Annotated in this window: 92 protein-coding genes and 1 pseudogene (2 of these 93 running past the window's edge); 48 read left to right on the top strand and 45 right to left on the bottom strand. The window is 62.4% G+C overall.

Annotated features, from left to right (window positions below; translation table 11 throughout):
* From CGA22_RS15000 to CGA22_RS14990, 4 genes and pseudogenes are all read left to right on the top strand, one after another.
* Positions 1-576, top strand: a pseudogene (locus CGA22_RS15000) (non-ribosomal peptide synthase/polyketide synthase); its annotated part reaches 25,329 nt to the left of the window's first position; the annotation flags it as partial.
* Positions 577-591: 15 nt separating this feature from the next.
* Complete coding sequence (locus CGA22_RS27485; RefSeq protein WP_411157119.1) at positions 592-5,532, top strand: amino acid adenylation domain-containing protein; 4,941 nt, start codon at positions 592-594, stop codon at positions 5,530-5,532.
* A 78-nt stretch (positions 5,533-5,610) separates the two neighbouring features.
* Entirely contained in the window at positions 5,611-6,762 is a 1,152-nt protein-coding gene (gene macA / locus CGA22_RS14995) for a macrolide transporter subunit MacA (RefSeq protein WP_041024116.1), read from the top strand.
* 2 nt (positions 6,763-6,764) lie between these two features.
* Positions 6,765-8,726 (top strand): MacB family efflux pump subunit, encoded by a 1,962-nt coding sequence (locus CGA22_RS14990; protein WP_041024115.1) that lies wholly within the window; start codon positions 6,765-6,767, stop codon positions 8,724-8,726.
* Positions 8,727-9,017: 291 nt separating this feature from the next.
* Here the strand turns inward: CGA22_RS14990 and CGA22_RS14985 are convergent, their stop codons facing one another.
* The gene (locus tag CGA22_RS14985; protein ID WP_041024114.1) at positions 9,018-10,358 is read right to left on the bottom strand and encodes a diaminobutyrate--2-oxoglutarate transaminase family protein; all 1,341 of its coding nucleotides are present in this window, start codon (positions 10,356-10,358) and stop codon (positions 9,018-9,020) included.
* Positions 10,359-10,697: 339 nt separating this feature from the next.
* On the opposite strand from CGA22_RS14985, the gene CGA22_RS14980 reads away from it, so the two are divergent.
* From CGA22_RS14980 to CGA22_RS14970, 3 genes are read left to right on the top strand one after another with little or no spacing between them, the layout of a single operon-like run.
* Complete coding sequence (locus tag CGA22_RS14980) at positions 10,698-12,128, top strand: efflux transporter outer membrane subunit (protein WP_041024113.1); 1,431 nt, start codon at positions 10,698-10,700, stop codon at positions 12,126-12,128.
* Positions 12,129-12,136: 8 nt separating this feature from the next.
* Positions 12,137-13,231 (top strand): efflux RND transporter periplasmic adaptor subunit, encoded by a 1,095-nt coding sequence (locus tag CGA22_RS14975; RefSeq protein WP_041024220.1) that lies wholly within the window; start codon positions 12,137-12,139, stop codon positions 13,229-13,231.
* On the top strand, positions 13,228-16,311 hold the full coding sequence (locus CGA22_RS14970; protein WP_041024112.1) for an efflux RND transporter permease subunit: 3,084 nt from the start codon (positions 13,228-13,230) through the stop codon (positions 16,309-16,311). Before CGA22_RS14975 ends, CGA22_RS14970 begins: the two co-directional genes overlap by 4 nt.
* 57 nt (positions 16,312-16,368) lie before the next feature.
* On the opposite strand, the gene CGA22_RS14965 is transcribed toward CGA22_RS14970, so the two are convergent.
* Together CGA22_RS14965 and CGA22_RS14960 are read right to left on the bottom strand one after the other, a co-directional pair.
* Positions 16,369-17,235, bottom strand: a complete 867-nt coding sequence (locus CGA22_RS14965) for a helix-turn-helix domain-containing protein (protein WP_052435184.1) — start codon at positions 17,233-17,235, stop codon at positions 16,369-16,371.
* 32 nt (positions 17,236-17,267) lie between these two features.
* Positions 17,268-18,041, bottom strand: coding sequence for an acyl-homoserine-lactone synthase (locus CGA22_RS14960; protein WP_188258633.1), 774 nt, complete (start codon positions 18,039-18,041; stop codon positions 17,268-17,270).
* A gap of 590 nt (positions 18,042-18,631) precedes the next feature.
* On the opposite strand from CGA22_RS14960, the gene CGA22_RS14955 reads away from it, so the two are divergent.
* Entirely contained in the window at positions 18,632-19,231 is a 600-nt protein-coding gene (locus CGA22_RS14955; protein ID WP_041024218.1) for a LysE family translocator, read from the top strand.
* Between the two features lie 80 nt (positions 19,232-19,311).
* Here CGA22_RS14955 and CGA22_RS14950 read toward each other — a convergent pair whose 3' ends face one another.
* Positions 19,312-20,040, bottom strand: coding sequence for a LuxR family transcriptional regulator (locus tag CGA22_RS14950; RefSeq protein ID WP_041024110.1), 729 nt, complete (start codon positions 20,038-20,040; stop codon positions 19,312-19,314).
* Between the two features lie 383 nt (positions 20,041-20,423).
* The gene (locus tag CGA22_RS14945; RefSeq protein ID WP_041024109.1) at positions 20,424-23,081 is read right to left on the bottom strand and encodes an excinuclease ABC subunit UvrA; all 2,658 of its coding nucleotides are present in this window, start codon (positions 23,079-23,081) and stop codon (positions 20,424-20,426) included.
* A gap of 205 nt (positions 23,082-23,286) precedes the next feature.
* Here CGA22_RS14945 and CGA22_RS14940 point away from each other — a divergent pair, with 205 nt between their 5' ends.
* A complete protein-coding gene (locus CGA22_RS14940; RefSeq protein WP_041024108.1) occupies positions 23,287-24,765 on the top strand; it encodes a hypothetical protein in 1,479 nt (492 codons plus the stop codon).
* Positions 24,766-24,868: 103 nt separating this feature from the next.
* Here CGA22_RS14940 and CGA22_RS14935 read toward each other — a convergent pair whose 3' ends face one another.
* The 3 genes from CGA22_RS14935 to CGA22_RS14925 form a co-directional block, all read right to left on the bottom strand.
* The gene (locus tag CGA22_RS14935; RefSeq protein WP_041024107.1) at positions 24,869-26,608 is read right to left on the bottom strand and encodes a dipeptidase; all 1,740 of its coding nucleotides are present in this window, start codon (positions 26,606-26,608) and stop codon (positions 24,869-24,871) included.
* 209 nt (positions 26,609-26,817) lie between these two features.
* Positions 26,818-28,818, bottom strand: coding sequence for a peptidase U32 family protein (locus CGA22_RS14930; RefSeq protein WP_041024106.1), 2,001 nt, complete (start codon positions 28,816-28,818; stop codon positions 26,818-26,820).
* Positions 28,819-28,937: 119 nt separating this feature from the next.
* On the bottom strand, positions 28,938-30,506 hold the full coding sequence (locus tag CGA22_RS14925) for a sensor domain-containing diguanylate cyclase (protein WP_041024105.1): 1,569 nt from the start codon (positions 30,504-30,506) through the stop codon (positions 28,938-28,940).
* 120 nt (positions 30,507-30,626) lie between these two features.
* Here CGA22_RS14925 and CGA22_RS14920 point away from each other — a divergent pair, with 120 nt between their 5' ends.
* Entirely contained in the window at positions 30,627-31,085 is a 459-nt protein-coding gene (locus CGA22_RS14920; protein ID WP_041024104.1) for a metallophosphoesterase family protein, read from the top strand.
* A gap of 105 nt (positions 31,086-31,190) precedes the next feature.
* On the opposite strand, the gene CGA22_RS14915 is transcribed toward CGA22_RS14920, so the two are convergent.
* The 3 genes from CGA22_RS14915 to CGA22_RS14905 form a co-directional block, all read right to left on the bottom strand.
* On the bottom strand, positions 31,191-32,393 hold the full coding sequence (locus CGA22_RS14915; RefSeq protein ID WP_188258632.1) for an NAD(P)/FAD-dependent oxidoreductase: 1,203 nt from the start codon (positions 32,391-32,393) through the stop codon (positions 31,191-31,193).
* 369 nt (positions 32,394-32,762) lie between these two features.
* Entirely contained in the window at positions 32,763-33,140 is a 378-nt protein-coding gene (locus CGA22_RS14910; RefSeq protein ID WP_041024103.1) for a response regulator transcription factor, read from the bottom strand.
* Positions 33,141-33,240: 100 nt separating this feature from the next.
* Positions 33,241-33,891, bottom strand: a complete 651-nt coding sequence (locus CGA22_RS14905; RefSeq protein ID WP_041024102.1) for a response regulator transcription factor — start codon at positions 33,889-33,891, stop codon at positions 33,241-33,243.
* Positions 33,892-34,255: 364 nt separating this feature from the next.
* On the opposite strand from CGA22_RS14905, the gene CGA22_RS14900 reads away from it, so the two are divergent.
* A complete protein-coding gene (locus CGA22_RS14900) occupies positions 34,256-35,194 on the top strand; it encodes a LysR family transcriptional regulator (RefSeq protein ID WP_041024101.1) in 939 nt (312 codons plus the stop codon).
* Positions 35,195-35,206: 12 nt separating this feature from the next.
* Here the strand turns inward: CGA22_RS14900 and CGA22_RS14895 are convergent, their stop codons facing one another.
* Both CGA22_RS14895 and CGA22_RS14890 read right to left on the bottom strand, forming a co-directional pair.
* Positions 35,207-36,112, bottom strand: coding sequence for a hypothetical protein (locus CGA22_RS14895; protein WP_041024100.1), 906 nt, complete (start codon positions 36,110-36,112; stop codon positions 35,207-35,209).
* Between the two features lie 47 nt (positions 36,113-36,159).
* Complete coding sequence (locus tag CGA22_RS14890) at positions 36,160-37,167, bottom strand: GlxA family transcriptional regulator (protein ID WP_177329284.1); 1,008 nt, start codon at positions 37,165-37,167, stop codon at positions 36,160-36,162.
* 180 nt (positions 37,168-37,347) lie between these two features.
* Between CGA22_RS14890 and CGA22_RS14885 the strand changes: the two genes are divergently transcribed.
* The 19 genes from CGA22_RS14885 (at position 37,348) to CGA22_RS14795 (ending at position 59,653) form a co-directional block, all read left to right on the top strand.
* Complete coding sequence (locus CGA22_RS14885) at positions 37,348-38,304, top strand: helix-turn-helix domain-containing protein (protein WP_041024098.1); 957 nt, start codon at positions 37,348-37,350, stop codon at positions 38,302-38,304.
* A gap of 71 nt (positions 38,305-38,375) precedes the next feature.
* Positions 38,376-39,308, top strand: coding sequence for a transporter (locus tag CGA22_RS14880; RefSeq protein WP_041024097.1), 933 nt, complete (start codon positions 38,376-38,378; stop codon positions 39,306-39,308).
* Between the two features lie 11 nt (positions 39,309-39,319).
* Complete coding sequence (locus CGA22_RS14875) at positions 39,320-40,594, top strand: MFS transporter (protein WP_041024096.1); 1,275 nt, start codon at positions 39,320-39,322, stop codon at positions 40,592-40,594.
* A 12-nt stretch (positions 40,595-40,606) separates the two neighbouring features.
* Positions 40,607-42,061 carry an amidase gene (locus CGA22_RS14870; protein WP_084213808.1) on the top strand — a complete coding sequence of 485 codons (1,455 nt, stop codon included), beginning with the start codon at positions 40,607-40,609 and terminating at the stop codon, positions 42,059-42,061.
* Between the two features lie 359 nt (positions 42,062-42,420).
* Positions 42,421-44,013 carry an AMP-binding protein gene (locus tag CGA22_RS14865; protein WP_177329282.1) on the top strand — a complete coding sequence of 531 codons (1,593 nt, stop codon included), beginning with the start codon at positions 42,421-42,423 and terminating at the stop codon, positions 44,011-44,013.
* Positions 44,014-44,056: 43 nt separating this feature from the next.
* Positions 44,057-44,323, top strand: a complete 267-nt coding sequence (locus CGA22_RS14860; RefSeq protein WP_041024094.1) for an acyl carrier protein — start codon at positions 44,057-44,059, stop codon at positions 44,321-44,323.
* A gap of 12 nt (positions 44,324-44,335) precedes the next feature.
* The gene (locus tag CGA22_RS14855) at positions 44,336-45,358 is read left to right on the top strand and encodes a hypothetical protein (protein ID WP_041024093.1); all 1,023 of its coding nucleotides are present in this window, start codon (positions 44,336-44,338) and stop codon (positions 45,356-45,358) included.
* The gene (locus CGA22_RS14850) at positions 45,355-46,383 is read left to right on the top strand and encodes a fatty acid desaturase family protein (RefSeq protein ID WP_052435183.1); all 1,029 of its coding nucleotides are present in this window, start codon (positions 45,355-45,357) and stop codon (positions 46,381-46,383) included. The genes CGA22_RS14855 and CGA22_RS14850 overlap by 4 nt, the downstream gene beginning before the upstream one ends.
* Complete coding sequence (locus CGA22_RS14845) at positions 46,380-48,992, top strand: aminotransferase class III-fold pyridoxal phosphate-dependent enzyme (RefSeq protein WP_052435182.1); 2,613 nt, start codon at positions 46,380-46,382, stop codon at positions 48,990-48,992. The genes CGA22_RS14850 and CGA22_RS14845 overlap by 4 nt, the downstream gene beginning before the upstream one ends.
* Positions 48,993-49,006: 14 nt before the next feature.
* Positions 49,007-49,459 carry an SRPBCC family protein gene (locus tag CGA22_RS14840; protein WP_041024092.1) on the top strand — a complete coding sequence of 151 codons (453 nt, stop codon included), beginning with the start codon at positions 49,007-49,009 and terminating at the stop codon, positions 49,457-49,459.
* On the top strand, positions 49,456-50,586 hold the full coding sequence (locus tag CGA22_RS14835) for a hypothetical protein (RefSeq protein ID WP_041024091.1): 1,131 nt from the start codon (positions 49,456-49,458) through the stop codon (positions 50,584-50,586). Before CGA22_RS14840 ends, CGA22_RS14835 begins: the two co-directional genes overlap by 4 nt.
* An 18-nt stretch (positions 50,587-50,604) precedes the next feature.
* Positions 50,605-51,291 (top strand): ABC transporter ATP-binding protein, encoded by a 687-nt coding sequence (locus CGA22_RS14830; protein WP_052435181.1) that lies wholly within the window; start codon positions 50,605-50,607, stop codon positions 51,289-51,291.
* Positions 51,288-53,648, top strand: coding sequence for an ABC transporter permease (locus CGA22_RS14825; RefSeq protein WP_084213806.1), 2,361 nt, complete (start codon positions 51,288-51,290; stop codon positions 53,646-53,648). The genes CGA22_RS14830 and CGA22_RS14825 overlap by 4 nt, the downstream gene beginning before the upstream one ends.
* Positions 53,645-54,424: an outer membrane lipoprotein-sorting protein gene (locus CGA22_RS14820; RefSeq protein ID WP_041024089.1), complete on the top strand. Its 780-nt coding sequence runs from the start codon at positions 53,645-53,647 to the stop codon at positions 54,422-54,424. Before CGA22_RS14825 ends, CGA22_RS14820 begins: the two co-directional genes overlap by 4 nt.
* A gap of 16 nt (positions 54,425-54,440) precedes the next feature.
* The gene (locus CGA22_RS14815) at positions 54,441-54,698 is read left to right on the top strand and encodes an acyl carrier protein (protein WP_041024088.1); all 258 of its coding nucleotides are present in this window, start codon (positions 54,441-54,443) and stop codon (positions 54,696-54,698) included.
* Entirely contained in the window at positions 54,695-55,912 is a 1,218-nt protein-coding gene (locus CGA22_RS14810) for a beta-ketoacyl-[acyl-carrier-protein] synthase family protein (protein WP_041024087.1), read from the top strand. Before CGA22_RS14815 ends, CGA22_RS14810 begins: the two co-directional genes overlap by 4 nt.
* Complete coding sequence (locus tag CGA22_RS14805; protein WP_041024086.1) at positions 55,909-56,895, top strand: SDR family NAD(P)-dependent oxidoreductase; 987 nt, start codon at positions 55,909-55,911, stop codon at positions 56,893-56,895. The genes CGA22_RS14810 and CGA22_RS14805 overlap by 4 nt, the downstream gene beginning before the upstream one ends.
* Complete coding sequence (locus CGA22_RS14800; protein ID WP_156996965.1) at positions 56,892-58,421, top strand: acyl-CoA dehydrogenase family protein; 1,530 nt, start codon at positions 56,892-56,894, stop codon at positions 58,419-58,421. The genes CGA22_RS14805 and CGA22_RS14800 overlap by 4 nt, the downstream gene beginning before the upstream one ends.
* The gene (locus CGA22_RS14795) at positions 58,418-59,653 is read left to right on the top strand and encodes a DUF1302 family protein (protein ID WP_041024085.1); all 1,236 of its coding nucleotides are present in this window, start codon (positions 58,418-58,420) and stop codon (positions 59,651-59,653) included. The genes CGA22_RS14800 and CGA22_RS14795 overlap by 4 nt, the downstream gene beginning before the upstream one ends.
* A gap of 39 nt (positions 59,654-59,692) precedes the next feature.
* Here the strand turns inward: CGA22_RS14795 and CGA22_RS14790 are convergent, their stop codons facing one another.
* Positions 59,693-61,207 (bottom strand): FAD-dependent oxidoreductase, encoded by a 1,515-nt coding sequence (locus CGA22_RS14790; protein ID WP_041024084.1) that lies wholly within the window; start codon positions 61,205-61,207, stop codon positions 59,693-59,695.
* Positions 61,208-61,251: 44 nt separating this feature from the next.
* On the opposite strand from CGA22_RS14790, the gene CGA22_RS14785 reads away from it, so the two are divergent.
* On the top strand, positions 61,252-61,740 hold the full coding sequence (locus tag CGA22_RS14785) for a MarR family winged helix-turn-helix transcriptional regulator (protein WP_041024083.1): 489 nt from the start codon (positions 61,252-61,254) through the stop codon (positions 61,738-61,740).
* A gap of 7 nt (positions 61,741-61,747) precedes the next feature.
* On the opposite strand, the gene CGA22_RS14780 is transcribed toward CGA22_RS14785, so the two are convergent.
* Positions 61,748-62,359, bottom strand: a complete 612-nt coding sequence (locus CGA22_RS14780) for a TetR/AcrR family transcriptional regulator (protein ID WP_256223171.1) — start codon at positions 62,357-62,359, stop codon at positions 61,748-61,750.
* Between the two features lie 111 nt (positions 62,360-62,470).
* On the opposite strand from CGA22_RS14780, the gene CGA22_RS14775 reads away from it, so the two are divergent.
* Positions 62,471-63,478 (top strand): NAD(P)-dependent oxidoreductase, encoded by a 1,008-nt coding sequence (locus CGA22_RS14775; RefSeq protein WP_188258631.1) that lies wholly within the window; start codon positions 62,471-62,473, stop codon positions 63,476-63,478.
* A 210-nt stretch (positions 63,479-63,688) separates the two neighbouring features.
* Here CGA22_RS14775 and CGA22_RS14770 read toward each other — a convergent pair whose 3' ends face one another.
* The 4 genes from CGA22_RS14770 to CGA22_RS14755 all read right to left on the bottom strand — a co-directional run bounded on the left by CGA22_RS14770 (position 63,689) and on the right by CGA22_RS14755 (position 70,532).
* The gene (locus CGA22_RS14770; RefSeq protein ID WP_041024856.1) at positions 63,689-66,262 is read right to left on the bottom strand and encodes an EAL domain-containing protein; all 2,574 of its coding nucleotides are present in this window, start codon (positions 66,260-66,262) and stop codon (positions 63,689-63,691) included.
* Between the two features lie 144 nt (positions 66,263-66,406).
* Positions 66,407-68,206: a thiamine pyrophosphate-requiring protein gene (locus tag CGA22_RS14765; protein WP_041024855.1), complete on the bottom strand. Its 1,800-nt coding sequence runs from the start codon at positions 68,204-68,206 to the stop codon at positions 66,407-66,409.
* Between the two features lie 269 nt (positions 68,207-68,475).
* On the bottom strand, positions 68,476-69,795 hold the full coding sequence (locus tag CGA22_RS14760; RefSeq protein WP_041024854.1) for an ATP-binding protein: 1,320 nt from the start codon (positions 69,793-69,795) through the stop codon (positions 68,476-68,478).
* Entirely contained in the window at positions 69,792-70,532 is a 741-nt protein-coding gene (locus tag CGA22_RS14755; protein WP_041024853.1) for a response regulator, read from the bottom strand. The genes CGA22_RS14760 and CGA22_RS14755 overlap by 4 nt, the downstream gene beginning before the upstream one ends.
* 232 nt (positions 70,533-70,764) lie before the next feature.
* Between CGA22_RS14755 and CGA22_RS14750 the strand changes: the two genes are divergently transcribed.
* The 3 genes from CGA22_RS14750 to CGA22_RS14740 all read left to right on the top strand — a co-directional run bounded on the left by CGA22_RS14750 (position 70,765) and on the right by CGA22_RS14740 (position 72,772).
* On the top strand, positions 70,765-71,028 hold the full coding sequence (locus CGA22_RS14750; protein WP_041024852.1) for a DUF2790 domain-containing protein: 264 nt from the start codon (positions 70,765-70,767) through the stop codon (positions 71,026-71,028).
* Positions 71,029-71,124: 96 nt separating this feature from the next.
* Positions 71,125-72,336 carry a cytochrome c biogenesis protein DipZ gene (locus CGA22_RS14745; protein WP_041024851.1) on the top strand — a complete coding sequence of 404 codons (1,212 nt, stop codon included), beginning with the start codon at positions 71,125-71,127 and terminating at the stop codon, positions 72,334-72,336.
* Positions 72,337-72,454: 118 nt separating this feature from the next.
* The gene (locus tag CGA22_RS14740; RefSeq protein WP_041024857.1) at positions 72,455-72,772 is read left to right on the top strand and encodes a hypothetical protein; all 318 of its coding nucleotides are present in this window, start codon (positions 72,455-72,457) and stop codon (positions 72,770-72,772) included.
* A 10-nt stretch (positions 72,773-72,782) separates the two neighbouring features.
* On the opposite strand, the gene CGA22_RS14735 is transcribed toward CGA22_RS14740, so the two are convergent.
* Positions 72,783-74,663, bottom strand: a complete 1,881-nt coding sequence (locus CGA22_RS14735) for a sigma-54-dependent Fis family transcriptional regulator (RefSeq protein WP_041024850.1) — start codon at positions 74,661-74,663, stop codon at positions 72,783-72,785.
* 345 nt (positions 74,664-75,008) lie between these two features.
* On the opposite strand from CGA22_RS14735, the gene CGA22_RS14730 reads away from it, so the two are divergent.
* The 5 genes from CGA22_RS14730 (at position 75,009) to CGA22_RS14710 (ending at position 80,381) form a co-directional block, all read left to right on the top strand.
* On the top strand, positions 75,009-76,091 hold the full coding sequence (locus CGA22_RS14730; protein WP_041024849.1) for an ATP-NAD kinase family protein: 1,083 nt from the start codon (positions 75,009-75,011) through the stop codon (positions 76,089-76,091).
* 2 nt (positions 76,092-76,093) lie between these two features.
* Positions 76,094-77,071 (top strand): thiamine pyrophosphate-dependent dehydrogenase E1 component subunit alpha, encoded by a 978-nt coding sequence (locus CGA22_RS14725; protein ID WP_041024848.1) that lies wholly within the window; start codon positions 76,094-76,096, stop codon positions 77,069-77,071.
* 35 nt (positions 77,072-77,106) lie between these two features.
* On the top strand, positions 77,107-78,123 hold the full coding sequence (locus CGA22_RS14720) for an alpha-ketoacid dehydrogenase subunit beta (protein WP_041024847.1): 1,017 nt from the start codon (positions 77,107-77,109) through the stop codon (positions 78,121-78,123).
* The gene (locus CGA22_RS14715) at positions 78,123-79,235 is read left to right on the top strand and encodes an acetoin dehydrogenase dihydrolipoyllysine-residue acetyltransferase subunit (protein ID WP_041024846.1); all 1,113 of its coding nucleotides are present in this window, start codon (positions 78,123-78,125) and stop codon (positions 79,233-79,235) included. Before CGA22_RS14720 ends, CGA22_RS14715 begins: the two co-directional genes overlap by 1 nt.
* A gap of 81 nt (positions 79,236-79,316) precedes the next feature.
* A complete protein-coding gene (locus CGA22_RS14710; protein WP_249776359.1) occupies positions 79,317-80,381 on the top strand; it encodes a 2,3-butanediol dehydrogenase in 1,065 nt (354 codons plus the stop codon).
* A 64-nt stretch (positions 80,382-80,445) separates the two neighbouring features.
* Here the strand turns inward: CGA22_RS14710 and CGA22_RS14705 are convergent, their stop codons facing one another.
* The 16 genes from CGA22_RS14705 to CGA22_RS14630 all read right to left on the bottom strand — a co-directional run bounded on the left by CGA22_RS14705 (position 80,446) and on the right by CGA22_RS14630 (position 95,971).
* Positions 80,446-81,003, bottom strand: coding sequence for a DinB family protein (locus CGA22_RS14705; RefSeq protein ID WP_041024844.1), 558 nt, complete (start codon positions 81,001-81,003; stop codon positions 80,446-80,448).
* Between the two features lie 123 nt (positions 81,004-81,126).
* Positions 81,127-82,044 carry a dihydrodipicolinate synthase family protein gene (locus CGA22_RS14700; protein WP_041024843.1) on the bottom strand — a complete coding sequence of 306 codons (918 nt, stop codon included), beginning with the start codon at positions 82,042-82,044 and terminating at the stop codon, positions 81,127-81,129.
* A 183-nt stretch (positions 82,045-82,227) separates the two neighbouring features.
* Positions 82,228-83,256, bottom strand: a complete 1,029-nt coding sequence (locus tag CGA22_RS14695) for a trans-3-hydroxy-L-proline dehydratase (protein ID WP_041024842.1) — start codon at positions 83,254-83,256, stop codon at positions 82,228-82,230.
* Between the two features lie 106 nt (positions 83,257-83,362).
* Positions 83,363-84,085 (bottom strand): amino acid ABC transporter ATP-binding protein, encoded by a 723-nt coding sequence (locus CGA22_RS14690; RefSeq protein ID WP_041024841.1) that lies wholly within the window; start codon positions 84,083-84,085, stop codon positions 83,363-83,365.
* A complete protein-coding gene (locus CGA22_RS14685; RefSeq protein WP_041024840.1) occupies positions 84,078-84,728 on the bottom strand; it encodes an amino acid ABC transporter permease in 651 nt (216 codons plus the stop codon). The genes CGA22_RS14690 and CGA22_RS14685 overlap by 8 nt, the downstream gene beginning before the upstream one ends.
* Positions 84,729-84,737: 9 nt before the next feature.
* Positions 84,738-85,403, bottom strand: a complete 666-nt coding sequence (locus CGA22_RS14680; protein WP_041024839.1) for an amino acid ABC transporter permease — start codon at positions 85,401-85,403, stop codon at positions 84,738-84,740.
* Positions 85,396-87,174: an aconitase X gene (locus tag CGA22_RS14675; protein ID WP_041024838.1), complete on the bottom strand. Its 1,779-nt coding sequence runs from the start codon at positions 87,172-87,174 to the stop codon at positions 85,396-85,398. The genes CGA22_RS14680 and CGA22_RS14675 overlap by 8 nt, the downstream gene beginning before the upstream one ends.
* A gap of 10 nt (positions 87,175-87,184) precedes the next feature.
* Positions 87,185-88,003, bottom strand: a complete 819-nt coding sequence (locus tag CGA22_RS14670) for a transporter substrate-binding domain-containing protein (protein WP_188258630.1) — start codon at positions 88,001-88,003, stop codon at positions 87,185-87,187.
* 231 nt (positions 88,004-88,234) lie between these two features.
* Positions 88,235-88,984, bottom strand: coding sequence for an AraC family transcriptional regulator (locus CGA22_RS14665; RefSeq protein ID WP_041024836.1), 750 nt, complete (start codon positions 88,982-88,984; stop codon positions 88,235-88,237).
* Positions 88,985-89,152: 168 nt separating this feature from the next.
* Positions 89,153-90,409: an FAD/NAD(P)-binding oxidoreductase gene (locus CGA22_RS14660; RefSeq protein WP_041024835.1), complete on the bottom strand. Its 1,257-nt coding sequence runs from the start codon at positions 90,407-90,409 to the stop codon at positions 89,153-89,155.
* The gene (locus CGA22_RS14655; RefSeq protein WP_041024834.1) at positions 90,406-90,642 is read right to left on the bottom strand and encodes a 2Fe-2S iron-sulfur cluster-binding protein; all 237 of its coding nucleotides are present in this window, start codon (positions 90,640-90,642) and stop codon (positions 90,406-90,408) included. Before CGA22_RS14655 ends, CGA22_RS14660 begins: the two co-directional genes overlap by 4 nt.
* 160 nt (positions 90,643-90,802) lie before the next feature.
* Positions 90,803-91,921: an NAD(P)/FAD-dependent oxidoreductase gene (locus CGA22_RS14650; RefSeq protein WP_041020899.1), complete on the bottom strand. Its 1,119-nt coding sequence runs from the start codon at positions 91,919-91,921 to the stop codon at positions 90,803-90,805.
* The gene (locus CGA22_RS14645; protein WP_041020898.1) at positions 91,918-92,850 is read right to left on the bottom strand and encodes a 4-hydroxyproline epimerase; all 933 of its coding nucleotides are present in this window, start codon (positions 92,848-92,850) and stop codon (positions 91,918-91,920) included. Before CGA22_RS14645 ends, CGA22_RS14650 begins: the two co-directional genes overlap by 4 nt.
* 115 nt (positions 92,851-92,965) lie before the next feature.
* Positions 92,966-93,877, bottom strand: a complete 912-nt coding sequence (locus CGA22_RS14640) for a hypothetical protein (RefSeq protein ID WP_188258629.1) — start codon at positions 93,875-93,877, stop codon at positions 92,966-92,968.
* A gap of 142 nt (positions 93,878-94,019) precedes the next feature.
* A complete protein-coding gene (locus CGA22_RS14635; protein ID WP_041021399.1) occupies positions 94,020-94,691 on the bottom strand; it encodes a GntR family transcriptional regulator in 672 nt (223 codons plus the stop codon).
* 113 nt (positions 94,692-94,804) lie between these two features.
* Positions 94,805-95,971: an MFS transporter gene (locus tag CGA22_RS14630; protein WP_041021398.1), complete on the bottom strand. Its 1,167-nt coding sequence runs from the start codon at positions 95,969-95,971 to the stop codon at positions 94,805-94,807.
* A 136-nt stretch (positions 95,972-96,107) separates the two neighbouring features.
* On the opposite strand from CGA22_RS14630, the gene CGA22_RS14625 reads away from it, so the two are divergent.
* Together CGA22_RS14625 and CGA22_RS14620 are read left to right on the top strand one after the other, a co-directional pair.
* Positions 96,108-97,511, top strand: a complete 1,404-nt coding sequence (locus tag CGA22_RS14625) for a PLP-dependent aminotransferase family protein (RefSeq protein WP_041021397.1) — start codon at positions 96,108-96,110, stop codon at positions 97,509-97,511.
* 292 nt (positions 97,512-97,803) lie between these two features.
* Entirely contained in the window at positions 97,804-99,933 is a 2,130-nt protein-coding gene (locus tag CGA22_RS14620) for a TonB-dependent siderophore receptor (RefSeq protein ID WP_041021396.1), read from the top strand.
* Between the two features lie 109 nt (positions 99,934-100,042).
* On the opposite strand, the gene CGA22_RS14615 is transcribed toward CGA22_RS14620, so the two are convergent.
* Positions 100,043-100,777, bottom strand: coding sequence for an SDR family NAD(P)-dependent oxidoreductase (locus CGA22_RS14615; protein ID WP_041021395.1), 735 nt, complete (start codon positions 100,775-100,777; stop codon positions 100,043-100,045).
* Positions 100,778-101,019: 242 nt separating this feature from the next.
* Positions 101,020-101,226, bottom strand: a complete 207-nt coding sequence (locus CGA22_RS14610) for a tautomerase family protein (RefSeq protein WP_003202537.1) — start codon at positions 101,224-101,226, stop codon at positions 101,020-101,022.
* 127 nt (positions 101,227-101,353) lie between these two features.
* On the opposite strand from CGA22_RS14610, the gene CGA22_RS14605 reads away from it, so the two are divergent.
* Positions 101,354-102,277: a LysR family transcriptional regulator gene (locus tag CGA22_RS14605; protein WP_041021394.1), complete on the top strand. Its 924-nt coding sequence runs from the start codon at positions 101,354-101,356 to the stop codon at positions 102,275-102,277.
* 138 nt (positions 102,278-102,415) lie between these two features.
* Here the strand turns inward: CGA22_RS14605 and CGA22_RS14600 are convergent, their stop codons facing one another.
* Together CGA22_RS14600 and CGA22_RS14595 are read right to left on the bottom strand one after the other, a co-directional pair.
* Positions 102,416-102,850: a nuclear transport factor 2 family protein gene (locus tag CGA22_RS14600; RefSeq protein WP_041021393.1), complete on the bottom strand. Its 435-nt coding sequence runs from the start codon at positions 102,848-102,850 to the stop codon at positions 102,416-102,418.
* Positions 102,851-103,007: 157 nt separating this feature from the next.
* Positions 103,008-103,904: a LysR substrate-binding domain-containing protein gene (locus CGA22_RS14595; protein WP_188258628.1), complete on the bottom strand. Its 897-nt coding sequence runs from the start codon at positions 103,902-103,904 to the stop codon at positions 103,008-103,010.
* Between the two features lie 107 nt (positions 103,905-104,011).
* Between CGA22_RS14595 and CGA22_RS14590 the strand changes: the two genes are divergently transcribed.
* The 5 genes from CGA22_RS14590 to nahK all read left to right on the top strand — a co-directional run bounded on the left by CGA22_RS14590 (position 104,012) and on the right by nahK (position 112,133).
* Positions 104,012-105,409, top strand: a complete 1,398-nt coding sequence (locus CGA22_RS14590; protein ID WP_041021391.1) for an MFS transporter — start codon at positions 104,012-104,014, stop codon at positions 105,407-105,409.
* Positions 105,406-106,680 carry a glucarate dehydratase family protein gene (locus CGA22_RS14585; RefSeq protein WP_041021390.1) on the top strand — a complete coding sequence of 425 codons (1,275 nt, stop codon included), beginning with the start codon at positions 105,406-105,408 and terminating at the stop codon, positions 106,678-106,680. The genes CGA22_RS14590 and CGA22_RS14585 overlap by 4 nt, the downstream gene beginning before the upstream one ends.
* A gap of 349 nt (positions 106,681-107,029) precedes the next feature.
* Positions 107,030-108,214 (top strand): porin, encoded by a 1,185-nt coding sequence (locus CGA22_RS14580; RefSeq protein ID WP_041021389.1) that lies wholly within the window; start codon positions 107,030-107,032, stop codon positions 108,212-108,214.
* A gap of 183 nt (positions 108,215-108,397) precedes the next feature.
* Positions 108,398-109,561, top strand: a complete 1,164-nt coding sequence (gene nosP, locus CGA22_RS14575) for a nitric oxide-sensing protein NosP (RefSeq protein WP_041021388.1) — start codon at positions 108,398-108,400, stop codon at positions 109,559-109,561.
* Positions 109,491-112,133, top strand: a complete 2,643-nt coding sequence (nahK, locus tag CGA22_RS14570; protein WP_084213722.1) for a hybrid sensor histidine kinase/response regulator NahK/ErcS' — start codon at positions 109,491-109,493, stop codon at positions 112,131-112,133. Before nosP ends, nahK begins: the two co-directional genes overlap by 71 nt.
* A 165-nt stretch (positions 112,134-112,298) precedes the next feature.
* Here nahK and CGA22_RS14565 read toward each other — a convergent pair whose 3' ends face one another.
* The 5 genes from CGA22_RS14565 to CGA22_RS14545 all read right to left on the bottom strand — a co-directional run.
* Entirely contained in the window at positions 112,299-112,964 is a 666-nt protein-coding gene (locus CGA22_RS14565) for a response regulator transcription factor (RefSeq protein WP_041021386.1), read from the bottom strand.
* 55 nt (positions 112,965-113,019) lie between these two features.
* Positions 113,020-113,553, bottom strand: coding sequence for a PQQ-dependent catabolism-associated CXXCW motif protein (locus CGA22_RS14560; RefSeq protein ID WP_041021385.1), 534 nt, complete (start codon positions 113,551-113,553; stop codon positions 113,020-113,022).
* Positions 113,554-113,796: 243 nt separating this feature from the next.
* A complete protein-coding gene (locus CGA22_RS14555; RefSeq protein WP_041021384.1) occupies positions 113,797-114,588 on the bottom strand; it encodes an ABC transporter permease in 792 nt (263 codons plus the stop codon).
* Complete coding sequence (locus CGA22_RS14550) at positions 114,585-115,316, bottom strand: ABC transporter ATP-binding protein (protein ID WP_041021383.1); 732 nt, start codon at positions 115,314-115,316, stop codon at positions 114,585-114,587. The genes CGA22_RS14555 and CGA22_RS14550 overlap by 4 nt, the downstream gene beginning before the upstream one ends.
* Positions 115,313-115,343, bottom strand: partial view of a YVTN family beta-propeller repeat protein gene (locus tag CGA22_RS14545; protein WP_041021382.1) — the end only. Its footprint extends 959 nt past the window's final position; 31 of the gene's 990 nt are visible here — the last part of the coding sequence; its start codon lies beyond the right edge, outside the window; it ends in the stop codon at positions 115,313-115,315. The genes CGA22_RS14550 and CGA22_RS14545 overlap by 4 nt, the downstream gene beginning before the upstream one ends.

Genomic DNA, 115,343 nt, shown 5'->3' with positions numbered 1-115,343 from the left:
TTCCGTATCGAACTGGGCGAGATCGAGGCCAAGCTTGCCCAGCACGGGGCGATCAAGGAAGCCGTGGTGCTGGCTCGCGAAGACGAGCCGGGGGCCAAGCGCCTGGTGGCGTACTTCACCGTGCACGGTGACGAGCACCGCGTCGAGATCGAAAGCCTGCGGACTCAGTTGCAAGGGCAACTGCCGGAATACATGGTACCGGCAGCCTATGTGCAGCTTGAGGCACTGCCGCTGACGCCAAATGGCAAATTGAATCGCAAGGCGCTACCGGCGCCGGACCTGTCGTCGGTGATTAGCCGTGAGTACGAAGCGCCGCATGGTGCTGTGGAAACGACACTGGCACAGCTGTGGGCCGAGCTGCTCAAGGTCGAGAGGGTGGGGCGTCATGACCACTTCTTCGAACTGGGTGGGCACTCGTTGTTGGCGGTCACGCTGATCGAACGCATGCGCCAGGCCGGTTTGAGCGCCGATGTGCGCGTGCTGTTCGGCCAGCCGACCCTGGCCGCGTTGGCGGCAGCGGTGGGTGGCGCGGCGGAAATCGTGGTCCCGGACAACGGCATCGTGCCGGGCTGTTCACGGATCACCCCGCAGATGTTGCCGCTCGCCGACCTGACCCAGCAGGAAATCGACGCCATCGTCGCCGACGTGCCCGGTGGTGTGAGCAATGTCCAGGACATCTATGCCCTGGCGCCGTTGCAGGAAGGGATTCTCTATCACCACCTGGCTTCGCAGCAGGGCGATCTCTATGTGCAGCAGGCGATGTTCAACCTCAAGGATCGTGCCCGGCTGGATGACTTCGTCAATGCCCTGCAAGGGGTGATCGACCGGCACGATATCCTGCGCACGGCCGTGCGCTGGGAGGGCTTGCGCGAGCCGGTGCAGGTGGTGTTGCGCGAGGCGCAACTGACGCTGGACGAGTGTGTTTTCGAACCCGGCCAGGATGTCGCTGCGCAGTTGCTGGAGCGTTTCGATCCGCAGCACTACCGGCTCGATGTACGCCAGGCACCGTTGATGCGCATGGCATTTGCCCATGACCCCGCCAACGGGCGTTGGGTGGCGATCCTGTTGTTCCACCACATGGCGCTCGATCACACCGCGTTGGAGGTGGTGGAACACGAGATGCAAGCGCATCTGCTGGGGCTGGCGGATCAGTTGGGCGACGCGACGCCGTTCCGCAACTACGTGGCCCAGGCCCGCTTGGGTGTCAGCCGTGAGGCCCATGAAGCGTTTTTCCGCGACATGCTGGGTGACATCGACGAGCCAACATTGCCGTTCGGCGTGCTGGACGTTCGCGGTGATGGCAGCGCTGTCGAAGAGGCCGGGTTGAATCTTTCCATTGACCTGAGCCGTCGGTTGCGGGCCCAGGCCCGTCAGTTGGGCGTAAGCGCCGCCAGCCTGCATCACCTGGCCTGGGCCCAGGTGCTGAGCAAGGTCACTGGCAAGCAGGACGTGGTATTCGGCACTGTGTTGATGGGGCGGATGCAAAGCGGCGAGGGTGCCGACCGGGCGCTGGGGATGTTCATCAACACCTTGCCGCTACGGGTGAAGGTGGGTACCGAGGATGTGCGTAGCGGCGTGAAGGCAACCCACGCTCGGTTGAGCGGTCTGCTGGGCCACGAACACGCCTCATTGGCGCTGGCCCAGCGCTGCAGCGGCGTGGCCGCGCCGATGCCGCTGTTCAGTGCCTTGCTCAACTACCGGCACAGCGCCGTCGAGATGGCTTCGAGCGAAGCGATGACGGCTTGGGACGGCATCGAGGCGCTGAGCAGTGGCGAACGCACCAACTATCCACTGACCCTGTCGGTGGACGACCTGGGCGAAGGCTTCAGCCTGAGCGCCCTGGCCGTACCGCAGATTGGTGCGCAGCGGGTTTGCGTGTATATGAACATTGCCCTGGAGCATCTGGTGGAGGCGCTGGAGGCGTCGCCGCAGACGCCGTTGAACAGCGTGTCGATACTGCCTTCCGCCGAGCGTCGGCAAGTGTTGGTGGACTTCAACAGGACAGACGTGGATTTCCCCGTGCACTCGACGATCCACCAGCGGTTCGAAGTGCAAGCGGCCATGCACCCCGCTACCGTGGCGGTTGTTTATGGATCGCAGCATCTGACCTACGACGAGCTGAACCGTCAGGCCAACCGTTTGGCGTATCGTCTGCTGGCGCTCGGCATACGGCCTGAGGACCGTGTCGCCATCTGCATGCGCCGCAGCCTGGAAACTGTCGTCGGCCTGCTGGCGATTCTCAAGGCCGGTGGCTGTTATGTGCCGATGGATCCGGCCTATCCGGTGGACCGCCTGGCCTACCTGCTCAAGGACAGCGCCCCGGTGGCCCTGCTGACTCAGGCGGCGCTGCAAGAACGCCTGCCGAGCCTGGACGTGCCGGTGCTGTTGTTGGACGTCGATCATGGAGACATGGCCGATTTGTCCGGGTATGCCGAAGACAACCCGGCGCTCGCGGCGCTGACACCGCAATGCCTGGCCTACATCATCTACACCTCGGGCTCCACCGGCGAACCCAAAGGCGTGATGGTCGAGCATCGCAACCTCGACAATCTGGTGAGCTGGCATTGCCAGGCGTTCGAGCTCAGGCATGGCAGTCGTACCTCGAGCGTGGCTGGTTTCGGTTTCGATGCGGCGGCCTGGGAGGTCTGGCCGGCGTTGTGTGCCGGGGCCACGTTGTTGCTGCCACCTGCCCATGCGGGCAGTGAGAATGTCGAAGCGCTGCTTGACTGGTGGCATGCCCAGGCGCTGGACGTGAGCTTCCTGCCCACGCCGATTGCCGAGTATGCGTTTAGTCGCGACCTGACTCAGGATCGACTGCGCACCTTGCTGGTCGGCGGAGACCGTTTGCGCACGCTGCCTGTCGACCCGCATTTCAACCTGATCAACAACTATGGCCCCACGGAAACGACGGTGGTCGCCACTTCGGGCCGGATCGATGCTTCGCAAACGGTGTTGCATATCGGTAAGCCGGTGGCCAATGCCCGGGTTTATCTGCTCGATGCACAACAGCAGCCGGTTCCGCTTGGCGTGGCAGGCGAGCTTTATATCGGTGGCGTCGGGGTGGCACGAGGTTACCTGAACCGCGATGACCTCACCGCCGAGCGCTTCCTCCGCGACCCGTTCGGCAGCGTTCCGAATGCCCGGATGTACCGCACCGGGGATATGGGGCGCTACCTGCCGGACGGCAACATCGAGTACCTGGGGCGTAACGACGATCAGGTGAAGATCCGCGGCCTGCGCATCGAACTGGGTGAAATCGAGGTGAAACTCGCCCAGCACGATGCGGTAAGAGAGGCGGTGGTATCGGTCCAGGAGGCTGGGTCGGGCGAGAAACGCCTGGTGGCTTATTTCACTCAGCATCCAGCGGGCGAAAGGGTGCAGATCGAAGACTTGCGCAGGTATCTGAAAGCACAGCTGCCCGACTACATGGTGCCGGCCGCCTACGTGTGCCTCGATGCCCTGCCATTGACACCTAACGGCAAACTCGATCGCAAGGCATTGCCGGAGCCAGACCAGGAAGCAGTCATCCGTCGCGTATACGAAGCTCCGCAAGGCGAGACCGAAATGCTTCTCGCCCGGATCTGGCAAGACCTGCTGGGCCTGCAACGGGTCGGCCGTCATGACAGCTTCTTCGAGCTGGGCGGGCACTCGCTGTTGGCCATCCGGTTGGCGGGGGCGCTGGCACAGGCCAATCTGAAGTTGTCGCTGGCCGAGTTGTTCGAACACGAAACCGTCGCGGCAATGGCGTCGATACTGCAAACCCGCATCGCCGATGTCCGGGCGAAGGAGGTTGTCGTACCGGTACGGACCGCAGGCCAGCAGAACCCGCTGTTCCTGGTGCACGAATTCAGCGGGCTCGACCTGTACTTTCCAACGCTGGGCAAGCACATCGACCCGGATATCCCGGTGTATGGCCTACCCGCTGTCGAATGGGGCGAGCCGCAGTTGCAGACGATGGAATGCATGGCCTCGCGGCTGGTGGGGATCATTCGTTCGGTACAACCCAAAGGGCCTTATCGCCTGGCCGGCTGGTCGTTCGGTGGCGTGCTGGCCTACGAAACCGCGATCCAGCTGATCGGCCTGGACGAGGAGGTCGAGTTCGTCGGCCTGATCGACAGCTACCTGCCTCGGCTGGTGGATCAGGGCCGGGCGCGCTGGGCATTGGACGAAGCCCACAAGCTGCATCTGCTGGACCGCTGCGATGTGTTCTGGAAGGCTGCGCGGCCTGGCGAGGAGGCACTGGCATCGATCCTGGCGAAACTGGTCGGTCTGCAAGGGCAACTGGATCGATTCGATTTCGAAGGCCTGGTGCAGCATTGCCGCGACGAGGCGCTGCTGCCTGCCGAGCTGGCCGTCTACAGTGCGGAGCAGCTCTGGCAGTACCTCGATCGCGAAGTGGCCCACGGTCATGCGTTGGCCCATTACAGGGTGTATCCGATTTCCGTACCGGTGCATCTGCTGATGGCCGAAGAGCGCAAGGACGACGCTCCCGAGCACTCCGGCTACCTGGGTTGGGACGCTGTCCTGCCGACGTCGCAGTTGCATTGCGTCAAGGTGCCGGGTAACCACCAGACCATGATGCAAGCGCCCCATGTCCAGGCCTTGGGCCAGGCCATCAGTGCTGAACTTCACACCGCCGCATCGCGTCCGGCACCTTCGCCGAAGAGCGGTTACCAGCCGCTGCTGACGATCCAGGGCGGACGGGCCGACCGGGCGCCGATCTTCTGCGTACCGGGGGCCGGCGACAGCGTCACCGGTTTCATCGGCCTGACCGACGCCTTCGGCCCGGACTGGCCGATCCATGGGCTGCAACACCGGGGGCTGGACGGCAGCACAGAGCCTTTCAGCCTGGTGGAAACCGCCGCCCAGGCGTACCTCGAAGCCATCGACAAGGTGCAACCGGAGGGCCCGGTGCATCTGCTGGGGCATTCCTTCGGTGGCTGGATTGTCTTCGAGATGGCGGCTCGCCTGCACGCCCGTGGCCGCAAGGTGGCCTCGTTGACGCTGATCGACAGCGAATCGCCGGGCGGCAACGGCGTGGTGGGCAAGCCTTATACCGGGACGGGGGTGTTGAACCGGTTGATCGAGGCGATGCAACTGGCCTCGGGCAAATCCCTCGGTATCGATGCCACGGTATTCGGTGCCCAGGACGATTCGGCGCAGATGCGCTTGCTGCATGCCGGCATGGTTCGCGCCGGCATGCTGCCACAGCGTTCGGCGGTGGATTCGATGCGTGGTCCGGCGCGGGCCTTCGGCACGGCCCTGCGTACGGTTTATCAACCGCAACATCAGTACACCGGGCCGGTGCGGCTGGTGCTGGCGAATGATCCAACCCTGGATACCGCCGGCAACAAGCGCGAGCAACAGGAAATGATCGATGGGTGGCGCAAGCATGTACCGGACCTGAGCATCTGGTACGGCCCGGGCAACCACTTCACGATTCTCAAGGCGCCTCACGTACATAACCTGGCTGCCTGGTGGCAGGACGGCCTTCCCATGCTCGATGAGGAGGAGGCCAGTGACTACGTCTAGCCGTCCGTCCTTCGGGCGCACCCATGGAACCCGGCGCTACGTTGGCCGGGCCTGAACTCAACGCACTCATGGTTATTTATGGAAAAGTCTAAGTTTCGAAAAATCGCTATCGTGCTTGTCCTGGTCGTGGTGACCGGCCTGGTTTTCTACAGCGCTCAGTCGCCGGGGAAACCGCCGGAGTACCTGACCGCCACGGTCGAGCGCACTGACATCGAGAACGCGGTGCTGGCCACCGGGACGCTCCAGGGCGTCAAGCAGGTCGATGTCGGGGCCCAGGTGTCCGGGCAACTGAAATCGCTCAAGGTCAAATTGGGCGACAAGGTGAAGAAGGGCCAGTGGCTGGCGGAAATCGACCCGTTGCTGGCGCAGAACGCCTTGCGCCAGGCCCAGGTCAACGAAGAAAACCTGAAGGCGAAGCGACAAGCCACCGCGGCACAACTCAAGGATGCGAAAGCCACCTACGATCGCTATAAGGTGCTGCAACCGGATGACGCGATTTCCAAGCAGGAATACGAGACCGCCGAATCGAACTACAAGGTGGAGGCCGCCAACCTGCTGTCACTCGATGCTCAGATCAAGGACGCGCAGATCCAGGTGGAAACGGCCCGGGTCAACCTGGCCTATACCCACATCGTCGCGCCCATCGATGGCTATGTCGTGGGGATCGTGACCCAGGAAGGCCAGACCGTGATCGCCGAGCAACTGGCGCCCGTGCTGCTGAAGCTGGCCGACCTGGACACCATGACCGTCAAGGCTCAGGTGTCCGAGGCCGATGTGATTCATATCGTGCCCGGGCAGGAGGTGTATTTCACCATCCTCGGTGAAGCGGAAAAACGCTACTACGCCACGCTGCGCGGCACTGAGCCGGCGCCGCAGAACTTCCTCGAGACCCAGAACGCCGGGACGCCCAAGCAGAACACCGCGGTGTTCTACAACAGCCTGTTCGACGTGCCGAACCCCGATCACCGCCTGCGCATTTCGATGACGGCCCAGGTCCGCATTGTCCTGGACAAGGCCAAGGCGGTGCTGACGGTTCCGGTCGCGGCCCTGGGGCCGAGGAACCAGGATGGCAGTTATGTGGTCCGGGTGCTGGACGCCGAAGGCAAGGCCCAACCACGTAACGTCCAGACGGGTATCAACAACAACGTCCGGGCTGAAATCAAGGACGGCCTGGCTGAAGGCGACAAGGTCGTCATCGGTGAGCCCACCCCAGCCGTGGCGGGAGCCTGACCATGACGCGACCACTGTTGGAACTCGAGGGGATCACCCGTAGCTTTCAAGCGGGCGAAAAAGCGTTCATCGCGCTCAAGGACATCAACCTGACGATCAACGCCGGGGAAATCGTGGCGATCACGGGGGCGTCCGGCTCCGGCAAATCCACCCTGATGAATGTGCTCGGCTGCCTCGATCATCCGAGTTCCGGCAGCTATAAAGTGAATGGGCGCGAAACCGGCTCGATGGACGATCACGAGCTGGCGGAGCTGCGTCGCGATCATTTCGGTTTCATCTTCCAACGTTATCACCTGCTGCCACACCTGAGTGCCTTGCATAACGTCGAGATGCCGGCCATCTATGCCGGCGCCGCCGAGTCGCAACGGCACAACCGTGCCGGGGAGTTGCTGGGACGCCTGGGGTTGACCGGGCACCTGGCCAATCGACCCAGCCAGCTTTCCGGCGGGCAGCAGCAGCGGGTGAGTATCGCCCGAGCCTTGATGAACGGGGGCGAGATCATCCTCGCCGACGAACCCACCGGGGCACTGGACACCGCCAGCGGCAAGGAGGTGATGAAGATCCTGCTGGAACTCAACGCGGCGGGGCACACGGTGATCATCGTGACCCACGATGACAAAGTGGCGGCCTACGCCCAACGCATCATCGAGATCCGCGACGGCGAGATCGTCAGCGATCGGGCCAATCCGCAGCGATCCATGGAAGACCAGCCGCCGCAAGGCACGCCACCGGCCAAGGTCAAGCCGTCGAACCGGCTGCTTGCCAGCTTCGGGCTGTTCAGCGAAGCGTTCAACATGGCATGGGTGGCGCTGATCTCACACCGGATGCGAACGCTGCTGACGATGCTGGGTATCATCATCGGTATCACGTCGGTGGTGTCGATCGTGGCCATCGGCGAAGGGGTCAAGCAATATGTCCTCAAGGACATCGAAGCAATCGGCAGCAATACCATCGAGATCATGCCCGGAGCCGACTGGGGCGACAGCCGCTCGACGGCAATCGAAACCCTGGTGCTCTCCGACGTCACGGCGCTGGCCGACCTGTACTACATCGACAGTGCCACCCCCAACCTTGGGCGCAACCTGCTGTTGCGGTACCAGAACATCGACGTCAATGCGACCGTCAACGGTGTGAGCGAGAGTTACTTCCAGGTCCGCGGGATCAAGATCGGCTCAGGCGTAGCGTTCAACAAGGACGATTCCCGGCGGCAGTCGCAAGTGGTGGTGATCGACCATAACACCAGCCAGCGACTGTTCGGCTCGCACACGGATCCGCTGGGCAAGGTGATCCTCGTCGACAACCTGCCTTGCACCGTCATCGGCGTGACCGAGGACCGCAAGAGCGTCTTCAACACCAGCAAGAACCTGAATATCTGGATGCCCTATGAAACGGCGGCGGGGCGCTTGCTGGGCCAGCGTTTCCTGGACAGCGTCACGGTCCGGATTAAGGACGGGCAGCCGAGCAAGCTGGTGGAAGACAACGTGGTCAAGCTGCTGACGCAGCGCCATGGCACCAAGGACTTCTTCACCTACAACCTCGACAGCGTGATGCAGACGGTGCAGAAGACCAGCCAGTCGCTGGCCCTGTTGCTTTCGCTCATCGCGGTCATCTCACTGGTGGTGGGCGGTATCGGCGTGATGAACATCATGCTGGTGTCGGTGACCGAGCGAACCCGTGAAATCGGCATACGCATGGCGGTGGGGGCACGTCAGTCCGACATACGCCAGCAGTTCCTGGTGGAAGCGGTGATGGTGTGCCTGCTCGGAGGGACGATTGGCATCGGTTTGTCGTTCAGCATCGGCTACGTCTTTTCGATCTTCGTCAAGGAATGGCAGATGGTGTTTTCGATGGGATCGATCATCACCGCGGTCGTCTGCTCGACACTCATCGGCATCGTGTTCGGCTTCGTACCTGCACGCAACGCGGCGCGGCTGGATCCGATCAACGCCTTGGCGCGGGATTGAGGTATTCGGGGCCAGCACCGCTGTCCTCTGTGGGAACGAGCTGCTCGCGATAGCGGTAGTGCATCAGCCTCTATGTTGGCTGAGCCGACGCCATCGCGAGCAGGCTCGCTCCCACAGTTATGATTGGGGTTGTTGCGGATATTGCGGTCGGCACAGATCAAGTGTGGGAGCGAGCCTGCTCGCGATAGCGGCGGCTCAGCTTGCACTGATGTTGGATATGCCGCCGCCTTCGCGAGCAAGCCCGCTCCCACAGAGGGGAGCGGGTGTCGGCGTGCTGCAAAGGGTGGTTTTTCAGACTGCTTCGCGTGCCACCTGAGGGCGTGTTTCGACGACTTTTCCGAGTGACTGTTCAAACCGGTCCAGGACCATGTCGACTTCACCCTCGGTGATGGTCAGGGGTGGCAGGAACCTGAGTACCGCGCCGTGGCGTCCTCCGGTTTCCATCATCAAACCATTGTCGAAGCACTTGAGCTTGATCGCATGGGCCAGGGCGCCGTCGGCCTGGCCGGCGCGTTGGGTGGTGGTCGGTTGGGTGATTTCCACGCCGATCATCAAGCCGCGACCGCGGATGTCGCCGATGAAGGAAAACCGCTGCGCGATCTCTTGAAGGCCGTTCTCCAGGCGTTCGCCCATCCGGGCGGCATTGGCGACCAGGTTGTCTTTCCTGATCTGACGCATGGTTGCAGCCCCGGCGACCATCGCTATCTGGTTGCCACGGAACGTCCCGGCATGCATTCCCGGGCCCCAGGTATCCAGGTGTTCGGCATAGACCACGACCGCGAGCGGATAGCCGCCGCCGATGGCTTTTGACAGCACCAGGATGTCCGGCACGATACCCGCGTGCTCGATGGCAAAGGTGCTGCCGGTGCGACCCAGGCCAGTCTGGACTTCGTCGACGATCAACAGGATGTCCTGCTCCAAGGTGATTTCCCGCAGTGCCCGCAGCCAGTTGGCCGAGGCCGGGATACATCCGCCTTCGCCTTGCACCACCTCGACGATCACCGCCGCCGGTTTGGCGACGCCTCCTTCGGGGTCCGACAGCACGGTGCGGATATAGTCGATGGACAATTGATCGGTGTGTTCGCCATCGGTACCGAAGGGGCAGCGGAATCGATAGGGGAACGGCAGGAAATGCGTGCCCTGGGCGATAAGACCGTCACCGGTTTTCGGCGACAGCTTGCCCATCGCCGACAAGGCCCCGGCGGTCATTCCGTGATAGCCGCCGTGAAAAGCCATCAGCGGCGAGCGCCGGGTGTAGTGGCGGGCCAGCTTGATGGCGGCTTCGACGGCATCCGAACCGCTGGGCCCACAGAACAGGATCTTGCTGGTCTCGCGCATGTTCGCCGGCAGCATCGAGAACAGCTCCTGCACGAAGGCATGCTTGGCCGGCGTCGCCAGGTCGAGGGCCTGCTGCAGATGATCGCTGGCGAGAAACGCCATCACGGCGTCCCGGACTTCCGCTGGGTTGTGCCCCAAGGCCAGAGTCCCGGCGTTCGACAGGCAATCGAGAAATTCCTGGCCGCTGGCGTCCTTGATCCGCATCCCCTTGCCGCTGACAAATAGCCGTTGGAAAGTCTGCGCATAGGTTCGCGCATTCGACTCGATATTTTCGAGGTAACTGAGTGCTTCCATGTTCGATCATCCGTTGGCTATGGAAAGGGAGGCGGGCGCAGGACACCCGTAGGCTCTGCGCAAGACCCTGTGGGAGCGAGCCTGCTCGCGATAGCGGTAGGGCAGTCGCATCGAGGGTGCAGGTACCGCCGCTATTGCGAGCAGGCTCGCTCCCACAGGGGGGTATTCGCAGGTCCGGGCCATTTCAGCAGGCCTCTGCATTTATCGCGAGCTTTCTGGCCGGCACCTGTCCCCGTTTCCCACGCCAGACACAAAACCGGCCCCAGGGTTAAATAACCTCATCAAATCTGCCGCGTCCCTGAACGGTTCGTTCACTTTTGCCAGGCCTCCAAAAAACCTATGCATGTCTTCAAGCTCCGGGAAAACCTACTGCTGGCGACTCTGTGTGCGGCGGTGCTGAGCGGCTGCGTATTGGGGCCGGATTATCGGGTGCCCGCCGTTCCGGTCGCGAGCAAATGGCAGGCCCCCTTGCCCCATGGCGCGTCTGTGGCCGCCTTGGCCGACTGGTGGCAGCAGTTCGACGACCCGGCATTGGCCGAGCTGTTGCGCCTGGCCGAAGCCGACAGTCCGTCGATGGACCAGGCGTGGGCCAATATCGCACTGGCACGGGCGACTGCGGACAGTGATGCCGCCGATGCCTTGCCCAAGGTCGATGGCCAGTTATCCAAGGGGCGTGGCGGGCAGCAGACGGGGCCCCAGCGCCTGGGCGGCTCAGGTTCCTCCGCCGCGCTGGACGCGGCGTGGGAGCTCGACCTGTTCGGCAAGCTGCGGCGCAATAACGAAGCCGCCCGCTCACGGGTCGAGGCGCGGGTGGATGACTGGCATGACGCGCGGGTCTCACTGGCGGCACAGGTGGGCGACTACTACGTGCAATACCGTGGCTGCCAGAAACTGGTGCTGGCCTACAGGGATCAGGCCCAGTCGCAACAAGACACGGCGCGCATCACCCGTCAGTCGTTTGGTGCCGGCTTCACATCGTCCGCCGACGCCGCCCTGGCCGATGCCAGTGCCGCCAGCAGCGCGGCAGCTTTGGTCCAGCAGCAAAGCGAATGCGAGGTGCTGCTCAAAAGCCTGGTGGCGTTGACCGGGGGCGATGAGGAGCGGTTGCTCGGCGTGCTCGGCAAGACCCCGGCGCAACTGCCGGAGCCTGCCGGACTCAACGTGCAGCAAATTCCTGCCGACCTGCTGCGCCAGCGCCCGGATGTGGCCTCCAGCGAACGGGAACTGGCGGCGGCGAATGCCGAGATCGGCGTGGCCCAGGCCGACCGACTGCCGAGCCTGAGCCTGTCCGGCACATTTTCGGTCGGCAACACGGTGGGACAACACAACCGCTCCTGGTCGCTGGGTCCGGTGTTGTCGGTGCCCCTGTTCGACGGCGGCAAACGTCGTGCGGCGGTGGACGGTGCCAGGGCTTCTTACGACGCGGCTCTCGCGGTCTATCGCCAGACGCTGCGCACCAGTGTCATGGAGGTCGAACAGGCCTTGGTGCGCCTCGATGCGGCGCGGCGGCGGGAGTCCGATGTTGAGCGTTCCACCGCCGGCTTTCGAGAGTCGTTCGAGGCTATCGACCGCAACTGGCAGGCTGGCAGCGTCAGTCTGCTGGACCGCGAAACTGCACGCCGCCAGGCGCTGACGGCGGAAATCGAATTGATCACCTTGCAACAGGATCAGGTTCGCTACTGGATCGCCCTGTACAAGGCATTGGGCGGCGGATGGCAAACCAGTCAGCCGCTGGCTCGGCACCCGACATCGAACGGAGAGGGCGTGTGAGGCCGACGTTGCGAAAAATCCTGCTGACAATTGCCGTGCTCGCGGTCGTGGCGATCTTGCTGACGTTTCGCCGAGGCGCCGAGCCGGTCGCGGCCGCCCCCAGCATCAGCAGCCTGAGCGTGGAGGTGGTCCAGGTCCGGCCCCAACTCTGGCCGCAACTGCTGTTCGCCAACGGTGCACTGGCACCTTGGCAGGAAGCGGTCATCAATGCCGAGACCAGCGGCCTGCGTATCGCCAGCCTTGAAGCCGATGTGGGCAGCCGGGTAAAGAAGGGGCAATTGCTGGCAACGCTGGCCTCTGACACGGTGCTCGCCGAGGAAAGCAAGCAGAAGGCTTTGGTCGCCCAGGCGGTGGCCAACCTGGAACAGGCCAGGTCCAACGACCGCCGTGCCCGGGTCGTCGGCCAGGGCGGCGCCTTGTCGGAGCAGCAGCGCGAAGACTACCGCATCAAGGTGGCGTTGGCCGAGGCTGACCTGGCCGGGGCCAGGGCGGAACTGCAAAGTACCCGGATCAGACTCCGGCAGACGCGTATCGTGGCGGTGGACGACGGCATCGTCTCCGCGCGCACGGCGCTGCTCGGCAAAGTGTTGTCCGCCGGCGACGAGCTGTTTCGCCTGGTGCGCGACGGTCGCATCGAATGGCAGGCCGAGCTGGATGCCCGCCAGTTGGCCCAGGTGCAGGCCGGTCAGGTTGCCCGGTTGACGTTACCGGGCGGGCAGAGCCTGGAAGGGCAGGTACGGTTGGTGTCGCCTACCTTGAGCACCAAGACCAGCCGGGCCCTGGTGTATATCTCCCTGCCCACCGGCAGTCCCGCCCAGGCCGGCATGTACGCCAGCGGCCAGATCGAACTGGCGCCCCGCGAAGCCCTCACGGTACCGGACACGGCAGTGATCCTGCGTGATGGCCGTTCCTATGTGTTCACCCTCAGCGACGACATGCGCGTGGTCCAGCGACCGGTGGTGGTGGGCAGGCGGATGCACGAGGCTGTGGAGATCCTGAGTGGGCTGGATGATCAGGCGGCCCGTATCGTGCGCGCCGGCGGCGCCTTCCTCAATGACGGCGCGAGTGTGACCCTCGTGCAATCCCAGGTCGCCCAGCCATGAATATTTCAGCCTTGTCGATCCGCTATCCGGTCCCGGCCGTGATGCTGTTCATCCTGCTCACGCTCTTCGGCCTGTTGGGCTTTGGCAAGCTTGCCATCCAGGACTTTCCTGACATGGACCTGCCGGTGGTGGTGATCAGCGCCTCGTTGGAGGGGGCGGCCCCCGAACAACTGGAAACCGAGGTGGCGCGCAAGATCGAGGATAAGCTCACGTCCTTGCGCCTGCTCAAGCACGTGACGACCGTCATCACCGACGGCGCCGTCAGCATCAGCGTCAGTTTCGACATCGATAAGGATGGCAACGAGGCGCTCAACGAAGTGCGCAACGCGGTCGACAGCGCCATGCCGCAATTGCCGGCCAGCCTGGATACACCTTCGGTGTCCCGGCTGACCACCAGTGCATCGCCGCTGCTGACCTATGTCATCGCTTCCGACGTCCTGGACGAGGAAGCGCTGTCGTGGTTTGTCGACAACGAGCTGAGCAAGCAGCTGCTGTCGGTGCCGGGCGTGGCCCTGATTTCACGTATCGGCGGGGTGGATCGGGAGGTCCAGGTCAATCTCGATCCGGCCCTGATGGCCGGGTTGGGCATTCGCGTCGCGGACGTCGCCGGGCAACTGAGGGCGATGCAGAAGGACAATTCCGGTGGCCAGGGCAATCTGGGCAGCGGCCAGCAGGCCGTGCGCACCTTGGGGGCCATCGATGATCCAGCGGCCCTCGGTGCCATCGATATTCCCAGCGGCGATGGGCGTCTGCTGGCGTTGAACCAATTGGCAGAGATTCGCGACACCCATGCCGAGCGCAGCAGCCGGGCTTTTCGCGACGGCAAGCCGGTGATCGGTTTCCAGGTCACCCGCTCACTGGGATTCTCCGATATCGGTGTCGCCAACGACGTGCGCCAGCGCATGGACGAGTTTGTGCAGCAGCATCCCAACGTGCGCATCGACGAGGCCAGCGATACGGTCAAGGCCGTGCTCGCCAACTACCACGACTCGATGAACCTGCTGTACGAAGGCATGTTGCTGGCGGTGCTGGTGGTCTGGTGGTTCCTGCGGGATTGGCGCGCCACGCTGATCGTCGCCACGGCGTTGCCGTTGTCGATCATCCCCACCTTTGGCGTGATGTACCTGGCCGGGTTCACGCTCAACGCCGTCTCCCTGCTGGCCCTGGCGTTGGTCATCGGTGTGTTGGTGGACGATGCCATCGTCGAAATCGAGAACATTGCCCGGCACTTGCGCATGGGCAAGACGCCGCTTCAGGCGGCCACCGAAGCCGCGGATGAGATCGGCCTGGCGGTGCTCGCCACGACCGCCACCCTGGTCGCGGTGTTTCTGCCCACGGCCTTCATGGGCGGGGTGGCTGGCAAACTGTTTCGCCAGTTCGGCGTGACCGCCTCGGTGGCGCTGCTGTTTTCGCTGCTGGTGGCCCGGGTGCTGACCCCGATGATGGCGGCCTATTTCCTCAAGGCCAAGACCGATACCGAGCACGACGGCCCGTTGATGACCCGCTACCTTGGGTGGATCCATGCCAGCCTGTCCCGTCGCAAAACCACGATGGTCCTGGCCAGCCTGTTTTTCATCGGAGCCCTTGCTCTGGTGCCGTTGTTGCCCACCAGCTTCTTGCCAGCCCAGGACGTCGGTCGCAGCCGGATAACCCTGGAGCTGCCTCCCGGCACGACGCTGGAGCAAACCACCGCGATGGCATTGCAGGCCAGCGAAAGACTGAGCGAGATGCCTCCGGTCAAGCATGTGTTCATCTCGGTGGGGACGGCCAGCAGTTCGGGGGCCGGGCCGGCCGATATAACCGGCGCCGGCGACGCCATCCTGACGGTGGATCTGGTGGATCGGAACCAGCGTGATCTCAAACAGGTGCAAGTCGAGGCACAAATGCGCGAGGTGCTGCGTACACTGCCCGGCGTACGGATCAATGTCGGGGGCGACGGGAGCGGTGAGAAGCTCAATATCGTCCTGGCGAGCGACGACGGCGACCTGCTGGAGCGCACGGCGAGCGCGCTGGAACCGCAACTGCGCGAGCTGCACGGGATCGGCAACGTCACCTCCAGCAGCGCCCTGCAACGCCCGGAAATCCAGATGCGCCCAGACTTCGCCCGCGCGGCGGAGCTGGGTATCACCAGCCAGGAAATCGCCGATACCTTGCGCATGGCGACCTACGGCGAATACTCCTCGCAGTTGGGGAAAATCAACTTGTCGCAGCGTCAGGTAGATGTGCGGGTGCGCATGGATTCGCTGCTGCGTGACGATCTGCAGAGCATCAACCAGCTACGGGTGACCGGCCGTGACGGCCAGGTTGCCCTGTCCTCGTTGGGAGAGATCAGCATGGGCAGTGGGCCGGCGCAGATCAGTCGGCTCGATCGCTTGCGCAATATCACCCTGTCCATCGAACTCAACGGGCGCAACCTGGGTGAAGTCATGGCCGAAGCCAGTCAGCTACCGGCGATGCGCAATCTCCCACCCGAGGTAAAAAGGGTGGAGCAGGGCGAGTTGCAACTGATGACTGAATTGTTCGGAAGTTTCAGCCTGGCCATGGCCATCGGTGTGTTCTGTATCTATTCGGTCCTGGTGTTGCTGTTTCACGATTTCCTGCAGCCGGCCACGATTCTTTCGGCACTGCCACTCTCCTTAGGCGGTGCCCTGGTGGCGTTGTTGGTGTGCAATTTCAGCTTCTCCCTGCCATCGGTCATCGGTTTGCTGATGTTGATGGGGATCGTGACCAAGAACTCCATTCTGTTGGTGGAGTACGCGATCATGGCTCGACGCGACTACGGCCTGAGTCGATATGACGCGTTGGTGGATGCTTGCCACAAGCGTGCCCGTCCCATTCTGATGACCACCATCGCAATGGGCGCAGGTATGTTGCCCACCGCGCTGGGCATGGGTGAAGACCCCAGCTTCAGGCAGCCGATGGCCGTGGTGGTGATGGGGGGCTTGCTGACTTCGACGTTGTTGAGTCTGTTGGTGGTGCCGGTGATTTTCACTTATGTCGACGACGTGTTGGAGTGGTTGAAGCACCGCACGCGCAGGACAACGGGGAAGGCAATGGAGGGGGGGGATGCGAGGGTGTAAATCATCCCCCAACACCCGCTCGATTGCAGTGACCGAGCAAAGGTTGGGGGGGACGTTTTATACGGCTTGGCGAATTGCGGGGACACCATTCCACTCGATGCCCGATGGCGTGGCATCCATCGAGTGCATCCAGCGGATGAGCGAGCGGCGTCCACCAATGCCCATTTTTATGGCGGCACGTTTCAGATAACTCTCGACGGTGTTGACTTTCAGGTTGAGTTGTTCAGCCAGCTCCGGGGCCGTGCGGCCGGCCAGTAGACCTACACACACTTCGGTTTCACGGGAGGACAAGCTCAATCCGGACAGTGCCAGTCGGTCGGCGAATCTCTGGCGTAATGCTTCCATCCCGCCGTTTTCCGGACCTTCCAACGGGAGGCAAGCATCCTGTCGGTTGACCTCCGCTGGCACCAGGGCGGCTACATGCTCTTCAACCATGGGCAACAGAAGGCAGGAAAAATCTTTCAGCAGGGCATGCTCCTGTGCCGTGAATCCGCTGGAAAAAGGTGAGCGGTAGACGGAAAGAACATAGCGAATGCCGTTTTTACGGGTGGCCAGGTGCAGTTGAGTGGTGGTGTTGTGACAGGGAAGGTGGCCCGGCTGTTCACGAGTGAGCAGGCAGCGGGAAAAATTGGGGACCTTGTGCGGGGTCGAGTCCTCGAAAAAAATATCATCGGCCAGGATAAAAGGCTTTGCGGTATGAGCATCTATGACTGCGTCGATGCAGGCGCTGTCCATGCCAACGCCGCCAATGCTGGAAGTGCTGGGTTCAGAAATATGGCTCGATCCTATTCTTTGCTCGGTAATATGTGTTGCGTCGACAGGTATTTCGGTAAGTATCAGGTCGTGCAACAAACGAGGAAAGTTGCGGCTTCCAGTACTGGCAATCACTTTGCCAACATGCGGGAATAGTCGTTGTAGGTTCATCCTTTCTCCAATTTCATGCCAGAGTCTTGGTGTTATAGATGCAGCTCAGTGTGCATGTGTTTTTTTGCTGGAATGTTTCGGTCGGTGAATGTTTGGTCAATATTAAAGGGTTTATGGGATGTGTCTGACGAACGGCTGGCCATAAGGAATTGTTCGTGGACGGTGATTGTCTGGATGGCGTTCTTTCTGAGCACTTCTGTATAAGTGTCAATCGTGCAAGGCAGGGTGCCGTAGATGATGGTTTCTCCCTTTGAGCCCAACGCGGTGTTGTGCCTGGCAACGGTCCATCCGGAGCGTTTCAGGATTTTTTCCATCATGGTGTCAACGACAATTTCATAGGTATCTATATTTTGCAGTTGTGCAAACTTTATCATTGACAGGAAAAGTGCCACCGTGCGAACGTCTATGTTGGCCTGGGTGACTTCCGTTGCTGAGGTTTTATCTGCCGAAAGTGCAAATCGGGTGGCTTCCCAACAGTGATTTGAGTGCGGTCGGATGTCGCTCTCGGGAAGAATAAAACTTAGCGCGCCACTCATTAGGGTCGGTTTGTTGGAGGGGCGTAATCGCACACAGCCGGTGACCTGTTCATTGTGGTGAGCATAAATGTAGACTGCGTCAGGATCGTCATATTCGTCCCATTCGTAATCGCTGCCCTGATAACTTTCAATGTCCCACTTCTTTCTATCGATGAAGGCGATTTTACGAATGGCTAGTATCTGCTGTAGCGTCTGGGGTGGGATTTTTGAGTAGGATGCGATGCGGGTAGATACGCCGGAAAAATGATGAATACAGGAGGAGTAGTTCATGAATGACGTTTCTTGGTTGTGGGTGAAGCTACTGTTAACTTTGCACTAAATCATTTCAACTGTCCTAAAGTACAGTGCGTGATTTTGTAGAGTGTATAGTCTAATTAGTTGCTGGATAACTGCGATGAATAGTGTTCGGAAAGAGGATGGGAGAGGGTTGGTTTAGTATCGTCCAGAGTCCAAAAAAGTACCGGATTGAAATAAGCGCTAGATGTCGTTGAGAGGCAACAAGGTGGCGGATCCAGGCAGAGGGTGAAGGTCTGTTTTTTTGACGGCAGCCTAAAGTCTCGATAACACGCTGATAGAACTGGGGTCGAAAAATTGACGCCGGGATCAAGGTAAGTAATCAGTTTGTAATAATGGTATGGAAGCGTTCTTGAATGGCCGGTCACAGCCCTGTTGAAAGTTTAAACGACTGTATGAGTAGTGGGTGGAAAGTACAACGGAGTGCTGGCGTGACTTTAGTGTAACTGCTCTAAGCATGGGAAGATTGGTCTGATGTCATACAACTAAAAAGTTGATGTTGTGTGTAGGAGCCCCTTCCAAACCTGAAAAAATGAGCCGTCGCGGCTCCTGGCATGGATGACCTTATGTCTTATATCGCGTTTTCACTGATGACTGTCCTGCTGGTTCCAGGACCGACAAATTCATTGCTGCTGCAAACCGGAGTAAAGAGAGGGCTGAACGCTCACTCCATGAGGTTTGTCGTGGCGGAATGGCTGGCCTATGTCATTCAGATGACGATATGGGGCGTCTCCATCGATCTGCTGATGACTGAGCACTCCTGGGTGGTCATTGCGACCAAGTTTTTTGCAGTGTGTTTTCTGTTTTATATTTCCTTGAAGCTGTGGTTCTCGGTAAAGGATCCTCTATCGGGTAACTCGGTGGGTATCAATGTACCTGACCTGTTTGTGGCGACGTTGACCAATCCGAAAGGGCTGTTCTTCGTTTCTTTTGTTGCGCCGACCGGAACGTTTTTGTCACTGAGCAACTACATGCCATTCATGATGCTGTTCACAGCTATTATCTTTCCGGTCGGGCTGCTCTGGATCGCGATCGGAGCATTCTGCGGACGTAAACTCCACACTATTGTTTCCGGCCGACTCTTGAGTCGGGCTATTTCGTTGGTGATTGGTTTATTCGCCTGCGGGATGCTTTTCAATATCGCATCACAAGTTGTGTTCGCCTGAGTGTGTTCCGGTAATGTCGGGCATGGCTTCGGGTCTCGATAAGACCGTTGCTGGCATCGTAGGGGGCATGAGGAAGGGGGTTAAACGAAGTTAAGCTGCACCGCTTTGATCATGGCTTGCTTGACATTGGTGCAATCCATTTTCTCGGTCATCTGTTTGGCATGAAACTTCACCGTTCGCTCGGTGATGTTCATGATCAAGCCTATCTCCTTATAGTTTTTTCCCAGTGCCAGCCAGCGCAGGAATTCGATTTCCCGGGGTGACAGTTTCAAGTTGCTTTCGCTGGTGGTTTCCATGGGTCGATATTGATTGGCGATGACGCTGAGAGTTTTGATGATGAACAGGTTCGAGCGGACGATGGTGGGGAAGTCGGGATCATTCTCTTCTGAAGACAGATGAAGGGAGCCGAATGCTCGACCGGGCTCATGGATGGGAACGGTGTAACCCTGTTTGATACCGTAGGAGGCTGACTGGTCGAATATCTCCGGGTTGTTGTCTAGCTCCGCCGGTATTTCATTCCAGAAAAAAGGTATGGCGGTGATGGCCGTGTTAGCCATGACCGGATCCGATTTGTAGAGTGAGTTCTTGCGGTAGGTGTCCACCCATTCGGCTGGGTAGTTGCTATAGATGGAAATCCTGGAGTTGTTGGACGGTGTGGGCTCCAGATGGACGTAGGCGAACTTATCGATCCCCAGCTTGGAGAATATCCATCCCAGTACCTCGGTGTACTCCTCTTCGCTCACGCCTGAGATGTTGTTTTCCACCTCTTGGATTAAATTGAACAGATGACTTGAAGTGGGCTTGAGCATGATGAGCGAGCTCGAAAATTTGAATGTAAGACTTTGACGTAGCCAGGCTCTATACCTTTAGAGTCGCCAAATGGGGGTGAAAGTTTTCGAGCCAGCTCAACAACGACACGAATAGGTCGGGGCTTTGCTCAGTGCTACGAAGGCGCTCGGGGCGACAGGCGTCTCCCTGCTCATCAGGGGGATTACCGAGGGGTGGCCATGCTGTTCCAGCATTCCACGATGTTGCTGCTTTGATTGGTGGATCGATGTCATTGTGCCTCCTGGCAAGTACGGCCTCACACCCTGGGCAGCGAGACCGCTAGTTAAACTACTCGTACTGAAACGATTAACTGGAAGGCAGTATAGACAACTTTTCCGATACAGCCAGTAACATTAAAAAAGCGTTATTTTTCAGGCTGCAACGCCCTTTTCAGGAACCCTGCCGTTCGACTCTGGGCACAGTTGGCCACCTGGCCCGGCGTTCCGCAAACCACCACTTTTCCACCCTGGGAACCCGCTCCTGGACCGATATCGATGACCCAGTCGCTTTGCGCCACCACCCGCATGTCGTGCTCCACCACAACCACCGTATGACCGTCATCCACCAGGCGATTCAACTGCACGAGCAGGCGATCCACATCCTGGGGGTGCAGTCCGTTGGTCGGTTCATCCAGTACATACAACGTAGCCCCTCGGGCTTTACGTTGCAGTTCCGTCGCCAACTTGATGCGCTGTGCCTCACCGCCGGACAGTTCCGTGGCCGGTTGGCCCAGGCGCAGGTAGCCTAAGCCGATATCCTGCAGGACCTGCAATGCGCGTCTTGGCGCTGCTTCCCCGGCAAATGCCTCGAGCGCCTGGTTGACGGTCAATTGCAATACCTGCGCGATGTTCAAGCCCTGCCAGTTCACGGTCAGCGTCTGTGGGTTGTAGCGCGCACCGTGGCAGGTCGGGCAGGGGGCATACACGCTGGGCATGAACAACAATTCGACACTGACGAAGCCTTCACCTTCGCAGGTTTCGCAACGGCCCTTGGCGACGTTGAAGGAAAACCTCCCGGCATCGAATCCCAGTTCACGGGCCTGCTGCGTTGCGGCAAACAACTTGCGCACGTGGTCGAACAAGCCGGTGTAGGTGGCGAGGTTGGAGCGCGGCGTGCGGCCGATGGGTTTCTGATCCACCCGGACCAGGCGCTTGACGGCGTCGAGTCCGGCAGTGACACGTCCGCCGCTGGTTTGTTCGGGTTCGTCTTCCAGGCTTGTCTCATCAGCTTCGGCGTCGTGGCTGGCCAGGCCCAGGTGGGTGCCTACCAGGTCCAGCAGGGCTTGGCTGACCAGACTGGACTTACCGGAGCCGGAAATGCCGGTCACGGCCGTGAAGCAGCCGAGGGGAAACGCCGCACTGAGATTATCGAGATTGTTGCGGGTGATGCCCTCCAGGCGCAGCCAGTCGCCCGGTGTCCGAGGACTGCGCCGGGCAAGGGTCGGCTCGGCAAAGAGATAGGCGCGGGTGCGCGATTCAGGCACCTGGGCGAGACCGGTGGGCGGGCCGCTGTAGAGAATCTTGCCACCTTGTTCGCCGGCATCCGGGCCTACGTCGATCAGCCAATCGGCGCGGCGCATGGTATCCAGGTCGTGTTCGACCACGAACACCGAATTACCAGCGGCCTTGAGGCGCTGCAGGGCATCGAACAGGGCTTCGCTGTCGGCAGGGTGCAGGCCGGCGGAAGGCTCGTCCAGCACATAGATCACACCGAACAGCTGGGAGTTGAGCTGGGTCGCCAGGCGCAGGCGCTGCAGCTCGCCAGAGGACAGCGTTGGGGTGCTGCGCTCAAGGGCCAGATAGCCCAGGCCGAGGTCGATCAGAGTGACGATCCGCTCCAGCAATTCGGCGGCAATGCGCTGCGCGGCCAAGCGTTTTTCCAGGGACAGGTTGGGCGTATGGCGCGCGTCCGGCCCGCCTGCGTGAGGGTTGTCACCCCTGGCGGCACGTTGCTCGCGAGCTTCTCTGGTTTGCCGGTGGGTGAGGACGTCGGCCGACTCTTCGGGTTGCTCCAGATAATCCGCAGCCGTGACGCCCTTGAGCACATCGGCCAGTTCCAGTAGGGAAAGGTGCGACAGCTCGGCGATGTCCAGGCCGGCGAACGTCACCGTCAGCGCCTGGCGCTTGAGGCGTTTGCCCGCGCATTCGGGGCAGGCACTGGCGCGCATGTATTGCGCTACGCGTTTGCGCATCTGCGCGCTTTGCGAGTGCATGAAGGTGTGCAGCAGGTAGCGCCGGGCACCACTGAAGGTGCCCTGGTAACTGGGTTCGAGTTTGCGCTTGAGAGCAGCGCGGGTCTGGGCCGGCGTAAGCCCGGCATACACAGGGACAGTGGGTGTTTCTTCGGTGAAGAGGATCCAGTCGCGCTGCTTTTTCGGCAGGTCGCGCCACGGGATATCGACGTCGTAGCCCAGGGTCACCAGGATATCCCGCAGGTTCTGACCCTGCCAGGCCATCGGCCAGGCCGCGACGGCGCGCTCGCGGATGGTCAACGAAGGGTCTGGCACCATGGAGTCTTCGGTCACTTCGTAGACCCGACCCAGACCATGGCATTGCGGGCATGCGCCCTGGGGCGTATTGGGCGAGAAGTCCTCGGCATAGAGCATCGGCTGGTCGGCCGGGTAGCTGCCGGCCCGGGAGTAAAGCATGCGGATCAGGCTCGACAAGGTGGTGACGCTGCCCACCGAGGAGCGCGCACTGGGCGTGCCGCGCTGCTGCTGCAAAGCCACCGCCGGCGGCAGCCCTTCGATGCTGCCCACATCCGGCACGCCCACCTGATCGATCAAACGTCGCGCATACGGCGCGACGGATTCGAAGTAGCGCCGCTGGGCTTCGGCGTAGAGCGTCGAGAAGGCCAGCGACGATTTGCCCGACCCCGACACGCCGGTGAACACCACCAGGGCATCGCGCGGGATATCGACATCAATGTTCTTGAGGTTGTGTTCGCGGGCGCCACGCACCCGGACGAAACCGCTGTTTTCGGGTGATGGGGCAGAGCTGTCCAGACTGGCGCGTGGGGGCATCGGGTGTTCCTTGTGGTTCAGTGCGACCTTAACCCGTCGAGGCTGCGCGGCGAAACTGCATCGCTCGGTGAACGCAAAAATGCAACCTGAGTCACAGCGATGAAAATCATGCGACAGGCTTCAGCGGTTTTGGTGCGATAAAAATTTACTAGCGTTGAAAGAAATGAGAAAAACTTCGCAGTTTTCCCATGGATATGGACCTTTCATGCCCCGATCAAAGCTTCTAATTACGCTGTTCGTCGCGCTGATCGTCAGCGCCGGCCTGTGGTACATGTGGATGATCACCCGTGCCAAGCTGGAGTGGGGCGGCGCCCGTCCCGATCAGCAGCAGATTGGTACCGTGCAGGACACCCGGCAACGGGCTGCGACTCAGTATTGCACGGGGGTGGTGGTGACCCCGCAGGGTACCTGGCTGGTGGCGCGCATGGAGGGGGAGGCCGGGCAGCTCGACGCCTCTGCAAGTAGCGTGGACCTGGATGCGGTGGCGTATGGCAAGCGGGATGAAGACTTGGAGCCGGAAGGTTCCGGTGCCTTCACCAGCCTCCTTACCGGCGGCGGGAAGGAAACATCGTTCATCTCGCGATTGGACGCCCAGGGTCGTTTCCAGCTCGTGGCCCATGTCAGCGCGGCGGCCTGTCTGGTTGCCAGCCCGGATGGAGCCAGCGTTTTCCTGCTTACGGGACTCGACCGGCCTGAAGCCGTGGCCCCCGATGGCGTCGGCCAGACGGTGGTCTTTCGCAGTGACGATCAGGGCAAACGCTGGACCTGGCTGGCCAACGGCTGGTTTCCCGGGGCCGATCAGTTGGCCTGGAACCTCGAACCCTATTTTCACGGCACGGATGAGGTATGGGCCTGGGGTAAGCCGAGCGGCATTGACAACGAGAGCGGCGAAGACACCCCTGGGGCTATTTCGACCGGAGTTTTCTACTCTGCCGATCGGGGAATGAGCAGCACGCCGATCGTTGCGGCGGAATCGCTGCTGGCGACCGCCGAGTATGCGCAGGTCAAGCGCCCCGACGTCATGCAGTGGCACACCGTTGACGGTACCTACGGGGAGATACGCACCCATGTCCTCCAATTGGATGCGCAACGGGCATATATCTGGGTGTCCCAACGTTTCTGGGGAAGCAATCCCGACGGTGAAGGCGACAATATCGCATTCAACGTAACGACCCGGGCCCAACTGCAACGCAAGGCGAAGCACTGGCGAGTGGTAGAGGTTCAGCGTGACGACAACCTGTTCATCGATACGCTGGCGCAGAACGACGCGGGGCGGGTGATGGGCCTTATCGACCAGGGCGACCATGGGCAGGATGCGGTTGCCGAACTGGATACCACGGCACTGACCTGGCACCCCCTGGGGGATCTTCCCGGCGCATTCGATCCGCTGGCATCGGATACCCGGCTGCGCGAGGGGAATTTCTATGTCGGGCGGAACAGCTTGTTGATCAACACCAGCAGCGAACACCGGCCACCCCGTTGGCTCTACTGGTGGTCCGACGCGAGCATTTCCGCGAATGGGGTGTTTTATTCCAGGGATTGGGGGCGTTCCTGGCAACGCCTGGCCATTGATGGCTACCTGGGGATCCTCGGCTTCCAATCAACCGAGGATCGTGTGATCTGGGCTAAAGGCAACTGGTATGACAATAACGATGGGGGCCTCTATTCCTATGGTTTGCGTTGAGGCCTGAACGCACCCTTGTGAACACCGACTTTGTGGCGAGGGGATAAATCCCCTCGCCACCTTAAAACCTGCCAGCCTGGAAATAACCGGCCGGCAGATGTACTCAGAGCTTCGGCATCTGCCCGATGCGTCCCATCATTTCGGTCACGATCTGCAAGTCCAGCATGAACTGCTCGACCGTCTTGAACTCGTTGTCGTTGTGACCGGTGTATTTGACGTCGGGCATTGCCAGGCCGAACTGCACCCCGTTGGGCAGGTCGTGGACCGAAGTGGCGCCCGCCGAGGTGCCGTACTTGTGTTCCATGCCCAGGTTCTCGGTGGCCACGGCCAGCAGCGCCTTGACCCATTCACCTTCGGGGTTGCGGTACATCGGTTCGTCGATGGAATAATCGAAGGCCACCGCTACGTGGGATTTCTTGCTCCAGGCGGTCAGTTTGTCGGCAATTTCGGTCTTGAGCGCTTCAGTGGGCTTACCGACCGGAACGCGCAGGTTGACGGCGAGCTTGAAGGTCTTGTCATCCATGCCGACGTAGGTCAGGGAGGCGGTCAGCGGGCCCATGAAGGCATCGGAGAAGCCAATCCCCAACTGCTTGCCCAGGTAGTCCAGGCCCCAGTTGTCGGCGGCGTAGCGGGCGGCGTCGGTGATGTGGTTGTGCTTGAGCGCTACCTTGCCGTCGAGGCCATTGATGAAGACCAGCATCCGGGCCACCGGGTTCACGCCTGACTCGGGCTCTGATGAGTGAGCGGAAACCCCGGTAAAGGTCAATTGGACGTCCTTGCCGACGACCTTGCTGGCGACCTCGAAGTTGCCGCCGTTGCGCTTGGCATAATCGGTACCGGCCTTGAGCAGGCTGGCGGCCAGTTCGGCAGGCTTGTCAGCGACGAAGGTGGCCACCGACGTCGATGGAATCTGGTTGGTGGCCAGGCCGCCGGTCAGCCCGGTGATTTCGGCGCCCTTGCCTTGTGCGGGGCGACGGGCAAAATTCGCCATGACCGTGCCGTAGCCCTTTTCGGCAATCACGACAGGGTAGCCACCGTCCAGCGCCAGGTTGTAGTTCGGCGTCGGGTTGTGTTCGAAGTAATAGGGGATCGCGTCGCCGGTGGTTTCCTCGGTGGTGTCCACCAGCAGCTTGAAATTCCGCGCCAGCGGCAGCTTCTCTTCCTTGATGATCTTCATGGCATAGAGCGCCACGACGATACCGTTCTTGTCATCCTCGGTGCCCCGGCCATACATGCGGTCGCCCACCAGGGTGACTTTGAACGGGTCGAGCCGCGTGCCGTCCTTCAGGACCCAGTTCTCCGGCGTCACCGGCACCACATCGGCATGGGCGTGGATGCCCACGACTTCGTCGCCACTGCCTGGCAGGGAAATTTCATAGACACGGTTGTCGATGTTGCGGAAGTTCAGGTCGAAGGCCTGGGCGAGGCTCTTGATCTTGTCGGCGATCTTGAGGAATTCCGGATTCTCGTGCTGGGCCACGCCGTCCTTGCGGAAGGTCGGGATTGCCACCAGCTCTTTCAGGGTTTCGGTGGCCGCGCTGCCGTATTTCACTCGTGCGTAAATGCCCAGCAGGCGATGGATTTCATTCTGCTGTTCGGTCGAAAGAGGTTTGTTGTCGAGGAAGGCGCTGATGGCTGGGCCCAGGTCGGCGGTTTTGGCCAGGTCGCTCTTGGCCACGCTGCCCAGGAACTGCCTGAAGTCCGTGACCGATGTGTCAGCGAGGGTTTTGACGAGCGTCGCGCTCTGCTGCGCGGTGATGTTGGCGAGTGCTGGCGCGGAGAGCGTTGCGAAGCTGGACAGCAGCAGGGTGGTCACAGCCAGGTGCTTGAGCGAGAAGTCCATTGCTGGGGGCATTCCTTTGCAGGGGAGTTGAAGGAAGATGTTTCATTGGCGAAACAACTACGCAACCTAACACTGCAGGTCAGTGGACGGGGAGTCCATGAGGTGGGATGTGTCGCACACTCAAGCAAAAACGGCGCAGAAATGAAAAACAAGGGTAGGCAGCCCATGTGGGAGCGAGCTCGCTCCCACATGGAGGGTGTAGCGGTTGCTTAATGCGGTGCGCGAGGAATCGTCTTGAGCAGATCTTCAGGGCTGATGTACCCGACAACCGGCTGCGCCGTGCTGCCCGGCAGCGGCAGGTCGAGGATGTGGCCCTTGATCTTGCCGACCACGTGCATCTCGCAGGGTTTGCAGTCGAACTTCAGCGTCAGGACTTCATCCCCGTGGATGAGCTGCATCGGGGCGACCTTGGTGCGCACGCCGGTGACACCCTTGGCCTGCTTGGGGCAGAGGTTGAACGAGAAGCGCAGGCAGTGCTTGGTGATCATCACCGGCACTTCACCGGTTTCTTCGTGAGCCTCGAACGCCGCGTCGATCAGCTTGACGCCATGGCGATGATAGAAGTCCCGGGCCTTCTGGTTGTAGACGTTGGCCAGGAACGACAGGTGCGACTCCGGATACACCGGTGGCGGGCTGGTCTCGGCCTTGCGGCCACCGCGGGGGTGAGCTTCGATGCGGGCGGCGGCCAGGGCTTCGATGGCTTCGCGTCGCAACGCCTTGAGCTGCGAGTTGGGAATGAAGAACGCCTGGGGCGCATCCAGCTCGATGGCGGTGGCGTGGTATTCGGTGGTGCCCAGTTGGCGGAGCAGGTCGTGCAATTGCTCCAGGGCCTGTTCCGGCTTGTTGGCCACGCCGAACGGTCCGTCCAGAGCGACGCTGGCGCTGATGCCTTCCTCGCTGGTGGCCGTCAGTTCCAGGCGCGCTTCCCGCAGGCGCGCGACCCAGGCCAGGCCGACACGCCGCTCGGATGAGGTCTTGAGCAACGCTTGCTGCCAGTTATGGTCCAGGTTGCGGCTCAACGGATGGTTGGGGCGCAACTGGTACATGCCGGCCGGCATCTCGTTCGGTTCGACGCGGTAGCGGTAGCGCTTCTGGCCGTCTTCTTCGAATTCGCCCTTGGGCTCGGCGATGTTGGCCCGGAAGCCCACCACTTCACGCTTGACCAGCACGTTCAGGCCGTCGCCGTTGGACAGAGGATCGAAGGTCACGACCTGCAGGTCGCGCTTGCCGACTTTTTCCACCACGCCCACCGGCACGCCGGTGAAGGTCGGGGAGTCGAAGGCGCCGATGTCGATCTTGCGCTCGCTGACGAAGTAGTCGGTGCTGCCCCGGTGGAAGGTCTTGTCCGGGTCGGGCACGAAGAAGTGCGCGGTACGGCCGCTGGATGCGCGGGCCAGGTCGGGGCGGTCTTCAAGGACGTCGTCCAGGCGCTGGCGGTAGTAGGCGGTGATGTTCTTCACGTAGCCCATGTCCTTGTAGCGCCCTTCGATCTTGAACGAGCGCACGCCGGCTTCCACCAGGGCGCGGATGTTGGCGCTCTGGTTGTTGTCCTTCATCGACAGCAGGTGTTTTTCGTAGGCGACGACCCGACCCTGGTCGTCCTTGAGGGTGTAGGGCAGGCGGCAGGCCTGGGAGCAGTCGCCACGGTTGGCGCTGCGTCCGTTCTGGGCGTGGGAGATATTGCACTGGCCGGAGAACGCCACGCACAGCGCGCCGTGGATGAAAAATTCGATGGCAGCATCGGTTTCGTCGGCGATGGCGCGGATTTCCTGCAGGTTCAGCTCACGGGCCAGCACCAATTGTGAAAAGCCGGCCTGATCGAGGAACTTCGCCCGGGCCAGGGTACGGATGTCGGTCTGGGTGCTGGCGTGCAGCTCGATCGGCGGGATATCCAGTTCCATCACCCCCAGGTCCTGGACGATCAACGCATCGACACCTGCATCGTACAACTGGTGGATCAGCTGGCGGGCCGGCTCCAGTTCGTTGTCGTGCAGGATGGTGTTGATCGTGGTGAACACCCGGGCGTGGTAGCGATGGGCGAACTCCACCAGCCGGGCGATATCGCCCACCTCGTTGCAGGCGTTGTGACGCGCGCCGAAACTCGGGCCACCGATGTACACGGCGTCGGCGCCATGCAGGATGGCCTCGCGGGCGATGGTCACGTCGCGGGCAGGGCTGAGCAATTCCAGATGATGTTTGGGCAAGGACATGTGTTTTTAGTCAGGCTGGTCACGGTCGAAGCGGCCATTGTAGCCGCCAGGCGCCTTGCCGGCACCTGTGGACTTGGATTTGCGCGATCCGGACCGATGCACGGCGGTCCTTTACAGGGTCAACCCGACGTTGCGCTGGCACTGCACCAGCGGTTTCGCCCGGTGTTCTTGGCCAGGTACAGAAAGGCGTCGGCGGCCTTTATCAGCATCGCGGGCGTCACGTCCACGATGCCCGGCTGGCTGGTGGTGATGCCCGCGCTGGCCGTGACGATGCCCAATGGATGATCACCGTGTTCGATGTCCAGCGCCCTGATGGCGTCGAGGATGTCCTGCGCGATCTTGGCGGCACCCGTGCCGTCGGTATTGGGTAGCAGAACGGTGAATTCTTCGCCGCCGTACCTGACCGGCAGGTCCCCCGGCCGATTGACCGCGCCCTGGATCGCCCCGGCAATCGCACGCAGGCACTCATCCCCGGCAGCGTGCCCGTACTTGTCGTTGAAGCGCTTGAAGTAATCGACATCGAGCATGATCAGCGCCAGGGACGAGCCCTGGCGCTTGGCCAGGCGCAGCTCATCGGCCAAGGCCAGGTCGAGCTTCCTGCGGTTGCCCAGCCCGGTGAGACTGTCGGTCAGCGCCATGTCCCGCATGCTCTGGTGTGCATGACGGATCTGCTTTTCCATGGTCATCCGATAGCGCAGTTGGCTCAGCACGATGAGTCCGAAGCCGACGAGGGTGACGATCAGGAAAACCAGCACGAAGCCGGTCTTGAGCAGGTCGCGGCGCCAGGGGGCGGTGATGGAGTCCCGGGACAGGCCGGCTTCCACCACCAACGGGTAGGTGGTCAGGGCGCGGTAGCCATACAGGCGTTCGGTGTCGTCGATCACGGCACGGGCTTCGGCGATGCCCTGGTTCGATGTCGGCAGGAAGTTCTTGAAGATCACGCTATTGACCAGGCTCTTGCCGATCACCGTCTCGACGAAAGGGCGCCGTACCAGGACGGTGCCGTTGCGCATGGCCAGGACGAGGGCGCCCATATCGTCGATCTTGAAGTCGCCGTAGTAGTCCACGAAATAACTGACCTTGACCGTTCCAAGCAGCACGCCGGCGAACGAACCGTCGGGGTTGTTCAGGCGTCGGGAGATGGGAATGATCAAATCGTTGGTGGAGCGGCTCCTGATGACTTCGCCGATGCGCACGTTTCGATCCGCATGGGTGCGGTGGTACTGGAAATAGTCACGGTCCGCGTTGTTCGCCGGTTCCGGGATCGTTTCCTTGTCGGTGACCACCCATTGCCCATCGGGTCCGTAGATAAACAACCCATGCAACTGCGGCATGATGGCGGATTGCTGCACCAGCAGTTTATGGATGCGCGGGATGTCGATGTTCTTGAGCCCGTCGCCTTCCACCCGCTCGCTGAGTGCGGCGGTCACCACGTCCACCTGGCGGATGGTGTCTTCGGCGTGCTGGGCCGTCGCCCGGGCCAGGTTCGTCACCGAATCGCGGGCGGCCGAAAATGCAGCACGGTAATCACGCCATGTCCTCCAGCCTTCAACGGACAGGAAGGCTATCACCACCACCAGCATGAAGCTGATGGTAAGCCTCAATGCCGCGCCTGGTCGCGCAGCCTGGGGGGAGAAGTCTTCGACAGGGCTTTCGCTCTTTGGCTCCGGCCGTTTGCGTCCGAGCATTAACATTTCCTTTTACGACAAGTCTGCGCACTATGAATGCGCGGCCTATCTTATTCAATTCCAGCACATTAGCCAGTTGCGACGAGACTGATATCGGTGCGGACGCGGCGGGAGGCTCTCATGAAAGTTGGCGTCATTTCCGATACCCACGGATTGCTCCGTCCCGAAGCGCTTGCCGCGCTTGCGGGATGTGCGCGGATTATTCACGGCGGTGACATCGGCAGCCCCGACATCCTCGAACAGCTGGCGTCCGTTGCTCCGCTGCATGTGGTACGCGGCAACAACGACCTCCAGGCCGATTGGGCCGGGCAGTTGGCCGATAGCCTGCAATTCGATCTGTATGGGTGGCAGGTTTTGCTGGTGCATGACATTGCCGATGTACCGGCTTCACTCGACCCGGATGTGAGGGTGGTCATTACGGGGCATTCCCATAAGCCGGTCATTGAATGGCGTGGCGAACGCTTGTATCTGAACCCTGGCAGCGCTGGCCGGCGGCGTTTCAAGCTGCCGGTGACGCTGGGGTTGCTGGAGGTGAGCGCAGGTTCGATAGAGCCGCGGATTGTCTCGTTACTTGAGTGATTCAGGCTGGGCAGGCAAGAAAAACACCCGCCGAACCATCCATGGCGGGTGTCTGGGAAAAACCGGCTCAGAACGGAGGGGTCTGACCGGCGTCGGGAAGTGAAATCACGCCACCGGAATCGACGGATCAGCCGCTGCCAGGGCTGCCGCGCGGTCGGCGGCGGGCGGGTAGATCCATATCGAGTTGATCTGGGTCTTGAGGTCCTTGGCTTCCTGGCCTACCAGTTTGAGCTGGCGATCCCAACCTTCGGTGTACACCGCGCCCCAGGCGCCCAGGTCCAGGCAGGTTACGTACTTGGGCTGGCTGTAGGTCATCGGTGCCACGCCCAGCAGGTCGGCGGCGACGTTGTTGCCGGCGTAGCGGCCCAGGGCAATGGCGTGCTGGCAGGACATCGCCGCGTAATTGCCCACGGTGTCGGTGGCGGCATAGGCCACGTCACCGGCGGCGAAAATGTGGTTCTGGCCCAACACCTTCAGGTTGCCGTCGACGTGCAACCGGCCTTGGCGATCGCGGGTGCCGGGGACGTGTTCGGTCAACGGACTGGCACGGAAACCCACGGTCCAGACCACGGTCTTGGATTCGATGCGCTGGCCGTTTGACAGGGTGACGCCGCCGGCGTCCACCGATTCGACCGAGGCGTTGAGGATCCACTCAATGCCCAGGTGAGCCGACGCTTCAATCAGGGAAGGGCGGATGCCTTCGCCCAGGGAAGCGCCGATCTCTGGTGCGCGGTCGACGACGATAACGCGAATGTCGGCCTGTTCGCCCAGGGCGGCGCGCAGGCGAGCGGGCATTTCGGTGGCGGTTTCGATTCCGGTAAAACCACCGCCGGCCACCACCACGGTGTTGCGGGCAGGGCTGTCAGGCAGGTTCCCGAGGGCCTTGATATGGGCTTCGAGGCGGGTTGCCTGCTCGATTTCATCGACGTCGAAGGCATGCTCGATCACACCCTTGAAGTCAGCACGCATCAATTGACTGCCGGCGGCGAGCACCAGCCGGTCATAGTTCAGCGTGCCTTTAGTACCGGAGGCGTCGCGATAGCCCACCTGCTTGAGATCGGCGTCGACGCTGTCCGCCGAGCCTTGCACGAAATTCACCCCGACCGCGTTGAACAACTCGTCCAATGGGGCTTTCATCGTATGGACGTCCGGCTCATAGAAGCGTGGCCGGATCCGCAGCTCCGCCTGGGGGGCCAGGACAGTAATCTGCACATCGTTGCGATCATGCTGGTCCAACAGGCGGGCCGCGCTCAAAGCGCTCCATACCCCACCGAAACCTGCGCCAATTACCAGAATATGCTGTTTCATGATGTGCTCCCGAAGACAAAATCGATACGTTGAATTGTTCAGCTGTTTCAGCGTGACCGTGTCGCGATGTACCCGAAAGTGCGTGGCTTCATGCATTCAGCTTCGGTTCGCTGTAGGAAATGGTATTCGTCGGCTTGGCGTCCGACACTTCTACATAAGGTCAGCGAGGCCATGTCTGGGTATGAAGGATCTATACGAAGGTGTTAGAGCGATGGATGAGGGGATTGGCGGTTGGACGCTGCTTTTGTGAACGCCGCGGAACCTGTGGGAGCCGGGCTTGCCCGCGATGAAGGCGGTCCATTCAACAGGGATGCAAGCTGATCCACCGCCATCGCGAGCAGGCTCGCTCCCACAAGGATGTGTGGTTATTCAGTCGACCGGCCGATTGAGCACCGACTCAATGCTGGCGATCAATTCAGCGCAGCGAAACGGCTTGGGGAAGAATGCCACCGGTTCCGCTGCGCCGGCCTTGACCCGGGGCATTGGGGGGGGATGGCCGGTGATGAAGATGACCGGGAGGTGAATGCCCTGGTCGGCCAGTTCGTTATACATCTGGATGCCGCTCATGCCGGGCATCGTGATATCCGAGATCAGGCAGGCGGTCTGTTCGGGTCCGCTGGAGGACAGGAAATCCGACGCATTGGCATAAGTTCGAACGGTATAGCCGCTGGAGCGTAAGAGACCATCCAGTGCGATTCGAACGGACTCATCATCATCGACCACTGAAATAATTGCGGTATTGGACATTTAGGTACCGAAGGTGATGTCAGGTCGCCATAAAGGCCCCGTCTTCCCTGCAAGATACCTTGTCCTGTCACCCCGCCAAGTTATACCTGGGTATGAACTTTCAACCGGCGCGATGCATGTCCAGCGCCTGGGCCATGCGTACCAGATCGGCGAACGAGCGTGCGCACATTTTGCGCATGGCCTGGCCTCGATGGATCTTGACCGTGATTTCACTCAGGCCGATTTCCCCGGCGATCTGTTTGTTCATCAAACCCGACACGGCCAGGGCCATCACCTGTTGTTCCCGGGCCGTCAGGGTGGCGTAACAGTCCTGGAGCTCCCGGCGGTTACGGTCGGACTCGCGGCGCAGCCGATCCCGCTGGAGGGCGGTGGACACTGCGTCGATCAGGTCCTGCTCCCGAAAGGGTTTGCTCAGGAAGTCCACCGCGCCGGCTTTCATGGCCTTCACCGTCATGGCGATATCGCCGTAACCGGTCATGAACACAATCGGCAGGTTGATATTCGCCGTTGCCAGCTGCTGCTGAAAATCCAGGCCACTGGTGCCTCGCAGCCGCACGTCCAGTACCAGGCAACTGGCCTGCTCGGGGCGAGGGTACTGCATGAACTCCGGAACAGAACCGAACAATGCGACCTGCAGGCCAATGGAGCGCAACAGACCGCCGAGGGCTTCGCGCAGCGGTTGATCGTCGTCGACGATATAGACGAGGGGCTCGTCGTTGATGGCCTGGCAGGTGGAATGGGGTGGAGTCATGGGGGTTCCGAGACGAATCATGAGCCAGTGAGGAGGGGTAGCGCGAACCTGAACGAAGTGCCTTGGGCAGCGTTCCTGAGCGTCCGGATTCTACCGTCATGGAAATCGTTGCATCTTAAAAGTGCCGCTGACTACCCGGTAGGACATAAAACCCTGAAATTACGCCATGCTCCTCAAGCGTTGCATACCGAAGTATCGGTGAGACTGCCTAAAGGTTGAAGGTGTTGTCCCTAGGTACAACAGACAAGCGCACCGCGGCGGACATAACCTGCCAGGCATACCGTCGCCGGTGCGTCTCTATAAAGGGTCAGGCGACGATCCTGTCCACTCCTGACTCAATGGCCTGGCGCCTGGGGCGGCTACTATGATGAACAGAAATGACCTGCGTCGTGCTGACATCAATCTGCTGGTTGTCTTCGAAACCTTGATGCATGAGCGCAATGTCAGTCGTGTCGGTGAAAAGCTGTTTCTCGGTCAACCGACGATCAGCAGCGCACTGGCCCGCCTGCGACTGATGTTCGATGACCCCTTGTTCATCCGGTCGGGCCGGTTGATGGAGCCGACGTCACGGGCCCAGGAGATATTTGCCAACCTGAGCCCGGCGCTGGACGGCATCGCCGCTGCCCTGAGTCGCTGCCAGGCGTTCGATCCGGGCACCAGTGAAGCGACCTTTCATATCGGACTGTCCGATGACGTTGAATACGCGTTGCTGCCGGAGCTGTTGCGCCGCCTGCGGGTCGAGGCGCCGGGCACGACATTGGTGGTACGCCGGGCCGATCAATGGCAGATGTCCCAACTGTTGATCAGCGGGGAGATCACCCTTGGCATCAGCCACACCGTGGAGCTGCCGGCCAATGCCCGGCGCAAGGACTTGCGCCAGATGCGGCCGATGCTGCTGCGGGCCGATTCGCAGCCCGGCGAATTGTCCCTGGACGAGTTCTGCCAACGACCCCACGCAGTGGTGTCGTCCATGGGCAATGTCATCGATGATTCCGATCGCGCCTTGAGCCTGATCGGGCGCCAACGCCGGGTGGTGCTGACCGTGCCACAGTTCAGCGCCTTGCCTGTGCTGTTGGCCCACAGCGACATGATCGCCATCGTGCCCGACTACGTTGCCCAGGCAATGGCGATGTCCGCGGGCCTGAGAGCCGAGCCGGCGCCGATCCGCTTGCCCGAGCACGCGCTGTCGATGGTCTGGGGCGGTGCTTCTCACAATGATCCGGGGGAGTGCTGGTTGCGCTCCCGTTGCAGCGCGTTCGTGGCCGAGCGCGCCGAGCATCAGGACGCCCGGAAGGTCGCTTGAGCGCTGCGGGGACTAATCGTCTTTCGAGGCGTATCCCTCGGGGTCGACCTTGGCTTGCGCCTTCGCCACCAGCCGCTGCACCCATTCGGCATCCTGCTCGTTGATCACGGCGTAGCGCTCCGGAGGAAAAAAGCTCCAGTGATGGGCGGCCTCGGCAAGGCGCTTGAGTTCATCGCCAGCCAGCCAGTACGACGTGTCTATCAGGGAAATCGGTGCACCGTCGAAACGCCGGCCCAGCGGCAGCTGGGTGCCGGGGGCAAAGGCAATCGCCAGATGCTGCCGTGGTTGAAGGTGCTTGCTCGGCGCAGGTGTCTGCCCAATCCGAGCGTAGGTGAAGTTGCCCGGGAATTGCTCCTTGAGCACCAGCCAGTGTCCCGCCTCGGTCCTGGCCAGGATCCACTGCGATACACCGCTGTCTTGCACGCGCTCGATTTTATCGTTGACCCAGAGCATGAGGGTGTTGCAGTCGAAGTCATAGTCGCTGGACCACAGGCAGAAACCCGAGACCAGGGTATGGCGCTCAAGCTCGACCACTCCCTGATCCGGCATGGACTGCCAGTAGCGTTTGGTCGGGTCGTGTTTGTCCCGCAGGGTATTTCGCAGGGCCCAGGCCATGGTGAAAAGCACCACCGCGGCCACCAGCCATCCCAGGGACTCACCGATGATGGGGTCCAGGTCCAGGCCAGGGGCAAACAGCGTTCGATAGAGCAACAACCCCAGGATGAATGCGATGGGAGGCAACAGGGGGCCGAAGCACAGCGGCGGCATCAGCACCACGATCCAGTTGAAGCGATGATGGGCCGCATAGTCATGGGCCCAGGCCTGCTCCTGGGGGAGCATCGGCACCTGTTCGCGCGGGCCGATACCTGAGTCTGGGGTCCGGAAACGTATGTATTGTGTGTAGGAGAAGTCGCTCATGGACGAAGTCATGCTCGTTGAGGTAATCGTTGGAGGCCCCAGCCCGGTCAGCGGGAAAAGCGCTTGCGGTAGTCCCGAGGTGAAATCGAGAGGTGGCGCTGGAAGGTATGGCGCATTCGCTCTTCGTCACCGAAGCCGCACGACCGGGCAATCTGGTCGATGTTGCGTTGGGACTCTTCCAGCAGCCTTCGCGCGGCTTCCAGGCGGAACAACTCGATGGCCTTGGCCGGGGTTCGTCCGGTCTGGCGCTTGTAGACCCGGGCAAAATTGCGCGGGCTCATCCGCGCCTGGCGGGCCAGCCGTTCGATGGTCAGGTCGTCGCCCAAGTGTTCGGCAATCCATAGGTGCAGCTCGTCGAAGCCGGCGCTGTCCTGGGTTTGCAGTTGCAACAGCTGGCTGAACTGCGCCTGGCCACCGGGGCGCTTGAGAAACACCACCAGCTCCCGGGCCACCTGCAGGGCGACGTCGCGTCCGCAGTCGGCTTCCACCAGCGCCAGGGCCATGTCGATGCCGGCGCTGACCCCTGCCGAGGTCCACACGTGGTCCTGCTGGATGAAAATCGCATCCAGGTCCACTTCTACCGCCGGGAAACCGCTTTTCAGCATGTCGCACATGGCCCAGTGGGTCGCGGCGCGGCGTCCGTCCAGCAAGCCGGCCTGGGCCATCAGGAACGTGCCGCTGCACACCGATGCGGTGCGTCGGGCCCTGCCCGAAGCCTGGCGCAGCCAGTCGACCAGAGCGACGCAATCGATCATCGCCTGACGGATATCGGGCGCGCCGGGGACGATCAGCGTGTCGATCAGGACGTCGTCGAACTGGCGCAGGCCGCAGGTTTCCACGACCAGGCCTTCGGCGGTTCGCATCAACCCGCCCGCGAGGCTGGCGGTATGCATGGCGTAGCCGGGCAGGCCGCGTTCGGCCATGGCTTTGGTCGCCGCCCAGAACACCGTCTGGGCCCCGGTCAGGTCCAGGAGGCCCATTTGCGGGTAGGCCAGGAAGACCAGCGTACGTGGTTGGGTGATCGACCGGGTGGCGAGGTCAATGTCACGGGGCATTTCGTTCATGGTGGCGTGGAGGTTCAAGAAGTCGATTTCATTGTGCTTTATACACCGGAAGGCAATCCATGCCGGGTCGATTATCCATTTTCGGCACAATTGCACGGTGTGCCTGGTAGAGGGAATGGAACTTGCCTGATCTTTGACCTATAAGCCCAGGAATCGATGAAGGTCGGGTCAATGAATAACAACAACATCGCATCGCCGGTCAATCGGTTCCGTACCGTCGACATCGACGAGCATGCTCGGAACATGGGCGGTTGGCAGGTCTGTTACGACCAATTGACCCCAGGACGTTTCGAAGGCGAGTTGATCGAATTCCGTTCCGACTGGATGCAATTGGTGCGCGACCGCTCTAACCAGGCCATGACCAAGCGTGGGACGGCCTGGGAAGGGGCCATCACCTTCAGCATGCCGTTGGTGGCGGACGGCCCGGTCTTTTGCTCCGGACATCCGATCCTCGAGCCCAGCCTGCTGGTGGCCCGAGGGCAAAACTTGCCAGAGTTGCGCACGCCTCAGCATCTGGACGTGCTGGGAGTCGCCATCGACGAGCAGGCGTTGGCGCACGTGCTGGAACGGCAAGGGAGTCGTTTTCGAATTACCGATCTTCCCAAGTGTTACCGCCTCGGCGACTCGACGTTGCCGGCTGAGCTGGCGGCGCTGTTCGCCGAGCTGGAAAGCGACCAGGGGCGGGACTCGTTGCTGGGCTACGAGTCGATCCGCCGTGGCCTGCGGGATACGGTGATGCTGCATATGCTGGAACTGGTGGCTCCGGATGAGGCGCCACCCCTCAGCCCCACGGCGCGCAAGCGCATGGTCGACCGGGCCCGGGAGTACGCGTTGGCCCATGTGGACGAGCCGCTGTCGATTCTTGACCTGTGCAACCACATCGGTGCCAGCCGGCGCAAATTGCAGTATTGCTTTCAGGAAACCCTGGGCATCAATCCCGTGGCCTATTTGCGGGCATTGCGCCTCAATGCCGTGCGCCGTGAGCTGCGCAACGGCGATCAGGTTCAGGGTGTGCAGGAGGTGGCGGCACGCTGGGGATTCTGGCATCTGAGCCGGTTTTCCAGCGACTATCGGGTCCTGTTCGGCGAGACACCATCGCAAACCCTGCGTCGCACGCATCTGTGCTGAAAACGGATAACGGCCGATGACGCCTGCTCCCTAGGATGACCCCACCACCATACGGTCGGAAGGGGCATTCGATGAATCACAATAAGAAAACAAACGTCTTGCGCTTGACGTGGTTGACCCTGGGGATGCTCGGCCTCTGCGCCGGCGCCCATGGCACCGAAAACGGCGCGCCGACCACCGCGGTCGGGGTCTATGATTTCGGCGCGGGCATGATGCCGCCGGCGACGCCCTTCGGGACTGTCGGCCTGCGTACCGCGTTCTACTCGGCCAACGTGCAGAAAGACCGCCACGGCCATTCGGCGGACAACAACTTCTCCCTGGACGTACTGTCCATCGGCGTCGCCTACATGCGCATGACCGATTACACCGTGCTGGGCGCCAAGTACGGCTTCGGCACCGTGGTGCCATTCTTCAAGATGGACGCCTCGGTACAGGTGCAGACACCCGTCGGCCCGCTGGATCTCGAGGCCGATCCATTTCGCCTGGCAGACGTCCAGTTTCTGCCGGTGATCCTGCAATGGACCCTGTCGCCAAACCTGTTCGTCAACACTCAGTTCCAGATCCAGGCGCCCACCGGCGACTACGACAAGAATCGCTTGATTTCACCGGGGCTCAATCACTGGACGTTCTCGCCCATCGTCAACGCCACCTACCTGTCTGACAGCGGCTTTGAGGTGTCTTCAAGCTTCGAAGTCGACGTGAACACCCGCAACAACGCCACCGACTACAAGAACGGCGTCGAGTACCGCCACGAGTTCGCCGTGGGCCAGCACGTCGGCCCCTGGACCATGGGGGTGGGCGGGTACTACTACCGCCAGTTCAGCGATGACGATGCACCGGGACTGGAGAGCGGCAATCGCGCCCGGGTGATGGCTGTCGGGCCGGCGGTGAGCTACTTCAAACCCGGTATTCCGCCGGTGTGGCTGCACGTCTACAAGGAGTTCGACGCGCGCAACCGCGCCGAGGGCTATACCGCGGCGTTGCGCATTTCTCAAAGTTTCTGAAGGGGCCCGCCATGAACCAATCAAGTTCCGTTTCAACGGCCGCGACCCCGTCGCGCCAGGCCGGCCGGCGTGAAGGCCTGGTGCTGATGCTGGGCAGCAGCCTGACCATCATGGGCTCGGTCATGGTCGCGCCGATCCTGCCCCGGTTGGGCGCCGAATTCGGTCCCGTCGAACCCCGTGCCGATCTGCTCGTGCCGCTGGCCGTCACTGGGCCGGCCCTGGCGATTGCCGTGTGTGCGCCACTGGCCGGTTGGCTGGCCGACCGCATCGGGCGCAAGGCGTTGCTGGTGCTTGCCACCTTGCTGTATGCCTTGCTCGGCGCGTTGCCGGCGCTGCTCGACAGCCTGCCTGCAATTGTCGGTACAAGGCTGTTGTTCGGCTGTACCGAGGCGGCCGTCATGACCTGCTGCGCGACCCTGATCGCCGACTATTGGCACGGCGAGGAGCGCTTGCGCTACGTCAACCGGCAGGTGGTGACGATCGGCCTGGTAGGCGCGCTGTTCTTCGTCGTGGGCGGGGCGCTCGGAGAGCACTCGTGGCGTTCACCGTTCCTGCTCTATCTGCTGCCGTTGCTGCTGGTGCCGGCGATGCTGAAGGTGTTGTGGGAACCTCCGCTGGCGAGGCACCAGGTGCTGCGGCAGCCGGTCGATGAGACGGGCCCGACCAAGGTCGCGGTGCGGCAGTTGGTAGTCGGCTATCTGATGATTCTGGGCGGCATGGTCCTGACGTTCGTCGTGCCGGTCCAGGCGCCGATGCTGCTGGTCAGTCTGGGCATCACGTCGAGCACGATGATCGGCCTGGCCGCGGGCCTGAGCCTGTTGGCAACCCTGGTGGGCTCATTGATGTGGCCGCTGTTGCGCCGCCGCTTGGGTATCGCCGGCTGCAACGCCTTGCTGCTGGGCCTCATCAGCCTGGGGCTATGGCTGCTGATGCGTGGGCAGAGCTACAACGCGGTACTGGTGGCGGTTTTCATCCAAGGGCTGGGTTCCGGGTTGCTGGTGCCGAATGTGATGGCGCCGGTGATGAACGCCTTGACCGCCAGCACCCGCGGCCGGGGGTTGGGCGGGTTCACCTCGTTCCTCTATATCGGCCAGTTCGTCAGCCCGCTGGTGGTGGCCTTCGTGATGGTCTTCGCCGGAGACCTGCGCCACGCCATTCAATGGATGGTCTTTGCCGGCCTGGTCGCGGCACTGCTCTGGGTGATCGCCGGCCTGCGTGCTCGCGGCCACGACCAGGCAACTACTGTCGACTCGACACGCCCGGCTCACGCCAATCGTCATGAATAAGGAATCCGAAGCATGAGTATGCAAGACATCCACCAGTTGATGGATCGCGAAGACGCCGTGGGGCTGGCCGAATGGGTCCGGCGCGGCGAGGTCCGGCCTGGCGAATTGCTCGAGGTGGCCATCGAACGCCTCGAGCGGGTCGAACCGCAACTCAATGCCGTGGCCGAGCGGCTGTACGAATCGGCCCGTGAGACGGCGCAAACACCTCAAGTGGGGCAGGGCCCGTTGGCCGGTGTGCCGACGTTGATCAAGGACCTGTTTTCGCCGGTCAACGGTGCGGCGATGACCAATGGCTCTCGCTCCCTGGGCAGCGCTCGGGCGGATTTCGAGGCGGAAGTCGTGACGCGTCTGCGGCGGGCAGGGTGCCAGTTGGTCGGCACCAGCACGTCGCCGGAGTTCGGTACGTCGTACTCCACAGAATCCACACGTTTCGGTGCGACTCGCAATCCCTGGAACACCGATTACAGCGCCGGGGGCTCCAGCGGCGGTGCGGCGGCGTTGGTGGCGGCCCGGGTGGTGCCGTTCGCCCATGGCAACGATGGCGGCGGTTCGTTGCGGGTGCCGGCGTCCTGCTGTGGCGTGTTCGGCCTCAAGCCCAGCCGTGGCTTATTGCCGTCGGGACCGATTGTGGGGGAGGGCTGGGCGGGGATGGGCACGCCCCATGCGATCACTTTGTCGGTGCGTGACAGCGCGGCGTTGCTGGACGCGACCGCCGGGATGGATCTCGGCGCGCCCTATGCCGCCCCGGTGCAGGCATTGCCTTATGTGACCGCGGTGCAGCGCGATCCGAAACCGCTGCGTATCGCCCTGGTCGAGCAGCTCGGTCCCTGGCCGACGTCGCCTGAAAGCTTGCGGGCGGTGGGCGAGGCGGCACGGTTGTGTGAATCCCTGGGGCATCGCGTCGAGCCGGTGAGCCTGCCGGTGGTGTTGCCGGAATTTCTCGACCAGGTGTTCACCATCATCGGTGCAAGCACTCGCCACTACGTCGATCTGCTGGGCCAGATGCGCGGCCTTGCGGTCCAGGCCGAAGAACTGGAAGTGCGCACCCGGATCATCCTGCGGGACAAGGGTAATGTGAGTGGCGCCCAGTATGCGGCGGCCGTGGAGTGGATACACGGCCTGGGCCGGCAGCTGGCGTTGTTCATGCAGGATTACGACCTGATCCTCACCCCGGTCTTGACCCGTGAGCCGGCACCGATCGGCGAGTTGGACATCCAGGATGTGTGTCTGAGTCTTGATCAGTTGATCGAGCGCTACCACAGCTACTCGCCCTTTACGGCCTTGTTCAATGCCAGCGGACAACCGGCGATGTCGGTGCCGTTGGCCTGGAGTGCCAGGGGTTTGCCGATGGGCGCGCATTTCGCCGGGCGCTTTGGTGAGGAAGCCACGTTGCTGGCCCTGGCCGGGCAACTGGAGCGGGCCCAGCCGTGGCGGGGGCGGATGCCGGCGGTGAATGCCTGTTGGTGAGCATGACTGGCTAGAAGCAGGGCTTGTTGGCGATGTCCGTCACCGACGGGACGGGCATCGCCAATTTTTTTTGCAAGACGGTCCGTTCCTTTCGTGGCGGCTACAACCCGCGAAGTAGAGCGGTAGTTCTGTCGCGAAATACGATGAAGGCACAAGGCCAAAGCAATAATTTCAAATCAATATCAAAAAGCCATATTGACCCATTGTCCTACGATCAGTAACCTTTGCTGAATGTTTCAAGGACTGAAAATATGACTGACGGATTAGTTGCGCCTGCTCGCCTGTGCCTGATAGAAAAATTCCTTTCTTGCCCATCTTCTCGCCTGACCACGGTCTTGGCGCAGGATGCCGCTGTCTCCTTGAAACAGTCCGAAATGCTCGCCCGGGTCGCTTGTGCACGCCAGGTATTGCGCCAGAGTGCCTTGGCGCCTGAACAAGTCGTTGCCATCGCCCTGCCGTCCAGCGTTGAAGTGCTGGTCATGGTGCTCGCGTGCTGGGCCGAGGGGTTGGCGATTGCCTTGCTGCCGCACGAATTACCTCACGAAAGCAAACGCGAAGGGGCAGGAATAGAGGCGATGCTGGCATTGCTTGACCCGGCCTTGATCCTGACCTCGGGTAGCATCGCGCAGCGGCTTGCGCCAGCGTGGTCGGAGCGGGTCTTGACGGACGTCGCCCTGGTCGAGCGTATGCAGGCCGTGGAAACGCCAGTCGATGAGCCCGTGCTCAGCCGTCCCGAAAGCCTTGCGATCCTGCAATTTACGTCCGGCAGTACCGGCGCGCCGAAAGCGGTGTGTATCACCCAGGCCATGCTCAGTGCCAATTGCCAGGCGATCGCCGAACGCGTGGCCGTCGCAGCGGCGGATCGGATGGTGAGCTGGTTGCCCCTGCATCATGACATGGGGCTTTCCGCCCTGACCCTGGCCTGGTGGTGCTCCATCGACCTGGTATTGATGCCCACCAGCGAATTCAGCCGTCAACCCCTGGCCTGGCTTCATGCGTTGTCGCGCTACAAAGGCACGCTGTCTCCGGCGCCGACCTCGGCTTTCGCGTTGCTTGGCCGCCTGGCGGGACGCCTGCGTGACGGCGATTTGGATCTGTCCCATTGGCGCTACGCATGGGTCGGTGCCGAACCGGTTTTTCACGCGCATCTTCATCAGTTCGAAGCTGCCTTCAGTGCCTATGGCCTGCAAGCTGGAGTACTGCAGCCAGCCTACGGCATGGCAGAAGCCGTGGTCGCCGTATCCCTCAATGCGCCAGGCCAGGCGTTGCGAGTGCGCTGGCTGGATACCCAGAGCCTGCATGCCGACGGCGTGGTCCGCGAGCAACCTGAAGGTGCGCCCGGCGCCGCGGCCTATCTGGGCAATGGCACCGGGGTCGGTGACGTCGAATTGCGTGTAGTGGACGAACGCGGCCTTGAGGTAAGCGAAGGTCTGTTGGGCAGTCTGCAGATTCGTGGCGGCAGCGTGATTCGCCGGTACTTGAAGATGGAACCCGTGCGCCCGCAGGCCCGCGATTGGTACGACACGGGTGACCTGGGCTTCGTACTGGGTGCCGAGGTCTACATTACCGGCAGGACCAAGGACCTGATTACCCGTGCGGGAGTGAACGTCAGCCCGCATATCGTCGAATGGTCGCTGGAGCATGGACTGGGTCTTGCGGCCGGTTCTGTCGCGGCGTTTTCCTGCATTGACAGTCGGCATGTCAAAGAGAGCGTCGTGGTGGTGATCGCCGTCAATGCATTGGGCAATCGTGACCTGGAGGAACTGCGTCGCGAAGTCGCCCGGACAGTGGCGCGTCATGCCGGCGTTCAAGTCGACGACCTGGTGTTGATCCGTCGCGCCGATTTCCCCAAGACCACCAGCGGCAAGATCCAGCGCCAGGCGCTGAGTCGCTTGTACCTGAGTGGCAAATTGAACCCCGCAGCGGTCGCCACAGACGCTGTATCCGCCTGATCCTTCCCTAGCAGCACGGATTGCATACGTGCAAGGAGCACCTGTGTTTGATGTTATTTGCCAGACCATCCACCGCCTCTCGACGCAAGGCATTCTGCCGGCCCACCTCAATGGCTATCCATTGAAGGCCAGCGACACGCTGTTGGACTTGGGGCTCGACTCGATGGGCCAGTTGACGCTGCTGTCGGAGCTCCGGGGACAGCTGTCGACGGATTTTTCCGCGTCTCTGATCGACGCAATGACCACCCTCCAGGAGTTGGCGCAGTTGCTCGAACACGCCAGCACATTCGAGTTGTCTGCCGCGGTCTGAAGGGGCTCAAGCATGTCCAATACCATCTCTGACAAGGCAGCGTGGTTCGTCAGTGCCCGAGCCGACACGCTGGCGATCCTGATTGGCGGTCCGCTTATTTCGGTGGCGTTGCTGCTGGCGATCATGCAGGGCCCGGCGTTCCTGATCGGTGCGTTGCTGTTCGCACTGTTCCTGGATATTCCCCACGTGTTGCACACCCACGTCCGGTTGTTTGCCGAACCCCTTGAGTACCAGCGCCACAAGGGGCGCTTCTGGGGCAGCCTGCTCGTGATCTCGGCGGTTTGCGTCGGGTTGTATGCGCTGAACGCCTTGCCCTGGCTGGTCGCGATCTGGGTGTACTGGCAACCCTACCACGTGTGCAAGCAACACTTCGGTGTGGCCGCGCTCTATGCGAAGAAGGCCGGGTACCGGCATTCGACCCAGCCGGTTCGCGACATGGTGCTGGCGGGCTTCGCAGCCCCCTTGATGTACCGCATCACCCATGGCGGATTCCACTTCGGCGACTATCAGCTGTTCGGGCAGGCGCTGCCGTTCGCCAATATTTCCATCCCGACACCGGCGCTCGATCCGTACTGGGCCTGGCTCGCCTACGGAATATTCGCGGTCATGACCGTGAAGTTCATCGTGACCGAGTGGGCCCATCGGCGACAGGGGGAAGGCATGCCCCGTTTTGTGCTGGTGATGCTGGCGGTGTCGTTGGGGTTGTACAACACCGCGTACCTGCTGGTGGATGACCTGTATGCGCTGATTCTGATCGGCACCAGCATCCATGCCTTGCAATACCACCTGGTCTGCACCTCGACGGTCCAGGCAGGCCTGCGCAGAACCCAGGCGCAGCCAACACCCCCCGGTGCGTTGGGGGTGGCCCATGGCTGGGTCAGGCGCATGGGCGCCAGGCCCTGGATCTGGCTGAGTACCTTGGGCCTGGCCAGTCTGCTGGTCCTGAGCCTGGAAATGCCCTCGGTAGGATTGGTACCCCTCATCATCGTTCTTCATCACTTCTACCTGGACGGTGTCATTTGGAAACGTCGATGAAGACTGTGCCCGAGCGGGAGGGGCGAGCGTTTATCGCGGCGCTGCGCCCATTGATCGAGGACCTGCGACGCCATCAAGGGTGGCGTTATCGCCTGGATTTCGGGTTGAACATCGCACTGTTCTGGACCGCCTTGTCATTGCTGGAAGTCAGCCGCTTTCCGACCTGGCTGGTGCTCTACTCGGTGGCAGTGTTCACCCTGTATCGGTCGGCCATGTTCATCCACGAACTGGTCCATATGCCTCGGCGAGCAGTACCGGGATTCAATCTGATGTGGAATCTGGCCTGTGGGATTCCACTGCTGTTGCCGTCGTTTCTGTACCTGAGCCACATGGATCACCACACGCTGACGCGATACGGCACCCGGCAGGATCCGGAGTACCTGCCGTTTCAACGTCAGTTTGGCCGTAGCCTGTTCACCTTGCTGGTGGGCACGCTCCTGACGCCGCTGTTGCTGCTGTTGCGATTTGCCCTGGTCGGTCCGCTGTCATGGTGTATGCCGTCGCTACGGCGGGTGGTGATCGAGCGCTACAGCGCGGTCACCTTGCATGCCGCCTATCGAAACAGCGCCGCGCGGTTCAGCGCTTCGCAGGGATACAACCGCCTGCTCGAGGGGCTGACCAGCCTGTATGCCTGGGGGCTGATTCTGATGGCAGGGAGCGAATGGTTGCCCTGGTCCCGTATCGGCCTGTTCCTGGCCGTCATCTATGGGGTGCTGGGGATCAACATGTTCCGCACCTGCCTGGCCCATCGTTATGCCTCCAGCGGTCAGCCCGTGTCCTTGCAATGGCAACTGAGCGATTCCTCGACCCATGCCGTCCAGGGGCGCTGGCTGGAGTTGTTCGAGCCCCTGAGCCAGCGTTATCACGCGCTTCATCATCTGTTTCCGGCGTTGCCCTATCACGCCATGCGGCCTGCCCATGAACGTATCGTGGCGGCCCAGGGCATGGCGGCAGATCTCTATCGGCAGACCTGCGGCCATCCATCCTCCGTTTCCACGCCTTACTCCACCGAGAATCCGTCATGAGTCGCTGGCAGCAAATGAGTCCGTTTGAGCAATACGTCAACCCCGAGATTGGCGAGTTGATTCGCCGGGTTGGCCTCGACAAGACGTTCGTCCGCGGCGAAGGCTGCTACCTGTACGATGAAGAAGGCCGTGACTACCTGGACTTCCTCGGCGCCTACGGTGCGTTGCCGTTCGGTCACAGTCCGGACGAGTTGCTGGCGGAGCTGGCCAGTTTCCAGCACACCCGGGAACCGATTTTCGTCCAGCCGTCCAGCCTCGCCGCGAGCGGTCTGCTGGCGCAACGGTTGCTGGCCATCGCACCGGGTCAATACCGCAGCGTGACCTTCCAGAACAGTGGTGCTGAGACGGTCGAGGCGGCCCTCAAGGCGTGCCTGATCAAGACCGGACGCAAGCGTATTCTGTCGACGTATCACAGTTTCCACGGCAAGACCCTGGGGGCGCTCTCTGCGACTGGCTCGGACAAATACCAGGCAGGATTCCAGGCCCCGTTGCCAGGTTTCGACTTTGTCGACTACGGCGATATCCAGGCCCTTGAAGCCCAGTTGCAGCAATATCCGGGCGCCTATGCGGCGGTCATTGTCGAACCGGTCCAGGGGGAGGGCGGTATCAACCTGCCGCCGGCCGATTACTTGCGGCAAGTCCGGGCAGCGTGTGACCGCAGCGGCACGTTGCTGATTATCGATGAAGTCCAGACCGGACTGGGGCGTACCGGAACCCTGTTCGCCAGCGCCGGTGTGCAAGCCGATTGCTTGTTGCTCGCCAAGGCCCTGGGCGGCGGCGTCATGCCCATCGGTGCGTGTCTGCTGAGCGAGAATGCCTACAGCGCGGATTTCCAGAACAAGCATTCGTCCACCTTCGGCGGCAATACACTGGCCTGTCGCATCGGCCTGAAAGTGCTGGATCTGTTGCAAGAACGCCAGGGCTTGTTGGACAACGTGCGTGAGCATGGACAGTACCTGCTCGAACAGCTCAAGGCCCTGGCCGCACGACACGCCTCGTTCATCAAGGAAGTCCGTGGCACAGGTTATCTGATTGGCATCGAGTTCGAGCTTGATCGCAGCCACTATCCACAATTCCACGGTGGCTTCACCGGCATCATGGGCGAGCAGGAAAGCCTGGTGCCGATCCTGGCCAGTTACCTGCTCAACGTCGAAGGCATACGCGTGGCGCCGACCCTCAATGGCGCCAACGTGATGCGTGTCGAACCGCCATTGATTGCCGGCCGTGCCGAATGTGAGCGGTTCATCCAGGCCCTGGCCCGGACCCTGCAATGGGTCGAGGACGGGCGCACAGGCACGCTGCTGGCGCACCTGCTGGACGCTGAACCCAGCCCAGCAGGTCCAGCCGGGCAAGCCAGGCATGGGGTGGATTTCAGCGAGCCGGTGGCCGAGAACCATTTCGCGTTCGTCCTCCATCCGCTGGAGCTGTCGAACTATGCCGAGTTCGATGAAAGCCTCAGCCACTACTCGCAGTCGTCGTTGCAGCTGCTGGAACAGCGTTTGAACCCGCTGCTCGATCCATTCTTCGTTTCCACGGTAACGCTGACATCGCCCGCCACGGGCCGCACGGTCACCGGCGACTTCATCATGGTGCCGCGTTCGGCGGCCCAGCTTGCCGAGATGCCCGTGGAGGAGTCGTGTGCAGTGATTGGCCAGGCCATCGACATGGCGCGGCAGCGCGGCGCCACCCTGGTGGGATTGGGCGGGCACACTTCGATTGTGACGGGAGGAGGGATGCGCCTGCTGGATAAAGGCGTGGCCCTGACCACCGGCAACAGCTACACCCTGCTGACGGCGGTAGAAGCCGCCTGTCGCGCGGTGCGCATGACCGGGCGACGGATGCAGGACATGCGCGTCGCCGTCGTCGGTGCGACGGGCAGCATCGGTTCGGCCATCGCACGGTTGATCGTGGCGCAGGCCGGCCAGGTCACCCTGGTGGGCAACCCCAAGAGCGCACGCTTCAACACCCCGCGTTTCGCTTCAGTGATCAACCAGCTCGTGGCTTACAGCGCGCAGGCGACGGCGGCACCGGGTAGCGTGCTGGCGCACATCGCGCAACGCCTGGATGAGCAGGACAGTGCGAGCCTCGGTTCATTGCTCCTGGCGGAAAACGGTCGCCACACGGCATTGCGCTGGAGCAACGATGTCCAGCAGTCGCTGGCCGACGCCGATCTGGTGCTGATCGCGACCAACAGTGCCGAACGGTTCATCAGCGCCGACGATATCGCCGCCGATGCCATCCTGTGCGACATCTCCAGACCGGCCAACGTCAGCCAGGACATCGCCATTCGCCGCCCGGACGTGCTGGTGCTCGATGGGGGCATTGTCGAAATGCCCGGCGACGCTCGACTCGGCTCGCGCTACGGCATTCCCGACGACCTGGCTTACGCCTGCATGGCCGAGACCATGATGCTCGCCCTGGAAGGCCTCTCCCGGCATACCAGCCTCGGCCTGGACCTGAGCAACGATGACCTGGAACTGGTCCAGGCGTTGTCCAGCCGCCACGGGTTCAAGCTTGCCGGTTTCCGCAGTTTCGACAAAGCCCTCGACCCTGTCGCCTGGCAGCGATACGCCGAGCGTTTCAATCTTGCCACCGCCGAACCTATCTGACCGAGGAAGCCCGAATGCCGGTATTGGAAAAAACCACGCTGATCAAGGGGCGTAGTTGTGCGGAGGTCTTCGATTTCTGCATGGAGGGGGTCAATTTCCCGAAGATTTTCCCTGAGCGCGTCACCCCGTTGGGCAACATCGACATCGCCGATCTGCGGATCGCCCAGGGGCGCCAGTTTCGCTTCCGGCACTGGATGTTCGGGTTCATCCCGGCCAACTGGACCGTGGCCATTCGCGAGGTTAAGGAAAATGAGTACTTCATCGACGAGATGATCAAGGGGCCGTTGAGTGCCTTCCGGCACGAGCATCGGGTCGCAGCGGCAGCCGGCGGCACGCTCTATACCGATCGGGTCACCTACAAGGCGATAGGGGGGGCATTGCTGGAGCGGTTGTTTGTGAATGCCTACATGGACCGCATCTTCGAAGCCCGTCATCGCAACATGCAACAACTACTGGATGCCTCATGATCTCGATTGAAGTAGTGAACACAGCCAAGCGCCTGAAGCAGTTCATCGAGCTGCCTTTCCGCTTGTACGCCGACGATCCGAAATGGGTGGCGCCCCTGCGCAGTGACATGAAGCGCATCCTGTCGCCACGCCATAACCCGTTCTTTCGCGAAGCGCAGATCGAGCATTTCCTGGCGGTGGACGGACAGGGCCAGGCGCAAGGCCGGATAAGCGTGAGTATCCATGCCGAGTACAACCAGCGTTTCGGCGACGAGCACGTATTCTTCGGCTTTTTTGAGGTGACCCCTGACCCTGCCGTTGCGCAAGCCTTGTTCGAAGCGGTTGCCAATTGGGCCCGGGCTCGAGGCAAGTCCAGGTTACTGGGGCCTTACAGCTACACCTCGACCCAGGACGCCGCGCTGCTGCTGGAAGACCTGGACGGACGTCCCCCGACGCTGCTGCAAACCTATAACCCGCTCTGGTATGCCGAGATCCTTAAACAGGTAGGCTTCGACCTGGCGTTCACCTTCAGCACCTACGGTGTCGATGCCGAGCAGTATCGTGCACGACGCAAGGCCAGCCGCAGCGAAAAAGTGCTGCCCGGCAGCCAGTTCAGTGTGCGCACGGCGACGCGTGCCGATCTCAAGTCCAATCTGGAAGAGATCCGCTGCCTGTTCAACAGCGCCTTTGCCGAAAACTACGAAGTCGCGCCGATCTCCCAGCCCAGCTTCAAGTTTCATATCGACAGCGTGAAAGCCTTCATCGACCTGGAGGGGATCAAGCTGATCGAGCTCGACGGCCGAGCGGTGGCGTTCTTTGTGATTTTGCCGGATCTGAACCAGATACTGAGCCAGCTCAAGGGCCACTTCGGTTTGTTCGACCTCTTCAAGTTGGGGCGCTACAAACGCAGCGTCAATGGGGCGGTCATTGCCTTGATCGGTGCCGATCCGTCGGTACAGGGGCGCGGTCTCGGACGGTTGATCGGTGATGAAATCGTCCGTTATGCCGAACCGCGCTTCGAACGGGTGGACACCATGTGGATCGACGACCGCAACCCTTCCAGCTACGTGCTGGCGCGCAATGTCGGGATGCGCCGGACCAAGCGCTATGGCGTTTTCGGACTCGATCTGGCTGAAGCAGCGCTCTGAACTGGAGTTGTAGACGAAATGGATATCCCTTTGATTTCCTTGACTGGGCTGAAAAAATTCTACCCCAGCGGCGATGAGCGCAGTCTGGTGCTGAACAGCATCAACCTGGACATTTCCCGCGCCAGCATGACCGTGATCCGGGGTATATCCGGATCGGGTAAAACCACGCTTCTCAACATACTCGGTGGCCTGGATCGGGCCGATGAGGGCCAGGTGCGCGTGGGAGACGCGAGCCTGGACAGCATGGACTTCAAAGCCTTGACCCGATTCCGGGCCGAGCGCGTGGGGTTCATCTTCCAGTTTCACAACCTGATCCCGACGTTGACGGTCAAGGAAAACGTGCTGACCGGGCTTGAGCCGATCCGCTCGGTCACGCCACGGGACCACGCGCGTGCCGAGGAGTACCTGCGTAAAGTCGGGCTGCATGAGCACGCCGAAAAATTCCCCTCCAAGCTGTCGGGCGGCCAGCAGCAGCGGGTGGCGATCGCCAGGGCGCTGATCAAGGAACCGCAATTGATTCTTGCGGACGAGCCCACTGGCAGCCTGGATGAAGAGACCGGGATGCGGGTGTTCGAACTGTTGCGCCAGATGCAGGAAGAGAAACAGATCACCGTGGTGATCGTCACGCACAACCCCGGGCTGGGGCAGCATGCCGATCATGTCTACGAGATGCGCTCGGGCAATCTGCACAGGGCCGACTCATGAACATGCTGGTGCGGCATGTGCTTCGCTCGGTTCTGGTGATTCGCTATCGGTTGCTGACCATTGCGCTGATCTGTGCCTCGACCTTTGGTGTGCTGGTGGGCGCCTACTCGGCCATCGACAGTTTGTTCAGCACGGTCGAGGACATCCAGTCCAATGCCGCCATGGCGGAGTTGGAGGTGATCTTTGCCCCCGATGACCTGATCAACCTGCCGGCGTTCGATGACATCGACGGCGTGACCGCCATTCATCATCGGTTGTTGATGCCCGGGCTGGCGCCCCTTGGTGGTGAACAGCCGGTCGCCGGGTTGATGGTCAGTGCACCCGCGCAGGACTTCCTGGCGGTCAACCGCTTGAAGGTTTTGCAGGGGCGCCTGCCCGAGGCCATGGAGACCACGGGGATCGCTCTGGAGCGAAACTGCGCGCAGTTCCATGGCAAGGGCGTGGGGGATCGTTTCAACTTCACCGCGGGGCAGGCCGAGTACCCGGTGGAGGTGATCGGGATTGTCGAAAGTCCCGAGTACCTGGTCGCGCCCCTCAACCCCAGCGTCTATGTGCCCAGCAACGGTTCGCTGTGCGTGCTGTTCGCCGATCAGGCGCTGATGCATCAGCAGTTGGGCTTCTCGGCCATCAACAGCCTGTTGTTCAGCCTGTCGCCGGCCGCGTCGCTCACGCAGCTCAAGCAGCGCATCACCGAGCGGGCGCAGTCACGTCTGGCGGTGGATTATGTGTTGCCACGCCAGGAGCAGTTCAGCCAGAAGTTCCTCGAACTGGACCTCAACACCTTCAAGGTTTTCCTGCCTACAGTGGTGCTGATTTTTGCGCTGTCGTCGACCCTGGTGGTGTTCTTCCTCATGTATCAGTGGGCCAAGGAAGAGCGGCCGCTGATCGCCATGTTCCTGACATTGGGCTATAGCCGTCGACAGGTAGCCTGCGCCTACGGCTTGCCGGCGCTGATGTTGATCGCGTTGGCGTTGGTCCTGGGCTGTGGCTTTGCGCTGTTCGACATGTATGCGTTCGGCTTGAACTACGCGCGAGCCATCGGCATGCCCGAGCCACAACTGATGTTCAAGCCACCTTATCTGTGGCGAGCCGGCCTGCTGCTGTGCGGCACCGTTGCACTGGGCATGTACCTGCCCATGCGTTCCATCCTCAGTATCACCCCCATGGACGCCTTGCGTGATGTCGGCGCCGGTCAGGAACAAACCCTGGCGCTGCGCATGGTGGCTTGCCTGCGGCACATTGGTGGACCTTTCTGGTTCCGCTATTCGTTGCGCAATTTGCTGCGCAGTTGGCGCATCAGCCTGGTGACGGTCCTGGCCATGTCAGCGAGTATCGCGATCACCATCGCGTTCTACATTTCCCTGACATCGATGGAGCGCACCGCCATCAGCAACGTCGAGCGTGACAGCTGGAGCCGCGTGGTCGACCTGGACGTGGCCTGGTGGGACGAGGACATCGAGCGTCTCAATGGCCTGGCGCCAGGCAGTCGCTGGTCGACCTTCGTCAAGGGCGGTGCCCAGGTCAGTGGCCAGGGGCAGCTGGACAACGCCAGCCTGCTGGGTATCGAACCGGCGGACGGCGTGCGTCATGTGAACCTCATGGAAGGCCGGATGCTGTTGGACGGCGACCTGGAAGCCCTGGTGATCGAGCGTCGTATCGCCATTTCACAGGGTGTGGGGCCGGGCGACCGGCTGACCCTCAAGGTGCGCGGCAATCTCTATCCAGCCAAGGTCGTCGGGGTGTTTTCCGGAGCGCTGCCGGGTGAAATCATCACCACTCGACGTTTCGCCCAGCGCATGTTGGCCCTCGATGAGCAATTCACCGGCGCCTACCTGATCGACGCGGGAAGCAGCGGCCTGGACGACGCCGCGATCTATGCCTTGCCGGGCGTGGTACGGGTGACGTCCAAGCAGAATATTGTCGCGTCCATTCTCGAAATCAGCTCGCACATCTGGGTGATCATCCATATCTCGGCGCTGATGAGCATCGCCATCGCCCTGTTGTTTGCCATCACCAGCATGAACTTCAGCATTGTGGGGCGGCGCGGTGAGTACGGTGTACTGCGGATCCTCGGTTTCAGCGACCGCAGCGTGTCGCTGATCATGCTCTGTGAAACCCTGAGCATCGCCGTGGTCGCCGGCATTGTCGCCATCCCCTTGGGGTATGGCCTTGGCGCTGTCCTAAACCATCGCTTGACCGATGTCTGGTTCAAGATCAACACCGACCCTGCCTTCAGCGATTTCTGGCGAGTCATCCTGCCGGCACTGGTGATCATTCCCTTTGCGGCGATGCCTGCCATTCGCCACGTATTCCGCATCCCGGCGGTTGACACTCTCAAGCTCAGGAACTTCGGATGAACAACAAGCTGCCTGTTACTTTTTCCCTGTTGATGATGTGCATCGGGTCAGCCCATGCCGACGATGCGCTGTCGGTCATGCGCGATTCCGATCGCCGCATGAAAGCGGCGGATGAAAGGGTCGATTACCGCATGGAATTGTTGGAAGGCGAGCGCTTGACGTTCACCCGCCAGCTCAGCCGCCTGGACAAGCGAATGAGTGATCGCACGGGGACCTTGGTGCGCTTTACCGCTCCGGCAGCGGTCAAGAACGTTGCGCTACTGATCGAAGACAGTGGCAAGGCCATCAACGATATCTGGTCCTACACCCCATCGACCAAAAGCCTGCGACGCCTGGCGGGCTCGCAAAAGCAGAATTGGTTCATGGGCACGGACTTCACCTACGAGGATTTTGAAGACTACAAGCTGGACAGCTATCAGTTCACCAGCCTGGCGTCTCCCGAGCCTTGCCTGAGCTGGCCGGCCTGTCGGCGCATCGAGGCGAAGGCAAAAAGCGAAGAGGCGGACGTGTCCGGTTATTCGCGCAAGGTCTACTACCTCGAAGAGGCCAGTCGCTACCCGGTGCAGGTGGACTATTTCGATCGCCAGGGCGTGCTGGTCAAACAGCTCAAGACCGAGGGCCTGCAAGTCGTCGACGGCTTCAGCAGGCCGACGGTGCAGACCATGCACAACCTGGCTGCGAACAAGAGCACGCGCCTGATCGTCGAGAAGGTCAGCATCAATCTCGGCGTCGCTGACGCTGAGTTCACCCAACGTGCATTGCGCACTGAACACTGATCCCGGGTAGTCATTTATGTCGACGCAATCGCTGCAAGCACTGGTATTGGAGCTACTGGCCAGCACCCTGGAACTGGATATCACGGAGATGGACGTCCAACTGAGCGTGGAAGAGCTGGGGCTCGACTCGCTGGACGTGTTGAAGCTGACTTACGCGATTGAAAAGCGCTTTGGCGTCAATCTCTCCGCCTACAGCCATACCGACATCAGTTCAGTGCATCGCCTGGTGGAAATATTGGCCGAACAGTTGTCCACCCAGCGAGCTGTTTCATGAACGCCGTCGTCATCACCGGCGTCGGCTGTGTTTCACCTTTCGGTGTCGGCCGACAGGCTTTATGGGACGGTCTGGCCCAGGGGCTTGGCGCCATTGGCCCGGTGCCCAGTCTGAGCGAGGCGGTCGGTGCGGCCTGCAACGCCGGCGCGGTGCCCGAAGACGCCCTGGTCGACCGGTTCAGTGCCAACGAGTTGCTGCTGTTGGACCGTGCCAGCCAGTTCGCCTTGCTGGCCGCCGCCGAGGCCGTGGACATGGCCGCGATCGACCTGGCACAGGTTGATCCGACGCGCTGTGCGGTTTACATGGGCACGGCGGTGGGCGGCAGTGAGTCGCTGCACAGCGCTTACCTGGATCTTTATCAGGCCCGCAGTTCCACCCTGGCGCCCTGGACGGTGCCACGGGTCATGGCGAACGCCGCCGCCAGCCACTTGAGCCTCAAGTACGGCTTCAAAGGGCCCGCCCTGACGATCAGCACGGCATGCGCGTCTTCGACCCAGGCGATTGGCGAGGCTTATCGTCTCCTGCGTCACGGTGATGCCGACCTGGTCATGGCGGGGGGCACGGATGCCTGTCTCAACGCACTGGTGTGGAAAGCCTGGGAGGCCTTGCGCGCGATGGCCCCGGATACCTGCCGACCGTTTTCCTCCGGTCGTCGGGGCATGGTGCTGGGGGAGGGCGGCGGTGTCCTGATCATGGAAACCCTGGCCCACGCCCAGGCCCGGGGCGCACCGATCCTGGCCCAGATACTGGGCTACGGCGTCAACAGCGACGCCGGCGACCTGCTCAAGCCTTCTGTGGACGGCCCGGCCCAGGCGATGCGTCAGGCCATCGCGGACAGCCGGCTACCCGCCGAGACGTTCGGCTACGTCAACGCCCATGGAACCGGCACGTTGCTCAACGACCGTTGCGAGACCGCAGCGATCAAGCAGGTTTTTGGCAACCATGCATCGCAGCTGTGCGTCTCCTCGGTGAAGTCGGCCATCGGTCACCTGATGGGGGCAGCGGGTGTGGTGGAGTTGATTGGCGGCCTGATGGGCTCGATGCATGGGCAGATTCCCGGCACCCTCAACTACCTGGGCCGGGATGCGGAATGTGACCTGGATTATGTGACCGAGGGCACACGTCAGGCGAACGTCCAGGCCTGGCTGAAAAACTCCTTCGCGTTTGGGGGACTCAACGTTTCCTTGGCGCTGGCCACGGGGTTGTGTCGATGATTCTGGTCACGGGAGCCAGCGGATGCCTGGGCAGTCATATCGTGCGCAGGTTGCTGGAGCAGGGGGAGACCGTGGCGGTGCTGGTGCTGCCGGAGGACCCGGCTCCGGCGCTGTCGGGCTTGCGTGAGCGCCTGGACTGGCGTGAGGGCGATCTGCTGGATCCGGCCACTCTTGCCCCGGCACTCCGTGGCGTGACCAGGATCTACCACGCCGCCGGCCTGGCCTTGCCCTATGAAAGCGAGCGCCAACGGATGTTCGCGGTGAATGTGCAGGGGACGGTCAATTTATTGCAGGCCGCCCGCACTGCCGGTGTCGGCCGCATCCTGCATGTGTCTTCCATTGCCGCCGTGGGCTACCCGGCCCGGCAAGCGGATGAAACCATGGCTTATAACGGCGATGCGTTTCGCCTGGCCTATATGCACAGCAAGCGTGAGGCCGAGGAACAGGTACGCCGTTTCTGTGCCGAAGGCATGGACATCGTGATTGCCTGCCCGTCGGCGGTCATTGCCTCCCACTGCGATGTGCTGCACGGCTGGGGCAAGGTCATGCTCGATCTCCAGTACCGGCGCCTGCCGTTCATTCCACCCGGCGGCATCGCCGTTATCGGTGCGCGGGACCTGGTTCAGGGCCTGCAGGCCGTCATGGACGGCGGGCAGCGTGGCGAGCGCTACATCCTCAGCGCCCACAACATCAGTTACCGCGAGCTCTTCAGCTGCATGGCGGATGCGCTGAGCGTCAAGGCGCCACGCTGGCGACCCCGGTCACTGGCTTGGATCGTCGCCTTGCTGCGCCCGTTGGATCTGCTGATTGGCCGGGTTCCGCTGCGGCTATCGGCTGACGTGGTGGCTTTGTTGGGCCGACAGGTCCATTACCGAACCGACAAGGCCCGGCAGCAATTGGGGTTTGTTCCCAGCCAATCGTTGGAAGAACTGGTGCACGAGACGGCCCATTGGTTGACCCGTCTACAGGAGAGTAAGCGTTGAACGAAAGGATGGTGCCCGAGGTGGGTGTCCTGGCCGATACGCCGGCGGTGGTGCAGTTGAATGCCTGGCTGCGGAACTGGGCCAGGCGCCTGGATTTTCGCTTGGTGGACGAGCGCCGTTGCCTGCCGCCGCATTGGGTACTGGCGTTGGGCAACAAAGGCTTGCTGGGCATGCAGGTGGCCGAACGCGACGGTGGCCTGTTGGGGTTATCGAATTTCGAACTGCTGCGGGTTCAGCGTCAGTTGGGAGCGATTGACCTGACGCTGGCCTTTTTCGTGGGGCTAAACAACGGGCTGGGCATTCGACCCATCCAGCGTTTCGGCTCGCCGGCCATTAAAGAGCGCTATTTGCCGCAATTGGCCAGCGGACGAATACTCGCCGCGTTTGCGTTGACCGAACACGGCGCTGGCTCCAATCCTCTCGGTCTGTCGGCGACGGCCCGGCGGGAGAGGGAGGGCTTCAGGGTGAACGGGAGCAAGTCCTGGTCGGGGTCGGCCGCCTGGGCTGGGGTGATCTCGGTATTCACCCGGCATCTCGATGAACAGGGGCGCGACTGCGGTTTCGTCGGCTTGTGTCTGGATGCCGAGCAACCAGGCATGCGCCAGGGCAGCGAGGCGCTGACCCTGGGGCTCAAAGGCATGGTGCAGAATCAAGTGCATTTTGATGCCGCGCTGGTGGAGGCGGACCGGGTGCTGGGCAGTCCGTTCGCCGGCATGGCCGTGGCCAGCGACACCATGGCATACGGGCGCCTGGGCATCGCGGCCACTTGTGTCGGTGGACTATGGCGGTGTCTGCAACTGATGATGCGTTACAGCACCCAGCGCAGTTTGGGCAGTCATCGGCTTTGGGACCACCAGCACACGCAACGGGTCGTGGACGATGCGCTGTGTGCCGCGACCGCGATTGGCGGTTGGGTCGACGATCTTGCGCTTCGCCTGGATCAGGGCCTGCCCGAGGCGCCGCCGCAGGTACTGGCGGCGGTCAAATGGATGGCCAGCGAGATGCTCGGTGAAGTCAGTGACGCCGCCTTGCAGATGCTCGGTGCGCGGGGTTACTGCGACAACAATCCCATTGGCCAGCTATGGCGCGACGCGCGCATTACCCGCCTGTTCGAAGGACCGTCGGAAACACTGGCGACCTTTATCGGCCAACGGGTACAGGAGCAGCCCGTCACGACGCTTGATTACCTGGAGCAGACAACGCCCGGGAAGATCGCCGCCCAGCGACTTCGGCAATGGCTGGCCGACGCGGGCCCGATGGAACGCCTATCGGCTGGCACGCTCCGCCTGGGGGAATGCGTGGCTTGGCTGATGCTCTACGCCCAGCCGTTGGATGAGTCATCCAGGCGATGGGTCGAGTTCCGCCTGGAACAGGCATTGCACACTTGGGAGCGGGTCCGTTCACCGGTGCGGGCAATGCCTGGACTGGCTGAGTGGATCAATGCCAACGCAGGCCTGTGCGATGAGCCCCAACCTGGTGAAGACAGCACCATCGATCCTCTGCTCATGTCACGGGAAGGCCTATGAAGCGCACCGCATTGAAGGCCGGGTTGGCGATGAGTTTGCTCAGCAGCGCTTGCCAGGGCGCCTCGCTGGAGGCCTTGGATATCAGTGGTCGCCTGGAAACCCGGCAAGCACTGACGCGCGAGGGCGAATGGGGCCTCAACGAGTATTCAGCCCTGCTGGGTGGCAGTTGGCAGGATGATTCGGGCTGGCGGTACAAGGTGCAGGTCCGGGCGCTGCAGGAAAACCAACTCGACGGCGACTATCACGAAGTGGAGCCTCGTGAGTTGTTCGCCGAGTATCAGGGCGATCGTTGCACCAATACGTTGGGTGTACAACAAGTGGTCTGGGGCAGCGCCGATCGCCTGAGGGTTCTGGACGTGATTCATGCGTTCGACCGACGCGAAGGTTATTTTGGCGACTATGTCCAACAGCGTCGGCCACTGGCGATGCTCAACAGCGAGTGTTCGGTGTTCGAGGATCAATCGCTACAACTGCTGGTGATTCCGCAGACGCGCAAGGACCTGCTGCCCGATGCCGGTTCCCGTTTCGCCGAACCGACTGTCGAGAACGCCTTGGCGGGCATTCCCCGTACCGAGGCGGACGACCCGGACTGGCGTAAGCCCGCCGACTGGACACCGGCCCTGAAGTGGAGCGGCAACCTTCAGGGCATCGACTATTCATTGAATGCCTGGCATGGATGGCAAACGGAGGAGAGCTACACCGCCCGCTTGTCTCAGGCCGGTCTGAGTTATCGTGAGTCCCTGAAACGCCGCACCCTGTTCGGTGGCTCGTTCTCCACGCCGATAGGCCCCGTGGTCCTCAAGGGGGAGGCGGCGTTGGTTCCCGACGCGTACCGCTACTCGAGGGCATCGACGGGTGTGCTGGAACTTGAAAAAAACCGCCAGCAACAACTGCTGTTGGGGGTCGATTACCTGAGCGGCGATTGGTTCTTCGGCATGCAGTACTACAACCTCTGGAAGGACGAGGTGAAGGACGCCGTCGATCAGGATCGCTCTGAAATAGTCAGCCTGGCGATCCGGCGGGAGATGTGGCAGGGTCGGCTTTACCTGACGGGCTATCTGGCCCAGGACCTGCGGAACTCCGCGCAATACGCTGCCTTGGAAATGCGGTATGACCTCGATGCCCATTGGCAGTTGCGCACCGGATTGGACCTATTCGATGGCGACCGGCAGAGCTTCGGATATTTCGATGAGCAAAGCCGGTGGGTGAATGCTGTGCGTTATTCGTTTTAGGCTGTCACCCGCAGTCGTGGCGATGACCGCGGGAGGGATTCACTTCGATGCCTCTTCAAGTGGAACCACTCCCATGCGGAGCAAATAAGCTTCAAGCTCCGCTGTCCGGTCTGCGGCAAAGATCGCGCCGACATATCCGTCCGGACGGATCAGTACGCATTCGCCTGGCGTCACTTCGTAGCCATCGCGCAAGTGTCCGCAGGTATCGATGAGATCACCTTCCGGGCCGATGTGGTACACGTGCAATCCCGGTCGTGATCCCAGTGTCTCAAGCTTCGCCTCGTGGGCAAGCAGCGTCCAATGGGGCCCTTGAAACAACAGGAACAGCCGCGATGACTGACCCGCCGCGCCTTGGACCGTGGCATCCGGGGCGCGGTCCCCGGCGCGAACTCCACCTTGGCGTTCGGGCCGTTCCCAGGCGAGCGGCGAGTCCGGGTAACCGATATCGAGTTGGTGCACCTCGCGACCGCGGCGCATTCCGCCCCGTTCCCGGGCATTGAGCAAGCGTGTCGAAAGGCCAAGCACCGACTCGGCCACCGGACGACGCTCGACCTCGTAGGTATCGAGCAATTCTTCGCTTGCCCCCTTCAACACGGCCGCCAGCTTCCAGCCCAGGTTGTAGGCGTCCTGCACGCTGGTGTTCAGCCCTTGTCCGCCAGTGGGCGGGTGTATGTGAGCGGCATCGCCGACCAGCAGCACCCGGCCCACGCGGTAACGCTCGGCCAATCGGGCATTCATTTGGTAATCCGACGCCCAGGAAACCGAGTGGACGATCAGGTCTGTACGTCCCGTGCGTTCAGCGGCGAGAGCGGTCAGCCCCTCGGCCGAGAGGTCGGCCGGCGCACTTGGCGGGATCGGCGCCTGGATCTGGAAGAGGTCAGTACCGGCGAGCGGACAGATTGCAAACATGCGCGCCATGTCGCCGTCGTTGAACTGGTGCCAGGCGTCGCGCTCCAGCCCGGTCAGCACGACATCGGCAACAATGGCGCGCACGCCCAGGGTCTTGCCGGGAAAATCCACACCGAGAGCTTTCCTCACAAAGCTGCGCCCACCATCCGCACCGATCAGATAGCGGGCCCGAAGCAGTTCCTCGCCAGCCGGTCCGGCGATGCGCGCGGTAACGCCGTTGTCGTCCTGCTCAAAGCCCAGCAATTCCTGGTTGAATACCACTTGATGACCCAGCTCGTTCAACCGCTCGCGCATGATCTGTTCTGTCATGCATTGGGCAATCATCAATGGCCGTTGATAGGGTTCGGCCGGGGTTGGGTCGGCCTGCTCGGCCATGTCCGAATCGAGATAGCTGCCGTCGTCACGGTAGACGCGCTGGCGGGGGTAGGGCCCACCGGCCGCCGTCATCCGGTCGAGGATGCCCAGGTCCTCGAAGATTTCCTGTGTCCGTGGTTGGATGCCCTTGCCCCGCGAGCCCGGAAACGGTGTCGCCAGCTTCTCGATCAATTGGAACGAGACGCCGCGTCGCGCCAGCTCGATGGCGAGGGTAAGGCCGGCTGTGCCGGCACCGCAGATCAAGACATCGAGCATTGGTTGATTTGTCATGGCAGCTCCAATATGTGTAGGATGCACGTAATAGGAGCCATGCTATGTCATCGATAAAAAAGGTGCAAGATACACATATTTCCGAGCAGTTGAAGGTGCTGCATGGCGCGATGATCAGTCTCGTCAGTGCAATGAACCGACCACAGAACGACGAGAGAATGATCGAGGAGGCCGGCATCCGGCTCGACCGGGCGTTGTTCTTCGTGCTTGTGGGCATTGAGCGGCTGGGGCCAATCGGTGTGGTGGATCTGGCTGAGCGTTCAGGACGCGACTACACCACCATCAGTCGTCAGGTTGCCAAGCTCGAAAGCCTGGGTCTGGTGACGCGCCGTGCAAGTCCCGTCGATCGCCGCGTGCGCGAAGCAGTCATTGCGCCGGCGGGAAAGGCGATGACTGATCGCATCGACGCTGCGCGTGAGCGGATGGGGCGTGCGGTCTTCAAGGATTGGGACGTGGAGGAGTTCGAGACATTCGTCAGGCTGATGCGCAAGTTTGCCGATGGCCTGGAGAAGGAACTGTCCGTGGACGCTTGACCTGACCTCAATCAGCGTCCTGCACAGCGCCGCGGATAAGCGCCGCGAACGCTTGGGTCACCTCGTCCTTGCCATGCCGACCGCGCATCAAGGCTCCCGCAAGCGCTTCTCCCGCACCGACCAGGCCGGTACAACGCCGTTCCAGTTCGGTCGCGGGCAGCGCGGTGTGGGGTTTGAGCACACTGCTGAACATCTGCACGCAGTTATCCAGCAACTCCTGGAAAACCGCGGCTTTTTCGTTGCTTCCCGCCAGTGCCGCACCGACGGCAAAGAACTCGTCGGTGTTGTCTGCCGCGCATTGGATATAGGCGCTGGCGAGCACCTGCGCGGTTTCTTCCAGGGGCCGCTCGGTGCCTGCCATCGCGTCACGGAACGCGTTGACCCGCTCGGTATCGATCCATCTGTAGAGCTCGATCAGCAGCCCCGATCGGGTGCCGAAATGATCATAGACCACTGGTTTGGACACACCTGCGCGCACCGCCAGATGCCCCAGGGTCAAGCGGTCGGCGCCTTCCTCGCGCACGATCACTAATGCGGTATCCAGCAATTGCCGCCGCCGTTCGGCTTTTGCAAGCCGGCGGGTAGAGGACGGGTTCGGGGACTCGATGTCGGTTTGCACTTCGTCGCTCCAGGGTTAAAAAACCTACCAATGGTAGGTAGTCGGGTGTATGTTCGGGTTGACTCTTCCTACTAATAGTAGGTTTCGTTTCCAACGCAAGGAGAACATACCATGTCTGTTGATCCTATCCTGTTCATGGGCGGCTCTGGCGCCATTGGCCATCATACCGCCCGCGCACTGCGCGCCGCCCATCCCGGCGTACCGTTGCTGATCGGTGGCCGCGATCTGGCAAAGGCCCAACGGGCCGCAGGACAGCTCGGCAACGCCCAAGGCGTGCTGATCGATGCCGCCGCTGACGATTTGGGACTCGGCGATCGCGCTATCAGCGGCGTCGTGGTTTTCTACATGGACCACGCGCTTGCGGGACTGCGTTACGCGCAAAAGCGTCGTGTGCCGCACCTCAGCATATCCTCCGGCATTTTCGAGATCGCCCCGGAAATCGCGACGTACATGCACCGGCCCGATGCCGCCCCCATCGTCCTCGGATACGAATGGATGGCCGGCGCCACGACGGTGGCGACGCTGAGGGTGGCCGAGGCTTTCAGCCGTGTGCACGACATCAGGATCAGTGCATTGGTCGATGAGCAGGACACTGGAGGCCCGACGGTCGCGACCGACTTCGAACATCTGAACAGGATGCTCCCAGCCGCGATGACTCGGCGTGAGGGGGTGTATGTCTGGCGGGAAGGAGAGGAGGCCAAGGCCCGTTTCCGCGCGGTGGACGGCAGGGACATCGAAGCCGGCGGGTTTTCCTCCATCGAAGTCGTCGGGTTGGCGGCCGCCACGGACGCACCCAATGTCCAATTCGATATGGCCATCGGGTTGAGTTCGACCCGACGCCAGGGTGGACCCATGTCGACAGAGATCATCATCGAACTGGCCGGCGAGGATCAGAAGGGCAAGGCGCTGCATACACGTCACGGGCTGATCCACCCGGCGGGCACCGCACCGCTGACCGGCCTCAGCGTCGCGTTGCTCCTTGAGCGGCTGCTCGGCCTTGACGGACAACCGCCTACCGCGCCGGGTCTCTATTTTCCCTATCAATTGCTGAACGCGGCGACGTATCTACAACGGCTGGAACAGGAGGGAGGTGAGTTACGCGAGCTGGCGGTGGAATGATTCGGTCTCCCGGCGACGGATGAGCCGCCTTCGCGAGCAGGCTCGCTCCCACAGGGGATCGGTGAAATGTCCGGTATTTGTGTATCGATACCGGATCCCTGTGGGAGCCGGGCTTGCCCGCGATGACGGTTGCCCAGTCAACATGGATGCAGCCTGACCCGGCGCTATCGCGAGCAGGCTCGCTCCCACAGGAGGCTGCCCGGTGTTGCTTTATAGCCACCGGGGTGTGGTGAAGAACGAGGCCATTTCCGAGCGAGCCAGTGCCGAGCCGAAGTAGGGGCCCTGGACATGATCGCAGGCGACGTTGCGCAGTTGCCTGAATTGCCGGGCGTTTTCGATCCCTTCGGCGGTGACCATCAGTCCCACGCTGCGACTCAGCCGGATCATTGCCAGGACGCCTTCGTGATCATGCTCCAGGCCCAGCTGCGAGAGGATATTGCGATCGAAGCGGATGCCGTCGAACGGTTGGTTCAAGACTTCGCGAAGGGAGGCGATGTTGGTGCCGAACTTGTCGATGTTGATCCGTACCCCCAAGTCCTTGAGGGCATGCAGGGTGTCGGCGACGGTCTTGTGGTCGACCAGCAGAATGCCCTCGGCCACTTCCAGGGTCAGTCGATGGGGAGCCAGGTCGCTCATCTCGAGGGCTGTCTGCACTTGATTGAGCAAGAAGCTGCTGCCGAACCATTTCGGCGAAACCGCGATGGATACGTTCACGGGCGTTGGCCAGCTCGCGGCTTCCTCGCAGACGTTGATCAACATCCACGTTCCCAATTCTTCCAACTGGCCTGACGATTCGGCAACCGGAATGAAATCGGAACCACCCAATTCACCTTTTTCGGGATGGTGCCAGAACGTCTGGGCTTCAAAGCCGTACAACTGCTCGGCGTTGACGTCGAAACGCGGCAGATAACGCAGTTCCAGCTGGTCCCGGTGCATGGCGTCGCGCAGTTGCTGTTCATAGCGACGGCGGTCGCGGGCCACGTTACCCATGGCTTCCACGTAGACGCGCCAGGTGTTACGGCCGGCGGCCTTGGCCGCATACAGGGCGATGTCGGCCTGGCGCAACAGCTCGTCGGCGCGGCTGTCACCGGGTTGCGCCCAGGCCACGCCAATACTCACGCCCAGATACAGGGTGTTGCCGTCCAGATGCATGGGGCGCTGCATGCAGTCGATCAGGCGACCACAGAGTTGATCGAGGTCGTGGGCATTGCCTGGTTCAGGCATGACAATGACAAACTCGTCACCACCCAGACGGGCCACCAGGTCGGAGTCGCGCACGTTCTGCTGGAGGATATGGGCCACTTCCTTCAACACTTTGTCGCCCACGGCATGGCCCAGGGAGTCGTTGACCGGTTTGAAGCGGTCCATGTCCAGGTTCAACACCACCAAGGATACGCCGCTGGCTGGGTCCAGGTACTCGCTGAGGCAATCGAACAGCCGGTTGCGGTTGGCCAGCCCGGTCAGTGGGTCATGCAGGGAGAGATGCTTGATCTGGGCCAATGCCCGCAATTCATCGGTGATGTCGGTGGCGGTGCCACGAAACCCCAGGGTGCCGGCTTCAATGGCGCGGACCGAGAGTTTGCAGGTGCGTATGCGTTGATTGCGTGCGGTGTATTCGCACAACAGGGGGTTCGATGAGGCGTTGTTGGCGCCGCCGAGCAACCACTGGGCAATGGAAATCGACCCGCCGTGAGGGTGCAGCAGGCGATGCAGAGGCCTGCCCAGCCACTCGGAGGGGCTGAATCCGGTCACTTGCTCGAAGCGTTCCGACAGATAGGTCAAGGTCCCGGCCGAATCGACCTCCCACAGCCAGTCGGAAGACACTTCGGCAATGTCGCGAAAACGCTCTTCGCTACGCTCCAGCGCCTTGCGGTGGGCCAGGAGGCTGTTGTACTGGTGTTCCTGGGCGCGAAGCATCATCAAGGCATGACGCAACACGGCGAGGGCCAGGATTCCCAGGATCAGCAGCGCCAGCACCAGCAAGGGCAACAGGACCTTGCGCAGATCGTTGCCGGGGGTTGGCGGTCGCCAGGCCAGGGCCTCGTGGATGTTTTCGCCAAGTGATAACTCGGCCGTTCCGTCTGGCCCCGGCTTATGGCTGATGTAGGCGTCGGGCAGGGCGAAGTCCCGGGCCAGGTTCTGCAACGAGGCCGGATCGAGGACTTTCACGAACAGCAGCAAGCTGGGTGGCCCCGGAATCTCTCGTACGCTGTTGTCCGTACCGGTGGTGATGGCCGATGCGGCGACGAATGCGGGGGCGCCGTCGTGATGCAGCAATTTGACGATGACTTCATCCCGGTTTTCCGAAGCGCTGGCGGCCTTTCTCAGACCTTGCAGGTCGCCCGTCAGCCAGGTGCTGGCATCGGCATCGCTCATTTCGCCGTCGATCACCGAGTAAACCGTCTTCCCTTTGGGAGAAATGACGAACACGGCCTGGTAGCTGTAGAGCGAATAGACGCTGCTGCCGACATTTTCCTGGTCGTAGGCCCAGGCTTTATCCATCTTTACATGCAGATGCCGGTAGGCGTCGCTCCATTTGGAGTAGTCGCTCAGGTCGCGACCGATACCCGTGCGGATGCCGTCGATGGCCCGTTGGGCAAAAAACAGGCTCTGTTCCCGGGCACGCTTGTCCTGGGCCCCGGTGATGTTGAGCAGGACGGCGATCGCCAGCGCGGACATGACAAGCAGGAGGAACATGATGGCCGGGAAAGTGCGTCGGGTGAAACTCCGGGTTGGCTTGCCCGGAGAAAGGTCGGTGGAGTCATTGCCTGCATCTTCAGTCATAAACAAATCATCAGCTAAACGCGAAATATCCCGCACGCCCCTGTATCGGCTGTCAGGCCAATTAACTTAACTGGCCTGACACTCGGTAACTTGATGAGACGGTCAAGTATTGGCGTAGGTGCGCGATGACTGTCGTTGACGCGTTTATTCCTTATCCTTGCGATGGCCCGGGAGCAGGGCGCCCAGGACCTGTTTGGCGGTTTCCACCACGATGCCTCGTTCGTTCGGGTCCCCCTGGAGCAGGGTCGAAGCGAATTTTTTCGCCTGTTCCAGTTTGATATGGGGTGGCAGGGGCGGCACGTCGGGGTCGGTCCGGAATTCGATGAGGACCGGGCGTTCGGCCGCCAACGCTTCTTCCCAGGCTGCAGCGACCTGGTCTTCCTGTTCGACGAGGATGCCCTTCAGGCCAATGGACTCGGCAAAAAGGTGGTAAGGCACATCCGGGATATCCTGGGACGCCTCGAATTTCGGGTCGCCCTCCATGACGCGTTGTTCCCAGGTCACCTGATTCAAATCCCGGTTGTTGAACACCGCGCAGATCCAGGTGCCATTGGCCCAGGTGCGCCAGTATTTGGCGACGGTGATCAGCTCGGCCATGTTGTTCATCTGCATCGCGCCGTCGCCCACCAGGGCGATGACCGGCCGCTGCGGATGACAGAACTTCGCCGCGATGGCATAGGGCACCGCGGCACCCATGGACGCCAGGCCACCCGACAACGAACACATCATGCCGCGACGGATCTGGATATCCCGGGCATACCAGTTGGCGCAGGAGCCCGAGTCGCAGGTGATGATGGCCCGATCTGGCAACCGGGGTGACAGCTCGAACGTCACCCGTTGCGGATTGATCGGTTTGGCCGAGACCAAGGCGCGTTTCTCCAGGGTCTTGTCCCAGTCTGCGCGCCAGTGCTCGATTTTCTTGCGCCAGGCGCGGTCGGTCTTTTCCTCGATCAGCGGCAAGAGGGCGCGCAGGGTATCGGCGCAGTCGCCTTGCAGATTGACCTCCATGGGATAACGCAGGCTGAGCATGTCCGGCTGTATATCGATCTGTACTCCTCGGGCCTGGCCTTCGGGTGGGAGGAACTCGGCATAGGGGAAACCGGAGCCGATCATCAACAGCGTGTCGCAGCCGGCCATCAGGTTGTCGCTGGGTTCGGTGCCCAGGAGTCCGATGGACCCGGTGACCCAGGGCAGGTCATCCGGTACCGCAGCTTTGCCCAGCAGCGCCTTGGCCACGCCGGCCCCGAGTTTTTCGGCGATGGCGATCACTTCGTCTGTCGCCTGTAGCGCACCGGCGCCCACGAGGATGGCGACTTTCTTGCCGGCATTGAGGACCTCGGCGGCTTGGCGCAGATCTTCTTCGTAGGGCACGACCTTGGGTTTGCGGTAGCCGACGCCGGAGTGAACCGTGCCGTGCTTGCGGGGCGGCGGGGTGTATTCCATTTCTTGCAGGTCATTGGGCAGGATCAGCGCGGTGACGCGCCGCTCGCCGACGGCGGTGCGGACGGCGCGGTCAAGCAGGTGGCGCACCTGGGACGGTGTGCTGGCCTGCTGGACGAACGCCCCGGCCACATCCTTGAACAGGCTGACCAGGTCCAGCTCCTGTTGGTAATGCCCGCCGAGGGCGGCGCGGGCCTGCTGGCCGCTGATAGCGAGCACCGGCATGTGATCCATCCGGGCGTCGTAGAGGCCTGTCACCAGGTGTGACGCACCCGGTCCCGAGGTGGCGATGCACACCCCCAGCTCGCCGGTGAACTTGGCGTGGGCACAGGCCATGAACGCGGCCATTTCCTCATGACGGGCCTGGATGAAGCGAATCTTGCCATCGGCACGGTTCAAGGCGCCGAAAACGCCATTGATGCCATCGCCCGGATACCCGTAGATACAGCGAACGCCCCATTCATAAAGGCGTTCCACCAGAAAATCACCGACGGTCATGCTCATGTCTGTCCCTCATTGCTGGGCCGCAGCCGCCTTGGGGCGGCGTGCAGCGTTGGGTGGCTACACAGGACTGGACCGACACAAGTCTTCCAAGGTTTCGATTTTCGAAGGCGAGGGGCGATGGCCGGCTGGTGTTTCGGGCATATTGATGCAAGCTGATCCACCGCTATCGCGAGCAGGCTCGCTCCCACAGGGGATTGAGGGTGTACGCGATTCGGTGAACACCTCGGAAACCTGTGGGAGCGAGCCTGCTCGCGATGGCGGTGGGGCGGTCAGCCCGAGGTCAACGGCCGGCTCAGGCGCAGTTCGGCGCACAGTCCGCCGCCTTCGCGGTTGCTCAAGGTCAATGAGCCGCCCATGGCACTCGCCAGTTGCTGGGCGATGGCCAGTCCCAGCCCGGTCCCGCCGGTTTCACGGTTGCGCGAGCTTTCCACCCGGTAGAACGGCTTGAGCACTTCGGCCAGTTCCTGCTCGTTGATGCCGGGGCCGCGATCCAGGACCTGGATCGCCAGTTGGCCATTGCTGTCGGCCTGTACCTCGATCCACGCCGCGCCACCGAACTTCAGCGCGTTGTCCACCAGGTTCACCAGCACCCGGCGCAAGGCATGGGGGCGGGTGTCGATGACGGCGGCGTTCTTTCCGGACAACTGCACATCCTGCCCGGTGTCCTGGTAGTCGAACACCAGACTGTCGAGAAACGCATCCAGGCTGATTCGACAGCTGGCCTCGGTGGCGCCATGGATGCTGCGGGCATAGGCCACGCCTTCGCGCACCAAATGCTCCATCTCACCCAGATCGCTCCAGAGTTTGTCCTTCTCAATGCCCTCATCCATGAATTCCGCCCGCAGCTTCATGCGGGTGATGGGGGTCTGCAGGTCGTGGGATATCGCCGCCAGCAACTGCATGCGCTCCTTCAGATAGGCGGCGATACGGTCCTGCATGGCATTGAACGCTTTGGCCGCATGGACCACTTCGGTCGGGCCTTGCTCATCCAGGCGCACGCTGTGGGCATTCGGATCGAGAGTTTCCACGGCCTGGGCCAGCCGGGTCAGCGGGCCGACGGCGATGCGCACGGCCAGCCAGGTACAGCCGATCAGCAACGCCAACTGCCCCAGCAACACCACCGGCAACCAGGGGGACAGGGGCATCATGGCCGGCCGGACGTCGATGGTCAGCGGACTGCCGTCGCTCAGGCGCAGGTGCGCCTGGTAATGCTTCTGCGGTCCCGGAATGTCGATAAAGGTCAGGGGATAGGCCTGGCCGATGGCATCCTCGATCGAACTCACCGAGATCGGCGCGTCGTCACGGGCTATTGGCTGGCCGGGTTGTCCTTCATTCAGCAGGTAACCGTAGTTACGTCGGGTGAGCTTGGGCAGCCAGTCCGGGCGTTCGGCGGCGGGCAGGCGATCCAGAATGGCGACGGAGGTCGAGACATCGGTTTCCAGGTTGCCGAGCATGGCGGACTTGGCGGTCTGATAGCGCTCGTAGTACTGGGCGCCGAACGACAAGCCCTGGGCCAGGATCAGGCCGATCAGGAAAATCAGCGACAGCCGCGAGGCGAGGGTGCGCGGCCAACGTAGCGGCAGACTCATGTCGCAGCCTCGAGGATTTCCACCGGCAAGGTGAAGACATAGCCTTCGCTGCGCACAGTCTTGATGTAGGCTGGCTCGCGGGCGTCATCCAGCAGACGCTGGCGCAGGCGGCTGACCAGCAGGTCGATGGAGCGGTCGAACAGATCGGCGTCACGGCCCTGGGTCAGGTTCAGCAATTGGTCACGGTTGAGCACCCGCTGCGGGTGGTCGAGGAACACCCGTAAAAGCCGGTATTCCGCGCCACTCAGGGCGACCATGGTGCCGTCGCTGTCCAGCAGGTGACGCGCTGTGGTATCCAGGCGCCAGCGACCGAACGCCAGCAAGCGGCCGCTTTCGGTGACCACCAGGTTGGGCGGCAGCATGCGGGTGCGGCGCAACACCGCGTTGATCCGTGCCAGCAACTCACGGGCGGCGAAGGGTTTGACCAGATAATCGTCGGCGCCCATTTCCAGGCCGATGATGCGGTCGGTTTCGTCGTTGCGGGCGGTGAGCATCAGCACGGGCGTGTTCTTATGCTTGCCGGCGCGCAGTTCACGGCACAGGACCAGGCCGTCATCGCCCGGCATCATCAGGTCCAGCACGATCAGGTCCACCGGCGTGGTTTCCAGGAAGGCGCGCATCTGCCGGCCATCGGCCACGACGGTGGTGCGCAGGCCATTCTTCTTCAGGTAGTTGCCCACCAGTTCTCTGATCTCGCGATCGTCATCCACTATCAACACATGATCGACATGATCCATGGTGTCCAGCCCTCTTGGCGTTTCGTTGTGATCAGAATACAGGGGCCGGCGGGCCCGGCTCGCGACGGTTTGTATTGCAGTGTATCTGGCGCCCGGCGGATACACAGCGATGCAAAAAGCCCCCAGGCTCGATACAGGCGCGATACCTCAGCGGCATTCAATGGCATCCAACGAGGCAACACACCTGGCCTCGACAGCAAACACACCCATTGAATGAATCGAGGATACCGCCATGAACACCAAAGCCATCTACGCCGCCTGCCTTTTCGCCGCACTGAACATCTGCACCCTGTCGGCCCGGGCCGAAAGCAATGTCCAAGCGCAGACCTACGCCTATGGCAGCCACCTGGACATCCAGAAAGTGCTCACCCTCTCCGAAGACGCCGGGCCTGCCTGCGGCGTGGTCAATGCCCACATGACCTACCTGGATTCGGCGGGGCATCACCAAGCACTGGAATACCGCAAGTTGGCTGACCACTGCAATAACGATAATTGATTTTAAACATTAATAATGATTCATAACTAACTGTTTTTAAACGATAAATATTTAAAGAATGGCCCGAGACGGCCTGACTACCCATGAGGTGATGCCATGCTTCTGATCGCTTTCCTCGGCGGGATCCTGACGATCCTCAGCCCTTGTATTCTCCCCGTGGTGCCGTTTCTGTTCGCCCGGGCCAATCGTACGCCGGGTTCGATGTTGCTGACTCTTGGTGGCATGGTCCTGACGTTCGCCCTGGTATCGAGTCTGGCGGTGGTCAGTAGCGACTGGGTGCTGCGGGCCAGTAGCGTAGGTCGGCAAGTCGCCCTGGGGGTGATGGTGCTGTTCGCCTTGTCGCTGATCTTCAGTCGGGTTGGCACCTGGTTGGCACGGCCGTTGGTCAACCTGGGCAATCGCGTCGATGCCGGCGCCGGGCGACTGGGTGGGCCGGTGGCCTCGGTGTTGATCGGCGTCGCCACCGGGCTGCTCTGGGCGCCCTGTGCCGGACCGATACTCGGTGTGATCCTGACCGGAGCCATGCTGCAGGGGGCCAGTGCCGGAACCAGTCTGTTGCTGCTGGCCTACGGCCTGGGCAGTGCCTTGTCGCTGGGAACGCTGATCTTTGCGGGACGTGGCTTGGTTGCACGGCTGAAGCTTTCGTTGCCGATGACGACCTGGCTGCGCCGTGGCAGCGGTGTGGTGGTGTTGCTGGCCGCGGTGGCGATCGGTACTGGCGCCGATGATCGACTGTTGGCCAGTACCTCTTCCCAAGGGGCCGCGAGCCTGGAGCAGCGCGTGCTGGAAAAGGTGCCCCAGGCAATCGACTACGTGGTCAGCAAGGCCAGCGCCAACCCGATGCCGAACCTCGAGTCCCAGGGCGCCATGCCTTCGCTGGACGGTGCGGTGCAATGGCTGAACTCGCCGCCGCTGAGCAGTGAATCGCTGAAGGGCAAGGTGGTGCTGGTGGATTTCTGGACCTACGACTGCATCAACTGCCAGCACACGCTGCCCTATGTGAACGACTGGGCCAAGAAGTATGAGAAGGACGGGCTGGTGGTGATCGGCGTCCACACCCCGGAATACGGCTACGAGAAGATCATCGACAACGTGCGCCAGCAGGTTCGCAAGCTGGACATCAACTACCCGGTGGCCATCGACAACCAGTACGCGATCTGGCGTGCCTTCAATAACCAGTACTGGCCGGCGCACTATTTCATCGATGCCAAGGGGCAGATGCGCTACAGCCACTTCGGTGAAGGCCGCTACGGTGAGCAGGAGCAGGTGATCCAACAATTGCTGCAGGAGGCCAAGGCGAGCCAGTAAAGCTGTGGCGAAGGGCCAGTCGAGTACTGGCCCATCGTTCGTTTGAAGGTTGTCAAACTTCTTTTATTTCATAAAGTTGGACGACAAACCTATGCGATTTTCTATGTGGGGCGCGGCCATGTGGGTCGTAGCGACAACTCTCCTGGCCAGCGTCTCGCTCGACACCCAGGCCCGGGCGTTGACGCAAAACCAGCAGTCCATATGCCGCTGGGGTGCGGACATCGCGGCAGGCGCGCAAGCGTCCAAACTCTCCGGTGTCTCCCTGTACGGCGCCCGAAAAAAGCTGCAAGTACGCAAGTTTCCCCGGCCATGGATGCGCATGACCGCCCTGGGCATCACCGAACAGACCTACGACAGCGCCTCCCGCCTCAAACCCGCCGCCGTCAAGCAGACCTACTACGAGCAGTGCGTGCGTCACGAATTGGCGCGCCGTTAGTCAATCCCGTTCACCCCGGGCTTCGGCCAGGCATCTCGATGCCGTGTTGATGGACCCTTCGGTACAGGGTGGCCCGGGAAATGCCCAGCGCCCGGGCGGCAGCGGTGGGTTTCCAGCGATGGCGCACGAGGGCATCGAGCAGGGCCTGGCGTTCCGGGCTGGCGCTGGGCTCCGGCGCAAGGGCGGCGCCTTGAATGCCCTGCAACGACTCCGGCAGGTGGGCGATCTGGATCACGGAGCTCTCGCAGACCGCACAGGCGTAGCGCAGCACATGGCGCAACTGGCGGACATTGCCCGGCCAGTGATAGCCGAGCAGGCATTCCAGGGCCGCGCTGCTCAATTGCACGGCGCCGCCGCAGCGGGTCGACTCTTCTTCGAGGATGCGGTTGATCAGCGTCAGCCGGTCACTGCGCTCGCGCAGCGGCGGCAGTTGGAAGCGGGCGCCGCCCAAGCGGAAATACAGGTCCTCGCGAAACTCGCCGGCGCTGACCAGGCCTTCCAGATCGCGGTGGGTGGCGCAGATCACCTGGATGTCCACGGCTTTGCGGCGCGACGCACCCAGAGGCGCCACTTCGCCCTCTGCCAGCACCCGCAACAGGCGGGTCTGCAAGGCCAGCGGCATATCACCGATTTCGTCCAGGAACAGCGTGCCGCCGTCGGCCTGTTGCAACAGGCCCTGCATGCCCTTGGTCGAGGCGCCGGTGAACGCCCCGGCCACATAGCCGAACAACTCGCTTTCGATCAGGCTTTCAGGAATCGCGGCGCAGTTCAGCGCGACGAAAGGACGCTCACGGCGCTGGCTGGCCTGGTGCAACTGGCGGGCGAACACCTCTTTGCCTGAGCCGGTTTCGCCCTGGATCAACACCGGCAGGTTGCGATCCTTGACCCGCACCGCCAGGCGCAGGCTGTCGGCCAGGCGTGGATCGATGTCGACCGGCGCCATCGCTACCCGAGCACGGGGTTGCGCCCGATGCCGCGGTGCGCTCAAGCGGCCATGCAGGGAGGATTCGGTCCCCTGGCGGCTGAAGGGATAAAGACTCTCGTCCCGGGCACGGTGCAACCATTGTTGATCGAAGACCTGGCTGATGTGCTGCGGCAACTGGTCGTACTGCTGCAGCAGGTACTGGCGTGCGGCGGGGTTGAGGGCTTGCAGGCAGCCGTCGTCGTCCCAGGCGAACAGATAATCGGGCTGGCTGTCGACGTAGCCGGCGTTGCGATGGGCCCGAAGCACCCAGTAGCCCTGGGCACTGCTCATGAAGAATGCCTGTTCGATTTCCCGGGCGCTCTGCACCACCATCTGACGGATCAGGTGCTGCGAGCGGCGGTCATCCGGCGAGCGCACCGCCGACACGTCCAACACCCCGAGCAGTTCCCCTTGGGGATCGAAGACCGGCGCGGCGGAGCAGGTCAGGCCAATGAACGCGGCGCGGAAGTGATCGCGCTTGTGCACCGTCACCGGCGCCTTGGCCGTGAGCACCGCCGCCACGCCGCACGTGCCTTCCTCGCCCTCCGACCAGCAGGTGCCCAGGTACAGCCCGGCCTTGCGGCAGTCGTTGCGAATGGCGGTTTCGACACGGTAGTCGATGGTCTGGCCCTGGGCATCGGTCAGCAACACACAGTAGTCGGCGTCCCGTACCCGGCCATGGAGGCGCGCCACTTCTTCGCTGGCGATATTGAGGAACAGCTCGGAGCGCTCGCGGCATTGCTTGAGTACGTCCTCGGAGAGGATACGCGGGCCCTGTAGCGAGCCGGGGTCGAGGTGATGTTGCTCCATGGAGCGACGCCAGGAGTCGAGGATCAGGTCCGGGACGGGCAACTGCGGCAATTGGTCCGCGTTCTTCACGACGCGGCTGACGCAATCCACATGGGCCCGGGAGTGAGCGGAAAGCATGACTGGCCTCCGGTTCAGCTTCTTATCGTTGTGCGCCCATTAAGCGCCGTTCGCCGGGCCCAGACAAGCTTGGCGGGATTGGTCGTCGGCGTGAGACGCCACGTCTCACGGTCTCGCCAACGGCTCGTGCAGGCTGACATGTGGCGTCTCACAAGGCCTTGCCCCGGTTCGTGGTTTATCTCGCTGCGAAGGCTCTGGCCCGGGCGTCTTCTGGTTTTTTCACGCATCTGGCACCGCCCTTGCTCTATGCCCTGGGCCCGCATGACGGGTCTTCCAATAATAAGAACCGAGGTACGTTATGTCTTCCTGCCCAGGTCGTTTGCCCCTCACGTTCACGGTGGCACCATGAGCCGCCGCCCCCTGACCGTGGGCATCATCGCCAACCCTGCCTCGGGACGCGACGTGCGGCGCCTGACCGCCAACGCCGGGCTGTTTTCCAGCACCGACAAGGTCTCGGTGATCCAGCGCTTGCTGGCGGCTTTCGGCGCCACCGGCATCGAACAGGTGCTGATGCCCACCGACATGACCGGCATTGCCGCTGCCGTGCTGAAGAACAGCCACAGCCGCCAGGCGCGCGACAGTCATTGGCCGGCCCTGGAGTTTCTCGACCTGACCTTGCGCCAGACCGTCGAAGACACCCGCAGGGCTGCGCGCCTGATGGCCGAGCGCGAGGTGGCGCTGATCGCCGTGCTCGGCGGCGACGGCACCCACAAGGCCGTGGCCGCCGAAGTGGGGGATATCCCGTTGCTGACCCTGTCCACCGGCACCAACAACGCTTTCCCTGAGTTGCGCGAAGCCACCACGGCAGGGCTCGCCGGCGGGTTGTACGCCAGCGGCCGGATCCCCGAACAGATCGGCTTGCGGCGCAACAAGCGCTTGCTGGTGTGCGAGGCACAGCGCGGTCTGCGGGAAATCGCTCTGGTGGACGTCGCCGTGTCGCCGCTGCGCTTCGTCGGTGCCCGTGCCATCAGCCGGGCGGCAGATCTGGCCGAAGTCTTCGTGACCTTTGCCGAGCCGCAATCCATTGGCCTGTCGGCCTTGTGTGGCTTGTGGCTGCCGGTGACGCGGCAGGAGCCGGGCGGGGCCTGGATGCGCCTGGACCCGCAATCGCCCGAAGCGCTGCTGGTGCCGCTGGCCCCTGGCCTGTTGCAGGGCTGCGGCGTGCTCGCGGCCGGCCGCCTGGAACCAGGCGTGACCCACCCGTTGGCGCTGTCCAGCGGCACTCTGGCCCTGGATGGCGAACGGGAAATCGAATTCAACCCGCACGACCGTCCCACGGTCACCCTCGATGCCGGCGGCCCGCTGAGCATCGATGTCGACGCGGTGCTGGCCTACGCCGCGCAACAGCGCCTGTTGAGCATCGGCCGCGAACATCCGCAACACCCCCTGAACCTGCAAGTCAGTCTTCAAGACACCCCTGGAGAATAAAAATGTCGACACCGCTCACCCACGATCAACTGCTGCACGCCTACCAGGTGATGCGCACCATTCGCGCGTTCGAAGAGCGCCTGCACGTGGAATTCGCCACCGGCGAGATTCCCGGTTTCGTTCACTTGTATGCCGGCGAAGAGGCCTCGGCCGCCGGGGTCATGGCCCACCTGGGCGATGACGACTGCATTGCCTCCAACCACCGTGGTCACGGCCATTGCATCGCCAAAGGCGTGGATGTCTACGGCATGATGGCCGAGATCTACGGCAAGAAAACCGGGGTCTGCCAAGGCAAGGGCGGTTCCATGCACATTGCCGATTTCGAGAAGGGCATGCTCGGTGCCAACGGCATTGTCGGGGCAGGTGCGCCGCTGGTGGTCGGTGCGGCGCTGGCAGCCCGGCTCAAGGGCACCGACAGCGTCGCGGTGGTGTTCTTCGGCGACGGCGGTTCCAACGAAGGCGCGGTGTTCGAGGCGATGAACATGGCTTCGGTGTGGAACCTGCCGTGCCTGTTCATCGCCGAGAACAACGGCTACGCCGAGGCCACTGCATCCAATTGGTCGGTGGCTTGCGATCACATCGCCGACCGCGCCGCCGGTTTCGGCATGCCGGGGGTGACGGTGGACGGTTTTGACTTCTTCGCCGTCCACGAAGCCGCCGGGGCGGCCATCGAGCGCGCCCGGGCCGGGGAAGGGCCGTCGTTGATCGAGGTCAAGCTGACCCGCTATTACGGCCATTTCGAGGGCGATGCGCAAACGTATCGGGCACCGGATGAGGTCAAGCACTTCCGTGAACACCAGGACTGCCTGATGCAGTTCCGCGAGCGCACCACCCGGGCCGGGTTGCTCTCGGCCGAGCAACTGGACCAGGTCGACCGGGAAGTGGAGCTGCTGATCGACAACGCGGTGCGCAAGGCCAAGTCCGATCCCAAGCCTGCGGCGGCGGACCTGCTCACCGACGTCTACGTCTCCTACCCCTGAACGCCCCTTATAAAACAAGAACAGAGAATTCCATCATGGCGAGAAAAATCAGCTATCAGCAGGCAATCAACGAAGCCCTGGCTCAGGAAATGCGTCGCGATACCAGCGTGTTCATCATGGGCGAAGACGTGGCCGGTGGCGCCGGCGCACCCGGTGAAAACGACGCCTGGGGCGGTGTGCTCGGCGTCACCAAGGGCCTCTACGACCAGTTTCCCGGTCGTGTGCTCGACACCCCGTTGTCGGAAATTGGTTACGTCGGTGCGGCGGTGGGCGCGGCGACCTGCGGCGTGCGCCCGGTGTGCGAACTGATGTTCGTCGATTTCGCCGGCTGCTGCCTGGACCAGATCCTCAACCAGGCGGCGAAGTTTCGCTACATGTTCGGTGGCAAGGCTTCCACGCCCCTGGTGATTCGCACCATGGTCGGCGCCGGCCTGCGCGCCGCGGCCCAGCACTCGCAGATGCTCACGTCCTTGTGGACGCACATCCCCGGGCTGAAGGTGGTGTGCCCGTCGTCGCCCTACGATGCCAAGGGTTTGCTGATCCAGGCGATCCGCGACAACGATCCGGTGATCTTCTGCGAGCACAAATTGCTATACGGCATGCAGGGCGAGGTGCCCGAAGAGCTCTACACCATCCCGTTCGGCGAGGCCAACTTCCTGCGCGACGGCAAGGACGTGACCCTCGTGTCCTACGGCCGCATGGTCAACACCGCCATGGACGCGGCGCGCAGCCTGGCCGGGCGCGGTATCGATTGCGAGGTCATCGACCTGCGCACCACCAGCCCGATGGACGAGGACAGCATTCTCGAAAGCGTGGAGAAGACCGGGCGCCTGGTGGTCATCGATGAAGCCAACCCACGCTGCTCCATGGCCACCGATGTCTCGGCGCTGGTGGCGCAGAAAGCCTTCGGCGCGCTCAAGGCGCCGATCGAGATGGTCACCGCGCCGCACACGCCGGTGCCGTTCTCCGATTCCCTGGAAGACCTGTACATCCCTGACGCGGCGAAGATCGAACAAGCCGTGCTCAACGTGATCGAGTGGAGCAAGCGCTGATGAGCCAGATTCATACCCTGACCATGCCCAAGTGGGGTCTGTCGATGACTGAAGGCCGGGTCGATGCCTGGCTCAAGGAGGAGGGCCAGGCCATTACCAAGGGCGACGACGTGCTGGACGTGGAGACCGACAAGATCTCCAGCAGCGTCGAAGCGCCGTTCTCCGGCGTGTTGCGTCGGCAGATCGCGCGGCAGGACGAAACCCTGGCGGTCGGCGCGTTGCTGGGCATTGTCGTCGACGGCGAGGCCAGCGACGCCGAGATCGATGCGGTCATCGAGCAATTCCAGTCCAGTTTCGTGCCGGGCGACACCGGCGATGAAGACACCGGCGCGAAACCGCAGAAGGTCGATCTGGACGGGCGGGTTATCCGCTACTTTGAACGCGGCGAAGGCGGCATGCCCTTGGTGTTGGTCCACGGTTTTGGCGGGGACCTGAACAACTGGCTGTTCAACCACGAGGCCTTGGCGGCCGGCCGCCGGGTGATCGCCCTGGACCTGCCGGGCCATGGCGAGTCCGGCAAGGCCCTGCAACGGGGCGACCTGGACGAGCTGAGCGGCGCGGTGCTGGCCTTGCTCGATCACCTGGACATCAGCGTCGCGCATCTGGTGGGGCATTCCATGGGCGGCGCCGTGTCGCTGAACACCGCACGCCTGACGCCCCAGCGGGTGCGTTCCCTGACGCTGATCGGCAGCGCCGGCCTCGGCCCTGAGATCAACGGCGGCTACCTGCAAGGCTTTGTCGAGGCCTCCAATCGCAACGCCCTCAAGCCGCAATTGGTGCAGTTGTTCTCCAACGCCGAGCTGGTCAACCGCCAGATGCTCGACGACATGCTCAAGTACAAGCGCCTGGAGGGCGTGGAGACAGCGTTGAAGCAGCTGTCGGCGACCTTGTTCGCCGATGGTCGCCAACAGGTGGACTTGCGCGAAGTGGTGCAGGCCGGTCACGTGCCGACCCTGGTGATCTGGGGCAGTGACGACGCGATCATCCCGGCGGCCCATGGCGAGGGGCTGGAGGCTCAGGTGGAGGTGCTGAGCGGTCAAGGCCACATGGTGCAGATGGAAGCGGCCGAGCAGGTCAATCGATTGATCCTTGAGTTCATTGAACCGCACTGATCGAACGGGCGACGCGCGAGTCGTCGCCCCCAAGCATTCTGGAGAAACGCTATGAACGCTTCAATCAAGCCTACCCGCAGCATGCGCGCCGCCGTCTGGCATGGCCGTAACGATATCCGCGTCGAAGACGTACCGTTGCCCGTTTCGCCGCCCGCCGGCTGGGTGCAGATCCGCGTCCAGTGGTGCGGCATCTGCGGCTCCGACCTGCATGAATACGTGGCCGGACCGGTGTTCATTCCGGTGGACGCGCCACACCCACTGACCGGTATCAAGGGCCAGTGCATCCTCGGCCACGAGTTTTGCGGCGAAATCGTCGAATTGGGGGCCGGGGTAGAGGGCTTCAGCGTTGGCGAGCCGGTGGCGGCAGATGCCTGCCAGCACTGCGGGACCTGCTACTACTGCACCCACGGGCTCTATAACATCTGCGAGAACCTGGCGTTCACCGGCCTGATGAACAATGGCGCGTTCGCGGAGCTGGTCAATGTGCCGGCCAATCTGCTCTACAAGTTGCCCGCCGGTTTTCCTGCCGAGGCCGGCGCGCTGATCGAGCCGTTGGCGGTGGGCATGCACGCGGTGAAGAAGGCCGGAAGCCTGCTGGGCCAGAACGTCGTGGTGGTCGGCGCCGGGACCATTGGCCTGTGCACCATCATGTGTGCCAAGGCCGCCGGGGCGGCCCAGGTGATTGCCCTGGAAATGTCCAGCGCGCGCAAGGCCAAGGCCCTGGAGGTCGGTGCCAGTCATGTCATCGATCCCAACCAGTGCGATGCGCTGGCTGAAGTGCGCCGCCTGACCGGGGGGCTGGGGGCCGATGTCAGCTTCGAGTGCATCGGCAACAAGCACACCGCCAAGTTCGCCATCGACCTGATCCGCAAGGCCGGCAAATGCGTGCTGGTGGGGATTTTCGAGGAACCGAGCGAATTCAACTTCTTCGAACTGGTGTCCACCGAGAAGCAGGTGCTCGGCGCGCTGGCCTACAACGGCGAATTTGCCGATGTCATTGCGTTCATTGCCGATGGCCGCCTGGACATCTCGCCGCTGGTGACCGGGCGCATCCAGCTGGAGCAGATCGTCGGGCAGGGCTTCGAGGAGCTGGTCAACAACAAGGAGCACAACGTGAAGATCATCGTGTCACCGGCGCGGACCTGATTTTTCCCGATGTGGGCGATTGGCGATGGCCGGCGGCGGCCATCGCATTTTTTAAGCCTTGGGTTCAATCCGGCAGATACGCCCGCCAGACGTGGCCTTCGTCGAGTTGCAACTGCTGTTCTTCCGTTTGCCGGAACTTGCGGTCGCAATCGAGGAAGAACTCGTCGAGCTGCGGCGGTTCGAGGTCGGTGTCGCTGAGCATCGTGTGGACCTGTCCACGGTGGTGGATCTGGTGCTCGAACAGGTGCAACAGCAACCGGTCGATACGCTCGAGCACCACGGCACCGTCGGCGCGTACCAGTTCGACGGACCGGGCGAGGTCTTTTTCCCGCAGGGATTCGCAGAACGCCACCAATCGCCGGTCGGTGCGGGCCTGGTTTTGCACCAGGTCGGCAAAGGCCAGGGTTTCGGAGAAATCCTTGATCTGACCGTCACGATCGCCTTCCAGGGCGGTGAGGTAATAGCGATCCACCTCCAGGATATGGCAGAGCGTGGCTTGTATGGACGGAAAGAACCCCGTGCGTCGCGTCAGGTATTCGTCCTCGCTCAACTGCGCACAGGTGCCGAGCAGCCGGTGGTTGGCCCATTGATTGTTCAGGGCCTGGGCCAGGAAATAATTCATGGAAAGCCTTCCTTGTGGGAGCGAGCCTGCTCGCGATGACGGCGGTACATTCAGCATAGCCGTTCCAGACAGACCGCTATCGCGAGCAGGCTCGCTCCCACAGGGGAGTTCATTTGCCTCGGGTCAGAGCCCCACATCCGGCAGCACCGGGCGATTCGCCAGGGCCTTGGCCATGATCTGTTCCACATACACCCGGTCTTCTTCCGGCAGGGCCAGGCGTGGTGGGCGGGTGAGGGCGCTGCCGCGGCCGGCGATGGCTTCGCACAGCTTGATGCATTGCACCAGGTCGGCGCGGGCATCGAGGTGCAGGATCGGCATCAGCCATTCGTAGATCGGCATCGCTTCGGCGAAACGCCCGTCACGGGCCAGGCGGAAGATGGTTTCGCCTTCCTTCGGGAACACGTTGGACATGCCCGAGACCCACCCTTCGGCGCCCACGGCCAGGCTTTCCAGCACCACGTCGTCGAGGCCCGCGAACAGGACAAAGCGATCACCCACTTCGTTGCGCACGTCGATGAAGCGCCGGGTGTCGCCGGAGGAGTCCTTGAAGCACACCACGTTGTCGCAATCGGCCAGGGAAATCAGGATGTCCGGGGTCACGTCGTTCTTGTAGATCGGTGGGTTGTTGTAAACCATCAGCGGCACGTCGGCATGCCGGGCGACATAGCGAAAGTGCTCGGCGGTTTCGAACGGCTTGGAGCCGTAGACCAGTGCCGGCATCAGCATCACACCGTCGACCCCGACCTTGCGCACCGCATTGGCGACCTTGGCCGCTTGCACGCTGGTGAATTCGGCCACGCCGCAGATCACCGGCACGCGCCCCCGGGAAGCGTCCACCGCGACTTCGGTCACGGCGATTTTTTCTTCGGCGCTCAACGAGGTGTTTTCCCCCACGGAACCGCAGACCACCAGGCCCGAGACTCCGTCACGGATGACGTTGGAAATGACCTCATGGGTCTTGTCCAGGTTGATGGAAAAGTCATCGTTGAATTGGGTGGTGACGGCGGGGAATACGCCGCTCCAGTTGATGCGTTTGCTCATGGGTTGTCTCCAGTGGTTAATGGTTTGTGGCGAGGGGATTCATCCCCGCTGGGGCGCGAAGCGGCCCTGAATCTGGCGACTCGGTGTATCTGAGAGGGCCAAGGGGCCGCTTCGCAGCCCAGCGGGGCGGTGCGACGTTTCGCTGAATCCCCTCGCCACAAGGGATCGATGTGAGTTCGAAAATCATGCGCCAGGCCACGTATCTGAAAGCCGATAGCCCTGCGGCCACGGATCGGCCGGATCCAGCAGCAGTTGATGGGTCCCGGTGATCCACGCTCGCCCGGCAATGCACGGGTAGATCGCCGGGCGCCCGGCCACGTCGGTCAGCGAGTCGATGCGGCAGTGGAATTCGGAACCGATGATCGAGCGTCCGATGAACTGTTCACCCACCTGCATCAACCCCTTGGCCTGCAGCACCGCCATGCGCGCCGAGCAGCCGGTGCCGGTAGGGGAGCGGTCGATCTTGCCGGGTTGGATCACCACGGCGTTGGCGCCGGTCGCGACACCGGCTTCCATGAGGATGGGCGCGGCGATCTGGCAGAACGAGATGTGCGACCAGTCTGGGTTCAGCGGATGCTCGAAACCCAGTTGCTCATTGGCGGCCCGGGTGATTTTCAGCCCGACGGCTACAAGGTCGGCGGCCTCGTCAGGGCGGATGGCAAAGCCCAGGCGCTGGGCGTCGGCGATGACGAAACTGTCGCCGCCATAGGCGGTGTCCACCTGCAGCGAGCCCAGGCCCTCGACTTCGATCCAGGCGTCGAGACGGTCGGCGAAGGAGGGCACGTTCTTGATCTCCACCCGTTGCACCTTACCGTCGCGGCAATCGGCGACGGCTTCGATCAACCCGCCAGGGGCCTCCAGTACCAGTCGGGTCTGGGGTTCGGTCATGGGCAGGATGCCGCTGTCCAGTAGCACAGTCGCGACGCACAGGGAGTTGGAGCCGGACATCGGCGGCGTGTCGGCCGGCTCCATGATGATCCAGGCCATCTGTGCCCGCGGGTCCTTGGCCGGCACCAGCAGGTTGACGTGGCGGAACACGCCGCCACGGGGCTCGTTGAGGACGAAGTTGCGCAGGGTCTCGTCCCGGGCGATCCAGCGTGACTGTTCCCATACCGTGGCACCGGGCGGAGGGGCGACGCCGCCGACGATCACATCGCCGACTTCGCCTTCGGCGTGGCAGCTGACGATGTGGATGATTTTTGATGAGCGCATTGGGTTGTTCCTTGTGTTGTCCGTTCCGGCCTCATCGCGAGCAGGCTCGCTCCCACAGGGTACAAATCCCATGTGGGAGCGAGCCTGCTCGCGATAGGGCCATTGGCTATTTCACCGACTTGAGAAACGCTGCCGTCTCCCGCTGCATCGGATTGCCGATCACCTGGTCCGGCGGCCCGATCTCATGCACCCGGCCATTGCAGAAGAACGCCACGCGATCGGACACGTCCCGGGCGAAGCGGATCTCGTGGGTCACCAACACCATGGTCATGCCGTCCTCGGCGAGCATGCGCATGGTGTCCAGCACCTCGCCCACCAGTTGCGGGTCCAGGGCCGAGGTGGCTTCGTCGAACAGCATGTAGTCCGGCGACATCGCCAAGGCCCGGGCGATGGCCATGCGCTGTTGCTGGCCGCCGGACAGCTTGTTCGGGAAGGCCTTGAGCTTGTCCCCCAGGCCCACGTGCTCCAGTTGCTTCACCGCCAGGGCCTCGGCGTCCTGTTTGCTCTTGCCCAGCACCTTGCGCGGCGCCAGCATCACGTTCTCCAGCACGGTCAGGTGCGGGAAGGCATTCCATTGCTGGAAGACGATGCCGATCTTCTGCCGCAAGTGATTGAGATCGGTGGCGCGGTCATGGACCTCGACACCGTCCACGCGGATGCTGCCTTGCTGGATCGGCTCCAGGCCGTTGATGCACATCAGCAGGGTCGACTTGCCGGAACCCGAGCCACCGATGATCGACACCACTTCACCCTTGTCCACGGTCAGGCTCACACCCTTGACCACTTCCAGGTCGCCGAAGGATTTGTGCACGTTCTCGATCTCAATCATTTTCCTGCCACCTTCTTTCCAGACGTGCGCCGAGGCGGGCGACCACCAGGCTCATGACGTAGTAAATGAGGCCTGCGATGCACAGCACCAGCAGGGGTTCCTGAATGCGCGTGACGATGGTTTGCGAGGCACGCAGCAGCTCGACGATGCCGATCCACATCACCAGCGCGGTGTCCTTCATTACCCCGAGTACCAGGTTCAGCCAGCCGGGAAACGCTACGCGCGTGGCAATCGGCAGGACGATGAAGCGCAGGTCCTGCAGGTAGCTCAAGCCCAGGGAACGGCTGGCCCGTCGGGTGCTCAGCGGCACCGCCAGCACCCCGCCGCGGACGATTTCGGTGAAGTACGCGGCGGCGTAGACGCCGAGCACGATGCAGCCGACGGCGAAGGCGCTGAGGTTCAGGCCGACGATGCTCTTGAGTGAGTTGAACAGCACGAACTGGATCAGCAACGGCACGCTGCGAAACACGTCCAGTACCCAGGCCAGTGGCAGGCTGGCCCGGGGCAACAGGGCCCGGAGCAGGCCGAACAGCAACCCGGCCAGGGTGCCGAGCAGGATCGACCAGGCGGTCAACTGCAGCGTGACCCAGGCCCCGTCGAGCAAGAACAACAGGTCGTTAACGGTGAGGCTTGTTGCAAACATGACCGGCCCTCAGTAACGAAACAGGCGCCAGGACAACAGCCGGGCGAGCCCGACGATCAGCTTGGCGATCAGGTAATACAGCGCGGCCGCGAGGGCAAAGTATTCGAAGGTGCGGAACGTCTTGACGTTGTATTCCTGGGTCACCCCGGTGAGGTCGTTGTTCAGGCCGACCACCACGCCCAGGGAGGTCATCAGCACCGCCCAGACCATCTGGTTGGTCAGCGGGTAGAACACGATGCGCAGCAGTTGCGGGACGATGATCATCCGATAGGCCTGGAACGCGCTCATGCCCAGGGAGCGGGCGGCGCGCATCTGGGTACCGGGCACGGCCTTCAGGCCACCGCGAAAGTTCTCCGCCAGGTAACCGGCATTGTTGAAGGTGATCCCGGCCAGCAAGGCCAGCCAGGAACTGACGTGCAGCCCGAGGGAGCCGAGGCCGAAGTAGAGGATGTAGATCTGGAACAGCGACGGCGTGTTGCGGGCGATGGACACCCAGCCATTGCCGATGCCGCGCAGCAATGGATGGCGTGCCTGGCGCATCACCGTCAGCACCAGCGCGATCAGCACGCCGAAGATCATCGACAGCGCCGCGGTCTCGAACGTGACCCAGGCCCCGGCGAGCATGTCGGGCAATGCGCGCAGGGCCGGGCGCCATTGGAAGCTGTAGTCAAACATGGAAGGGATTCCCCCGGCGGGTGGCAGGTTGCAGCCAGAGCGGTGGCTGACCAGTGGCGGTGGCGGTGCACGCGGCGTCGACGCAGGCCGCGAGGCTGGCGAAGTGCACCCCGCGTCCCACCAGGCCGGGTGCGTAATGGGCGTATTTGCCGGAGTTGGTCATCAGGGTGGTGGCATCGACCGGGATGACCGGTTCGCCCAGCATGCACCAGCAGGTGTCGGTCACCAGCGTCGCACCGAAGGCCTCGATGGCGTCCAGGTGACCTGCCTGGCGGGCCTGTTCCAGTACCGCGCGGCCGCAGGTGATGGCGAGTACCACGTCCGGGTGCTTGCTCCAGCCGGTGCAAAGAGCCGCCAGGGCGGCAAATTCGCTGAGGGAAAAGTGCGGGTTGCCCAGGGAAACCACATCCACCCGGTTGTCCCGGGCACTGTTCAGCTCACGCCAACTGGCAAGCAGGCCCGCGGCATCGACGGTTTCCATCGGTAGCGGACAATCCGCCGCCACGACATCGGCCGGGTCGAGGGCTTCCGGTGTGACCCCGGCGATGTGGAACAGGGGCGCGGCACTGGTAGTGGCGAACGCGGCGCCGAAGGCCTTCAGGTCATCCAGGGTCGGTGCGGCGTGTTCCAGGCCGCGTATCAACGGAATGCGCCGGCCCGTCAGGCCGCCGATGTGATAGCCCAGCAGCGGATAGAAACTGTCGTCGACCGTGCCCAGTCCCGGCACATCGACGATCAGCCCGGCCTTGCGCTGCTCGTCCAGATGACAACCGGTCAAGGGCGCGCGGCCGCACAAGGCAATGCAGATATCCAGGAAGTCCGGGTACTTCTGCGTGCGAGCCCCAAGCACACTGTTGGCGTAGACCACCGCGTTGGACTCGGCCCAGACGATCTGCTCGCCGGCCTTGGGCGCGCTATCCAGCAGATACGGCGCGCAGGTGAAGCTCAGCTGCGCGCCCATCGCCATGTAGGCATCGCCCAAGGCACTCGCCGGTTCGCCCAAGGCCGGGTCTATGCCCAGTTCCCGCCAGCGGCGCTGGTCCACGGAAATGGAATTGAGGGTGGTGGGCACGCGCACCTTCGCGCCCCACTGCACCAATTGTTCGGCAAAGCGCAGGCTGGCCGGGCCGGTGTAGATGCAACCGTCGATGTGGGCCTGGGTCACGTCCAGCAATTGCGTGGCACCCTGGATCTCGGCCATGCGCAAGACGATTTGCATCGCCACCTGGGCGGCCTTGCCATGGCTGCCGTCGAGCAGTGCCCGGTCCTGTTCGGTGAGGTTGACCGTAGACGGCATGGGCGGCGGCAAGGGAACGTCTGCCCCATCCCAGTGATCGTTGGGGCGCCGGCCGGACAGAGTCAGGCAATCGCCTTCGATGCGCACGAAACCCTGGCCGCGCAAACCGTCGAAGGCTTCACGACCGATCTGCACCACTGGCAGGGAACGCTGGAAAATCAACTGCGCAACCAGCACGCCCAAGGTCAGGATCTCATCCGTTTCGGCCAGCACCAGGGCGGCGGGTGCATGGCCGTTACTGATCAGCTCCATCAAGACGCTGCTGCCGGTGCACGAGCCGCGCCCGCTGGGAATCGCCAGCACGCGCCCGGCCAGGCGCTCGCCGCTGAGCGGGTGGTGCCGGTCGATGACTTCACCGCTGGCCGGATCCACACCGCCCCAGAAACTCAAGCCCACATCGGCAAAGAGCAGGGCGCCCTGGGCGGCACCCTCCACCAGACTGCGGCCCACGACACGGATAGGCGTGCTTGGCATGCCCCGATCCTCAGTAATAGACCTGCGGGACGGTCAGGTTGGCCGGCGGAATGTCGGTGCCGACCCATTTGACGAACAGCTCTTTGTACCGGCCGGTGCGCACCTGTTGGTTGACGAACAGGTTGAGGTAGTTGATCAGGCCGAACTCGTTACGCTTGGCGCCGAGGGACACATAGTCGATGACATAAGGCGCGTCGCCGGCGATCTTCAGGTTCTTGTATTTGCCCGACTTGATGGTCGCGGCGGCCACGGTGTTGGTTACAACCGTCGCGTCGATGTGCCCCTGGGCGACGGCCAGCAGCGTGTCGTTCTGCGACTGGTAGGCGCGGAAGCTGCCGCTGCCCCAGTTCTTCTGGTCTTTCTCCAACGCGATGGCTTCGTAGGTGCCGCTGGTATTGCCCACGGCCTTGCCCTTGAGGTCGGCGAAGCTGTTGATGCCGGTGTTGTCGCGAGTCAGCACCACCATCTGGAAGGCGAAGTAGGGCACGGTCAGGCCAACGGTCTTGGCCCGTTCCAGGGTGTCGGAGGTGGAAGCGACGATGACATCGGCGCGGCCGGAAATGAGTGCCGGGATCCGGTCCGGGAACGGTGTTTCCACGACTTCGGCATCTACCCCCAGGACCTTCGCCAGATCGTGGCAGTAGTCCACGTCGAAGCCCGCCGGTTTGTTGCTTTCATCACGAAAACCCATGGGTGGGAAGTCCAGGGTTACCGCACAGCGCAGCTTGCCGGAGCCGATGATGTCATCGAGCTTGTCAGCATAGGCGGGGGTGATGAACAGAGGTGCCAGGACAACACTTAACGCTACGGCCAATGCAGGGTTCTTCATAAATGCCTCGCTGTCGAATAAATGCGGTGAGATATCGTATTGAGGATTTCGTATACGATATTAGATAAGCAATCGGCGTGCCTGTCTGTGGATTTTTTCGCGCTCATGGATAACTCGTTGATTACGAAGCAGTAATAAGAGGCGCTGGGGTCGAAGGGTGTCGAAGGCCGTTTCAGTCAGGTGTTACAGATGGGAGCAATGGGCGCTCCGGTGCCCTGTAAGGGAACAGATTCAATGTTGGCTTTCGCGGTACTGGCTTGGCGACAGGCTGGTCAAGGCGCGGAACTGGCGGCTGAACGCGCTGTGGTCGGTGTAGCCGCAACGCAAGGCGATCTCGGTGATAGGCAGGTCTCTGTCCAACAGCAGGCGCGAGGCTTCTTCCAGTCGGGCCTTGTGAATCATCTGCCGGGGCGTGAGCTGGAAAATGCGTTTGCAGTGCCGCTCCAATTGCGCCACCGACAATCCAGCGATGGCGGTCAGCTCGGCAAGGCTGATGGGGCGGGCAAAGTGGTTTTTGATATGGGCATCCACCGCCGCCAGTTTCTGGAAGGCCGGGTGGCTGGACTGTGGCAGTTGAAGGTCCCGGGAGATGCCGGCCAGGCCGACGATCTGGCCGTTGGGTTCGCGCAGGGCGATTTTATGGGTCAGGCACCATACCGGCTGATTGCCGTAGTACAGGTGCAGTTCGAGTTGATCGGCCAGCTCCCGACCGCTGGCCAGCACCCGTCGATCCTGTTCGGTATACAGCGGACCGAAGCGCTCGGGGAATACCTGCTCGGCGGTAAGGCCGAGCAGATCGGCGCTGTGCTTGAAGCTACAGCGCCGGGCCAGGGTCTGGTTGACGAAGGCGTAGCGGGCCTGGGTGTCCTTGATGAAGAACACCACGTCCGCGAGGGTGTCGAGCAGCGGTGCGATGGATTGCAGGCTGTGGAGCAGGGTGTCCAGGTCGCAGGGGGGGAAGGAGGTGAGCGAGGGATACATGGGGCGGCATCATTTCGGGTGGGGGCAAGGGTTGCGCAAGAGTAGCAGCAGAATGATCGGCCAACTCATGTGGGAGTTCGCGATAGCGGTGTGTCAGCAACCTATCGGTATCTGATAAAGCGTTATCGCGAGCAGGCTCGCTCCCACAAGGAGCCGCGCTTATGCAGCCTATGTAGGCGGGGTTTCTTCCAGCCCCAGCAAGGTTTCGATCCGCGCGGGGCTGAACGGTGGGCGTGGAGTGGGGGGCGTCCAGTCGAACAGATACTCCAGGGCAGCGCCGCAGACCCGGCCCTGGCAGGCGCCCATGCCACAACGGCTGGCGAGCTTGGCTTCGCGCCAGCTCACGTGGCCGATCAGATCGCCGTAGGGCACGTCTTCGCACCGGCAGACCAAGGTGTCGACCCGGGACAGGGACTTGAGCCGCGGATCGAGGGCGAAGGCCTGGTTCAGTGTCCGGGCGAAACCCTGCCAGCGTTCCCGACGCGGCCACAGGCGTTGGGCGGCCGCGGTATCGCCGACTGCCGCGTGACCGGCGATGGCGCCTTCCACCAGCGCCAGTTCGCTGCCGCCGAAACCGGTGCATTCACCGGCGGCGTAATGGTCCTGGCGGGTGGTCGCCTGCCAGGCATCCACCGCGAGGGCGTTCTCGGCAAGCTCGCAGCCCAGGGCCTGGCCGAGCTGGGTATTGGGGATGAGCCCGAAGCCACACGCCAACCGATCGCAGGCCAGCTCGACGATCCTGCCCTGTTGCAGCAAACGCACGCCTTCGAGCCGCTCTTGCCCCAAGGCCTCCAGCACATGGCTTGCGGTGCGGTAGTGCCGGTCGAACAGAGCGAACGTTTGCAGGAGCTTGCCCGGCCAGCGCGGCAATTGCGCGGCGAAACCGGCCACGGCGGCACGGCTGGCCTGCTCGGCCACCCGCAGCACGTGAGCACCCTGGTGCCTGGCCGTGGCGGCGCTGGCCAGCAGCAGTGGCCCACTCCCGGCGATCACCAAGCGTTCATCCCGTACCGGCAGGCCCGCCTTGATCAATGCCTGCAAGCCGCCGGCGCCAGTGACGCCGGGCAGGGTCCAGCCGGGGAAGGGCAGCAGCAACTCCCGGGCACCGGTGCACAGGATCAAACGCTCGTAGTTGATCTGCCAACCGCGCTCGGCATTCTCCACCAACAGGGTTTTATCGGAGACGCTGGCGATGACCCGGGTGCCCGTATGGCAGCGCACATTGGCACAGGCCTGCAACTGCTCGCGCAGGCGGCGTGCCGCGGCGGGCAGGCTGGCCTGGGGGCCGTCGCGCCAGATCTGCCCTCCAGGCAACGGGTTGTCGTCCAGCAGCACGATATGTGCGCCGCGGCTGGCCGCAGCCAGGGCGGCGGACATGCCGGCGGGGCCGGCGCCAATGATCAGCAGGTCGGTGGTTTCGTTCATGGTCGGGTCTGCACGTGCATGCCGTCACGGCACAGGGTCTGGCAGGCCAGGCGGCGCCGGCCATCGATCATGACCCGGCACTCCTGGCAAATACCCATGCCGCACAAAGGCGCACGTCGCTGACCGCTGACCGAGGTGCGACTGCAACCGTCCGAGCCCAAGGCCAGGGCGGCGGCGACACTGGTGCCGTGGGTGACCATGAGTGGGCGGCCGTCCAGGAATAGTTCAGGCATCTATCGGGCTCCGTATAAAACTGTGGCGAGGGGATTTATCCCCGTTGGGCAGCGGAGCAGCCCCAAGTTCAGCCGCTGCGGTGTGTCAGGTAGCTGATGGTTGCGGTTTTTGGGGGCTGCTCCGCAGCCCAGCGGGGATAAATCCCCTCGCCACAGGGATTTAGCTGACATGGGCGGGTTCTCCCAGAAAACGCTCCGGCAGGTACGCTTGAGGGGCCAGTGGCGAGGCTTCGTTGAACAGCTGCGCTACCAACAAGTCAGCCGTCGCGGGAGCCGTTGTGACCCCCAGTCCTTCATGCCCCACCGCCAACCACAGGCCCTTGCGTTGCGGGTGCTGTCCCACCAGCGGCAGGCCGTCGGGGCTGGCGGCGCGGAAGCCGGTCCAGGCGCGGATGCCGTTGAGTTGTGCCAGCCCGGGCATGTAGTCGACGGCGCGCTTGAGCATCTTCGCCAGCATCCAGCCTTCCACTTGCGGGTCGACAGTGCCGAATTGCCGCGAGGCGCCGATGAACAGTTGCCCGGTGGGACGGGGCTGGATATTGCAGGCCACCGACGGACCGCTGGCGTTGTGGGCACTGGTGACATAACCCAGTTCGACCAGGGTGTGAGTGACAGTGGCGGGGTAGCGATCAGTGATCAGCAGATGGCCCTTCTTCGGCTCGATCGGCAGCTCCGGGCACAGCTCGGTGGCCTGGATACCGTTGGCGAGGATCACCGCCTCGGCCCTCAACCAGCGCCCGTCATCCAGGCGTACCCGCGAGCCGTCCACTTCGGCGACCTGCGCCCGCTGCTGGCGGATGTGCGGGCTACCCAGCATCCAACGGGCCGCGGCGGGGGCGTAGAGGATGCCGTCGCCCTTGATCAGCAGGCCGCCTTCCAGACCTTCGCGCAACTCGGGTTCGCGCTGACGCAGGGCCCCGCGTCCGATCAGCTCGCAGTCTTCTCCGTGGGCCAGCAGATTCAGGTACTTGCTATTGGCGACCGCCATCTCCTCCACATTGGCCGCCAGCCACAGGGTGCCGTTGTTGCGCCAGGCACAGCCTTCGGGCAGGCGTTGGGCCAACTCGCGCCAGCGTCGCAGGGAATACTGACTGAGGGCCAGCTCCGCCGGATTGTCGTCCAGCACCAGCAGATGACCCATGCCGGCCGCCGTGGCGCCGTGCCAGCCGGCGTCGAGCACCAGCACTTTCAACCCGCGCTGGGACAATGCCCGGGCACAAGCCGCACCGATGATGCCGGCACCGATGACGATTACGTCGGCGATCAGGCCCTCGGTCACAGGCGAATGCCCCAGGCGAACGGGTCATCCGCGTCGATGATCAGCGTGGTTTCGGCGCTGATATAGGCCCGGCCGCGAATCGTCGGCACGATGCGCTCGCCGGCCTGTTCATAAGAACCTTCGAACTCGCTGCCGATCACACTGGCCTGACGCCAAGTCTGGCCGGGTTGCAACTTGCCGTCCGCGGCCAGGCACGCCAGCTTGGCGCTGGTGCCGGTGCCGCAAGGGGAGCGGTCGTAGGCCTTGCCGGGACAGAGTACGAAGTTGCGGCTGTCGGCGTGCGGGTCGTCGGCGAACAATTCGATATGATCGATCAGCCCGCCGTCCTCGCCACGAAAGCTTTGCTGCTCCAGCGCTTGCTGCACGGCGTAGGTGTAGGCGGTCAACGCGTCGAGGTTGTCGCTCGCCACCCGCTGGCCGTGGTCGGCGATCAGGAAGAACCAGTTGCCGCCCCAGGCCACGTCGCCTTCCACCGGGCCGATGCCGGGTACTTCCAGGTGCAGCGCCTTGCGGTAACGATAGGCGGGCACGTTGCGCACGCTGACCGAACGATCCTCATGCAAGGTGGCCTGGACAGTGCCCACCGGGGTTTCGATGCTGTGCACACCGGGGCCGATCCGGCCCAGGTGAGCCAGCGAGGCCACCAGGCCGATGGTGCCGTGTCCGCACATACCCAGGTAGCCGCTGTTGTTGAAGAAGATCACCCCGGCACAGGCATTTGGGTCGACCGGTTCACAGAGCAACGCGCCCACCAGAACGTCGCTGCCCCGGGGCTCCAGCACGCAGGCGGCGCGCCAGGCATCATGCTGCGAGGCCAGGCGCTGCCTGCGCTCGGCCATGCTGCCCTGGCCGAGGTCGGGGAAACCGTCGGTGACCAGTCGGGTCGGCTCACCGCCGGTGTGGGAATCGATCACAGTGATGCGCTTCATGGGACCACTTCCGTTCAGATAAGTGAGCGCAAGCGTGGCCCGCAACAGGGGGTGGCGGCTTGAGGGTTTTATCTGTCGTCCATGACGAAATCAGCACAGTGCCGGGGAGCGGTCATCAGTCCGACGCGTATCTCCACTGCCACTCGATGTGTTCGGTGTTGATGCCCAGGGCCTCGAACTTTTCCGCCACGTAGCGCAGGCAGGCCCCGCCGTCGGGGCGGTAATGCCCGGAGGCATCGTTGACCATGGCAATCACATGCTCCATGCGGTGCTCCCTGATCCTGAATTCTCCCGCGCACACGACGGGCCTGCCACTGCCGAGTTGGCTGTGGCGGATGTAGTTGGCCCGGTCAGCGTGTTCCCAGCGTTTATAGATGATGGAGTTCTCCGGGGTATACACCCAGGTGTAGCTATCGGACTGGTCGTTGGGCGCGAGTATTTCGCTGGTTTGCGATTTCAATTGATTGCCGATCAACTGACCATCCCACATCCCCACCAGTTGACCGACGCCGTCGATTTTCGACGGGTCATAGCAACGCCAGTGCAGGAGATCGCCGATGAAGGGCATCCATCGGATCGGGTAGGTCTGGGCGTTGAGATCGATCGATCGCTTGTCCGAATTCATCCAATCGGAAAAATGCACATGGCCCGACCATACGGCGAGCAAGTGCGAGGATGAGTTCCTGAGCCAACGGTGCACCTGCTTGAAGGACAGGTTGGTGTAGATGTCATTGGCCTTGATCAGTACGGAGTCCAGCTCCCAGTCATCGGTGGCGATCGGGTGGGCTTCGGGCCTCTGGTAGAAGGTCACGCCGTCGATTTCGGACAATGAGATCCGCGGACGGCCGAACAGTCTTGGCAGGTCGATTTCCACCGTGATGGTCTGCCCGACTCGCGGGGCTTCACAGAATAATTGCATCTGGCTGAGGGGGCCCATGGACACATAGAGGGTGTCGTCGGTGCCGGCCCAATGTTCATTGGTGATCGAGGCTGTCACCGTCAGGGTGTCTACAATGGTGTCGGTCATGATTGAAGGTGTGTTCTGTCTCTGATTAAGAAGTCACCGATTCTGGCGCCGCCTGGCAGGACCCTGGTGGTACATATGTATATGCGCAAAAAAAAAATGCCGGGTCGCTCAGCGTCCCGGCATTGTCTTTTAGCGATCAGCTTCAATGGCTGGAGGGCAAGAACTCGAACAGCGTCTTGCAGACGCCGGCGATGTGCTCGTCCAGCAGCTTCACTGCCCGTTCAACATCACCGGCACGGCAGGCATCGAGGATTTCCCGGTGCTCGTGATCGGCGCGTTCCTTGCCGGCCGACAGGCTCATCTGCATGCGCAGGTAGCGCTCCAGCTTGTCGTGGACCGAGCGGATCAGGCCGACCAGGAAGGGCCGTTGTGCCGGTTCGTAGAGGCAGGCGTGCAACTGCCAGTTGAGTTCGGCCCAACGCCCGACGTCATCCTCGCCGATGAACTCGCGGCAGATGGCCTCGGCGCGCGCGAAGGTGTCTTCGGTCATGTTGGGAATCGCCAGGCGCAGCACCTTGTCCTCCAGCAACATCCGCACTTCGAACATCTGCGCCAGCTCCACCTCGGAGATCCGCGTGACCATCGCGCCGCGATTACGCTGGAACATCACCAGCCCCTCGGCCTCCAGCCGCTTGAGGGCTTCGCGCACGGGGATCTTGCTGACGTTGAACTGACGGGCGATATCGTCCTGGCGAATCGGCTCGTCCTCGGCAAAATGCCCGGCCACGATGGCGTCGCGCAGGTGACGGGTAATGATTTCCGAAGTAGAAGGGGTGTTGCCCAGGTCAGGCAGTTTGAACTTGGATAAAGTCACGGCGGCGGGTCGGTTGCTGAGTTGGGGATATGGTATACGACTTGATGACGGTGGTGTCTCGGATCTTGACGCTACCCTCCAGACGGGTGAACCCTCGCCACAGGGTTCCGTGTTCAGCCGTGGGACAGGCGGGTGACATACGCCTCTGTCCGCACGATGACCCACCCCGTCACCAACGCCCCCAGCGACAACGCCACCCCGAACAGGACCAACGCCACATCGGCGCCAAACCGGTCAGCCAATAGGCCGGTGACCACCACCGGAATGCTGAACCCGATGTACGCAAACAGAAAGAACCCGGCACTGACCCGGGCCTTTTCCTGGCCGGCCAGCGCGGTGATCGCCGATAACCCGCCCAGGTACAGAAAACCGTAGCAGGCGCTGCTGGCCCCCAGCGCCCCGAGCAACACCGCGATCAGCGAACCGGTGCTCGCGCCCCAGGCCAGCAACCCGTAGCTCAGGGGCAGCACCAGCAAGCCAAGCCCGGTGGCCCTGGCCGGTTGCATGCGGCGGGCCCACGGCTGGAACAGCAACCCGCAACTGATCACGGTGAAGGTCGACAGGCCCGACCATTGCTGCAGGTCGTGACGTGCCAGCACCGAGGGCAGTATCGCGATGACCAGGCCCGAGGTCGCCCAGGCCAGCAGCATGGAGAAGCCGTAGGGCAGGCTGCCGGCGGGAAACAGTGGCAGGCGCAGCATCGGTGCCCGAGTCGTTCTGACGGCAGGGTCCGGCAGCCTGGACACCACGACGATCGCGATGCCGGCCAGGAGCAATTGCAGCCAGAAACTGCCGGGCACGACACTCTGATGGGCGAACAGGAACAGACTGGTCATCGCCGCTCCCAGGCCGAAGCCCAGGGAGGTGCTGGCGGTGATCCGATTGGCAGCGGAGCGGGTGTCGCCGCCGGCCATCAGCTCGGTCATATAGGCCGTCGAAGTTGCCGAGGCCAGGCCCGTGCCCACGCCCATCATCAGCCGCGCCAGGCCCAGCGCGATGAGGTTCGGCCAGATGGAGGTGATGACCGTCGCCAGCATCGACAAACCTAACGCCAGCAGTATCAGGGGGCGGCGTCCTACCCGGTCGGCCAACCCGCCGAAGGCCAGCAGCACCGGCAACACCCCCAGCACATAACACGAAAAGGCGACCGCCGTGGCGCCGGCCCCGTAGCCGGATGCCTGGGCATAGGTGGTGTACAGCGGCGCCTGCAGGTTGACCGCAAGGGTGATCAGGCAAAGGCCGAAAGCCAGTCCCCATGAATGTCGATGTTGTGCGTCCAAGCGTGTTCCCCGGGAGTCGTTGAGTAGGCGTCCGCTGGACTATCACTGCCGGGCTTCGCGGGAACAAGGAACAGGCCGAGGGGTTTTGTGATTAACTGTTCGCTAAAAATCGGCGAACACTTCGAGAGCACCCCGCATGGACCTGAACATCGACCGCAAGTCCGCCGAGCCCATGACCCGGCAACTGATGACTCGGCTCGTGGGCTGGATCAGCAGCCATCGCATTCGCCCCGGTGCGCGAATGCCTTCCATCCGGCAATTGGCCCAGGAAAATGACGTCAGCCTGTCGTGCGTGATCAAGGCCTACGACCAACTGGTTGCCAGCGGAGTGTTGGAGTCCCGGCATGGGTCGGGTTTCTTCGTCGCGCAGCAAGTGTCCCGGCCCGTGGGACCGGATGTTGAAACGGGTGAGGGGGCATGGACGTTATTCGACAACGAATCGACGCAGCTCAAGCTCGGCTGCGGCTGGCTGCCCGACACCTGGCGCGACGACGCCGATCTGGGCCAGGCGATCCGCCAGGTGGTACGCAGCGACAATCAAGCACTGTTCAACTACAGCACGCCCCTGGGCTCTGTTCCTCTGCGTCAGCACATCCAGAAGCGCCTGGGCCTGATCGACATACACGCCGATCTTGCGCAGATCCTCACCACTCAAGGCGCCAGTCATGGTCTCGACCTGTTGGTGCGCACGCTGCTCAAGCCCGGTGACCTGGTCCTGGTGGAAAGCCCCGGCTACTACAACCTGTTCAATCTGCTGAAGTTGCACGGAGTCAAGACCCTGGCGGTTCCCAGAGGCACTCAAGGCCCGGATATCGACAACATGGAACGCTTGCTCGAACAGCACAAGCCCACCTATTTCTTCATCAACAGCATGTACCAGAACCCCACCGGCACCAGCCTCGCGCCGAGTGTCGCGTATCGTCTGCTGCAACTGGCCACCCAACACGATTTCCGCCTCATCGAAGACGACATCTACGCCGACTTCCAGAACGGGCCGACGTCACGCCTCGCGACCCTGGATGGCCTGGACCGGGTGATCTACCTAGCGAGCTTTTCCAAGACACTGTCCAGTTCGCTGCGCATCGGTTATGTCGTCGCCCAACCCGAGATCATCGACCGGCTGGCCGAGGTCAAGATGGTGACCGGTATCGGCTGCTCGCTGTTGGCGGAAAATGTCGTGGCGACACTGCTCGCCAACGGGGCTTATCGCAAGTTGCTGCAACGCCTGCGCCAGCGTTTGAACAAGCAGATGGCGAGCACGCTGCGCCAACTTGACCAGGCGTATTGGGAGGTTTTCGCCGAGCCGACCGGGGGCCTGTTCGTGTGGGCCAGGCCTCGGCATGTGGGGAGCGAGCGAGTGCAGCAGATCGCCCGTGAAACGCAGGTCCAGCTTTCCCAAGGCGCCAGTTTCATGCCAGCCAGGGAGACGTGTGACTGGCTGCGGCTGAACGTGGCCTTCGTCCAGGACATTCGAGCGCAGACGTTTTTCCGGCGGATAGAAGAGGCGTCGCTGGCTGAACAGAGAAATGAAGCTGTGTGAGAGTTTGTGGGAGCGCATGAATCTGTGGGAGCAAAGCTTGCTCGCGATTGGGGATTTCAGTCGATGACGATGTTGGCGGGTCTGTCGCCATCGCGAGCAAGCTTTGCTCCCACAGGGGCCTTCGTTATAGGTCCCTGACTATGGCGCTCGGGTGGCGTGGGCTGACCCCAGGCAGCAGAGACAAGATGATAATGGGAATGTATGTCAAACAGGAATGAGTTGCTGTATCTTTCGCGACACATTTTTGTCAGCCGTCCGGAGACGGTCGGTGTCTTTCCATTAGGGTTGTGCGATGCGTCGGATTCTCGTTTCACTGTGTGTGCTCCAGGCTTATTCCGTTTCCACGTGGGCTGATGAGCCCATTGCCGCCGACCGGGCGCCGCTGGAGTTGCAGGCCACGGATATCGTGGGGCTTTCGGACAGTGAAACCGCACAGGGGCCCGTCAACGGCTATCACGCCACCCGTTCGGCCAGTGCCACGCGCACCGACACCGCCATCCATGAAACCCCGCAATCCATCAGCGTGGTGTCCCGCGACGTGGTGGAAGACCTCGGCGCCACACGCCTGCAGGATGCCCTTGATTATGCCGGCGGGGTGGGGCGGGCCAACAACTTCGGCGGCCAGGGCCTGACCACGTTCACGGTGCGCGGCTTCACCACCGGAGAGTTCTACCGCAACGGTTTCCCCATCAACCGTGGCTACCCGAACATGCCCGACGCCAATACCATCGAGCGGCTTGAAGTGCTGCGGGGGCCGGCGACCATGCTGTACGGCCGTGGCGATCCGGGCGGCACCTTCAACGTGGTGTCCAAGCAACCGCTGGCCGAGCGCACGGTGACCCTGGGCAGCCAGCTCAACGACCAGGGCATGCGTCGCGGCACGCTGGACGCATCCGGCCCGTTGGATGAAGAGGGCCGCCTGGCCTATCGCCTGAACGTGATCGGCGAGGGTGGCGACACCTTCCGCGACCACGTCGAGACCGAGCGTTATGGCGTCGCGCCGGTGGTCAGCTGGCAGGTCAACGACACCACGCGCCTGACGTTCGAAGGCGATTTCATGCGCAACAACCATCCGCTGGACCGTGGCCTGACCCATTACGCCGGCCAGCGTGGCACGGCCTCGCGGGATACCTTCTTCGGCGAAAAAGACGCCGGCAAATTGCACAACGACAACAACATGGCGCAGGTACGTTTCGAGCACATGCTCAACGACGACTGGACCCTGGCCGGCGGCACCCAGTGGCTCGACGGCACCTTGCAGGGCAACGCGGTGGAAGGCAACGGCATCGCGGCCGACGGCCGTACCCTGGGCCGTAACTTCAACTACCGCAAACTGGAATGGACCGACCGGGACACGCAGCTCAACCTCACCGGGCACTTTTCAACCGGCGGGTTCGAGCACACGCTGTTGACCGGGGTCGAGTACGAAGACTACGACTATCAGTCCATCATCCAGCGTTCCGCTGCCGGGACCGGTGCCTACCCGATCGATATCTTCAACCCGGTGTATGGCCAGCCTCGTCCGGCATTGACCCGTACCCCTACCAATGATCAGGAAAACCTCAAGACGTTCGGTGTGTTCGTCCAGGATCAGGTGGCCCTCACCGAGCGTTTGAAATTGCTGGCGGGTGCGCGTTTCGAGCGCTTTGAGCATGAGTACGAGACCTTCGTGCCCAATGGCAGGAACTGGGACAAGAACGACAGCGCGGTCACGCCGCGGGTCGGGGTGATTTACGACCTGACTGACACGGTGGCCGTCTACGCGAACACTGCTCGTTCTTTCAAGCCCAACACCGGTGCCAGCCGTCAGGGCGGCGGATTCAAGCCGGAAGAGGGTAAGTCCTATGAGATGGGCGTGAAATGGGAAGCGCTGGATCGCCAATTGAGCGTCGACGCGGCGGTGTACCAGATCGAGAAGCGTAACGTCCTCACCACGGACCCGGTGGATTCCACCTTCAGCGTCGCCGCCGGCGAAGTGCGCAGCCGCGGATTCGACCTGAACGTGGCGGGCAACCTGACGCCGGAGTGGCGCATGATCGGCGGCTACGCTTACGTCGATGCCGAGGTAACCAAGGACACCAGCATCCCCAGCGGCACCCGCCTGCTCAACGTCCCGAAGAACACCTTCAGCCTGTTGAACGTCTACGAATTCCAGGACGGTGGCCTCAAGGGGCTGGGCCTGGGAGCGGGGGTCAAATACGTGGATGAGCGGGCCGGCCAGACGGCGGCGAATGCATTCTCGATGGACAGCTACACTGTCGTCGACCTGCTCGGCTACTACAAGGTCAACGAACGGATCCGCCTCAACCTGGACCTGAAAAACCTGTTCGACGCCGATTACGAGGAAGGCGCCTTCGGCAACGTCTACGCCTACCCGGGCGCACCGCGAACGGTGCAGGCGGGCATTTCCTACACCCTCTAACGCAAGTGCAATCCCTGTGGGAGCGAGCGTGCTCGCGATAGCGGAATTTCCAGCTGACACACCGCCATCGCGAGCAGGCTCGCTCCCACAAAGGAAACTGCGGCGACTCCTACCACTTGCCCGTGCTCATCCCGCCATCCACCGGCAGCACCGCGCCAGTCGTAAAGTCGGCGCCCGCCAGGTACAGCACCGCCTCGGCAATTTCCCCGATGGTGCCCACGCGGCCGGCAGGTGCCAGGTTGTTGAGGAATTCGCGATGAGCGGGGTCATGCATCGGTGTATCGATGATGCCGGGCGCGACGGCGTTGACCTTGATGTTGTGCGGCGACAGCTCAAGGGCCAGGGCGCGGGTCATCTGGTTGACGCCACCCTTGATCAACACTGGCAGCGCGGCCGGCACCTGGATGTTCGGTTGCAGGGCCACGGCGGCGGAAATATTGATGATGAAGCCTTGCCGACGACTGATCATGTGCGCGGCGGCCGCCTGGCTGGCATAAACCAGTCCCTTGAGGTTGGTGTCCAGCAGTGACTCCAGGTCTTGGGGGCTGTATTCGATGAAGGGTTTGGGCAGGAAGAACCCGGCATTGTTCACCAGCCCATCAACGGCGCCGAACGCTTCGACGGCCTTGGCGATGAGCTGGGTCGAAGTCGCCGGGTCGGCGATATCGCCGGCCACACCGATGAAGCGGGCCGAATGATCGAATTGGCCGGCGGCATCATCCAGCCCCGTGCGGGAGCGGGCGTTGCCGACCACGTTGTAACCGTGATCCAGAAACGCCTTGACCAGACCCAGGCCGATGCCGCTGGACGCGCCGGTGATGATGACGGTTTTGTTGAGACTCATGATGTGACTCCTGATCGTTGAGTTGAACCGCTGCGCCAGTAGGGGCGGTGGTTGAGATCAGAGTATTGATGCGCTCGGGATTGATAAACGGGATTGGCGGTACTTGAGTTGATACCTGATGTAATCAATCTCCCATTCAACAGTAAGCCCCTGTGGGAGCGAGCTTGCTCGCTCCCACAGGGGGAAGTTGGCAGGCACAAAAAAGCCCGGTCAATCAGGCCGGGCTTGATAGAAGCAGGTGCTCACTCTTTGGGAAGACTTCGATACTGCGTGGTCGTCATGCCCGCATAACCCCAGTTATCCGTATCGACTTCCTCGATCACGATATGGGTCAGGTGCGGGTCCTTGCCCAGTACGCGCTGGAGGGTTTCGGTGATCTCCGAGATCACCTGGGCTTTCTGTTCGCGGGTGACGCCATCGCGGGTGATACGCACATTGACGAAAGGCATGTTGCACTCCTGCTGGTTGAGAGAAGGTGCGCAGGTTTCCCCGCGCGACCGAAGCCACTGTATTTATACGCCACGGGCTGATAAACAGGCAGCTGTGATCTTCAGTTGATACACGGTGTAATGAATCATGAAGCGACATTTCGACGACCTGCAATTGGGCAGCATAGAACTGTTCTGCCTGGCGGCCGAAGCGGGCAGCTTCACGGCGGCGGCCCAAGTGGCGGGTGTTACCCCGGCGGCGGTGAGCCGTTCGATCTTTCGCCTGGAGGAACGCCTGGGCTCACGCCTGTTCGTGCGCACCACCCGCAGCATCCGCCTGACCGAGGCCGGGAAGACCTATTTCGAGCAGTGCCGGCAGGCGCTGACCCAGTTGGTGGAGGCGCAACAGGAGATGATGGGGGCGCAATCGATGCCGTCCGGACAACTGCGCATCAGCCTGCCCACCACCTACGGTCATCACCGGATCCTGCCCTTGCTGCCGGCCTTCCGTGCGCTGTATCCGCAAGTCAGCGTGGACGTGCACCTGAGCAATCGGAACATCGACTTCGTCGCCGAGGGCTATGACCTGGCGATTCGGGTCCGGGCCCAGCCGGACTCTTCCCTGATCGCCCGTTTACTGGAGGATGCGAAGCTGGTGGTGGTCGCCGCGCCGGACTATCTGCACAGGGTCGGCACACCGCGCACCCTCGAAGACCTGGACGCTCACGAATGCATCCAGTTCGAGTTGCCCAGCAGCGGTCGGCGAATTTCCTGGTTGTTCAATGTCGATGGCAAGGAGCGGGAGGTGTTCGGCCAGGGCAACTATTGCTGCTCGGACGATGTGCTGGGCGGGGTGACGCTGGCCAGGCATGGCGCGGGACTGTTCCAGACCTACCGCTTCATCGTCGAACAGGAACTGGCGGACGGGAGCCTGGTGGAAGTGCTGCAGCCTTTCAGTGGCCGCTCACGTCCCTTCACCTTGCTCTACCCCCATGGCCGCTACATGCCCCAACGGGTCCGCGCCTTCGTCGATTTCCTGTTGCAGCACCGGGAGCAGTGGGCAGGCAGCTAAGGGCAATCCCTGTGGGAGCGAGCCTGCTCGCGATAACGGTAGTCACTGGACTGACGCCATCGCGAGCAGGCTCGCTCCCACATTGGGTTCAGGGTTGACCGCAAGACCACTGTCTATTGATAGACCCTGTGGAAGTGATTAGAACTTGAACGCCTGCCGCCCGATCAGCAGCCACTTGCCATTCTTCTGTTTCTGCCAGATCTGGAAGTTCTCGATTTCAGTCGGCACGATGTCGGTGCCCTTGATCGCCTGAGCCGAGAAATGGTTGCGCACCAGGGCCGTGTCACCGGACAGGGTGATTTTCTGGTTCTGCATTTCCAGGGTCTTGAACGCGCTCTTGCCGGTTTCGATGTCGGCGATGAAGGCTTTCTTGTCCTGGATGTTGCCGCTGGAGTGACCGTAGGTGAGGTTCTCGGCGGCCAGGGCCTGAAGCTGGGGGATGTCCTTGTGCAGCATGGCCTGGGTCAGGTGGTCGACGGCCTGGGCCACGTCTTGCTCGGCCGAAGCAGCGGCCGTGGCTGCGTAGCCGCCGAACAGGCACAGGAAGCTCATCACCAATGTCGCTTTTTTCATGGGGGTGTCCTTGTTGTTGTAGGTATGAGGAATGAGTGTCGAGAGCACTCATCTGTCATCGTACAACTACTTGGTGGTGACGGGAACACCTGAGTTGCTGATCGGTCGGGAACCGGACGAATGTGTACTCGACAAGCCTGCTTCGGCAGGCCACGGATCAAAATCCCTCGCGAACCGCCCCCCGAATCCCTTCCAGCAACATGGTGAACGCCGGGTTGTCATTGTCCTCGCGCCACACCAGGTGCAACTCGCTCTGTACCCCTTCGCCCAGATCGATCTCCCGGAACACCACCTGCTTGAACACCACGCTGGTGGCACAGCGCGGAACCAGTGCCAGGCCCATGCCGGCGTTGACCAGCGCCAGGATCGTCAGTGATGACCCCAGCCATTGCACGAATTGTGGCGCGACCCGGGCCGAGCGGAGCATGCCGGTGAGCAATTCGTTGAAGGGCGGGTAGGCGGAATGGGAATACATCAGGAACGGCTCGCCATCGAGGTCCTGGACACTGACGGATTCGGTGCGGGCCAGCGGATGACTGGCAGGCACCGCCAGGACAAAGGGTTCGCGCACCAGGCACTCGGTGGCGTAGCCGGTTTCCAGCAGCGGTGAGCGGACAATGCCCAGGTCGATGCGCCGCGCGCGCAGGGCCTCGTGCTGCTGGTAGGTATTCATTTCCGAGAGGACGATTTTGACCTGGGGCTGTTTCAGCCGTGCTTCGGCGATGACCTTGGGCAGGAACTCATAGACCGCGCTGCCGACGAAGCTGATGGTGACCGAGCCGATGTCGCCCTGGGCGAAGCGTCGGGCGGCCGTGGCGGCTTGTTGCGCCTGCTCCAGCAGGTTCTGCGCCTCGATGAAAAAAGCCCGGCCGGCGGCGGTGAGGGCAACGCTGCGGGTGCTGCGGGTGAACAGCTCGACGCCCAGGTGATGCTCCAGCAATTGGATCTGTCGGCTCAAGGGCGGTTGGGTCATGTTCAACCGTTCGGCGGCGCGGCGGAAATTGAGCTCCGTCGCGACGGTGGTAAAGCAGCGCAGTTGGGCCAGTTCAAACATTGATTCAATCCAGGTATCAATCAAGTGCCAAGTTAGATTAGACGGGAACAATACACCCCGTCCATCATCGAGCCGTTCCCCACAAAAACAACGATTGGGAGGCTCCCTTGAATAACGTAACGGACTCCACGCATGACAGTACCCTGGCGCGCGCCGCGGCCAAGGTCAAACGTCATGTACTGCCCCTGGTGGTGGTGATGTTCATCGTCAACTACATCGACCGGGTCAACATCGGCTTCGTGCGCAGCCACCTGGAAACCGACCTGGGCATCGGTGCCGCCGCCTACGGGCTTGGCGCCGGGCTGTTCTTCGTCGGCTACGCGCTGTTCGAAGTGCCGTCCAACATGCTCCTGCAACGCTACGGCGCCCGGGCCTGGCTGACGCGGATCATGTTCACCTGGGGCGCGGCGGCGATGGCCATGGCCTTTGTGCGTGGCGAGACCAGTTTCTATGTACTGCGCTTCATTCTCGGTGCGGCGGAGGCGGGGTTCTTTCCCGGCATCATCTACTACTTCACCCAATGGTTGCCGGCCAACGAGCGCGGCAAGGCGATGGCGATCTTCCTCAGCGGTTCGGCCATCGCTTCGGTGATTTCCGGGCCGGTGTCCGGTGCGCTGTTGAATGTCAGCGGCATGGGCCTGCATGGCTGGCAGTGGATGTTCCTGATCGAAGGCTTTGCCTCCATTGTGCTGTGCGGGTTTGTCTGGTTCTGGCTGCAATCGCACCCCAACCAGGCCAAATGGCTGACCGCTGAAGAGAAAGCAGTGTTGACCGCGACGATTGCCGAAGAACAGCGGGCCCGGGAAGCCGCCCAGGTGGTCAAGCCATCGATGTTCAAGCTGCTCGCCGACCGGCAGATCGCGCTGTTCTGTTTCATCTACTTCTCCATCGCCCTGACGATCTACGGCGCCACGTTCTGGCTGCCGAGCATGATCAGGAAAATGGGCAGCCTGGGGGATTTCCAGGTCGGTTTGCTCAACTCCATCCCGTGGATCATTTCCATCGTGGCGATGTACGCCTTCGCGGCCCTGGCCGGTAAATGGAAATTCCAGCAAGCGTGGGTGGCGGCGACCCTGGTGATCGCGGCGTTCGGCATGTTCATGTCCACCACCGGCGGGCCTATCTTCGCCTTCGTCGCCATCTGTTTCGCGGCCATTGGTTTCAAGGCCGCGTCGGCGCTGTTCTGGCCGATTCCCCAGGGCTACCTGGACGCCCGCATCGCGGCGGCGGTGATTGCCCTGATCAACTCCATCGGCAACCTCGGCGGCTTCGTCGCACCGACGGCGTTCGGTTTCCTGGAGCAGACCACCGGCTCCATCGAGGGCGGCCTGTATGGCCTGGCGATTACCTCGCTGGTCGCCGCCGTGGTGATCTTCTTCGCCCGTACCTCACCGGGGCGTGACACGCCCAACTCATTGTCCGGCAAGCGTGAAACCGTCGCGCAGGCCAATCCACCGGAAAACACCCAAGCCTTGAACCCTGGCCCATCGGGAGCCGCTGTATGAAGATCAAACGCGTCACCGTCACCCCCATTGCCTTTCGCGATCCGCCATTGCTCAACGCCAGCGGCATTCATGAGCCGTTTGCGCTGCGCTCGATCATCGAGATCGAGAGTGACAACGGCTACATCGGTCTGGGCGAGAGCTATGGCGATGCGCCGGCCCTGGCGATCCAGCAACAACTGCAGGACCAACTGATCGGCCTGGACCCGTTCAACCTCAACCAGTTGCGGGCCATCGTCCAGGCCACCGTCGCCGCGCAGCGGCCCGCCAGTGTCGCCGGTGCCGAACTGGCGCCGGGCTCCCATGCGAGCAAGGCCGTGAGCAATGCCTATTCGGCATTCGAAGTGGCCTGCCTGGACCTGCAGGCCCATTACCTGAACGTGCCGCTGGTGGATCTGCTGGGCGGCGCGATTCGCGATGAGATCCCGTTCAGCGCGTACCTGTTTTTCAAGTACGCCGAGCACATCGATTCGCCGTATCCGCCGGACAGCTGGGGCGAGGCGCTCAATGAACAGCAGATCGTCGCCCAGGCCCGGCGCATGATCACCGACTACGGTTTCAAGAGCATCAAGCTCAAGGCGGGTGCACTGGAACCGGAGCATGAAGTGGCGTGCATCAAGGCGCTGAAACAGGCCTTTCCCGGCTACCCGTTGCGCATCGACCCGAATGCCAACTGGTCGCTTGAAACCTCCATTCGCATGGCTGAACTGCTGGGCGATGACCTGCAGTATTACGAAGACCCGACGCCGGGTCTGGAGGGCATGTCCGAGCTGCACAAGCGCACCGGCCTGCCGTTGGCGACCAACATGGTGGTCACCGATTTCGACGAGTTCCGCCGCAGCGTAGCGCTGAACAGCGTGCAGATCGTGTTGGCCGACCACCATTACTGGGGTGGCCTGCGGGACACCCAGGCGCTGGCGAAAATGTGCGACACCTTTGGCCTCGGCGTGTCGATGCATTCGAACTCGCACCTGGGCATCAGCCTCATGGCCATGGCCCACGTAGCCGCCGCGGTGCCGAACCTGGACTATGCCTGCGACACCCATTACCCATGGCAGGAGCCGGATGAGGAGGTGATCAAGGGAGGCAAGCTGCCGATTGTCGATGGCTGCGTGAAAATCACCCGGGCGCCGGGACTCGGGCTGGAGCTGGACCGGGACCAACTGGGCATGCTGCATGAACAGTTCCTGCGTTGCGGCATTCGCCAGCGCGATGATGTGCGGCAGATGCAGCGCTACCGGCCGGACTGGAAGACCGTCAAGCCGAGGTTCTGAGTGGATGGTGCCACGGGTCTGCGGGAGCTTCGCTGCCACAGACCCGTGGGGAACTCTGTGGGAGCCGAGCTTGCTCGCGATGACGGCGCTACCTTCAACAGAAAATGCAAGCTGACACACCGCCATCGCGAGCAAGCTCGGCTCCCACAGGTTTCAGTGTTCGCCCACCGATCAATCGGCCCACACCCAAAGTACCGCGTCCGCCGGCAGTGCAGTCGTACACCCAAACTGCCGCGCCGGACCGGCGCTTCCAAAGCACCCGCCAATTGCCTCCAAGGCAGCGTATGGCGGGGCCCGTAGCCTTTCGATAATCGCCTCCGACATCCCGTCCCCTGTTGCGGAGCGCGCCATGCACAACAATAAAAATACCCGTCGCCGTCTTATGCCTGCGGTCATCGCCAGCCTCTCGACCCTCGGCCTGACGCCTTGGGCCCAGGCCGAAATCATGCTGTACGACAAGGACCAGACCACCTTTTCCACCGACGGCTACATCAACGCCTTCTACGTCAACAGCGACGTGGACCGGGCAGGGGAGCAGTACGATCGGCGCCAGGCGCGGGTCAAGATGGGGTTCCTGCCCAACTACCTGGGTTTCAACATGAGCAAGCAGGTCGATGACCTCAAGCTGGGCGCTCGCACGTCGTTCTGGGTGACCATCAACGACAGCGAAACCAACGGCACCGACACTGCCATCGACGTGCGCCAGTTCTACGGCACCGTCGCCAGCCCGGAGTGGGGCGAGGTGTTGATCGGCAAGGACTTCGGCCTGTTCGCCCGCTCCAACATCCTGCTCGACGAATTGCTCGCCGGCTACGGTCAGGTCAGCGACACCCTGGGGCTGGTGGACGGCGGTGGCGTATCGTTCGGCAACATCGGCAGCGGCTATCCCTATCCGTTCCCGACCTCGCAGATCACCTATCGCACCCCGGTCATGGACGGGCTGCGGGTGGCGGTGGGGATCATGGACCCGGTGGACACCAACGACAACAGCGCCACCGGCAAGGCCTACCAGGAAAACCCGCGCACCGAGAGCGAGATCACTTACCAGTTCGACCTCGGCGGCGCGAAGATCTACAGCTGGCTCAACGGCAGCTACCAGACCTCGGACAACACCGACTCCACCGTCGAATCGGTGACCTCCAAAGGCCTCGGTTATGGCGTGCAGGCGAAGATGGGCGGCCTGTCGCTCACCGGCTCCGGGTTCACCGCCAAGGGCATCAACCCGTTCTTCACCAACAATGCCGGCGAAGCGACGTTGCGCAACGTCGACAGCAAGGGTTATCTGCTGCAAGGCTCCTACAAGCTGGGCAAGAACCGCCTGGCGCTGTCCTACGGCAAGACCGATGACGACGGCAACGGCGTGGTGGGCAGCGGTGCCGATTATGAAACCCGCGGCATTGCGCTGTTCCATGACGTCAACGACAACCTCAAGCTCGTGGCCGAGTACAACCAGTTCGAAATCAACGGCCACGATACCAGCGCTCAGAACGAAGACACCGATACGTTTGCGGTGGGGGCTGTGTTGACCTGGTAGAAAGTGAATCCCCTCGCCACAAAGGGATTCGGTGTTCGAGAGTTTGTGGTGGCCCCAGCCGTGCGCATCGCGGCCCGGGCCGCCACCGTTCTCATCCCATGGAAGCGCACACCCGCTACCCAAGTAGCATTCGTGGGCCCGGCGCGGCTTCGTACACTCAAGGCTCCTGTCACGGAGGCGAAGATGCAGCAGGCCCAGAGCGAAGGCGTGGTAAGCGCGATGTCCCAGGCAACGGATGTCGAGCAAGTGGCCCAGGAACTGGCGCGGCAGTTGCTGCATCCGTATCTGGGCTTCGTGCTGTTTTTCTGTTCCGCTGAATACGACCTGCCGGCCCTCGGCCAGGCATTGTCCCGGAGCTTCGGCGGGATTCGCCTGGTGGGCTGCACCAGTGCCGGGGAAATCACCGCCCAGGGTTATGGTCGCAACTGCGTGACAGCCGTGGGGTTCGATCACCGGCATTTTTCCATTGCCGCCGAGTTGATCGGTGAAATGGGCCACTTCAGCCTGATCGACGCCCAGCAGATGGTCGAGCGCCTGGCGAGCGGCTGTCGCAGCAATGCCCTGGCACCGATCAAGGGGCACAGCTTTGCGCTGACCCTGCTCGACGGTCTGTCCAGCCGCGAAGAGATGGTGCTCGCGGCGCTGAGCGCTGCCCTGGGGGACATCCCGCATTTTGGCGGTTCGGCCGGCGACGACAATTACCTGACCCACACCCACGTGTACTTCGAAGGCCAGTTCCACAGCGGCGCGGCCGTGGTGGTGCTGATCAATACCTGGCTGGAATTCGAGGTCTTCACCACCCATCACATCCTGCCCCGGGAAGAGAAACTGGTGGTGACCGGCGCCGACAGCGCTTCGCGCCGGGTCTATGAACTCAACGCTGAACCCGCCGCCGAGGAATACGCCCGGCATATCGGCGTGCCGGTGAGCGCCCTCGACTACCGGGTGTTCGCCGCCCATCCGCTGGCGGTACGCATCAACGACCAGTATTACGTGCGGGCCGTCCAGCAGGTGCACCCGGACCTGAGCCTGAGTTTCTACTGCGCGGTGGAGAACGGCATCGTCCTCACGGCCATGACCCCGGGCCCCTTGTTGACCAACCTGGAAAACCTTTTTGACGGCTTGCAGGCGCGGCTCGGCGATCTGTTGCTGACCATCGGCTGCGACTGCTTCCTCAGGCGCCTGGAGCTGGAAGATCGCGGCGGCCTGGAGCAGATCGGCCAGTTCCTGTGCAAACAACGGGTGATGGGTTTCAACACCTACGGAGAACAGTTCAATGGCATGCACATCAACCAGACCTTCACCGGAGTTGCCATTGCCCGCCATCGCGTCCCCGGTCATCGCTGATCTGCAAGCGCAGATCGCCGGACTGCAACACGAAAACCACAAGTTGCAGCGCATCAACGCCGCGTTGATCGAACGGGTGGAGTCCGGCGTAACCCGGGGCAGCGACCCGTATGCGGCGTTCCAGCATTCGGTGGTGCTGGCCGAGCAGGTGCGCGAGCGCACCGATGCGCTGAACCAGGCCATGGCCGAGCTCAAGACCGGCAATCATCTGCTCGGTGAGGCGCGGTTGCGGGCGGAAACGGCCCATCGGCACCTGATCGATGCCATCGAAAGTATTTCCGATGCGTTCGTGCTGTTCGACGCACAACAACGCATCGTCCTGTTCAACAGCCGCTTCAAGGCGTTCTGGGCCCACAGTCGGGTGCGCATCATGGCCGGGATGCGCCTGGGCGAGGTCAAGCGCCTGATGACCGCCAACGGCTTGTTCAGCGAAGAAAACCGCGGCCAGGATGATGAGCATGTGCTGTATCGCCTGCAGAACGGCCGCTGGTTGCAGGTCAGCGAGCGGCCGACCCAGGAGGGTGGCCGGGTGATCCTGTTCACCGACATCACCGACGTGAAACTCAGTGAAACCGTGCGCCGCGAGCAGGCCATCGCGCAGAAGTCTCACCTGTTGCAGCGTGCGGTGGACAACCTCTCCCAGGGCGTGGCGATGGTCAACGCCCAGGGTGTGCTGGAGTTGTGGAACCGGCGCTTCCTGGAGCTCAGCGGTCTGGCCCCGATGGCGGCCCACCGGCCGTTCAGCGAAGTGATTGCCGACAGCGAGCTGCAACTGTTGACCCCGGCCAGCCGCGACAGCAACGGTCGATTGATTCATGAACGCGAGCAGCGCCTCTCCGATGGGCGGGTCCTGGAAATCCGCACCCATCCGCTGCCCACCGGTGGCTACGTCAACACCTTCACCGACATCACCGAGCGCTACCAGCATGCCGAGGCGTTGAGCGAAAGCGAGCGCTGGATCCGCCTGATCACCGACCATGTGCCGGCGCTGATCGCCTACGTCAATGCCGACCTGGTCTATGAATTCACCAACAAGGTCTACGAGCAATGGTATTGCTGGCCCCGTGGCGTGATGCTCGGCCAGAGCCTGCGCGAAGCCCACAGCGAGCAGCATTACCAGCGCCTGGAAGCCTACGTGGCCCGGGCGCTCGCCGGGGAGAGCGTGACGTTCGAGTTCGCCGAAACCAACATCAACAACCAGGAACGCTACATGTTGCGTTCCTACGTGCCGAACCGCCTGGCCAATGGCGAGGTGGTGGGGATCTTCGTGCTGATCCGTGATATCACCGAACGACGCCGCACCGCCGAGGCGCTGCACCAGGCCTATCAGAACCTGGAACAGCGGGTCCAGGAGCGCACGGCTGAACTGACGACGCTCAACGAACAGTTGTTGCGCGAGATCGACGAGCGCAGCCGCGTGGAACTGCGCCTGCGCGAAGCCAAGCGCGAGGCCGAGCAGGCCAACCTGTCGAAGACCAAGTTCCTGGCGGCGGTCAGCCACGATCTGCTGCAACCGCTCAACGCCGCGCGACTGTTTACCAGCGCCTTGCTCGAACGGCGTGAGCCGGTGGCGAATGCGCATCTGGTGCGCAACGTCAGCAACTCCTTGCAGGACGTGGAGAACCTGCTGGGTACCCTGGTGGACATCTCCAAGCTCGATGCCGGGGTGATCAAGGCGGACATCGCGCCGTTCGCCCTCAGCGAACTGCTCGACAACCTCGCCGCCGAGTACGCCCAGGTCGCTCGTAGCGAGGGGCTGGCGCTGCGCTTCGTGCCCTGTTCGGTGCTAGTGCGCAGTGACATGCAGCTACTCGCCCGGATCCTGCGCAACCTGCTGAGCAATGCCATCCGCTACACCCCTAGCGGTCGCGTGGTGCTGGGGTGCCGACGCCACGGTCAGCGGGTGTCGATCCAGGTCTGGGATTCCGGCATCGGCATTGCCGAAGAGCGCCTGGAGGAAATTTTCCAGGAGTTCAAGCGCGGCGATGTACAGCGTCCCAACCAGGATCGCGGGTTGGGCCTGGGCCTGGCGATTGTCGAGAAGATCGCCGGGATCCTCGGCCATCGGATTCATGTACGCTCGTGGCCGGGCAAGGGTTCGATGTTCGCCATCGACGTGCCGCTGAGCGCCACCGCGCCCAAGCCGGTGCCGTGCGTGGACATGAGCGAGCCGATGCTGGAGCGCTTGCGCGGGGCGCGGATCTGGGTGCTGGATAACGACGCGGCGATCTGCGCAGGCATGCGCACGTTGCTGGAAGGCTGGGGCTGTCGGGTCATCACCGCGCTGTCGGAACAGGACCTGGTGCGCCAGGTGGACAGCGACCACGCCGAGGTGGACCTGTTGATCGCCGACTATCACCTGGACAACGACCAGAACGGCGTCGACGCCGTGGCCCGGATCAACGCCCGCCGCAGGTCAGCGATCCCGGCCATGCTGATCACCGCCAACTACAGCAACGAACTCAAGCAACAGATCCGCGAGCGCGGGCACACCCTGATGCACAAACCGGTGCGGCCGATGAAGTTGAAGATTGCGATGAGTCATTTGTTAGGCAAGCCCCAGAGCCACTAAGCCGAATCCAATTGTGGCGAGGGGATTTATCCCCGCTGGGCTGCGAAGCAGCCCCTTTTCAAGCATTCCGACTTTGTGTCGACTGAACTATTTTTGGGGCCGCTTCGCGCCCCAGCGGGGATGAATCCCCTCGCCACAGAAGCAAGGTGTATGGCTTGAACCGTATCAACGCCGCAGATACGCCCCGAAATCGATATCCCCCGCACTGAGGATCGCCTGCACCCGGTTGTGCACGTTGAGTTTGCGCAGAATCGCCGAGACGTGGGCCTTGACCGTGGTTTCGGCGATGTCGAGGGTGTAGGCGATCTGTTTGTTCGATTCGCCCTTGGTCATGCGCTCGAGCACCAGCAGTTGCTTGCGGGTCAGGGCCTGGAGCAGTTCGGGCGGGAAGGCCGGGGTTTCGTTCAGGCGCCGGCCGACCGGGTTCTTCTGGGTGCGGATGATGTCCGGTGGCAGGTACACGTTGCCGTTGAGGATCTGCTCGATGGCGTCGGTCATCTGCGAGCGCGGCGAGGACTTGGTGATGAACCCCACCGCGCCGTAGGTGATGGCCTGCAAGACAATCTGCTTGTCCTGCTCGGCGGAGACGATCACCACGGGAATGGTCGGGGCCTCGTTGCGCAGGTTGATCAGGCCATTGAGGCCATGCATGCCGGGCATGTTCAGGTCCAGCAGAATCAGGTCCAGGTCGTCATGCTCGGCGGTCAGGGCCAGGGCGCTGTCCAGGTCGGCGGTTTCCATGACTTCGCTGCCCGGAAAACCGTCGCTGATGACGTTATGGATGGCTTCGCGAAACAGTGGGTGATCGTCGGCTATCAGGATTTTATACATGGCCATTCACCTCGTTATTGTGTTGGGGCTGGAGCAGTTGCACGCACGTTCAAGCTCAGGGAAACGGTTCAGGTCGCGCCGCTTGCAGGGGTAGGTGGGCAGCTTCCCATGCGTCGACGCCGTCGCGGTACCAATACAAATGCTTATAGCCCATGGCTGCGGCGCGTTTTACCGCGTTCCAGCTCAGCCAGCAATCGGAGCGGCAGTAAAAGACCAGCGGTTGATCCTGCCGCCCGGCGGTGGCCTGGCGCAGGTGGTAAGCGAAGTAATCCTGCCAGATCGAGTCGAGCTCGCCGTCGCCGGTATTGGCCAGCCAGAGGCTGCCGGGGAGGTTGGCGTGGGGCTCGTTGTCGATGAAGCGTCCCTGGACCCAGGGCCGACGGTAGACGTCGATCAACACCGGGGTGGGTGTCTGTTCGAGCAATTGCTGCAACGCCGGGGTATCGACCGTCCGGGCGCCTTCCACTGCGTCGGGAGTGGGGCTGCGATACCGGTCGATGCGATAGCCCTGGGGGGAAAACAACACCGTGTCGGCCCGCGCGACATTCAACCACAGGCCCAGCAAGACGACCGCCAGTAAACGGAGCATAGGATTGATCCTTATTGTTATGCGTCCATTACATGACAGGGTCGCGGTCTTGGGAATGCGACCATGGACAGGGAAAGCAGTACTAAAGTCGTAAATTCAGTCGTGCACGCCGCCGATCTCGTGGGAGCGAGCCTGCTCGCGATAGCGGTGGATCAGTCAGTAAGCATGTGACTGAAGCTCCGCTATCGCGAGCAGGCTCGCTCCCACAGTGGGTTCACTTTCGAGAGGCATGCCGAGACGGGATCAACCGGCCTTGCGCAGCGCCGCATGTTGCGGGTTGAAGGTCCACACCGCCGCTAGCGCGAACACCAGGGTCAACCCCGTGCACACCGTCATCGCCAGCAGGTTGAACTGCCCATACAAGGCATACCGCAGCAGTTCCACACCGTGGGTGAACGGGTTCACCGCACACAGCCAGTACAACCAGGGACTGGCCTCGAGCATCTTCCACAGTGGGTACAACGCCGAGGACAGGAAGAACATCGGGAAAATCACGAAGTTCATCACCCCGGCGAAGTTCTCCAGTTGCCGGATCGCGTTGGACAACAGCAAGCCCAGGGCGCTGAGCATCAGCGCCACCAACAACAGCGCCGGCAGCGCCAACAACAGCCCTATGGCCGGCGGCTGGACGCCATACAGCCAGGCGATGGCGAGGAAGGCGTAGACCTGCAGCAACGAGATCAACGACGTCGCCAACAGTTTGCTTGCGAGCAGGAAAGCCCGGGGCAGGGGGCTGGTCAGCAGCACTCGCATGCTGCCCATTTCCCGGTCGTAGACCATCGAGAGCGAACCCTGCATGCCGTTGAACAGCAGAATCATGCAGGCCAGCCCAGGCACGATGTACACCTCGTAGGGAATGTAGGTGTCGTAGGGCGCAATGATCGCGATGCCCAGTGCTGCCCGAAAGCCGGCGGCGAACACCAGCAGCCACAGCAGCGGGCGTACCAGGGCGCTCAGCAGTCGTGTGCGCTGCAGTACGAAGCGCAGCCATTCGCGCATGACGATGCCGCTGAAACATTGCCAATACGCGTTCATGCCTGGGCTCCCGAGGTGGTCAAGCGGGTGAAGGCCGAGCCCAGGGTGCCGCCATGTTCCTGGCTCACGGCCTCGGCGCGGCCGCTGGCGACCAGGTGGCCCTGGTGCACGATCAGCAGATCGTCACAGGGTTGTACTTCATCCAGCAGGTGGGTGGTCCAGAGCACGCTGATGCCGTGTTCGTCACACAGTTGGCGAATGTGCCGGCCCAGGGCCTGGCGGCTGGCCGGATCGAGACCGACGCTGGGTTCGTCCAGCAGCAACAGGCGAGGTTCGTGCAACAGCGCCCGGGCGATTTCCACCCGGCGACGATGCCCTCCGTTGAGCGCTCTGACCCGCTCGTGACGTCGCTCGGTCAACTGCTGGCGGGCCAGTTCGGCGTCGATCCGGGCCATCCCTTCGCGCCGCGACAAACCGTGCAAGGCGAGGTGATAGCGCAGGTTCTGTTCGACGCTCAAGTCCAGGTCCAGGGTGCTTTGCTGGAACACCACGCCCAGCTGTTGCAGGGCCGGCCGTGGCGAATGCTGCAAGGAATGGCCGCCGACACGGATCTCGCCACGCTGCACATCGTAAAGGCGCGTGAGCAGGGCGATCAGGGTCGATTTGCCGGCGCCGTTGGGCCCCAGCAGCGCGGCGAAGCGCCCGGCGGCGAGGCTGAATTTCATCTGCTTGAGGGCTTCGCGCGGCCCGTAGGCAAAGCTCAGGTCGCTGACCTCCAAGGCGTTCATGGCGTCACCACCACACCCCAGGGGTAG

The organism is Pseudomonas sp. PSB18 (assembly GCF_014596565.1).
GTDB lineage: Bacteria > Pseudomonadota > Gammaproteobacteria > Pseudomonadales > Pseudomonadaceae > Aquipseudomonas.
Note: the sequence above shows the minus strand (reverse complement) of the source record. Positions and strands in the feature narration are given on the sequence as shown.

Excerpts from the sequence above, each read along its gene's own strand:
- CGA22_RS14985 (WP_041024114.1), bottom strand. The coding sequence starts at position 10,358 with ATGGAAGCACTCAGTTACCTCGAAAATATCGAGTCGAATGCGCGAACC.
- CGA22_RS14765 (WP_041024855.1), bottom strand. The coding sequence starts at position 68,206 with ATGAGCATGACCGTCGGTGATTTTCTGGTGGAACGCCTTTATGAATGG.
- CGA22_RS14670 (WP_188258630.1), bottom strand. The coding sequence starts at position 88,003 with ATGAAGAACCCTGCATTGGCCGTAGCGTTAAGTGTTGTCCTGGCACCT.
- CGA22_RS14755 (WP_041024853.1), bottom strand. The coding sequence starts at position 70,532 with ATGGATCATGTCGATCATGTGTTGATAGTGGATGACGATCGCGAGATC.
- CGA22_RS14790 (WP_041024084.1), bottom strand. The coding sequence starts at position 61,207 with ATGACAAATCAACCAATGCTCGATGTCTTGATCTGCGGTGCCGGCACA.
- CGA22_RS14885 (WP_041024098.1), top strand. The coding sequence starts at position 37,348 with ATGAATAACAACAACATCGCATCGCCGGTCAATCGGTTCCGTACCGTC.
- nahK (WP_084213722.1), top strand. The coding sequence starts at position 109,491 with ATGGCATGCACATCAACCAGACCTTCACCGGAGTTGCCATTGCCCGCC.
- CGA22_RS14675 (WP_041024838.1), bottom strand. The coding sequence starts at position 87,174 with ATGCCAAGCACGCCTATCCGTGTCGTGGGCCGCAGTCTGGTGGAGGGT.
- CGA22_RS14950 (WP_041024110.1), bottom strand. The coding sequence starts at position 20,040 with ATGCTCAAGCCCACTTCAAGTCATCTGTTCAATTTAATCCAAGAGGTG.
- CGA22_RS14940 (WP_041024108.1), top strand. The coding sequence starts at position 23,287 with ATGCCCCGATCAAAGCTTCTAATTACGCTGTTCGTCGCGCTGATCGTC.
- CGA22_RS14760 (WP_041024854.1), bottom strand. The coding sequence starts at position 69,795 with ATGAGTCTGCCGCTACGTTGGCCGCGCACCCTCGCCTCGCGGCTGTCG.
- nosP (WP_041021388.1), top strand. The coding sequence starts at position 108,398 with ATGCAGCAGGCCCAGAGCGAAGGCGTGGTAAGCGCGATGTCCCAGGCA.
- CGA22_RS14560 (WP_041021385.1), bottom strand. The coding sequence starts at position 113,553 with ATGCTCCGTTTACTGGCGGTCGTCTTGCTGGGCCTGTGGTTGAATGTC.
- CGA22_RS14915 (WP_188258632.1), bottom strand. The coding sequence starts at position 32,393 with ATGAAACAGCATATTCTGGTAATTGGCGCAGGTTTCGGTGGGGTATGG.
- CGA22_RS14910 (WP_041024103.1), bottom strand. The coding sequence starts at position 33,140 with ATGTCCAATACCGCAATTATTTCAGTGGTCGATGATGATGAGTCCGTT.
- CGA22_RS14920 (WP_041024104.1), top strand. The coding sequence starts at position 30,627 with ATGAAAGTTGGCGTCATTTCCGATACCCACGGATTGCTCCGTCCCGAA.
- CGA22_RS14925 (WP_041024105.1), bottom strand. The coding sequence starts at position 30,506 with ATGCTCGGACGCAAACGGCCGGAGCCAAAGAGCGAAAGCCCTGTCGAA.
- CGA22_RS14820 (WP_041024089.1), top strand. The coding sequence starts at position 53,645 with ATGAACAACAAGCTGCCTGTTACTTTTTCCCTGTTGATGATGTGCATC.
- CGA22_RS14840 (WP_041024092.1), top strand. The coding sequence starts at position 49,007 with ATGCCGGTATTGGAAAAAACCACGCTGATCAAGGGGCGTAGTTGTGCG.
- CGA22_RS14595 (WP_188258628.1), bottom strand. The coding sequence starts at position 103,904 with ATGTTTGAACTGGCCCAACTGCGCTGCTTTACCACCGTCGCGACGGAG.
- CGA22_RS14720 (WP_041024847.1), top strand. The coding sequence starts at position 77,107 with ATGGCGAGAAAAATCAGCTATCAGCAGGCAATCAACGAAGCCCTGGCT.
- CGA22_RS14825 (WP_084213806.1), top strand. The coding sequence starts at position 51,288 with ATGAACATGCTGGTGCGGCATGTGCTTCGCTCGGTTCTGGTGATTCGC.
- CGA22_RS14905 (WP_041024102.1), bottom strand. The coding sequence starts at position 33,891 with ATGACTCCACCCCATTCCACCTGCCAGGCCATCAACGACGAGCCCCTC.
- CGA22_RS14710 (WP_249776359.1), top strand. The coding sequence starts at position 79,317 with ATGCGCGCCGCCGTCTGGCATGGCCGTAACGATATCCGCGTCGAAGAC.
- CGA22_RS14680 (WP_041024839.1), bottom strand. The coding sequence starts at position 85,403 with ATGTTTGACTACAGCTTCCAATGGCGCCCGGCCCTGCGCGCATTGCCC.
- CGA22_RS14970 (WP_041024112.1), top strand. The coding sequence starts at position 13,228 with ATGAATATTTCAGCCTTGTCGATCCGCTATCCGGTCCCGGCCGTGATG.
- CGA22_RS14965 (WP_052435184.1), bottom strand. The coding sequence starts at position 17,235 with ATGAACCTACAACGACTATTCCCGCATGTTGGCAAAGTGATTGCCAGT.
- CGA22_RS14625 (WP_041021397.1), top strand. The coding sequence starts at position 96,108 with ATGGACCTGAACATCGACCGCAAGTCCGCCGAGCCCATGACCCGGCAA.
- CGA22_RS14875 (WP_041024096.1), top strand. The coding sequence starts at position 39,320 with ATGAACCAATCAAGTTCCGTTTCAACGGCCGCGACCCCGTCGCGCCAG.
- CGA22_RS14850 (WP_052435183.1), top strand. The coding sequence starts at position 45,355 with ATGAAGACTGTGCCCGAGCGGGAGGGGCGAGCGTTTATCGCGGCGCTG.
- CGA22_RS14645 (WP_041020898.1), bottom strand. The coding sequence starts at position 92,850 with ATGAAGCGCATCACTGTGATCGATTCCCACACCGGCGGTGAGCCGACC.
- CGA22_RS14550 (WP_041021383.1), bottom strand. The coding sequence starts at position 115,316 with ATGAACGCCTTGGAGGTCAGCGACCTGAGCTTTGCCTACGGGCCGCGC.
- CGA22_RS14960 (WP_188258633.1), bottom strand. The coding sequence starts at position 18,041 with ATGAACTACTCCTCCTGTATTCATCATTTTTCCGGCGTATCTACCCGC.
- CGA22_RS14615 (WP_041021395.1), bottom strand. The coding sequence starts at position 100,777 with ATGAGTCTCAACAAAACCGTCATCATCACCGGCGCGTCCAGCGGCATC.
- CGA22_RS14655 (WP_041024834.1), bottom strand. The coding sequence starts at position 90,642 with ATGCCTGAACTATTCCTGGACGGCCGCCCACTCATGGTCACCCACGGC.
- CGA22_RS14855 (WP_041024093.1), top strand. The coding sequence starts at position 44,336 with ATGTCCAATACCATCTCTGACAAGGCAGCGTGGTTCGTCAGTGCCCGA.
- CGA22_RS14665 (WP_041024836.1), bottom strand. The coding sequence starts at position 88,984 with ATGTATCCCTCGCTCACCTCCTTCCCCCCCTGCGACCTGGACACCCTG.
- CGA22_RS27485 (WP_411157119.1), top strand. The coding sequence starts at position 592 with ATGTTGCCGCTCGCCGACCTGACCCAGCAGGAAATCGACGCCATCGTC.
- CGA22_RS14945 (WP_041024109.1), bottom strand. The coding sequence starts at position 23,081 with ATGCCCCCACGCGCCAGTCTGGACAGCTCTGCCCCATCACCCGAAAAC.
- CGA22_RS14600 (WP_041021393.1), bottom strand. The coding sequence starts at position 102,850 with ATGAAAAAAGCGACATTGGTGATGAGCTTCCTGTGCCTGTTCGGCGGC.
- CGA22_RS14785 (WP_041024083.1), top strand. The coding sequence starts at position 61,252 with ATGTCATCGATAAAAAAGGTGCAAGATACACATATTTCCGAGCAGTTG.
- CGA22_RS14830 (WP_052435181.1), top strand. The coding sequence starts at position 50,605 with ATGGATATCCCTTTGATTTCCTTGACTGGGCTGAAAAAATTCTACCCC.
- CGA22_RS14715 (WP_041024846.1), top strand. The coding sequence starts at position 78,123 with ATGAGCCAGATTCATACCCTGACCATGCCCAAGTGGGGTCTGTCGATG.
- CGA22_RS14870 (WP_084213808.1), top strand. The coding sequence starts at position 40,607 with ATGAGTATGCAAGACATCCACCAGTTGATGGATCGCGAAGACGCCGTG.
- CGA22_RS14745 (WP_041024851.1), top strand. The coding sequence starts at position 71,125 with ATGCTTCTGATCGCTTTCCTCGGCGGGATCCTGACGATCCTCAGCCCT.
- CGA22_RS14775 (WP_188258631.1), top strand. The coding sequence starts at position 62,471 with ATGTCTGTTGATCCTATCCTGTTCATGGGCGGCTCTGGCGCCATTGGC.
- CGA22_RS14705 (WP_041024844.1), bottom strand. The coding sequence starts at position 81,003 with ATGAATTATTTCCTGGCCCAGGCCCTGAACAATCAATGGGCCAACCAC.
- CGA22_RS14605 (WP_041021394.1), top strand. The coding sequence starts at position 101,354 with ATGAAGCGACATTTCGACGACCTGCAATTGGGCAGCATAGAACTGTTC.
- CGA22_RS14695 (WP_041024842.1), bottom strand. The coding sequence starts at position 83,256 with ATGCGCTCATCAAAAATCATCCACATCGTCAGCTGCCACGCCGAAGGC.
- CGA22_RS14955 (WP_041024218.1), top strand. The coding sequence starts at position 18,632 with ATGTCTTATATCGCGTTTTCACTGATGACTGTCCTGCTGGTTCCAGGA.
- CGA22_RS14935 (WP_041024107.1), bottom strand. The coding sequence starts at position 26,608 with ATGGACTTCTCGCTCAAGCACCTGGCTGTGACCACCCTGCTGCTGTCC.
- CGA22_RS14930 (WP_041024106.1), bottom strand. The coding sequence starts at position 28,818 with ATGTCCTTGCCCAAACATCATCTGGAATTGCTCAGCCCTGCCCGCGAC.
- CGA22_RS14740 (WP_041024857.1), top strand. The coding sequence starts at position 72,455 with ATGTGGGTCGTAGCGACAACTCTCCTGGCCAGCGTCTCGCTCGACACC.
- CGA22_RS14565 (WP_041021386.1), bottom strand. The coding sequence starts at position 112,964 with ATGTATAAAATCCTGATAGCCGACGATCACCCACTGTTTCGCGAAGCC.
- CGA22_RS14810 (WP_041024087.1), top strand. The coding sequence starts at position 54,695 with ATGAACGCCGTCGTCATCACCGGCGTCGGCTGTGTTTCACCTTTCGGT.
- CGA22_RS14580 (WP_041021389.1), top strand. The coding sequence starts at position 107,030 with ATGCACAACAATAAAAATACCCGTCGCCGTCTTATGCCTGCGGTCATC.
- CGA22_RS14555 (WP_041021384.1), bottom strand. The coding sequence starts at position 114,588 with ATGAACGCGTATTGGCAATGTTTCAGCGGCATCGTCATGCGCGAATGG.
- CGA22_RS14640 (WP_188258629.1), bottom strand. The coding sequence starts at position 93,877 with ATGACCGACACCATTGTAGACACCCTGACGGTGACAGCCTCGATCACC.
- CGA22_RS14690 (WP_041024841.1), bottom strand. The coding sequence starts at position 84,085 with ATGATTGAGATCGAGAACGTGCACAAATCCTTCGGCGACCTGGAAGTG.
- CGA22_RS14685 (WP_041024840.1), bottom strand. The coding sequence starts at position 84,728 with ATGTTTGCAACAAGCCTCACCGTTAACGACCTGTTGTTCTTGCTCGAC.
- CGA22_RS14980 (WP_041024113.1), top strand. The coding sequence starts at position 10,698 with ATGCATGTCTTCAAGCTCCGGGAAAACCTACTGCTGGCGACTCTGTGT.
- CGA22_RS14700 (WP_041024843.1), bottom strand. The coding sequence starts at position 82,044 with ATGAGCAAACGCATCAACTGGAGCGGCGTATTCCCCGCCGTCACCACC.
- CGA22_RS14620 (WP_041021396.1), top strand. The coding sequence starts at position 97,804 with ATGCGTCGGATTCTCGTTTCACTGTGTGTGCTCCAGGCTTATTCCGTT.
- CGA22_RS14730 (WP_041024849.1), top strand. The coding sequence starts at position 75,009 with ATGAGCCGCCGCCCCCTGACCGTGGGCATCATCGCCAACCCTGCCTCG.
- CGA22_RS14990 (WP_041024115.1), top strand. The coding sequence starts at position 6,765 with ATGACGCGACCACTGTTGGAACTCGAGGGGATCACCCGTAGCTTTCAA.
- macA (WP_041024116.1), top strand. The coding sequence starts at position 5,611 with ATGGAAAAGTCTAAGTTTCGAAAAATCGCTATCGTGCTTGTCCTGGTC.
- CGA22_RS14880 (WP_041024097.1), top strand. The coding sequence starts at position 38,376 with ATGAATCACAATAAGAAAACAAACGTCTTGCGCTTGACGTGGTTGACC.
- CGA22_RS14835 (WP_041024091.1), top strand. The coding sequence starts at position 49,456 with ATGATCTCGATTGAAGTAGTGAACACAGCCAAGCGCCTGAAGCAGTTC.
- CGA22_RS14725 (WP_041024848.1), top strand. The coding sequence starts at position 76,094 with ATGTCGACACCGCTCACCCACGATCAACTGCTGCACGCCTACCAGGTG.
- CGA22_RS14585 (WP_041021390.1), top strand. The coding sequence starts at position 105,406 with ATGAAGATCAAACGCGTCACCGTCACCCCCATTGCCTTTCGCGATCCG.
- CGA22_RS14890 (WP_177329284.1), bottom strand. The coding sequence starts at position 37,167 with ATGCCCCGTGACATTGACCTCGCCACCCGGTCGATCACCCAACCACGT.
- CGA22_RS14795 (WP_041024085.1), top strand. The coding sequence starts at position 58,418 with ATGAAGCGCACCGCATTGAAGGCCGGGTTGGCGATGAGTTTGCTCAGC.
- CGA22_RS14750 (WP_041024852.1), top strand. The coding sequence starts at position 70,765 with ATGAACACCAAAGCCATCTACGCCGCCTGCCTTTTCGCCGCACTGAAC.
- CGA22_RS14660 (WP_041024835.1), bottom strand. The coding sequence starts at position 90,409 with ATGAACGAAACCACCGACCTGCTGATCATTGGCGCCGGCCCCGCCGGC.
- CGA22_RS14610 (WP_003202537.1), bottom strand. The coding sequence starts at position 101,226 with ATGCCTTTCGTCAATGTGCGTATCACCCGCGATGGCGTCACCCGCGAA.
- CGA22_RS14845 (WP_052435182.1), top strand. The coding sequence starts at position 46,380 with ATGAGTCGCTGGCAGCAAATGAGTCCGTTTGAGCAATACGTCAACCCC.
- CGA22_RS14770 (WP_041024856.1), bottom strand. The coding sequence starts at position 66,262 with ATGACTGAAGATGCAGGCAATGACTCCACCGACCTTTCTCCGGGCAAG.
- CGA22_RS14895 (WP_041024100.1), bottom strand. The coding sequence starts at position 36,112 with ATGAGCGACTTCTCCTACACACAATACATACGTTTCCGGACCCCAGAC.
- CGA22_RS14900 (WP_041024101.1), top strand. The coding sequence starts at position 34,256 with ATGATGAACAGAAATGACCTGCGTCGTGCTGACATCAATCTGCTGGTT.
- CGA22_RS14815 (WP_041024088.1), top strand. The coding sequence starts at position 54,441 with ATGTCGACGCAATCGCTGCAAGCACTGGTATTGGAGCTACTGGCCAGC.
- CGA22_RS14735 (WP_041024850.1), bottom strand. The coding sequence starts at position 74,663 with ATGCTTTCCGCTCACTCCCGGGCCCATGTGGATTGCGTCAGCCGCGTC.
- CGA22_RS14805 (WP_041024086.1), top strand. The coding sequence starts at position 55,909 with ATGATTCTGGTCACGGGAGCCAGCGGATGCCTGGGCAGTCATATCGTG.